Below are 109,205 nucleotides of genomic sequence, written 5' to 3'. Positions count from 1 at the left end.
GTGGCGCGCTGGCGTTCCAGCACCCACAGCAGCGTCCGGTGATAGGCCTCGACGGTGCGGTCGATGAAACGGCTGACAGCGGCGAGGCCCGGCACCGCCAGCTCCTCGTGGGCGGCTTTAAGCAGACGCGAGCACATCATCGGCGTCAGCGTCAGCGAGACCACCGCCGAGGTGACGACGGCGATGGTCAGCGTCAACGCGAATTCGCGGAACATGCGCCCGACGAGACCGGACATGAACAACAGCGGAATGAAGACCGCGATCAGCGACACCGTCAGCGAGATCACCGTGAAGCCGATTTCGCTGGCGCCCTTCAGCGAGGCCTCCATCGCACTCTCGCCATTCTCCATGTGGCGGACGATGTTCTCGATCATGACGATGGCGTCGTCGACGACGAAGCCGGTGCCGATCGTCAGCGCCATCAGCGAGAGATTGTCGAGGCTGAAGCCGGCAAAATACATGATGCCGAAGCTCGTAATCAGCGATAGCGGCAGCGCCACGCCTGCGATCAACGTAGCCCGTAGCGAACGCAGGAACAGCAGCACCACCAGGGTCACCAGCACGACGCTCAGGATCAAGGTGAACTGCACGTCATGGACCGAAGCACGAATGGTGACGGTGCGGTCGGAGACGATGGTGAGGTTCACGCCGGCAGGAATCGCGCGCTGCACCTTGGGGATCTCGGCGCGGATCTGGCTGACGACGTCGATGACGTTGGCGCCGGGCTGGCGCTGGATGTCGATGATGACCGCCGGCGTGCCCTGGTACCAGCCGCCAGTGCGGTCGTTCTCGAGGCCGTCGACGATCTGCGCGACGTCGGCGATGGTCACGGGCGAGCCATTGCGATAGGCAATGATGACGGGCTTGTAGGCGTCCGCCGCGGCGATCTGGTCGTTGGCGGCAATGATGTAGGATTGTTGCGCGCCGTCGAGCGATCCCTTCGGCCCGGAGACGTTGGCATTGGCGATCGCCGTGCGCAGGTCCTCCATGGCGATGCCATAGGCGGCCAGCCGCGCCAGATCGGCCTGGATGCGCACGGCCGGCTTCAGCCCGCCGAGCACCGAAACGCGTCCGACGCCAGAAATCTGGCTCAAGCGTTGCGCCAGAATGGTGTCGGCGATGTCGCTCATCACGCGCAGCGAGATCGTGTCCGAGCGCAGCGCCAGCGTCATCACCGGCGCGTCCGCCGGATTCACCTTGGCGTAGGTCGGCGGATAAGGCAGCGTTTTGGGCAGCACACCAGCCGCCGCGTTGATCGCGGCCTGCACGTCCTGGGTCGCACCGTCGATGTCGCGGTTGAGGTCGAACTGAAGCGAGATCTGGCTGACGCCGAACGAGCTGGTCGAGTTTATCGCCGACAGCGAGGGGATCTGGCCGAGCTGCCGCTCGAGCGGCGCGGTGATGAGCGAGGCGATCACGTCGGGGCTCGCGCCTGGCAGCTGCGTCGTCACCTGCACGGTCGGGAAATCGACCTGCGGCAACGCCGAGACCGGCAGCGCGAAGTAGCCGAGCGCGCCGCCGATCAACAGCGCGATGCCGAGCAGCGAGGTCGCAATCGGCCGTCGGATGAAGGGTTCGGAGACACCCATGGGCTACGCCTGCCGCTTCAGGCGGCTGTTGTCGGGATCATGGCTGCTTGGCTCCACTTCCCGATGCGCCCGGCCCCGGTGCCGGTCCGGTCTGCCCCTTCTGATCGCCTTCGCTGCTCTTCCGCTTGGCGCGGAACTCGCCCTCGTTGCCTTGTCCCTCCTTCTGGCCTTCTTTGGCACCATCCTTCTTCTGAGCGTCCGGCCCGCGCGAGCGCTTGCGCGGGGCTAGATCGGCCGAGGGGGTCTGGTCGTCGCGGCCGACGATCACTTTGGAGCCGTCGGACAAATTGGCAAAACCCGTGGTGACGATCTTGTCATTCGGCGAGAGGCCGCTGGCGATCACGGCATCATGCTCGTTCTGCTGCGTCACCGTCACGGGCTTGGCCGAGACGACGTTGTCCTCGCCGATGACATAGCTGAAGGTCCCGATCGGACCGCGCTGCACCGCAGAGGTCGGCACCACCAGCGCCTGCGTCAAGGTCTCGACTTTGAGGCGGACATTGACGAACTGGCCCGGCCAGAGCTGGTAATTGGCGTTGGGAAATTCCGCCTTGAGCTTGAGCGTGCCAGTGGTCTGGTCGACCTGGTTGTCGATGCCGGTGAGCTTGCCGGTATCGATCACCGTGATGCCGTCATTGCCGAACACGTCGACCGCGAGCGTCCCCTTCGCCGCCGCGGCGTTGACGCGCATGATCTGCTGTTGCGGCAAGCTGAACCACACCGCGATCGGCTGCAGCTGAGTGATCACCACGAGCCCTGTGGTGTCCGAGGCATGGATGATGTTGCCCTGGTCGACCTGGCGTAGGCCGGCCCGACCCGAGATCGGCGCTACGATCTTAGTGTAGCTCAGCGTCGCCGCTGCATTGTCGATCGCGGCCTGATCCGCCTTCACCAGCGCCTCAGTCTGGGCTACCAGCGCGCGCTGGGTGTCCGCCTGCTGCTTCGAGCCGGCATTGGAGGCGGCAAGCTGCTCGTAGCGCGCAAGGTCGATGCGCTGGTTGGCCAGCTGGGCTTGGTCCTGCGCCTTCTTCGCGACGGCTTGGTCGTATTGGGCCTGGTAGATCGCCGGATCGATCTCGCCGAGCACGTCGCCTTTCTTGACGTCCTGGCCTTCGGTGAAATTGACCGCGATCAGCTTGCCATCCACCTGCGAGCGCACGGTCACGGTATTGAGCGCGCGGATCGCCCCGACGCCATCGAGATAAACCGGCACGTCCTGGATGCGCGGGCTTGCCGCCAGCACCGGCACCGGCAGATCGGGTCGCTGGTTGCGGTTGTTCGCTTGCTGCTGATGCGTGACGGTCCAGCCGAGATAACCGAGGCCGCCGAGGATCGCGAGCGTGATCAGGGTCATGATCAGGCCGCGGCCGCGCGACTTTTTCGCCGTGCCCTCCGTCGCGTCCTTCTTAGTCTCCGGCTTAAAGAGCATTGACCGGTTTCTCCATCCTCGGCTCCCAACCGCCGCCGAGCGCCTGGTACAGGCTGACGATGGCGAGGAGCCGTCCGAGTTGGGCCTGCGACAGCGCGTCTTCCGCCTGAAACAGGGTCAGTTGGGTGTTGAGCACGGTCACGATGTCGGCAGTGCCGGCGCGCAATTGCTGCTCGGAGAGATCGAAGGCGCGGCGCGAGGCGGCAACGACGTCGCGCTGCAATTGCAGCTTGATCGTGGTCTGCTTGATCGAGAACAGCGCGTTGTCGACGTCGGCAAAAGCCTGGACGATGGTCTTGCGGTAGGTCTGGAGCAGCTCGTCCTGCCGCGCCTTGGCCAGTTCGAAATTGCCGAGGATCCTGCCCCCGTCGAAGATCGGCTGCGTGGCACTGCCGACGAGCTGGAAGAAGGCGGCATGCGGCTGGAATAGCGAGACCAGCGCCGAGCTCTGATAGCCGCCATTGCCGGTCAGCTGGATCGTCGGAAAGAATTGCGCGCGGGCATTACCGATGTTTGCGGTAGCGGAGGCGAGCTGTGCCTCCTGCCGGCGGATGTCCGGCCGCTGCGTCAGGAGCTCCGACGGCAGTCCGGGCGTGACGCGGGGGATCGCGATCCGGTCGAGCGAGCCGCCGAGCACCCGCACGCTCTCCGGCGGACGCGATACCAAGACAGCCAGCGCATTGATGTTCTGGTCGAGCGTCTGGCGCAGCGGCGGGACCAGCGCCTTCTGGTTCGCGAGCACGCTCTCCTGCTGGGCGACGTCGAGATCGGTGCCGGTGCCGGCCCTGCGCCGCTCCTTGACCGCATCGAGGATGCGCTGCGCGCTCGCGATGTTGCGCTGTGAGGTCCTGATGCGGTCCTGTGAGGCCAGGACCTGGAAATAGGCATTGGCGACGGCCGCCAGCGTCGTCAGCGCGACCGTGTCGCGATCGAAGCGGTTGGCGTTCGCCGTCTCCTCGGCCGTTTGCAGCGCATCGCGGTTCTGGCCCCAGAAGTCGAGCTGGTAGCTCGCGCTCAACGAGGCCGAATAGTTGACGACTTCGCGCCCGCCTATGGACAGGCCGGAGGCGCTGGAGCCCGAGGTGCGTGAATAGGTTTCCGATCCGGCCGTGGACAGGCTCGGCAGCAGCGCCGCGCCCGCCTGCCGCGCCTGGGCGTCGGCCTGGACGATGCGCGCGACCGCAGCGGCGATGTCGAGGTTGACGGTCTGCGCCTCCTCCATGAGCTGCGTCAGCTCCGTGGAGCGGAAACCGCGCCACCAATCCAGCGATGGCGGCGCATCCCCTTTGCCGGCGTATTTGTATTGGGTGGGAACATCGAGCGCGGGATCGGGAAGATCCTGCGTCAGCACGCAAGCGCCCGAATTCGCCGCGAGGCACAGCGCCGCAAGCCAGCGCGCAGCGCGCCGCGTCCAGGACGCAGACCCCGGAGACCGCCGCATGGCGGTCGCAGGAACATCCTGTGTCACATCCACCCCCCGCCGGGCAGATCCAGCCGCCACCGCGAAGCCGGATTAACCGATTCGCGGCGGCAGAGTCGGGGGGCGTTGGACAACTCGTTCACAGCGTGATGCTTTCTGCGGAACCTCAGACTCATACTAGCCGGGTGCGCAACGGCGGGACAGTGCCGCAGGTGCGAGATAGACGGCTCGGACAAGCGTCTATCGAACCTGCCAAATGGGAAATATCCCTGTCTGGCAGCGATTTCTTCAATTCCGGCCCCCTCCTGGAGCGCGTTCAAGCTTACTAAGATTTCATGTGATACCGGCGCGGCCCGATCCGGGCGCACCGCTCGCAATGGGCGTCATGCGGCTTCAGCTCAGTCTCGGCGCCTGGCCGGCTGGTCTCACGATGTCGTCATTGGCCGAAAACGAGCCCGTCTCCGTCGTGTAGATATCTCCTCAAACTTCCACGCGCCATCGACGCTTTCGCCATCGAGACATCCTGCCGAAGGCGAAGATTGACGCGGGAGCCGCTCTTGCGACCGTTGTCTTCTGCACTCTCATAGATGTCAGGGATATCCTTCCCCTGATATCGCGCCCTCGTGGCCGAGCACATCATCGCCCGCTTTACCCTCTCAAGAATCCAGTGCTGCGGCGGCGCTTCGGCTGGTTTCGCCGCAGCGCAAAAGCCTTTCCCTTTTGGCTCCCAAGCACTAGGTTCTGGCCAACCTGATCAACCCTTTGCCAGTGATTTCCTCCGACATGACCATCAACAACGACGTTGTCGAAGCCATCGGCAACACCCCGCTCATCAGGCTCACGCGCGCCTCGGAGTTGACCGGCTGCACCATCCTGGGCAAGGCCGAGTTCATGAATCCCGGCCAGTCGGTGAAGGATCGCGCCGGCAAATGGATGATCCTGGAGGCCGAGAAGCGTGGCGAGCTGAAGCCCGGTGGCCTCGTGGTCGAGGCGACCGCCGGCAATACCGGAATCGGTCTCGCGGTCGTTGCGAGCGCGCGCGGCTACCGCACGCTGATCGTGATCCCGGAGACGCAGAGCCAGGAAAAGAAGGATTTCTTGAAGCTGTGCGGCGCCGAGCTGATCGAGGTGCCGGCCCTGCCCTATGCCAATCCGAATAACTATCAGCATGTCGGCCGCAGGCTCGCCGACGAGCTGCGCAAGACCGAACCCAATGGCGTGCTGTTCGCAGACCAATGGAACAATCTCGACAACGCCAAGGCGCATTACGAATCCACCGGACCTGAGATCTGGGAGCAGACCGGCGGCAAGGTCGACGGCTTTGTCTGCTCGGTCGGCAGCGGCGGCACGCTCGCCGGCGTCAGCCGCTACCTCAAAGAGAGGAACAAGAGCATCCGCATCGCCTGTGCCGATCCGCACGGCGCCGGCATGTACGAATATTTCAGGACCGGCGATCCCAAGGCGACGCCGGGTGGCTCGATCACCGAGGGCATCGGACTGAACCGCGCGACCGCGATCGTGGAGACAGCCAAGGTCGATGACGCCTATCTCATTCCCGACGCCGAAGCCGTAAGTGCGATCTACGAGCTGCTCCAGCACGAAGGCCTGTGCCTCGGCGGCTCGACCGGCATCAATATCGTCGGAGCGATGCGCCTTGCGAAGCAGCTCGGGCCCGGCAAGACGATCGTCACGGTGCTCTGCGATTCCGGCAGCCGCTACCTGTCGAAGCTGTTCAACGCCGACTTCATGCGCGCCAAGAACCTTCCAGTACCCGAGTGGCTGGAGAAGCGCAGCAACATCAAACCGCCGTTCGTCTGATAGCGGCGCGGGCGGTCTACGCGACCTCGACGCGTTCCGAGGCTGCCGCACAATAATCGCGCCAGAACTGGCGATAGCCCGCCTCGACCCTGCGCGTATAGATCTCGACATTGCCCGCCGGCGAGTGCGCGATCCGGGCCGGCAATTCCGAGCGCAGCTTCGCCAGATGCCCGGGCTGTGCCGCGAACTTGCGGGCGATCGCCGCATAGCCCTCGTCATCCTCGGTGACCCAGTCATCGAGACCGGCACCGGTCAGGATGGAGGCGCCGGCGCGGGACGAGGCACCGTGGCCGAGCTTGGCGACGACCGGAACGCCGGCATAGAGCGATTCCCAGGTGCTGATGCCGCCGTTCTGCGGAAATGGATCGAGCGATATATCGACCTCCATGAACGCCCGCAGGTGCTCCGCACGTTCCGACGAGCCCAGGCAGGTGACATGCTCTTCGGCAATGCCCTGTGCCGCGAATCGAGCGAGGAGACCGTCGCGCACCAAGGGATCGTCAAGCAGGGTATGCTTGACGATGAGCTTCGACCCGGTCACCTCGCGCATGATTTGCGACCACACGCGAATGGCCTCGTCCGAGATCTTGTTGATGCGGTTGAATACGCCGAAGGTCACATGGCCCTTGCGGAGCATGGGAAGCTCTGAAGGCGGCGCATCCAGGATCGGGTCGATCGTGATCAGGCACGGCAGGTCGTAGACCTTTTCCGTCAGCAGATGTCGTGCCAACTGCGGGATGAAGACGGGATCGGCGAGCACATAGTCCATGGCCTGAAGCCCCGTTCCCGTGGCATGCCCGAAGCCCGTGACCTGGATAGGGGCAGGCTTGCGCGCGAACACGGGCAGCCTGTTGCCGGTCGAATGACCAGACACGTCGATCAGGATATCGACCTTGTCAGCTTCAATACGATCGGCGAGTTCCTCGTCCGATAGCTGCCAGGCATCGACCCAGACGTCCGCCACCGACCTGAACCTGGCGGTCATCGCGTCCTGTGACGGCGAGCAAGAATAACAGATGATCTCGAACTGGGCGCGATCATGGCGGCTCAGCACCGGGAGCAGCGCGAATGCCGCCGAATGGTACCAGAACTCGGCAGCGACATAGCCGATCACGATCCGCCTGTCCGGATCGACCTGCCGGGGCGAAAGCTTGCGTCGCTGCACCCTGGCGCCAATCGTCTCGCCCCAATATCGTCGCGCGCCCTGCTGGACCGCGAAATCGGCGTCGGGGAGATAGTCGAGAAAGAAGATCTTCCGCGCGATCAGGTCCGGATCCGGTGCGATTGCCAGCGCGGCGTCGAGATGTTCGATCGCCGCTGCGATCTCGCCCTGATTCGCAAAACAGGCGCTGAGCAGCGCCAACGCGACCGCCGAGCGCGGATTTTCCTGAAGCAACGACTTGCAGGCGAGGATCGCCTGCGCCGTCTTTCCCATGCTCAGCGAGACTTCCGCCTTTCCCCGCAAGGCTGCCTCGAGATTCGGTGCAAGCGCGAGTGCGGCATCAAAATCCGACGCCGCCTGTTCGGGGCGCGACCGCGCAAGATGGAGCCGGCCTCGGTGCGCCAGGACCTTCGCCGAACGGGGCCTGATGGCGAGCGCCGCTTCGAGCGCGGCTTCCGCCTCGTCGTAGTGCTTGAGCTCGATACTGACCACGCCCTTGCCGACAAGCCCTTCCGCGTGACGCGGCTGGAACAGCAGGGCGCGCTCGAAACTCTGTTTGGCGCGCTCGATCCGGCCCAGCGCCAGCTCGGCCAAGCCGCGATTGCAGAGCGCGTCGGCATAGTCAGGCTTCAGCCCGATGGCGCGATCGTACATCTCGATGGCCTGCTCGGGCAGGTTCATGTGGAGCAAGGTGTTGCCGAGACCGGTCAGGGCCGGTGCGAAATTCGGCTTCAGTGCGATCGCCTTCTCCAGACAAGCGCGAGCGGCCCCGAACTTCTGCTGGACGAAGTACACGGTCGCGAGGTTGTTGTGGGCCTCGTGCGAACGCGGATCGATTGCGACCGCGCGCTCGAGCAGCTGTTGCCCCTCTTCCAGCCGCCCGGCCTGTTGCCCGCACAGGCCGAGCATGTGCGTGGCATCGAAATGATCCGGAACAGCCTGCAGGATCTGGCGGCAGAGCGCATCAGTCTCGGCATAACGGCCCTGGCCATAGGCGCTTGCGGCAGCAGAGATGAGGCCATCCGCCTGTTTCTTCAATTTCTTCTGCAAGCGCGCATTGTGGAATGCGCGCGCGCCGGCGCTGCTCTGCAAGATGTCTCTCCGGAAATGGCCCGGAGCGAGTCTAGCTGATTCGCATGCCGGGCCGGCTGGTCGGCGGCATCGGCAACCGCCCCGGTATTTCCCGGGGCTCGGCGCGGCATCTGGCAGGGAGCAGCTGGATCTGCCCGACCGGCCTACGCAGCATCGCCGCTTTCCGAGGCGGCAGCACAATAATCGCGCCAGAACTGGCGATAACCAGCTTCGAGCTCACGCGTGTAGATCTCGACATTGCCGGCGGGCGATGCTGCGATCTGAGCCGGCAACTCCGCGCGCAACTTCGCCAGATGATCAGGCTGCGTCGCAAATTTGCGGGCGATCTCGATGTAGCCCTCGTCATCCTCGGCGACCCAGTCGCCGAGCCCAACGGCCGTCACGATAGAGGCACCGGCACGCGAGGAAGCGCCGTTGCCGAGCCTGGCCACGACGGGAACGCCTTTGTAGAGCGATTCCCAGGTGCTGATGCCGCCATTTTGCGGGAACGTATCGAGGGAAATATCGATATTGGCAAAGGCCAACAAATGGTCGTTGCGCGAAGTGGAGCCCATGCAGGTGATATGCTCTTCGGCAATGCCCTGGGCCGCGAAACGTGCGATCAGACCATCGCGCAGCAATGGGTCATCGAGCAGACCATGTTTGAGAACAATCTTGGATCCCGGCACCTCTCGCATCAGGCGCGACCACACACGGATCGCATCGTCCGATATCTTGTAGATGCGGTTGAACACGCCGAAGGTGACGTAACCCTTGCGGAGCATCGGAAGCTCCGAAGGCTGCAGATCCGCGACGGGCTCCATCGTGATCAGGCACGGCAGGTCGTGAATCCTTTCGGCAAACAGATGCCGAACCGATGGCGGAATGAAAATGGAATCCGCGAGCACGTAGTCCATGGTCTGCATGCCCGTGCCCGTGGCGTGTCCGAAGCCCGTGGCCTGGATCGGGGCCGGCTTCCGCGCGAACACCTGCAGCCTGTTAGCGGTTGTGTGGCCCGAAACGTCGATCAGGATGTCGACATTGTCGGCCTGAATGCGATCGGCGAGTTCGTCGTCTGATAGCTGCCAGGCGTCGACCCAGACGTCCGCCATTTGCTTGAACTTGGCTGTGTACTCGTCCTCTCCCGGCCAAGAGTAGTAGCAGATGATTTCAAACCTGGCGTGATCATGATGGCGCAGCACCGGCAGCAGGGTGAGCCCCGCCGAGTGTTGCCGAAATTCAGCGGCGACATAGCCGACCACGATCCGCTTTTCCGGATCAAGCGGCCGCTTCGGCAGCTCCCTTCGCGGCAGCTTGGAGCCGATCAGGTCCCACCAGTCTCTTCGGACCGCCTGCTGGACGGCGAAATCGGCGTCGGCGCGGTAGTCCTGCAAGAAGATCTTGCCTCTGATCGCATCTCCATAGTCCGGTCGGATGGCCAGCGCACGATCGAGATAGTCGATCGCGGCGTCCATCTCCCCCTGGTTGGAATAAGCGAAGCCCATCAGCGCCAACCCGATCTCGGAGCGCGGATTTCGCTCGATCAAGGTCGTAGCGGCGGCCATCGCCTGCGCGGTCTTTCCCATGACGAGGCAGGCCTGTGCCTTCCCCCGGAGAGCCAGTTCGAGCTTGGGCGAAATCGCAAGCGCCGCCTCGAAATCCGCAAGCGCCTGCTCCAGGCGCTGCAGCTCGTAACTGAGCCGCCCGCGCTGGGCCAGGATCCTTGGCGAGTCGGGCTTGATCGCGAGCGCCATGGCAAATTTGGCCGCCGCCTCTTCGTGGTGCCGCAGCTCCATGCTGACCATGCCCTTGCCGACGATGGCCTCCGCGTGACGCGGCTGAAACAGCAGGGCGCGCTCGAAACTTTCCTTGGCGCGAGTGACCTGTCCAAGCAAGATCTCGACCATGCCGCGATTGCAGAATGCATCAGCGTAATCCGGCTTCAACTTGATGGCGCGCTCGTGCAGCTCCAGCGCCTGTCCGTACAGTCCTAAATGCATCAGCGTGTTGCCGAGATTGGTCAGCGCCACCGCGAAATTCGGCTTCAGCGCGATGGCCCTCTCCTGACACCGCCGCGCCTCTTCGTAGTCACCAAGATCGAAATGCACGGTGGCGAGATTGTTATGGGCATCGTGCAAGCGCGGGTCGAGCTCGATCACACGCTCGAGCAACTGTTGCGCCTCCTCAAGGCGCCGGCGGTCATGGGCGCACATGCCGAGCAGGTGCATGGAATCGACATGATCCGGAATCGCTTTCAGGATCTCACGGCAGAGCGCCTCGGTCTCGGCATATCTGCCCTGGCCATAGGCGGCGGCCGCGGCGGAGAGGATGGCGTCCGCCTGCTTCATCAATTTCTTCTGCAATCGCGCGTTCTGGAATGCGCGCGCGCCGCCGCTGCTCTGCAAGGTGTCTCTCCGGAGGATTGCCCGGAAAGGAGTCTAACTGATTCGCGGCCGGGGCCTGCCGGTCAGCTGCCGAGGACGCCCCCGGGATTCCCCGGGGTCAGCGCAGGATCTGGCTCAGGAAAAGCTTGGTGCGGGCGTGCTGCGGGGCCGCGAAGAACTCGTTCGGCGTGTTGGCCTCGATGATCTGGCCGGCGTCCATGAACACCACGCGGTTGGCGACCTCGCGGGCAAAGCCCATCTCGTGGGTTACGACCAGCATGGTCATGCCCTCCTCGGCGAGATCGACCATGGTGTCGAGCACCTCCTTGACCATTTCGGGGTCGAGCGCCGAGGTCGGCTCGTCGAACAGCATCACCTTCGGGTTCATGGTCAGCGCACGAGCGATCGCGACGCGCTGCTGCTGGCCGCCCGACATCTGGCCGGGAAACTTGTGGGCCTGGTGCGGAATCTTGACGCGCTCCAGGAATTTCATGGCGGTCGCCTCGGCATCCCTTTTGGGGATGTTGCGCACCCAGATCGGCGCCAGCGTGCAATTGTCGAGGACCGTGAGATGCGGAAACAGATTAAAGCTCTGAAACACCATGCCGACTTCGCGTCGCACCGCGTCGACATGCTTGAGGTTCGGCCCGAGCTCGATGCCGTCGACGACGATCTCGCCCTCCTGGAATTCCTCGAGCGCGTTGATGCAGCGGATCAGCGTCGACTTGCCTGAGCCCGACGGCCCGCAGATCACGATGCGCTCGCCCTTGCGGACCTCCAGGTCGATGTCGCGCAGGACGTGAAAGTCGCCGTACCATTTGTTGAGGCCGGAAATCTTGACGATGGGGTCGGACATGGTGAGCTCCATCAGGTGCGGCGGTGAGCGTTGAGGCGGTGCTCGACGAACAGCGAATATCGCGACATTCCAAAACAGAAGATGAAGTAGACGATGCCGGCGAAGGCAAAGCCGGTAAACGCGGTCGACGGCGTCGACCATTTCGGATCCGAGAACGAGGCGCGGAGCGAGCCGAGGAGGTCGAACAGCGCCACGATCGACACCAGCGAGGTGTCCTTGAACAGCGAGATGAAGCTGTTGACGAGGTTCGGAATGACATGGCGCAGCGCCTGCGGCAGCACGATCAGGGAGGTCGTCTTCCACCAGGATAGCCCCAGGGCGGCCGCCGCCTCGCCCTGCCCTCGCGGAATCGCGGCCAGCCCGCCGCGGACGTTCTCGGCCTGATAGGCGCCCGTGAACAGAGCAATCCCGATCAGGGCGCGCACGAGCCCGTCGACGGTGAAATTGCCGGGCAGGAACAAAGGCAGCATGTAGGTGGCAAAGAACAGCACGGTGATCAGCGGCACGCCGCGCCAGAACTCGATGAAGGCGATCGAGAATATCCGGATCAGCGGAATGGTGGAGCGGCGGCCGAGCGCCAGCGCGATGCCGATCGGCAGTGAGGTCACAATGCCGGTGACCGAGACCACCAGCGTCACCAGAAGGCCACCCCACAAGTTGGTTGACACGATCGGCAACCCACCACGATCGAGCCCCATCAGCTTGATGACGATCGCGATGCCAATGAAGGTGGCGATACTGGATGCCAGAGCCCGCCCGCCGGTACGAACGCCGCCGCCAAGAAGGAAGGCGATCCAGCAGACAATCACGGCCGTGGTGGCGAAATCGGCCCAGACCGGCTCCCCCGTCCTCTGGACATGATCACGCAGCCAGACGAGCGGAAAGATCAGCCAGGAGATCGCCGTGCCGACCAGTACAATCAGGCTCCCGACGGCCCACAGCAGCGGTGCGACCGCTGACGTCTTGCTGAGATTGAGCATCGCCTGCCCGGCGCCGATGATGCTTTCGTCGAACAATTGCAGCAGGCCAACCGTCCAGCTCAGGCCAAATCCCTTGATGCCGCCGCCGTGCAGCAGGAAGAATGCGACCACCGGAAAGGCGATGAAGAACAGGCCGGCATTCAAACTCTTCGCCGGCAGCCTGGGAATGAGCAGCGGCATCAGCAGCACCACCGCCAAGACGAACGTGAGATTGACCCGCCAGCGCTCGGCCTCGGGATAGAAGCCGTAGATCAGTTGCGGCAGCTTGGCCTGAATGTAAGGCCAGCAGGCGCCGACCGCAAAACCGACGTTCTCGGTGAGGCAGGCCGTGCGATCCTTGCCGGTCCAGACCGCATCGACCATCAGGAACTTGACGGAGGGAACGATGGTGAACCAGAGCAGCAGGGCGCCCACGATCGTGAGGAGGATGTTGGTCGGCGAGTTGAACAAGCGGGTGCGCAGCACGCCGATGAAGCCCGTGGTCTGGACCGGCGCGGGACGCTCAGCGACCAGGTCCTGACGGACGAAGGCGGACGTCGCCACATCGCTCATGCGTCCAGGCTCCGGCTGACGCGCCAACCGTAGACGCTCATGATCGCGCTGGTGACGAGTGAGATCAGGAGGTAGACGCCCATCGTCATCGCGATGATCTCGATCGCCTGTCCGGTCTGGCTCAGCGAGGTGCCGGCGAATACCGACACCAGGTCAGGATAGCCGATCGCGACGGCAAGCGAAGAATTCTTGGTCAGGTTGAGGTATTGATTGGTCAGCGGCGGCACGATGACGCGCATGGCCTGCGGCACGACGATCAGACGGAGCGTGGTGCCGCGGCTCAGGCCTAGCGAGGACCCCGCCTCCATCTGCCCCTTGTGGACGGACAGGATGCCGGCGCGCACGATCTCGGCGATGAAGGCGGCGGTATAGGTCGATAGCGCCAAGGTCAGCGCCACGAACTCCGGGATGATGCGCGAGCCACCGGCGAAATTGAACCCTTTGAGCTGCGGCAGCTCGAAGGTGAAGGGCAAACCGAACACCAAGATGGTAGCGAGCGGCAGCCCGAACAGCAGACCCAGCACATAGGGCCAGATCCGGATCATCCGCCCCTCCTGAAACAGCGCGCGCCGCGCGTGGATGCGCAAGGCCAGCGCCGCGACGAAGCCGAGCGCCAGCATCGCCAGGAACGGCTCGAGACCGCTCTGGCCGATCGGGCTGGGAACGACAAGGCCCCGGTTGCTGAGGAAGGCAATGCCGAGCAGCGAAATGCTCTGCCGCGGATTGGGCAACGCCGCCAGCACCGCGAGGTACCAGAACAGGATCTGGAACAGCAGCGGCAGGTTGCGGATGATCTCGACATAGATCTCGCCGACGCGCGACAACAGCCAGTTCGGCGACAGCCGGCACAGCGCGACGATGAAGCCAATCACGGTGGCGAAGACGATGCCGACCACGGAGACCACGAGCGTGTTCAGAAGCCCGACCACGAACACGCGCAGGAACGTGTCCGAGCCGGTGTAGGAGATCAGAGTCTGATTGACGTCGAAGCCGGCATTGTTCCGGAGGAAGCCGAATCCGGCGGCGATGTGCTGATTTTCGAGGTTGGCGCGAGCATTGGAGACGATCTCATAGCCGATCCAGCCCAGGATCGCCGCGAAGGCAAACTGGACGGCAATGCCGTTCCAGCCTGCCTTGCCGCCCAGCACGCGCCTGACCTTCAGCGCAATCTGGGGCGACGGTTTACGGGCCTCGGTGCTCATCGCCGCGAGCTGCGGATCAGGATGATCAGCGGATCGGCGGCGCGTACTGGAGACCGCCCTTGTTCCAGAGGTTGTTGAGACCGCGGTTGATGGCGAGCGGCGAGCCCGCGCCGACGTTGCGGTCGAACACCTCGCCGTAATTGCCGACCGCCTTCACGATCCGCACCACCCAGTCCTTGGTCAGGCCGAGCTGTTCGCCGAAATTGCCGTCGCTGCCGAGCACGCGCTTCAGCTCCGGGCTTTCCAGCTTCGCTTTCTCGTCGACGTTCTTCGAGGTCACGCCGAGCTCTTCGGCTGTGATCATCGCAAACAGCGTCCATTTCACGATGTCGAACCACTGGTCGTCGCCGTGGCGCACCATCGGCCCAAGCGGCTCCTTCGAGATGATTTCGGGGAGCACCATATGGTCGTTGGGATTGGCGAGCTTGAGGCGATTGGCGTACAGGCCCGATTGGTCGGTCGTGAAGACGTCGCAGCGGCCGGCCTCATAGGCCTTGACCGTTTCGTCGTTGGTGCCGAACGCGATCACCTCGTACTTCATGTTGTTGGCTTTGAAATAGTCGGCGAGATTTTGCTCTGTGGTGGTGCCGGTCTGCACGCAGACCGATGCGCTGTTGAGCTCGAGCGCCGAGTTCACCTTGAGCGACTTCTTCACCATGAAGCCCTGCCCGTCATAATAGGTCACGCCGGTGAAGTTGGCGCCGAGCGAGGTGTCGCGCGAGATGGTCCAGGTGGTGTTGCGCGAGAGCACATCGATTTCGCCGGATTGCAGCGCCGTGAAGCGGTCCTTGGCGGACAGCGGCACGTACTTGACCTTGGTCGGATCGTTGAAGATCGCTCCGGCCATGGCGCGGCAGACGTCGACGTCGAGCCCCGTCCAATTGCCCTTGTCGTCCGGCGATGAAAAGCCTGGCAGCCCCTGGCTGACGCCGCAGGACAGCATGCCCCGGTCCTTGACGGTCTTGAGCGTTTGCGCATCGGCGGCCTGGGCCGAGAGGCCGGCGGCGAGAGCAAGAGTGAGAGCCAGGGTTACGCGTTTCATGGGCTTTGGGCCTTTCAAAATCGCCTCAAGGTCGGGAACGTTGTCTTTGGGGTCATCTCTGCCAGGGCTAATCGTACCTAGGCTAGTCTTGCAAGACTCATGCTGGAAAACCTAGCCGAACACCCGCCGATCCCGGGAGGCCATACCTTCGTCCCGCCGAAGAGGCGCCCGCCGGGATGGCTGTGACGCGAAGTCCGTTCAGGCGATGGATCGAAGGTCGCAGCAGGCCCCTCAACATGCGGCGACTGAATAGCACCTGCGCATCACAGAACGACTGGCGTGCCGGGTCAAGGGGTTGACGGGACTCTTCTGTATTCTGTTATTAACGGCGGCGGCCTTTCGGCCAGCCCCGCGGGCGCGACGCGCCCGGCGGAAACGCGGTTTTGAAAGCAGACGCATGGATTCCTCGCACCCCTCCCAGCAGCATGCCGAGACCCGGCTGGTCACCTCCGGCCGCGACACCAAGGCGCAGAAGGGGTTCGTCAATCCGCCTGTGTTTCACGGCTCGACCGTGCTCTATCCGACCGCCGAGGACCTGCACGCCCATCGCGGCGAGTTCACCTATGGCCGCCACGGCTCCCCCACCACCAGGGCTTTCCAGGAGACGCTGATGGCGCTGGAGGGGCCGCAATGCGCCGGCGTCGGCATCGTGCCGTCGGGGCTGTCGGCGATCTCGACCACCCTGCTCTCGGTGCTGAACGCCGGCGACCATCTCCTGGTCTGCGACAACGTCTATCGGCCCTCGCGCAATTTCTGCAACGGCATGCTCACCCGCTATGGCATCGAGACCACCTATTTCGATCCGCTGATCGGCGCCGGGATCGAGAAGCTGTTCAAGCCCAACACCCGCGCGGTGCTGGTGGAGGCGCCAGGCTCGCAGTCGTTCGAAATGCCAGATATCCGCGCCATCGCCGAGGTCGCGCATGGGCGCGACGCGCTCGTCATCGACGACAATACCTGGGCGACACCACTCTATCACCGGTCGCTTGAACAGGGCGTCGACATCAGCATGCAGGCGGCCACAAAATATATCGGCGGCCATTCCGACATCATGTTCGGCACCATCTCCGCCAACGCAAAGACCTGGCCGATGGTCGCCGAAGGCATCCGCCTGCTCGGCGTCTGCGCCGGCCCCGACGACGTCTTCCTGGCGCTACGCGGCCTGCGCACGCTGTCGGTGCGGCTGGCGCAGCATCATCGTTCGGGACTCGACATGGCGCGCTGGCTGGCTAGCCGGGCGGAGGTCGCGCGCGTGCTGCATCCGGCACTCGAAACCGATCCCGGCCATGCGATCTGGAAGCGTGACTTCACCGGCGCGTCCGGCCTGTTCAGTATCGTGCTTAAGCCGGCGCCGCAGAAGGCAGTCGACACCATGCTCGACACGCTCAAACTGTTCGGCATGGGCTTCTCCTGGGGCGGCTTCGAGAGCCTCGTGATTCCGTTCGACTGCGACAGCTATCGCACCGCGACCAAATGGGCGCCGGGCGGCCCGACGCTGCGTCTGCACATCGGGCTCGAGAGCGTCGATGATCTCAAGGCCGATCTCGATCGCGGCTTCGCTGCACTGAAAGCGGCAATGTGAGCCTGCTCACAAGGCATCGTGCCGGCGGACGCGCCATCGCGCGCCGGGGGAACGTGCACGCGCCGTAAACGTTAACGCCGACGCGCCAACAAATGGTTTGATCCGCCGACGTTTGGCGCTAGCCTCACCAATCGACTCCAATCCGGACACGGAGCATGGGAACGTTGGTTCTGCTCGATCTCATGGGCGGCGTGGCGCTGTTGCTGTGGGGCCTGCACATGGTCCATAGCGGGATCTTGCGCGCCTTCGGTCCCGACCTTCGGCGCCTGCTCGGCAAGGCGCTGAGCAACCGCGTCAGCGCCTTCGCTGCCGGCCTCGGGCTCACCGCCCTGCTCCAGAGCAGCACGGCGACGGCGCTGATCACCAGTTCGTTCGCGGCCGAGGGCCTCGTCAGCCTCGCTGCCGCCCTCGCCATCATGCTCGGGGCCAATGTCGGCACGACGCTGATCGTGCAGGTGCTGTCGTTCAACATCGCAGCCGTTGCCCCGGTGCTGTTCGTGCTCGGCCTGGTCGCCTTCCGCTCCGGCCCGCGATCCCGGATCAAGGACATCGGCCGAGTCTGCATTGGCCTCGGCCTGATGCTGCTCTCGCTGCACATCCTGCTCGACACGTTGGCGCCGGCGGAGAACGCACCCGGCGTGCGCGTCGTGATGTCGGCCATAACAGGCGACCCCATTCTGTGCATCTTTATCGCCGCTCTCGTCACCTGGGCTGTACATTCGAGCGTCGCCAGCGTCCTGTTGATCATGTCGCTGGCCTATTCGCAGTTCATCTCGCCTGCCGCGGCTCTGGCGCTGGTGCTCGGGGCCAATCTCGGCAGCGCCATCAATCCGGTGTTCGAGGGCGCCAGGCGCGACGATCCCGCGAGCTACCGCCTGCCGGTCGGCAATCTCATCAACCGCGCGATCGGGATTGCTCTCGTCCTGCCCTTCCTCGGCGCGATCGCCGAGCACATGCACGCCTGGCAGCCCGATCTCGCCAAGCTGACGGCGGCCTTCCACATCGCCTTCAATGCCGGCACCGCCGTCCTCTTCATCGGTCTGCTCGATATCATGTCGCGTCTGTTGACCCGCCTCTTGCCCGATCGCGTCAAGGAGGCCGATCCGGCCCGCCCGCGCTATCTCGACGAGACCGCACTGGAGACACCGTCACTGGCGCTGGCCGACGCCGCCCGCGAGACCTTGCGCATGGGGGATCTCGTCGAGGTCATGCTGCGCAAGGTGATGGCCGCGATGATGACGGGCGACCGCGCACTGGTCGACCAGGTCTCGAAGACGGACAATCTCGTCGACGGCCTGGACGAGGCCATCAAGCTCTACGTCACAAAACTCATGCGAGGCAGCCTCGACGAGAGCGAAGGGCGGCGCGCGATGGAGATCATCTCCTTCGCCATCAACCTCGAGCATATCGGCGACATCATCGACAAGAGCCTGAGCGAGCTCGCCACCAAGAAGATCAAGCGGCGCTTCCAATTCTCGGCCGAAGGGGCTGAGGAGCTCGCCGCTTTCCACAAGCGCACGATGGATTCGCTGCGGATCGCCTTCGGCGTCTTCATGTCGGGCGACGCCAATGAGGCGCGCAAGCTGCTGGTAGAGAAGACGGCGCTGCGCAACACCGAGCTTGCTGCGGTCGAGCGCCATCTGGACCGGCTGCGGAAGGGCCGCCCCGAGACCATCGAGACCACGTCGCTGCATCTGGACGTGCTGCGTGATCTGCGTCGCATCCACTCGCATATCTGCTCGGTCGCCTACCCCGTGCTGGACGCGGCAGGTGAGCCCTATCGGAGGAGTGCGGCCGAAGCAGCTGCCCTGCCCGCGTCAGGCGCGGCGTCGGCGCTGCCGCACTAGCGTCTCCGGTCAGCGATCCAGCGTCTTCGAGGCGCTGCCGCGGTTCTTCCAGATCAGCATGATGTTTCTGATGTAGATGATGGTCGCGAGCGACTGTCCGAGGATGATGACGGGCTCGCGCTTCACGACGCCATAGACCAGCGTCATCAGCCCGCCGCCCATCGAGCAGAACCAGAACGCCATCGGCACCACGCTGTTGCCGGCGCGTTCGCTCGCGATCCACTGCACCAGGAAGCGCGCGGTGAAGAACAATTGCGCGACGAGGCCGAACGCGAGCCAGAAATCGAACTTGGCGACGAAGACGTCGTAGAGATAGTTGCTCAGCGCTTGACCGTATTGGATGATCATGGGTTCACCTCGGTCACATCTGGCGTCGGCTTCTTGCGCCGGATCAGCCACCACACGCCTGCGAGATCCATGATGCCGATCCACAGCCGGTCGAAAAAGCCATAATTCGACACGCCGGCGCGGCGCGGCCGATCGATCACGTCGACATAGGCAATGTCGTAGCCCTCGCGGCGGACCAGCGCCGGCAGGAAGCGATGCAGCCCGTCGAAATAGGGCAGCATCAGGAAGACGTCGCGCCGGAACGCCTTCAGGCCGCAGCCGGTGTCGCGCGTGCCGTCCTTCAGGATCGCGTTGCGAATGCCGTTCGCCACGCGCGACTGAAATTTCTTGAAGCCGGTGTCCTTGCGCCCGATCCGCTGGCCGGCGGCGAGCCCGACCCGCCCTGCTCCCTTCTCGACTGCCGCGATCAGGTCCGGCAGAAACGCCGGATTATTCTGGCCGTCTCCGTCAAGCGTGGCCACGATCATCCCGCGCGCCGCACGCACGCCACTGCGCACCGCCGCCGACTGGCCGCCCGATCTCGCATGGCGGAGCTGACGCAGATTGTCCCGCTGCTTCATCATGGCGCTGAGCCGCTCGCCGGTCGCATCCGTCGAGCCGTCGTTGACATAGATGATCTCATAGGCCCAGCGGCCATCGAGCGCCGCCGTGATCTCCTCGATCAAGGGCGCGATGTTCTCGGCTTCGTTGCGCACGGGAACGACGATGGAAACCGAAGGCTGGGACTTCGACAAATCGAGGCTCGTGGGTTGGAATGGGCCTGCCCCGTGGAACCGGCGGTCCGGCAGGCAGCCGCTTTTATGGGCCGGATGTCCGGCGGGCAACCCTTTTGAGGCGGCCGGAGACCATCCCCGCAATTGGCACGATGGTGCCGTCCGCCCGGATGGCAAAGCCTAGTTTTCGGGCCGCAAACCAGTAGCGGACCGCCATGGCACCGACCAGGCCGACCATGGCGCCGGCGACGACATCGCTCGGGTGATGCGCGAGCAGCACCAAGCGGGTCAAGAGGATCACGATCGCGTAAGTGAACATGAATACGCGCAGGTGCGGCCACAATGCCGACACTGCAAACGCCAAGGCGAATGCGGCGACCGCATGGCCCGACGGCAGGCTGGCGTAGGCACCCGTGCCCTCCAACGGGACGAAGTTGAACGGATCGGGCTTGCCGCCGACGAACGGACGTCCGCGCCCGATGAGATATTTCAGGATCTCGGCAGCGAACGCCGACACGGCAACCGACAGAAACATGAATTGCAGCCGCGTGCCGAGGCCGAGCAGCAACGCGCGGCGGGTCCCGTGCAGTGCTGCCGCGACGAAGGCCACGACCACCAGCGCAGCGCCCAGGAGAGACAGCACATACTCGTCCTTGCCGAAGTCGGTGAGGATGCGGATCGGCCAGAGGCTTGGCGTGCCGCGCGCCGGCATCAGTTGGATCTCAGTCTGGTCGAGCCCGACCATCAGCACGATGACCAGGGCTGCGCCTGCTGCGCTGAGCCAGAGCGAATGCCGCGCCAGCTTCCGGGCGGCCTCGGCGCGGCGCGAATGCGAGGGCGTGCGCACGAGCTGCGCCAGCGCGCGCCAGGACACGGCGAGCAATTGCGCGGGATAGCCTGCAGGCGGCCCAATGTCGTTCGGGGCCCGCATCTATTCGGTGCCCTCCGAGCGGAAGATCGAGATCGAGATCGCGCGCCCTTGCGAGAAATTGTAGCCCTCGATGCGCGTGCCAACCTTGTAGCGCAGCCCGATCGCCTCGGCGCGCTGCACGAAGCTACGCTCCGAGCGTTGCTCGATCAGGGCGAAGCGACAGCTGCCCTGCCGCAGAAAGTCAGCTGCGCCCGAGCCGTCGGTGAGCAGCGTCTGCGTGCCTGTCAGGAACACCAGGCTCGGCTCGTGATAGCCGGCAGCAGCCGCCTTCGGTCCCACGCAGGTGACGTTGCGAAGCGCGCGCGCGATCTCGATGCTCGGAAACAGCGGAGTCAGCGACGGCAGCACGATTCCGTAGACCGTCACCGCCAACATGAGCGCGGCGACCAGCGCGTTGAGCAGCGAGCGCTCGGCGCGATTGTTGTCGTAGAGCCACCAGGCGAACAGGCCGAAGATCAGCGACGCCGCGATGAAAGGCCAGGCCACGAAGGCCGGCTGGCGCGTCAGCATCACGGCGCCGACCACGGCGATGATCGAGGCGGCCGCGGGGATCGCGAACCACCAGGCCGAGCCGCGCATCAGCCAGGACCGCGACAGCACACGCCGCTCCAGCGCGCCCGCGGTGAGGATCGCGATCGCGGGGTACAGCGGCAGCACGTAATGCGGCAGCTTGGTCAGTACGGCCTCGAACACGATCCAGGACGGGACCAGCCAGGCCAGCAGGAACTGCGCGCCGGGCTCGCGCCGCGCTCGCCACACTGCGGGCGCCGCCATGGCCGCGAGCGGCGCGCCCGGCCAGAACGTGATCCAGAACAGCGCGAGGTAAAGACCGGGCGGCGCGCCATGGGATTCCTGGGCCCCTAACTTGCTCAGCATGTCGCCGCCGACGGAATCGGCGAAGAAGGCCTCGCCCGCGCGCCAGAAGATTGCGACGAACCAGGGCAGCACCAGGACCAGCATCCACATCAGGCCCCAGACCGGGCGCAGCTTCCGCAGCCAGGAGGCGTCGCGGTCCTGGATCGCGAGCGCGACGATAGTGAGGCCCGCGAACATCAGGATCAGCGGACCCTTGATCAGGATGCCGATGGCGAGCGCGCTCCAGAAGATCGCCGGCCAGCTCCAGGGCGGATGGGTCTCGTCCTCGGCGCGTTGCCATGACAGGTAGGCCCGCGCCATCGCGCCCATCGCGGCGACCACGCAGAGCAGCAGCATCGCGTCGGTCTTGGCCAGCCGCGCCTCGACGCCGAGCAGCACCGAGGCGGACATCATCAGCGCCGCCAGCACCGCGGCACGCCGGGTGACGAAGCCGAGTGCGGCCCAATAGGTCATGAGCACGGCGCCGATCGCTCCCAGCAGCGACGGCAGCCGGTAGACCCAGATGCGCAATTCGGCCTTCGGCAGCTTGAGCGCCGCGGCGGTTTCGACCGCGGCCGATTGCAGCCAGTAGATGCCGACCGGCTTCTTGTAGCGGACATCCTCCTGGAAGCGGATGTCGACATAGTCGCCGCTCTCGACCATCTGCTTGGTGGCCTGGGCAAAGCGCGCTTCATCGCGGTCAATAGGCGGGATGGTGAAGAAGCCCGGCAGGAACAGCAGCAGCGCACTCAGCACCAGAAAGCCGACTGCACGGGCGTGACTGGCCGTGACAATATCGAGCATGCGCACGAGCCCGCTGCCCGGATTCACGGGCGCTTTCGGCTCGCGGGGTGCTCCAAAACGGGGGCTCGGGTAGGTCTCGGCCATTGGTTCCGCTTACGCTGAAACCGCCATCGCCACAACCGCTTGAGGCAGGGTCATTGAATTCGAATGACAACTGTGTCCGCGGCGCCCGTCGCATCGATGACGGTGAGCCGCGCAAAGCCCGGACCGGGCGGATCGATCAGGCGCTGGCGACGGCCGTCGATCTCGCCAAGCGCGGTTCCGTTAACCATGACGATCATGGGCAGAACGCCGCCGGCGACCTTGACCGGCATCGCCGCGCCCTCCCGACCACTCGATCGATCGACGTCGATCCGCGAGCCGTTCAGCGGAAACTGAATGTGCAGCGCCTGCTCGCCGCCGGTGCGCACCAATTCCCCAACGGGACGGAACCGCTTCAGCGGCAGCGGCAACTTGGTATTGCTGGCGACCAGGGTTCCCTTGGGCGGCTTCGGCAACGGAGCGAGCGTCTTGCCGGTTCGGGCGAACGCGTCGAACAGGATCGGCGCGGCAGCGACGCGCCCGATCAGGCCGGGAACCGGGGCGCCGTCGGGCCGGCCGACCCAGACGCCGACGGTCATGCGGCCGTCGAACCCGACCGACCAAGCATCGCGATAGCCGTAGGAGGTGCCGGTCTTGAAGGCGATCCGGTTGTGGGCGGCGTTCTCGGGCGGCGGTGTGCCCAGAAGCACGTTGCCGACCTGCCAGGCCGCGACCTGATCGAGCAGCCGCAACGGCTCGCGATCATCCCTGTCAGTCATGACCTCGCGCAGCGGCTTGGTGGTGCCGAGCCGGGCGAAGCCCGTATAGAGCTGGACGAGGTCCTGGAGCGTGATTCCGACACCGCCGAGACCCATGACAAGCCCCGGCGCCTCGTCCTTGGGCAGCACGAGATTGCCACCAGCCTGCCGCAGCCGCGAGGCCAGCCGGCTGGAGCCAACGCGATCGAGCAGCACGATGGCGGGCACGTTCAACGACAATTGCAGCGCCTTCTTCACCGGCACCGTGCCCTGGAACATCATGTCGAAATTTTCCGGCGCGTAGGAGCCGAAGCGAACCGGCCGGTCGTCGATCAGGCTCTCCGGATGCACGAAGCCATCCTCGAAGGCGAGCCCGTAGATGAAAGGTTTGAGCGTCGAGCCCGGCGAGCGGATAGCGCGAGTCATGTCGACTTGCCCTGCCCGACTCTCGTCGAAATAATCGGCCGAGCCGACACGGGCGAGCACGTCGCCGCTCTCATTGTCGACCACGATGATGCCGACCGAGATGTTGGGCCCGAGCGCAATGGCGCGATCACGTGCCAGCGGCTCCAGCACCTTCTGCAAGTTCGCGTCCAGCGTCAGCCTGATGACCGGCGTGTCCTTCGCCGTGGAAAGCGCGGTGTCGGATGCATGCGGCGCCAGGATCGGCATCGGCTTGCGCAGCTTCGGAATGGCAACGGCCTTGGACTGCTTTGCATCCTCCGCGCTGACCTGATGCTCCGAGACCATGCGGTCGAGCACACGATCACGCGCAATGCGGGCTGTCTCTGGATGCCGATCAAGCCGGCGCGTCTCCGGCGATTGCGGGAGTGCGACCAGCAGCGCGGCCTCGGCCAGCGACAGACGCTTCGGCTCTTTGCCGAGATATGCGATCGACGCGGCGCGGATGCCTTCGAGATTGCCACCGTAAGGCGCGAGCGCGAGATAAAGGTCGAGGATCTCGTCCTTGCTCAAGCTCCGCTCGATCTCGATCGCGCGAACCATCTGCCGCAGCTTGGCATAGAGCGAGCGCTGTCGCCGCGGCTCCATCAGCCGCGCAAGCTGCATGGTAATGGTCGAGCCGCCCGACACGATGTGGCCGCGCGTTGCAAGCTGCAATGCGGCCCGGCCCAGCGCCAGCGGGTCGATGCCGTCATGCGCATAGAAGCGCTGGTCCTCATAGGCCAGCAGCAGTTTAAGATAGGTCGGATCAACGTTCGTCCTGGCATCGACGGGCAGCCGCCACCGCCCATCGGCCATGGCATAGGCGCGCAGCAGCTTGCCGTTGCGGTCGACGATGGTGGTCGAGACCTGCCGCGCCTCGTCGAGTGGCAGCGGACCGAGGGAGTAGACCCAGGCGACGAACCCGACGATGGCGAGGATGAGTGTGAGGGCGACGGCTGAGAGGACGCGATGGCCCTTGCCGCTGGCTACGTCATCGCCGCGCTTGTACTGGCCATCCACGTTCTTGCCCGCGGCCCCAAAAGCCGTAGATGCCCGGGACGCGCCCGGGCATGACGGCGGAGAATTTGGCGCGTTCAGAGCGTCACTCATCCTCGTTGCTCACTTCGCAGCCCGCACCTCGACGGTGCCCGTCCCGGTACGGCCGTAGCGCGAGGGATTATACATGTCCTCGACATAGGCCTGCGGCAGCACGTATTTGCCCGGCGAGACTGCGCGCACGACATAGGCGACTGTGAAGACCGACTTTGAGTCCGAGGCGCGGTCGATAGCCGCGGTGAAGCGGTCGTCGCGGAACTCGGTATCCTCAGGCTCCTCGCCGTCCTCGATCCAGTCCAGCGTACCGCTATCGCCGGACGAGACCAGCTTCGGATTGTCGATCTCGAGGCCCGCCGGCAGATAGTCCGACACCATGATGTGGCCGTCCTCGGGCTTGGCCTCGGTGATCTTCAGCACCACCGCAAAGCGCTGGTTCTGCTTGACCTTGCTGATGTCGGCCGGCTTGCCGTCGAGAGTGAAGTAGTTGCGCTCGATCTTGAAGCCGTTCGACGCCGCCGGCTCCGGCGTCACGGGCGAGCCCGACACCGAGACCACCGCCTGCACCGGCACATCGCCAGTGTTGGTGATCTTCAGCGGCTTGCCCTCCAGCGTCGCCGCCTTGTAGCTGCGATAGAGCGCAGTCTTCACCGGCTGGCCGTCGACTTCCATCGACAGGTTCTCCTTGGCGAGCGCGCGCGCCGCCAATACCAGCCAGGCATTCTCCTGCGTGGAGGTGTAGGGCGTAAGCCCGCGCGCGGTCTCGACCCGCGACACCGCCTGCGTCAGCGTCGCCTTCGGCGCGTTTCCTTCACTGGCGAGTGAGACCAGCGCCGCAGCATCACGGAGCTGCGAACCGTAGTCGGTGCGGCCGAACTCGAGTGCGGGCTTCGGCGCGAGGCTATCGAGTGCGGCGCCATAGACGCGTTCCGCGCGGTTACGATCGCCGACCAGCGCGAGCGCCGCCGCGAGCTGCGACTTCGCAATCGGCGTCGCAAGGTTGGCGAGCTTGGTGTCGGCGAGATAGCGGAGGTCTCCGATCGGAGCTGCGCCATTACGGGCAAGCACATAGAGGCCATAGGCGAGCTCCCGGCCGCCGTCTTTCTCTGGCTCGTCGGCATTGACGACGGAGTTGCGGATGCGGTCGAGCGCGTTCTTGAACAGCGCGTCCGGCACTGCAAAGCCCTTTTCGCGGGCGCGGGTCAGGAAGTCCGTGACATAGGCATCCAGCCAGGCATCGTCGCCCCCGGCCGACCACAGGCCGAACGAGCCGTTCGAACCCTGGCGCGCCAACAGCCGCTCGATCGCGTCGCGGATGCGCTGGTCGACCTCGGTATCCATGGCGAGGTGCGCCCCGGCGGCGAGGTCATTGACATAGAGCAATGGCATCGCGCGGCTCGTGATCTGCTCCGAGCAGCCATAGGGATAGCGGTCGAGCGCTTTCAGGATCGTCGCCGCATCGAGCGCGGTCGACAGGCTGGCCGACACCGAGACGCTGCCGGTGCCCGGCACGAGATCGGAGAACATATCCGCGGTCAGCGTCAGGCTCTCGCCCTTCGCCAGGGTACGGATCGAGCGCCGCGCCAACACCTGCGTCACCGCCTTGACGTCGAGCGCATAGTGACGCGCGAGCATAAGGCCGTTCGGTCCCTTGATGTCGACGTCGAGCGTCGCCTGCCCCGCGGCCGTTGCATCGATCGCCAGCGAGAACGCGTTGCGCTGCTTGGCGGCAAGCTTGACCGTGGTGGCGGGATTGCCAGTCATCTTCACCGGGCCGCCCGCCTTCACGTTGACGACATAGTCGCCGGCCTGGCCCTCGACATTGTCGATCTCCAGATTGACCGTGCCGCGATCACCATTGAGCAGGAACCGCGGCAGGGTCGTCGTCAGCACCACGGGATCGCGGATCACGACATCGGTGCTGGCGCGACCAAGTTTCGTGGCGGTCCACGCCACCGCCATCACGCGCGCGATGCCGGCGAACTCCGGAATGACGAAGCTCACTTCTGCGGTGCCGTCAGCGCCGAGCGTGACGATGCCTGAATACAGGGCCAGCGGTTTTTGCGTGGGCGGCGAGCCCTGGAGCTCGCCCGCACCGGCGTCGCCGCCGGACTTGATCTGGCCGCGGGTGCCCGACATCCCATCGATGAGTTGCCCGTAGAGATCGCGGATCTCGGCGCTGAGGCGACGCTGGCCGAGATAGTAATCATCCGGCGCCGGCGGCTTGTAATTGGTGAGGTTGAGGATGCCGACGTCGACTGCGGCGATGACGACCTTGGCGTCCTCGCCCGGATTGAGCCCGTCGAGCTTGACCGGGATTTTCAGCGTCGAGTTCGGCCGGATCAGCGCCGGCGGCGTCAGCTTCACTTGCAACGTGCGAGTCTGCTTGTCGATGCCGAACCATTTCAGGCCGATCGCCCGGCCCGGCATGCGCTGGGCGGCCGCATCGAGCGGACGGCGCAGCGTCGCCACGACGTAGGCGCCGGTGCCCCAGTCCTTGCCGATCGGAAGCTTGACTTGCGCGGTGCCTTCCTTGACGTCGATGGTCTGCGTCGTCAGCAGGCGGTCGCCGAGCACGTTGATGGTCAGCTTGCCGGCGCTGCGCACATTGACCGACACTGTCATGGTGTCGCCGGAGGCGTATTGCGGCTTGTCGATCGAGGTCTCCAACAGGTCCGGTGTGTCGGCGCTGCCATCGGAGTACCAGCCGACGTCGAACTGCACGGAGGTCACCGGGCCGTCAGCGTCGTTCGACTTCACATCGAGCCGATAGCGGCCGGGCTGGGGGTTCAGCGAAATCCGCGACGGCTTATCGGCGGCGATCACGACATCGCCATCGGCGACGCGCGAGGTCGACTTGACCGGCTCGTACTCCCAGTAATTATTCTGGCGATACCACTGATAGCGCGACTCTATCTTCAGGAGCTCGTAGCGGAGGCCATCGCGGGGGAGCGTCTTGCCCTCGGGCGAGACTAACACGACGTCGAACTCGGCCTTGTCGCCCTCGGCGACGTTCTTGTCGCCGAACAGCGGCTTGATGCCGATCATGGCGGTCGCTGGCGCGATCGGCAGCACCAGCTTGCGCTCGACGGCGCGACCGCCGGTCTCGACCATGCGGACGAAGATCTGCGCCTCCTGCGGGCGGGTCGAGGCCGGCTGCTTGTCCAGCGTCACCGGGAAGGTCGCAACGCCATTGGCGTCGGCTTCAGGCAGGTTCTCCAGCGGCGTGCGCTCGTTCGAGGTGGTCTCCTCGTCGTTGACGCCGAACTGGTAGCCGGCAAAGCCCGGACGCTCGCTCGCAGGCGCGACCAGCATGTCGCCTTCGAGCTGAAGGCCCGAGGCCGGCGCGCCATAGAGGAAATGACCGTCCGCCTTCAGCTCCACTGGAGCATTAGCTTTGATCAGCTTGTCCTTGGCGGACAAGTCGAATTCGATCCGATCGGGGACGTAATCCTCGACCATGAAGGTGGTTTCGCCGACCGAGGCGCCCTTCGGATCGGTGAAAGCGCGCGCTCGCCAGGTCCCGGTCGGGACGGCCGAGTTGAGCGGCACGGCGAGCGTGCGGCCGCCCGCGCCCTGGTCGGACAGCACGGCGCGGCGGAATTCGACGCCGTCGGGACGCTCGATCACTAGCGTGAGCGGCCCGCCGGTCACGGCATTGCCCTGCCCGTCGCGCAAGAGCGCAGTGAGATAGACGGTTTCGCTGGAACGGTAGACGCCGCGCTCGGCATAGACGAAGGCGTCGGCGCCGGCCGGGACCGCGCGGCCCGAAACGCCGCGGTCGGACAGGTCGAAGGCGCTCGTCTTGAGGCTGAGGAAGGCATAATCGGCGTTATCGCCAGTTACGGTCAGCAGCGCCGGCGACAGCCCGCCCTCACCGCGCGCGAGCCCCGCCTCGAACAGCACGTGGCCGCTGTCGTCAGTCTTGCGGCTAGCCAAGATCTCGTTGTTGCGGGCAACCAGCCGCACCTCGGCCTTGCCGACCGGATCGGTCGAAGCCAGCGAGTTGACGAAGACGTGGATGCCGTCGTTGCCGGAATAGGCCGACACGCCGAGATCGGAGACGATGAACCATTGCGTCGCGAGCTGGTAATCATCGTCGGAGCCTGGCCCCTTGGCCGCGGCGGTCATGACGTACACGCCAGGCTGAAGCTCGCCGAGCGCCTGATCGACTGGGAATGCGGTGGTGACGTCCTGGTTCAGCGTCGTCGCGGTCGCGAGCTGGCCGGACCAGACCTTGACACCGCGCTCGTCGCCGAGATCGGTGAGCTGATATTTCGACAACGTCTTCTGGAAGTCGCTGTCCACAACCGTGTTGATCAGGTTGCGGTCGCCGATCCTGAACACGTTGATGCTGACGGCGGGCGTATTGACGCTGACCACGGGAATGCCGCGCTGGCCGGTCCTCGGCAGTACATAGGCGCGGCTGGTGAAGCGCACGAAGGGTTTCCGGTCGCGCACATAAACATTGAATTCGGCCGATTTCGGCAGACCCTCCTTCACGGCCGACGGCAGCCCGGCGCGCAGGTTGATGTTGTAGCGCTCGCCATGCTTCAGCCCGTCGACGCAGAGCTGCTTACCCTCGGCCGACAGCGCCGGCCTGTCGGTGCCGGCCAACGCCAGGAACGGCGCAAAGTCGGTCCGCTTGGCCACCTCCTCAGAGAACTGGAAGCAGGCGCGCGGGCTCGCCGAATCCGAGTCCACGGTATAGTCGAGCAGCCGAAAACCATGCTCATCGCGCAGCTTTTCATACGGGCCGCGGACGTCGGCGACCTCGCGCATGTCCAGCGACAGCCGCATCGCATCCAGCGCCGGCCGCCACAGCTTGCGTTCGGCCAGCGACTTGCCGAGCGCGGCGAGCGCGTCGGCCTCCTCGCCCGAATTCCCGGCACGCATATAGGCGATGTAGGCGGCGGTCGACGCACGCTCCCAGAGGAACGTCTGCTCGCTCGAGCTCTTCGGCGAGATCTGGAAGATGACCTTGGCGAGCCGCAGCCAGTTGCCGGTATCCTCCGGCGTGATCGCCGCAATCTGCCCGAGCACCGAAAGGCCGGTGCGATAGTCGTTGCGCCGGAATGCGGCGTCGGCGTCGGTGCGCAGCGTCGCAATGGACTTGGCGACCGGTCCCGCCTCGCTCTTGATCTGGGCTTCCAGCTTGATCGCGGAATCGGCAAGATCGTCGCGCTTGAACGCCTTGTCGGCTCCTTGCGCTGCGCCAAGGCCGAGCGCCAGCGTGGCGCAGAGTGTGACGGCGCGGATCAGACCGATCATGAGGGACTCCCGGAAATCGCGGACGAGCGCCGCGGCGGCAAAATGAAGTGCGCGGAAAGGTGACGGACTCAAGGCGATGGAACCAAGGGTGCAAATCGTCGCTTCGCCATGACAACGCAAGCTCAGAGGAGACCGATCAAGATACCTCCGCGCACGTGTCCTGACGGCGCATCAATACCAGAGACCAGTCGGGGGGCGCCCGTGTCCCGGAAGCTATTCAGCGTTCCCGGAGATGTGATCCATCGTCCGTCGCGCTGCCGCTCGACCCGGCACCCTGACACGCCACCGTTCCGCTTTGTCGCCGCTCTGAGGAAAACGGTTCGGTTCAGACTTGGCGAAAGGCAAGAATTTTCCTATTGGCATGGAGGTGAACAGCCGGCCCTCAAAACCGGGGCGGCTGAAGACGGTCCCGTAGCTCAACTGGATAGAGTAGCGGATTTCTACTCCGCGGGTTGCAGGTTCGAGTCCTGCCGGGATCGCCAACCGACGCTAAAAGGGGGCTAGTCTCGCTCGGCCCCCGCGGCGCCGCAGCGGCGTTCATCTTCCAACCTCGGCCTGATGCGCCCGCCACCACGACGCAATCGCCGCGGCCAGATCATTCCAGAGCTCCGTCGGAAGATCGGGAATAGCCACCCGGACGCTATACTGTTCCCTAGTGGCATCGTGAAACCACTCGGTCGCGGCGAAGTCGAAACCGAAGCTGCCGGCGTGACGGATGGGAAAACCCTCGGCGCGGAGTTCGTTGCTCATGTCTTCGGCGGCCTGTCGCGCGCTCGCCTCGTCCAGCGGATGCCTGCTCCGAAGCGTAACGTAGAGGCCGTGGGTGAAATGGAGCTCGGCCGAGAGCGCCGGGAGCCTTGCGGCAAAATATCGGGCCGTGCTTCGTCCGTTGCGCAAGATCGCCGCAACGCGCCTTTTCGTCAGAGCCCAGTAGGTTGCACTGCCCGCAAAGGGCGGGAAGTGTGCCGGCAACGCCGCGCCGCCGAGCAGCCGCACCGCGTTACGCGTTGCGGCGGCGAGCCCTTTGCAGTCAAGGCGCCCTGCCCGCCGCTCGTGCTCCTTGTCATAGACGAAAACCGCCGAGCCGAGCCGGCCATATTCCGCTCCGAGCGAATCGAGCTTGTTGTGGCTTCGCACCAGCACCAGCGGAATTCCGTATCGCCGGGCCCATCGCAGGACGCGTCTGATCCGCCCGGATCTGCCGGCGAAACAGGTCGTGTCGAAGACGAGGAGATCGAGCCCCGAGCCGTCACTGCGGAGCGCCGCCTCGAAAGCGCCGGCAAAGGAGCAGGAATCGAGCAACAGGATTTGCGGAGAATTCCCCCGGGCAAACCCATCGCCCAGCGCGGGCTTCAAGCCGACGAGTTGCAGGTGCGGGACAAAGCTTCGGATCAGCTCCAGCGTTTCGCCGTAGGTGCTCGGGAGCACCAGGATGTCGGCCTTGTCGATGATCTGTGCGGAAGCGAGGAGCACAGCGGAGATCGCGGCCATGCCTGACGCGGTATAGATCGTCTCGATCGTGCAGCCGCACGCGAGCTCATAGAACGAAGGACCGCGTACCCTGAGATCGGCCCGCTGGTAGTCATAACTGAACTGGAACGGCCCGCTGGCGGGATCGGCCGTGTGCGACCAGGCCGTCTCCGTCGCCTTCCACTCATGCAGCTCATGCTCCGCTCTCAGCGCCGCAGTGATCTGGAATTTGGACCTGACGACCTCGTCGACGGATCGCGGACGTGCCAAATCGAGCCGGTTTCTCAGACAATCATTCAATAGCCTGAGTTCCTGATGCTTTCGTTCCAGATAGGCCTCAAGCGTCTCCATGCGGATCTTGGACATGTGCCATCCGCAATTCAACGTCTGCGCCCTGCGTTGGGTCCAGTATCTGCCCGCGCGGCGTGCAACGAAGGCCGCTCTTCGCAGTTAAAGACTGTGCAAGGAGGACCATATGGCTGATATCAGAGAGCACATGAAAATCATCGGCAAGGACGGCGCCCATGTCGGCACCGTCGACCGCGTCGAGGGCAACCGCATCAAGCTGACCCGGAAGGACAGTCCCGAAGGTCACAAGGACCACCATCACTACATCGACACGAAATATGTCGGCGCCGTCGAAGGCGATGTCGTCAAGCTGTCGGTGAACGCCGACGCCGTGCCGAAAACGGAAGCGGCATAACACAGCAAGCCCCTTTGGGGGCTTTTTCTTTGTTCACGGACCCGTTTCGGGGTTCGCCGATTCGTGTCAAGCGCAACATCGCTACGCAGCAAACTTTGCAAATCTATCGCACTTCAAGAAAGCGTGCGCAGGCCTGTCCAGCGGACAGCAGAGCCCTACCTATCCGGCATGCAAAAGAGCTGTCGAAGGTTATTGTGATGCCGCCATCCGATTGGACAAGAATCGCCATCACGTCCGGGGTTGCCGCCAGCGCCATGGCATTTTTGGCGATCGACGCTGCCGTAGACGTGAGCCCGGGCGGAATTGCGAAGCGCCTCGAAGTTGTGCAAGCTTCTCTGACGGATGTCGCGGTTGGTCACCATCAACTGGCCTTCGCCGTTCGGGCCTGGGCGCGTGGAGGCGACCAGACGCACCCGGCGGCGTATCGATCATGCATCCAGCGTCACGAGCAGAGGCCGCAGCCGGTAGGCATCAATCGCGGCGTTTGACAGTAGCAGTCTGCGCCGCTCGCCGCGCAGCATCATGCGGTCGATCCTGTTCAGGATGAAGCGGGCTGAATCCTTGGGTTCACCGGTTAGCAGACCGGATTGGTCGAGATATCTCCAGGCGATCTCGAAGGACTGTGCACGCAATTCGGGGTCGGTCATGGCCGGCCAACGCTGCTGCGGATCGAATGTTCCGAGATCTGAGCCGAGGTGGACCGCGCAAGCCGGTCGCCCTGGGCAAAGGCGCGATAAATTTCTGCGCGTCATGGAACGAGTTCACCACCGGCACGTTGCATGCGACGAAACAGGTGGTGCCGACCTACCAGCCCCGGTCGGCTTTGAAGAACCCCGTGCTTGTCCCCCCGAGCACGGGGTTTTTCTTGCCACGAAAGGGCTGTCGGCGGGAATGCGGCTAATCCGTCCGCTCCTCACGCCGGTCGCGGGCGAGCTGATGCCAAGCCAGGGCCAGCTGGATCAGGCGCTGCCGATCAGCGCCTTCGGACGCAGCGGCCCGCTTCATCGCGGCCTCGGCCTCGTGCTGTGGATCGTACTTGCTGCACATGATGCCGACCGTATAACCGGCCGATCTGGACAAGCGCATGGCAATTTCGTCCGTATCATTGCGGGGCAGCGCCGGCGTCCGGCGGAATTGTCACGGGAGACTCCGGAGCGATCGCTTCGATGTATGCAGGCATCGTGACGCCAGGGCCGAGATTCATTCAGACTGGTGTGTCATTCAGACTGGTCTGTGAATTGCCTCACAGGCTGCGGACGGCATCTCCGATAAACACTACTTGGCGCTCTCTAGGCGCGAGCGCTTGCAGGAGCGCAGAGGACAGGATGGTCCGGTCATGACACACAAAGCAGCAGCCGAGGTGGTCGTCCCGACCCAACGACAAGGGTCCGCCCTGCTCGGGATCGCCTATCTCGGCACCATCACCATCGTAATGCTGGCATGGATCGGCGGCCTGGTCTGGGCCGCGATGGCGTTTTTCAACTGGCTGGTATCTTGAAGCGCAAAGGCGATTTGGTCTGCCCGCTGGGGAGCCGCCGCCGATGGTGCGCTAGAACAGCTAATGCAGTACCTGCGAGAGCTTGATCCCCCCGCAAACGATCATGTCCCACCACGCCATGCTGATCTGGATGGAATCCAGCATGAGCTACACCCCGCGAATCATCCCGACGTTTTCTTTCGAGACTTGCGTGAGTGTCAGCGAGCGCAGTGCTGGATGTGATGCCTATCGCGGGGCGCCAGACGAAAGAGGCGGGCCTGAGCCCGCTTCTGCGCTTCAAATCCGGCTGGGAAAACTCAGTAGCATGCGCGGGGATCGGCCTGCACATACTGACCGTTGGGATAGCGGTAGTAGCAAACGCCCTGAGCCAGATAGTAGCCGGGTTGCGAGGCGGCCGTAGCGCCGGCGATCGCGCCGGTCGCCCCGCCGAGAACCGCGCCTGCGGCAGCTCCGGTTGCATTGCCGGAGAGCAGGCCGCCCAGCACCCCACCGACGATGGCGCCGCCCAGCGCGCTTGCACCGGGATCAGCTGGCGGCGGAGGCGGTGGCGGCGCGTACGCCGCCGGCGGCGGCGCATAAGCCACCGGCACGTCGTCGATATACTCCTCGGAGATGTAGGCCGGCGGTCCGGCCATGCGCTGCGGATAATAATACCAGACGCCGCCGACATCCCACCACCAGCCCGATCGGCCGTTGCGGACCTCGTGGCGCCAGCGTCCGCCCTCCCAGGCGCGGTTGCCGCGATAGGCGTGACCGCCCCAATCGCGCGCCGGTGCGGGCCCGCGGGCATAATTGCGCGCGGGCGGGCCGCCGGCATTGTGCGAGCCGGGACCGGCATGAGGCTGACCGGAAGGCTGCAGCGCGGGCCGGGCCGCCTGCTGCGGCGGAGGCCCCTTGCGCATGGACTGATTGTCCTGGGGCGGCGCGCCGGGTCGCGACCCTGCCGGCTGTTGGCCGGCCTCCTTCGGCGGTCTGGCCTCCTGCGCCTGCGCCGACAGCGCGAGCAACGACATGGCCGAAACCAAGGGAATGATGATCTTCATGCGGCTGGACGCACTCATGCGTGTTTGACCCCCTACTCTCTCGATTGCCGTGCTCAATTGCCGTGGTTCCTGGCGCGATAAACGCTTCATCTGACGCCGGGCTGACATAACTGACCTGCTTGATCGGCCAAGTCCCGTTAAAAATGATTAAGATCAGAGCAATTTTTGGCCCGAAAGAGCTGCAGCGGTGCGCGCCGGACCGCTCCTAGCGCGCCGGCTCGATCACGTTGCAGTTGCTCCGCCCTGACATCAGGCAGTCCTGCATCTTGCTGGCGGCCGTGAGATCCCGCGCGAGCCACCAGCCGACGCCCAGGATCACGATCGCAATAATCAAGCCGGCGACCGCGCCGCGCCGGTTGTCGCCGGATGGGGACTTTTGAGAGGATTTGGGCTTCGGGCCCGATTCGGGCTTGGACATGGCTACCAGACTCGGTCGGGCAAGGCGCCTTTAGCACCTCTGCGACGTGGCGTCACATCCGATCGTCCGATCCAGTTCAGCCCCGGGTCGGCCGGATTGCATCCTTGCGCGAGGTCTCGACCGCCGGGGTCGTCCGCGGTGCACAGGTGGTGAGCACGAATGCGGTCCGGGTGCACTCCCAATCGGCGCCCAACACGGCGCTCTCGATCGGCTGCGGACGGGCTAGCAGCAACGCGGCGCCGGCCAGCGCCGCCACCACGAAGGCAGCTCCGAGCGCCTTCAGGCTCAGTCGGAAGATCGTCATGCCCGTGCTCCGTCTCGTTGGGGCGGACGCTAGGCGCCGCTCCGCGTGCTCCCTTATGAGGGACATCACAATTCGGCAGTTTTTCCGGGCTACGAGAGATCGTCGGGGGGCGATTTTTCGTTGACCTGATCGGCTGCGATTTGGGTGGCGTTGCGACGTGCGTCGATGTACACGCATGTGCGTCGCGTGGCGCCTGCTATGCCCAGCCGACGTACCAACAGGCAGTGATTTAGGATCGAAAGCGAGGAAGACAAGGCTGGTCGATGAGTGGATTCAGGGAACCCGGTTTCGCAGACCGTCAGAAGGCGGCGCAGGACGCACGCAAAAATCTTTTGAACAAATTCAAATCCCAACCCGGGCCCGATGATCCCGCGGTTGCGGCGAAGCGCGCCGAGCGCGAGGCTCTCGCAGCGAAGCGCGCCGAGGCAAAGGCCGCGCGCGACGCGGAGAAGGCTGAGCAGAAGCGTCGCGAGGAAGAGGCGAAGGCAGCCGAGGCCGCGCGGATTGCACGCGAGGCTCAGGAGGCGGCCGAAAGGATGGCTGCGCTCGAGGCCGAGCAGAAGGCAAAGCGCGACGCCCGCTACGCGGCCCGCAAGGCCAAGCGGAAGTAGCGTTCAAATCAAATTGAACTGAGGCACGCCTCAGTTCACTTCACTTCGAGATGGTCCACCGGAGCGCGCGAATGCGCCGCCCCGATGGCCGATTGCGGAGGGCATCCGAAGCGCGCGCCTTCGCCTCGGCGAGGCGCTTCGCGACGACCCGGATGATCAATTCTTCTTCATCATCCCGTCGTCTTTCTTCATGCCGTCCTTCGACATGTGATCCTTCTTCATGCCCTCGTCCTTGGACATGGTATTCTTCTTCATGCCGTCCTTGGACATGGTGTCCTTCTTCATCATGCCCTCGTCCTTGCCCATCTTGTCCTGAGCAAAGGCGGCAGGCATCAGCGCGAGGCCAAGCGACAGGGCGGCAGCCGAAACGCCGACCACGATGCGGGTGCGAATGGTCATGAGCAGTCTTCCCTTCGAGATGGTGTTTGTCAGCGACGGATGCCGCTGTCCTGTCGACGGATTGTCACGTGGTGTTGTTACGCGCCGGCCGATAATTTCCGCGCGCCCGCTGCCGTCCTTCGTCTGGCGTAGTCCCACGCAGATCGAAGTGTGCAGCGCAGCACGTCCGGCACTTGCCGCGGCATTCGGTCTCGAACTATCAGATGAGAGATCATCGGGTGTAAGACCGGCTAGGATGGGCCTACGCGCCGGGCTCGAAAACCCGGACCCAAATTCACGCCAAACAAGAACCGTGCAAAGAACCGCCCAAGGGGATCACACCATGCTCACGCGCCGTCATCTGCTCGCGACCGCCGTCGCCGCACCCGCCATTCTTCGCTTCGGCACCGGGACGGCGCAGGCCGCCACCACGCTGAAGATCTCGCACCAATTCCCAGGTGGCACCATCGACAAAGGCGATTTCCGCGACCGGCTCTGCCGCATGTTCGCCGCCGAAGTCGCCAAGCGCAGCAATGGCGACATCGCCGCTGAAATCTATCCGAACTCCTCGCTGATCAAGACCAACGCGCAGTTCTCCGCGATGCGCAAGGGCGCGCTCGACATCAGCCTCTATCCGATGCCTTATGCGGGCGGCGAGCTGCCGGAGACCAATATCGGCCTGATGCCCGGCCTCGTGACCACCTACGACCAGGGCTTGCGCTGGAAGAAAGAACCGGTCGGAAAGGCGCTGACCGACTTCCTCGCCGATAAGGGCATCATTCTGCTCACCTGGGTCTGGCAGGCCGGCGGCGTCGCCAGCCGCTCCAAGCCGATCGTCGCGCCTGAAGACGCCAAGGGCCTGAAGGTGCGCGGCGGCTCGCGCGAGATGGACATGGTGCTCCAGACCGCCGGTGCCTCGGTGCTGTCGGTGCCATCGAACGAAATCTATGCGGCGATGCAGACCGGCGCCTGCGATGCCGGCATCACCTCGTCCACCAGCCTGATCTCGTTCCGTCTCGAAGAGGTCGCGAAGTCGCTGACATCAGGGGCCGGCACCTCCTATTGGTTCATGCTCGAGCCGCTGATGATGTCGAAGGCGATCTTCGACAAGCTGCCGAAGAACCATCAGGACATCCTGCTCGCGGTCGGCACCGAGCTCGAAGCCTTCGGCCGCAAGGGCGCGCAGGACGACGACGTCGAGGTCGCCAAGGTCTACGAGAAAGCCGGCGCCAAGGTCTCGGCGCTCGACGCCGCGACCGTCGGCAAGTGGCGCGACATCGCCCGCGACACCGCCTGGAAGGACTACAGCGCCAAGACCGCGACCGCTGCGAACCTGCTCAAGCTCGCCACCGACGTCGCAGCATGAGCCACGGTCCGCTTCCGGATCGTGATGACCTGCCGAACGCTGCCGCAAGAACAGGCCTTGCGGCGGCGATCGATCGCGGCCTCGCCGTCCTCAACAGCATCATCGTCGTGTTCGCCGCGATCGCGCTGGTCGCGGCCTGTATGATCCTGAGCTACAGCGTGCTCAGCCGCGCGCTGTTCAAGGCCGCCAATTACTGGCAGGACGAGGCCGCCGTGTTCCTGCTGGTCGGCGCCACCTTCATGACGGCGGCCTATGTGCAGCAGAACCGCGGCCACATCGGCATCGAGGCCTTCGTCGGCCTGCTCTCGCCGTTCGCGAACAAGGTCCGGCTCTGGCTGGTCGACGCCGCAACGTTCCTGTTCTGCGCCTTCTTCGCCTGGAAGTCCTGGACCCTGGCCCATGAAGCCTATGTCGACGGCCAGGTCTCCAACTCGATGTGGTCGCCGCCCCTCGCCATTCCCTATTCGCTGATGGCACTCGGCATGAGCCTGCTCTGCATCCAGATCCTCGTGCAGCTTGCGCTGCCCTTCACCGGAGCCCGGCGGCCATGAGCGTCTTTGGTATCGGCCTCGCCTATGGAATCGCGACGCTGCTCGTGATGTTTTCGGGCATGCCGATTGCGTTCGCGCTTGGCGCAGTCGCAGTCGTGTTCATGGGCATCTACATGCCCGCCGCTTCGCTCGATACGGTGACGCAGAACGTCTACGAGGAAATGGCCTCGATCACACTCTTGTCGATCCCGCTCTTCATTCTCAAGGGTGCCGCGATCGGCAAGTCGCGCGCCGGCCAGGATCTCTATTCGGCGCTGCATGCCTGGCTGCATCGGGTGCCGGGCGGCCTCGGCGTTGCCAACGTCTTCGCCTGTGCGCTGTTTGCAGCGATGGCGGGCTCCTCGCCCGCGACCTGCTCGGCGATCGGCTCGGCCGGCATCCCCGAGATGCGCAAGCGCGGCTATTCCGGCGGCTTTGCTGCCGGCATCATCGCTGCCGGCGGCACGCTCGGCATTCTGCTGCCGCCCTCGATCACCATGATCCTGTTCGCCGTCGCCGCCGAAAAGTCGCTCGGGCGGCTGTTCCTCGCCGGCATCGGGCCCGGCCTCTTGCTGGTCTCGCTGTTCGGCGCCTATGCCGTGATCCGCTTCCGCCAGGAATATGCCGCCGCCGAAGCGATTTACAAGAACGGCGGCGCGGAAGCTGCGATCCTGCAGCGCGACGAGTATACGCTCGCCGAACGCTTCAGCGTGCTGCCGCGGGTGATCCCCTTCGTGCTGCTGCTCACCGGCGTCATGATCGCGCTCTATGGCGGCTACGCCACGCCGTCGGAAACCGCCGGCCTCGGCGGCCTCTTGGCGCTGGCGCTGATCGCAGCGATCTACAGCGTGTGGCGACCGAGCGATCTCGCTCCGATTATGCGGTCGACGATCCGGGAATCGACCATGCTAATGATGATCATCGGCATGTCGTTGCTCTATTCCTACGTGATGAGCTATCTGCACATCTCGCAATCGGTCGCCGAATCGATCGTCGCGATGCACCTGCCGCGCTGGGAGCTGCTGTTCGCGATCCTCGTCATGGTCGTGGTGCTCGGCTTCTTCCTGCCGCCGGTCTCGATTATCCTGATGACGGCGCCGATCATCCTGCCGCCGCTCCGCGCCGCCAATTTCGACATCATCTGGTTCGGCGTGGTCATGACCATCGTGATGGAGATGGGCCTGATCCACCCGCCGGTTGGCCTCAACATCTTCGTCATCCGCAATGTCGCGCCCGACATTCCCTTGCGCGAGGTGATCTGGGGCACGCTCCCCTTCGTGCTGCTGATGATGCTCGCAGTCCTGCTGCTGTGCCTCGTGCCGGAGATCTCGACCTGGCTGCCGGATCTCGTGATGGGGCCGGACGGGAGCAGGTAGAGCTAGCCGAACTGCCGTAGCTCGAGGAGCGAAGGCGGAAGCGTGCCCACCACTTCTGTCGCGATCATGGACAGATGGTGGGCACGGCGCTGCGCGCTTTTCCTCGCTTTACGATTTCTCCTTCCGCCGTGACTTCGGCGCGATCGCGCTGCCGGCCACCACCTGCAACAGATCCTTACGCACGGCTTCGATGTGCCGCTCCAGGAAACGGCAGGCCTCATCGACCTTCCGTGCGCGGCAGAGCGTGATCAGATACGCGTGCTCCTTCTCGGCGATCCCCATCGCCTTGGTGTTGGAGAGCTGCAAGCGGGTGTAGCGGTCGCTGGTCTGGAGCAGTGACAGCACGATCGCTCTTGTGCGCGGCTGCGGCGCATGAACGTAGAGCGCCATGTGGAAGTCGGCATTGAGCTGCCCCCATTCGCTGACGTTGCGCGCCTTGATCGCCTTCTCAAAACTCTTGTGGATGTCGTCGAGCCCGTCGAAATCATCAACGGTGAAACGTGGCGCCGACTGCGCCAGCAATCTCGGCTCCAGGATGCGGCGCAAATCGAACACGTCGTTGATCTCGTCCAGCGACAGCTCGGAGACGATGGCGCCCTTCTGCGGCACGATGCGCACCAGCCCTTCCGCCTCCAGCTGAAACAGCGCCTCCCGCACCGGGATGCGGCTGACGCCATAGGCCTCGCCAAGCGCATCTTGGCGCAGCTGCGATCCCGCCGGATAGGTGCCGTCGAGGATCGCCTGCCTGAGCTGGTCGACGATCGCGGCCGACAGCGTGCGATGCTTCAGAGGCTGTTTCATCTGACCTTCTGCCTTTCCTTCGCGATTCATCCGGCCGAAGCGGTCCCTCTCTTGCATGTTGAAGGCTTCAGCGAAAGCTAGAGTCCAGCAAAAGCCAGTGCCCAGCAAAACCGCGTCCTGCCGCCGAAGTGGCCGCAATCTCCGTTTGACAGCCTAGATGTATAAATTATACATTTGGCGATAGCACGACAAATCTCGAGGTTGGGCCTCCATGATCGAACAGACGATGCTGCCCACACGCGCATTCAGCGTTCGACGCATGATCGTCCGCGCGTCCAGCGCCCTGCTCGCGGTCGAGCGCCTCGCGCTGATGGGCCTCATGTACCTGCTCACCGGATTGATCCTGGTGAACGTCGTCACCCGGTACTCGCATTTCCCGATCTACTGGATCGACGAATCCGCCGTCTATTGCGTGGTCTGGCTGACCTTCATCGGCGCCTCCGCAATGACCCGGCTGCGGCTCGATTTCGCGGTGACTATGCTGACGGAGCGTCTTTCGGCGCCGCGCCAGAAGCTCGCCAAAGTGATCTCGACCGGCCTCGTGGTCGTGTTCGGCGCCGCACTGATCGTCACCTGCGTGCTTTGGATGGACCCGATTGGTCTCGCCCGCGCTGGCTTCGACGGGCGCAAGCTCGCCGCCGAGACCTTCAACTTCCTCTACACCGAGCACACCCAGACGCTGAACTGGCCGACCTGGATGCTATACCTGACGCTGCCGATCTTCGCGGTGTCGATGACCATTCACGGCCTCGCCAATCTGCTGGAAGATCTCGAGTTGGTCCCGCGCACCTCGCCAAAAGGCTTTCAGCTCTCCGAGCTGGACGGGGTCAACTGATGATCACATCAGCCGCCTTCATGGCTTTCATGCTGGTCGGCGTGCCGATCGGCCTCTGCCTGTGCCTCGCCGGCCTCGTCTACATCGCCGCATCCGGCAATCCCGTGCTGTTCCAGTCTTACCCGCTCCAGCTTTTCGGCGGCGTCGACAGCTACGGCCTGATCGCCATTCCGCTCTTCATCCTTATCGGCGAGATCATGAATGGCGGCGGCATCACAAGGCGCATCGTCGACATGGCGATGGCGTTCGTCGGCTCGTTCAAGGGCGGGCTCGCCTACGTCAATATCCTCGCCAACATGTTCATCTCGTCGATCCTGGGCTCTGCGACTGCGCAGGTCGCGATCATGGCCCAGATCATGGTGCCGGAGATGGAGAAGAAGGGCTACGACAAGACCTTCGCCGCGGGACTGACCGCCTATGGCGGCATGCTCGGCCCGATCATCCCGCCATCGGTGATGTTCGTGGTCTACAGCGTGCTCGCGCAGGTCTCGGTCAGCGACATGCTGATCGCCGGCATCGTGCCTGGCGTCATCCTCACCGTGATGTTCTGCCTCGTCATCGCGCTGATGGGCTATGTCTACAACTATCCCCGTGCGGACTATCAGACGCCGCGTCAGCGCATCATGACGATCCTGCGGACGTCTCCGACGCTGCTGATCCCCATCGTCATCGTCGGCACCATTCTCGGCGGCCTCGCCAACGCGACCGAATCCGCCGCCGTCGGGGCCGTCGCAGCAGCACTGGTCGGAAAATTCTGGACCAAGGAGTTCGAAGTTTCCCAGCTGCCGCAGATGATGCTGCGCAGCGGCATCTACTCGGCAATCGTGCTGTTCCTGGTGGCAGCCGCGGCGGTGTTCTCCTGGGTCCTGATCTTCGGCAAAGTGCCGCAGGAGACTGCCGCCTGGATCCAGACGGCCGCCAAGGACCCGGTCAGCTTCATGCTGATCTGCAACGTCATCCTGCTGGTGATCGGCACGGTGATCGACGGCATTCCCGGCCTGATCATGACGGTGCCGATCCTGCTTCCGGTCGCGACCGACGTCTATCACATCGACCCCCGGCATTTCGGCGTCGTGGTGGTGATCAATCTCGTGCTCGGCCTGCTGTCGCCGCCGGTCGGACTTTGCTTCTTCGTTGCGGCCGCTGTCACCGGTGCCAAGCCGGGCAAGATGTTCATGGTGACGCTGCCCTTCTTCGTCATCTCCTGCGTCCTCCTCGTGCTGCTCTCGCTCTACCCGTCACTCTCGCTGATCCTCGTCAAATAGGCCCATCCGAAAGGAGCCCGACCATGCCGCTTTCACGTCGCCGCTTTCTGGCCGCCAGTGCCGCCGCATCGGTGTTCGCGCCGTCGCTGGCGCTCGCCCAACCCAAGGAATTCCGGCTCGGCCTGATCACGCCCAACGGCCATTCCTGGAACAAGGCCGCCCTCAAATTCGGCGAAGATCTCAAGGCGGTCACGAGCGGCCGCTTGAGCGTCAGCGTGTTCCACTCCGGGCAGCTCGGCAACGAGCCCGCGATGATGCAGCAATTGCAATCCGGCGCACTCGACATGGGCTTCATCCAGGCCGCCGAGCTCGGCTCGCGCGTGCCGCACATCGCCGCGATCAATGCGCCCTACATCGTCCGCTCGACGCCTGCGGTCGCGAAATTCGTGCGGCATCCGGCTGCGGTGAAGCTGTTCGAAGTGCTGCCGCAGGAGACCGGAACGATCGGGCTCGGCTGGGGCATCACCGGCATGCGCGCCGTGTTCTCCTCCAAGGATCTGAATACGCTGGCCGACATTCGCGGCATGAAGCTGCGCATCAATCCGACGCCGGTCTATCGCGATTTCTATTCCTCGCTGGGCGCTGCACCGACTCCGATCCCGACGCCGCAGGTGTTCGACGCCATGGCCAACGGCCAGGTCGACGGCCTCGAGGCCGATCTCGAATTCTCCTGGAACCAGCGCTTCGACAAGGTGTCGAAAGTGATCCTCCAGATGAATGCCGTCTTCATGCCGATGGCGGCGGTCGTCTCGGGCCGGGTCTGGCAGTCGCTCCCCGCGGCCGACCGCGAGCTGATCACGAAGACGATCAGGTCGACGCTGGATGTGCAGATCGACGAGCTCGCCGGCAATGAGCCCGCGCTGATCGAGAATTTCAAGAACGCGCCGATTCCGATCCGCCAGGTCGACGCCAAGGACACCGAGGCCGTCATTGCCGAGTTCGACAAGATCTGGCTGCCAAAAGCCCCTGTCCTCGCCGAGCTGCGCAAGGTCGGCGCGACGCTCTGATCCCACTCTCGCCCTCACCGTCAATGCCCGGCGGATCGAACCATCCGCCGATACAATTCCAATCGGAGCCAAGCAATGAACCGCATTTCCTGGGAAGGCGTCTTCCCGGCCGTCACCACGCAATTCAACGACGACCTGTCGCTCAATATCGATGCGACAGCCAAGGTCATGGATGGGCTGATCCGCGACGGCGTTTCCGGTCTGATCGTCTGCGGCTCGGTCGGCGAGAACACCTCGCTGGAGCGCAAGGAGAAGGTCGCGATCATGGAGGCCGCGAAGTCGGTTGCGGCCGGCCGTGTGCCCGTGCTGTGCGGCATCGCCGAATTCACCACGGCGTTTGCAGTCGAGACCGCCAGGGAAGCCGCGCGCGCCGGTATCGACGGTGTGATGGTGATGCCGGCGCTGGTCTATTCGTCCAAGCCGCACGAGACGGCTGCGCATTTCCGCGCCGTTGCCAGTGCCACCGACCTGCCGGTGATGCTCTACAACAACCCGCCAATCTACAAGAACGACGTCACTCCGGACATCCTGGCCTCGCTCGCCGATGTCGACACCGTCGTCTGCTTCAAGGATTCGTCCGGCGACACGCGACGGTTCATCGACACCCGCAACATGGTCGGCGACCGCTTCGTGCTGTTCGCGGGCCTTGACGACGTCATCGTCGAGAGCGTCGCCATGGGCGCCGTTGGCTGGGTCTCCGGCATGTCGAACGCCTTCCCGCGCGAGGGCGAGACCCTGTTCCGTCTCGCCAAGGCAGGGCGCTACGCCGAGGCGATGCCGCTCTACGAATGGTTCATGCCGCTGTTGCATCTGGATGCACGCCCGGACCTCGTCCAGTGTATCAAACTGTGCGAGCACATCATGGGCCGCGGCACCGCGCTGACGCGCCCGCCGCGCCTGGCGCTGCTGCCGCAAGAGAAGACAGAAGTCGAGGCCATGATGGACAAGGCGCTCAAGAACCGGCCGCGCCTGCCGGATGTGGGCTTGAAGGCGGCGTAAGCGGCCTTAAGTCGCCGCGCGCCTCCGCTTGGCGTTCAGCGCGGACGCCACGCGGCTCACTGGCGGCTTGCCCAGCACGGCACTCATCTCGTTGGTCGCCGCCAGCAGCCGGTCCATATCTATACCGGTCTTGATGCCCATACCTTCGAGCATGTAGACGACGTCCTCGGTCGCGACATTGCCAGTCGCTCCGGGGGCGTAGGGGCAGCCGCCGAGGCCGCCCGCGGCGGCGTCGATGACGCGGACGCCCTCCTCCATCCCCGCATAGAGATTGGCGAGGGCTTGGCCGTAGGTGTCGTGGAAATGCATTGCGAGATGGGCGGGAGGAATGTTGGCGGCAACTGCGCGCAGCATCTCCCTTGCCTTGCTCGGCGTGCCGACGCCGATTGTATCGCCGAGCGAGATCTCGTAGCAGCCGAGCTCCCATAGCGAGTTGGCAAGATCGGCGACCGCCTTCGGCTTGATCTCGCCGTCGAACGGGCAGCCCAGCACGCAGGAGATATAGCCACGCACTTTGACGCCATCGGCTTTGGCGCGCGCGAGCACCGGCTTGAACCGCTCGATGGACTCCGCGACCGAGCAATTGATGTTGGCGCGCGAAAAGCCTTCCGAGGCTGCCGCGAACACCGAGACGACCTTCGCGCCCGCCGCGCTCGCGGCGTCATAGCCCTTCTCGTTCGGCACCAGCACATGGAATTCGGCGCCCTGCACATGGCTGACGCCGCGCAGCACGGCGTCCGAGCTTGCCATCTGCGGGATCGCCTTGGGCGAGACGAAAGCGCCGACCTCGACCGTGGTGAGGCCAGCCGCGACCAGCGCCTCGACGAAGGCGATACGGGACCCGACGCTGACGACCGTCTTCTCGTTCTGGAGGCCGTCGCGCGGCCCCATCTCGATGATGCGGATTTGGTCGCTCATCTCACTCTCCCGAAGGCTCGACCACAGCGAGTTCGATCCCCTCCTGCACGATGTCGCCGACCTTGCATTTGACGGACTTCAGCACGCCGGCATAGGGCGCGCGCAGCGTCTGCTCCATTTTCATCACTTCGAGCGTGAGGATCGGCGCGCCCTTATCGAGCTTGGCGCCCTCCTCCGCCAGCACGGCGACGACGGTACCCGGCAACGGCGCCGCGATCTTGTCCTCGCCGGCATGCTCTTCGCTCTCGCCGCCGAACGGATCGACCCAGTGCAGGTCGAAGCGGCCGTTGCGCGTGCGCAAATACAGCTCATGGCCGTCGATCACCGCCGCGACCTGCGATTTGACGCCGTCCAGCGTCAAGTCAAAGCCGCCTTCCTTGGTGGCAATCGCGAACGCCAGCTCGCGTTCGCCGATCACCAGCGTCGAGGCGCCGCTCCCGTAGTTCAGCGTAATCTTCTGCTCTGGCCCATGGCCGACGCGAAAGGCGAAAATGCGCTGGCGGCAGCCGACCGGCTGCCAGCCGAAGGTCTGCCAGGGCGAATTCGCATCCGCCTGCGCTGCTTGCCGTTCGTCATTGACGATTGCGGCCACGGCGGCGCACAGCTCGAGCTCGCCGGGCGCCGGCGCTGCCTGTGTCAGCACCGCCAGTTCGCGCTCGATGAAGCCGGTGTCGATCGCATTGGTCCGCACCTTCGGATGCGTCATCAGCGCCGACAGGAACGGAATGTTGGTGACGATGCCGCGGACGTCGGACTCCTGCAGTCCGCGGTTGAGCCGCTCGATCGCGACGTCCCGCGTCGGCGCCCAGGCAATCATCTTGGCGAGCATCGCATCGTAATACGGCGACACGCTGTCGCCCTCGCGATAGCCGGCATCGATGCGCAGTCCGCCGGTCTCGGCCGGCAAACGCCAGATCGAGATCCTGCCGACCGATGGCATGAAATTCTTGGTTGGATTTTCCGCATAGACGCGCGCCTCGACCGCATGGCCGTTGAGCCGGATCTCGTCCTGCTTCAAAGGCAGCGCCTCGCCGAAGGCGACGCGCAGCTGCCATTCGACGAGGTCGATGCCCGTAATCAGCTCGGTCACGGGATGCTCGACCTGGAGGCGCGTGTTCATCTCGATGAAGAACACGTCCTTGCCGTCGGAGACGAACTCGATCGTACCCGCCCCGACATAGTTCACCGCGCCCGCCGCCTTTCGCGCGGCGGCGCAAACGGTCTCGCGCTGGGCAGGATTGAGTGTCGGCGATGGTGCCTCCTCGATCACCTTCTGGTGCCGGCGCTGGAGCGTGCACTCGCGCTCGAACAGCGACAAGAGATTGCCGTGGCTGTCGCCGATCACCTGCACCTCGATGTGCCGAGGATTGTCGACATACTTCTCGATCAGCATGCGGTCGTCGCCGAACGCAGCCTTGGCTTCGCGTTTGGCGCTGATGATCGCGGGCCCGAGTTCGGCCGCCGAGCGCACGATCCTCATACCGCGGCCGCCGCCGCCGGCCGACGCCTTCACCAGGATGGGAAAGCCGATCCTGTCCGCAGCCTTCGAAAGCGTCGCCTCGTCCTGGACTTCGCCGTGATAGCCGGGCACCAGCGGCACGCCAGCCTTCTCCATCAGCGCCTTGGAGCCGGATTTCGAGCCCATCGCATTCATCATCTCGGCGGTTGGCCCGACGAAAACAAGCCCCGCATCGAGGCAGGCCCGCGCGAATTCGGCATTCTCCGATAGGAAGCCGTAGCCGGGATGCACGGCTTCGGCGCCGGTCTTGCGCGCGGCCTCGATCAGCCGCTCGACATTGAGATAGCTGTCGCGTGCCCGCGCCGGCCCGAGCAGCACGGCCTCGTCGGCGAGCGCGACATGCATCGCGTCGCGATCGGCCTCGGAATAGACCGCGACCGTGCGCAGGCCCATGGCCCGCGCAGTGCGGATGACGCGGCAGGCGATCTCGCCGCGGTTGGCGATCAGGAGCGTGCGAAATCGCCGGTAGAGCTTTGAGCGGTCCATCGCATCACATCCTGAACAGGCCGAATTTCGTCGGCTCGATCGGCGCATTCGACGCCGCCGAGAGGCCGAGCCCAAGCACCAGCCGCGTGTCGGCCGGATCGATCACGCCGTCGTCCCAGAGGCGCGCGGTCGCGTAATAGGGATGCCCCTGGCTCTCATATTGCGCGCGGATGGGGCTACGGAATTTCTCTTCCTCTTCCTTGGACCAGCTATCACCCTTGGCCTCGATATTGTCGCGCCGGACCTGGCTCAGCACCATCGAGGCCTGCTCGCCGCCCATTACCGAGATGCGCGCGTTCGGCCACATCCACAGGAAGCGCGGCGAGTAAGCGCGGCCGCACATGCCGTAATTGCCGGCGCCATAGGAGCCCCCGATCACGACGGTGAATTTCGGCACCGAAGCGGTCGCAACCGCCGTCACCAGCTTGGCGCCGTCGCGCGCAATGCCGCCGGCCTCGTATTTCTTGCCGACCATGAAGCCCGTGATGTTCTGCAGGAAAACCAGCGGGATGCCGCGCTGGCAGCACAGTTCGATGAAATGTGCGCCCTTGAGCGAGCTCTCGCTGAACAGGATGCCGTTGTTGGCGATAATTCCGACCGGATAGCCCCAGATATGAGCGAAGCCGCACACCAGCGTCGTGCCGTAAAGCTTCTTGAACTCGTCGAACTCGGAGCCGTCGACGATGCGGGCGATGATGTCGCGCACGTCGAATGGCTTGCGGCCGTCGACCGGGACCACGCCGTAGATCTCCTCCGCCGCAAACAGCGGTTCGCGCGGCGGATGCATGTTGAGGTTCGGCCGCGTCGGTGGCTTCAAGGTGCCGACAATGCGCCGGGCGATGCCGATCGCGTGTGCATCGTTCTGTGCGTAATGGTCGGTCACGCCGGACTGCCGCGAATGCACGTCGGCGCCGCCGAGCTCCTCCGCACTCACGACTTCGCCGGTCGCAGCCTTCACCAGTGGCGGACCGCCGAGGAAGATGGTGCCTTGATTGCGAACGATGATGCTCTCGTCCGACATCGCTGGAACATAGGCGCCGCCGGCAGTGCAGGAGCCCATCACGATCGCGATCTGCGGGATACCAGCCGAGGACATCTGCGCCTGGTTGTAGAAGATGCGGCCGAAATGCCGCTCATCCGGAAAGATCTCGTCCTGGAGCGGCAGGAAGGCGCCGCCGGAATCGACCATGTAGACGCAAGGAAGGTTGTTCTGCCGCGCGATGTCCTGCGCACGCAGATGCTTCTTCACCGTCATTGGATAGTAGGTGCCGCCCTTGATGGTGGCATCATTGGCGACGATCACGCATTCGCGACCCGAGATGCGCCCGACCCCGGTGACGACGCTCGCCGAATGCACGTCGCCGCCATAGAGGCCATAGGCCGCGAGCGGCGACAGCTCCAAGAATGACGTCCCGGGATCGACAAGCAGGTCGACGCGCTGGCGCGCCAGCATCTTGCCGCGTGCGGTGTGGCGGTTGCGCGACGCCTCACCGCCGCCGCCGGCGACCTGGCTAAGCTTTTCACGCAAGTCCGCGACAAGGGTGCGCATGGCCTCGGAATTGCGCGCGAAGTCTGATGAAGACGGATCGATGCTGGAATGGAGCGGCATGATGATTCCAATGAGGTGAACGTTTCAAGCCGTCTCGGCCATCAGCTCGCGGCCGATCAGCATGCGGCGGACCTCCGAGGTGCCGGCGCCGATCTCGTACAGTTTGGCGTCGCGCCACAGACGTCCGACCGGAAATTCACTGGTGTAGCCGACCCCGCCGAGCGCCTGAATCGCCTCGCCCGCCATCCATGTCGCCTTCTCCGCGGAATAGAGGATCGCGGCAGCGGCATCCTTGCGCAAGCTGCGCGCGTGGTCGGCGCGGTCACAGGCGCGCCCCACCGCATAGACATAAGCGCGCGTGGCCTGCCAGGTCGAATACATGTCGGCAAGCTTGCCCTGCATCAGCTGGAAGTCGCCGATCGGCTGGCCGAACTGCTTGCGCTCGTGCATGTAGGGCACCACCGCATCCATGCAGGCCGCCATAATGCCGAGCGGGCCGCCTGACAGTACCGCGCGCTCATAGTCGAGGCCGGACATCAGCACCTTGACGCCCTCGCCCACCTTGCCGAGCACGTTCTCCTCCGGCACCTCGCATTCGTCGAAGAACAAGGGGTAGGTGTTGGAGCCGCGCATGCCGAGCTTGTCGAGGTGCTGGCCGTGGGTGAATCCCTTGAAGCCTTTCTCGATGAGGAAGGCGGTCATGCCGCGCGGACCGGCCTCCGGATCGGTCTTGGCGTAGACGACGAGCACGTCGGCGTCGCCGCCATTGGTAATCCACATCTTGGAGCCGTTGAGCACGTAGCGGTCGCCGCGCTTGTCGGCGCGCAGCTTCATCGAGACCACGTCGGAGCCGGCGCCGGGCTCCGACATCGCGAGCGCGCCGACATGCTCGCCGGAGATCAGCTTCGGCAGATAGCGCTGGCGCTGGGTGTCGTTGCCGTTGCGGCGGATCTGGTTGACGCAGAGATTGGAATGGGCGCCGTAGGAGAGCCCCACGGCAGCCGAGCCGCGCGAAATCTCCTCCATGGCGACGATATGGGCGAGGTAGCCCATGTTTGACCCGCCATATTGCTCCGGCGCGGTCATGCCGAGCAGGCCGAGGTCGCCGAAACGCTTCCAGAGGTCTGCCGGAAACAGATTGGCTTTCTCGATGTCGGCAGCGCGCGGGGTGATCTCCGCCTCCACGAAAGCGCGAAGCGTGTCGCGCAGCATGCCGATGTCTTCGCCCAGATCGAAGTCGATGCTCGGGATGTTCAAGGCGATTCCTCCGTATCTTTGCGTCCGAACCTAGCGGGGCCCAGGCGCTCTTGCGGTCGAAAAGGTTGCATTTTCCGCCAAACTTGGCGAGGATTTTCCGAGGGAATTCCGATGCCTTTTCAAGCCGCCACCGCTATCCCGCGCCGCGCCGTGACCCCTGCCGCCTTCGTCCGCGGCGTGGTCGCCGCTTATGAACGATACGGCCGCGATCCAGCGGAGGCGCTGAGCCGGGGTCAGGTAGCGCTGGACCTTGTCAATTCTCCGGATGGGCGGATCACCGCCGCCCAGTTCGAGGCCGTGGCAGGCCATGCCATGCGCGAGCTCGATGACGAAGCGCTCGGCTGGTTCTCGCGGCGGCTGCCTTGGGGCACCTACGGCATGCTGTGCCGGGCCTCTATCACCGCACAGACGCTGGAGGTCGCGCTCAAGCGATGGTGCCGGCATCACCGTCTGGTGACCGAGGATGTGCTGCTCGATCTCGAGGTTGGCGAAGAGACGGCCGTCGTGTCGATCCGCGAGCTCCGTGACCTCGGGCCCTTCCGCGAGTTCTGCCTGGTCACCCTGTTCCGCTACGTGCTCGGCTTCTCGTGTTGGGCGGTCGACTCCCAGATCGCGCTCCGCGCGGCTGAATTCCCGTACCCGGAGCCCGGCCACGTCTCCGTCTATCCGACCATCTTCTGTCGGACTATCCGCTTCGACGCGGACCGCGCCGCGATCATCTTCGACAAGCACTATCTCTCGCTGCCGCTCACGCGCACCGCGGTCGACCTCGACAACATGCTCAAAGGCGCGTTGCGGCTGACCGTGCTGCCCTATCGGCGCGACCGCCTGCTGGTCGAGCGCGTCCGCCGCGTGCTCCGCAATGCGCGTGGGCGGGTCCTCGGTGCCGAGGATGTCGCGCGCGAGCTCGCGCTGTCCACACGCACCATGCACCGACGCCTGCGCGAAGAGGCCACCTCACTGCGCGATCTCAAGGAAGAGGCGAAGTTCGAGCTCGCCAAGCAGGAGCTGATGCGCGGCCGCACCCCGATCAAGCGCATCGCGGAGATCGCCGGCTTCCGCAACGAGAAGAGCTTCTCGCGCGCCTTCCGTACCTGGACCGGCGCGAGCCCGCGTGAATTTCGCGGCCGGTATCGGTGAGGCACACGCGAGCGCGTGCGTTGCGTGGTCGTCATGAAATTGACGGCCTCCGAGATGACTCTCGGAGGCCGTAACATCTCCAAACCAGTCTCGATTGCAACGTCAGTTCGAATTGGTCTGTCCGCCCGACCGAAGCTTGCGCGACTGCGTCTGCTTCGGCTGCAAGGCGAACGCGTCGCTGGAGGTTTTCGCTCCGCCGCTCTGCGAGCACGTGCCGCCGATGCCGCCGGCCGCGGCCCGGCACGCTTCCATCGTCGGATAGCCGCAGCCATGAGCGGCCTGGGCGCCGTTGGTGATGCAGTATTCTTCCGCCTGTGCTGCGGGTGCGGTCATCATCAGAAACGCAGATGCAAACAGCGTCGCAGCGGATGCGACGAACGTCTTCGAAATCGATGTCATGGTGTCTTTCCTGCTTCAGGGTCCCACAAAAGAGTCCTCGGCATGGCAGGCACGCCGAGGTTCACACCTTGCATCTAAGCGGCGCCGGGGAACCGACAATCACGGCCGAGCGCATTGCAGGACTTCGCAAATCACATGTCGCAGTTAGGTTATTGACTCATGTATTATAATTCGGATTGCATGAAATACCGATTTGTCCGACCGGAGTATTCGGATCCTATCCTGCCGGCGCCGCCACGGCGACCTCCTGCAACGGCAGTGGCACGTCCTTCGCGACACCCAGCACCGGAAAGCTGCGGACGTTCTTCACGTTCGGCATCGCGGCGAAATGCAGGAGCTGCTGGCGCATGCTCTCGACGCTCGGCGCCACGCATTTAAGGAGATAATCGGTGTCGCCCGAAATCCGCCAGCACTGCTGGATGCGCGGGATTGCGGCGATCGAGCTCTCGAACGCCTCCAGCACCGGCTGGGCCTGGCTGCCGAGCTGGATCGACACGAACGACACCACCTCAAAGCCGAGCCGCCGTTCGTCGATGACAGCGCGCACCGCCCGGATCACGCCGCGGCTGAACAACGATTTCAGCCGCCGCAGGCAGTTGGGCGCGGATACGCCGACGCGCAGCGCCAGCTCGTTGTTGCGAACCCGCCCGTCCTGCTGCAGCTCGGACAGTATCTTCAGATCGACGCGATCGAGCTGGTCACGCCCCGCCATACCCCACCTCGCCCATAAGCTCGTCATGCCTCGCACCAGCGAAGCACGCGGCGGAATAGCTGCCAAGGGCCAGAGCCACTGGTTGCCTCATGGCCGGGCCCTGTCCGGGCCATCTAGGTTCTTTCGCGCGCCCCTGAGATGTAGATGCCCGGGACAAGCCCGGGCATGACGAGTTGACGTCGTTTGGACGCGGCGCAGTCTCGCCCGCTCCTCAATGCGTCCAGGGCTCGCCGCGCCGGAACGAGAAATTGTCGGCATAAGCGACCGGCCGGCGCACCGACTCCTGCGGCTCGATCACCTGGTAGGCGATCCCCTTGCGCTCGCAATAGGCGACCGCCTCTTCCTTAGAGTGGAAGCGCAGGGTGATCTGCTGCTTCATGTCGCCGGACGAGGTCCAGCCCATCAGCGGCTCGACCGAACGCGGCTGCTCCGGCTCGTAGTCGAGCTGCCATTCCCTCGTCTTGGACCGGCCGGATTGCATCGCGTTCTTGGCGGGCTTGAAAATGCGTGCGGTCATGGGTGGTCCGGGCCTCTTGGTCTTTCGCTCGATTTCGATGCGTCACGGTGGCAGTTGGTGGAAACCTCGGGGATAGTATAGAGACACCGTTGGAGAAATGTTCGGTGATTCCGGCTCCCGGGTGCCCTACCTTACGGGTATAGTCATTATGCTGCACCGTGACAATTGCGTACCCGCCTTCCGCGCCGGGACCCCGCCCGACGCCATTGCCTCCCCGACATCAGCGTATTTGTTCCTTCCGAAAGCTCTCGTTGCATGGCCTTCCTGAACATCAGCGCAACACTTCCCGAAAAGGGTCGCGACCTCCGGCTCGACCTGTTTCGCGGCGTCGCGAACTGGGCGATCTTCCTCGACCACATCCCCGACAACGTCGTGAACTGGGTCACGACGCGCAATTACGGTTTTTCCGACGCCGCCGACCTTTTCGTCTTCATCTCCGGCTACACGGCGTCCTTCGTCTATGCGCGCATGATGCTGGAGCGCGGCTTCATCGTCGGCGCCACAAGGCTGACCAAGCGGGTCTGGCAGCTCTATGTCGCCCACATCATCCTGTTCGTGATCTATATCGCCTCGATCAGCTACCTCGCCCTGCGCTTCGGCGATTCCGAGATGATCAACGAGTTCAACGTCGCCGGCCTCGTCGACAATGCCACCGAGACGCTGCGCCAGGGCCTGTTTCTGCGCTTCAAGCCGCTCAATCTCGACGTGCTACCGCTCTACATCGTGCTGATGGGACTGTTCCCGCCGGTGCTGTGGTTCATGCTGCGCAAACCCGACGTGACGATGGCGCTGTCAATCGTGCTGTGGCTCGCCGCGCGCCATTTCGGCTGGAATCTGACGGCCTATCCGGCCGGGCAGTGGTACTTCAACCCGTATTGCTGGCAGGTGCTGTTCGTGTTCGGGGCCTGGTGCGCCATGGGCGGCGCGCGGCGCTCGATGGCGCTGATCAATGCGCCGGTCACGCTCTACCTCTGCCTCGCCTATCTCGCCTTCGCGCTGATCATGACTATGGCTGGGCGCTTCCCGACCTTCGGCGGCATGTTCCCGCAGTGGCTGTTCTCGGCCTTCAACCCGAACGACAAGACCAACCTCGCGCCCTACCGCTTCATCCACTTCGTCGTGATCGTGATCCTGGTGATCCGCTTCGTGCCGAAGGAGTGGCCGGGCCTAGAGTGGAAGGTGTTCGATCCGCTGATCGTCTGCGGCCAGCAGTCACTCGCGGTGTTCTGCGTCGGCGTGTTCCTCTCCTTCGTCGGCCATTTCGAGCTGTCGATGAGCTCGGGCTCGCTGCTTGCGCAGCTCTTCGTCAGCATCGCCGGCATCGCGATCATGACGACGGTGGCCTATTACATCTCCTGGTCGAAGAAGCAGGACAAGCCCTTGAAGCCGCCACCGTCCAAGCCGGCAGCGAAGGCGGCCTGATCGTGACGCGGCGGCCGAAGCCGCGTCAGGCCGCCGCTTCGCCGTCGAACTCGGTGAACTTCTTGTAGATCCAGTCGCGGCCGTCATGGCGGCGCCAGACCTTGCCGTACACGAGCTGCCCGTTGATCGAACGGCGCGGCACGATCACGGTCCAGAGATGCCAGATTTCGGTCCAGCTCGTCTGCGGACCGGCGGTCTTGGAATTGCGATCGAAAGACATGGCAGAACTCACTGGCGCGGAAGTCACCCGCGCAGAACTCAACTGATGCGCGCGCTGCCGTCCACGTGCGAGCGCGGATTTCCGGCAGCCCATCGCGAGCCGTGCTTGATGTGATAACAGTCACTGAGGCGGCCGCAACAATCGCTCGCCCTTAACCTAACCGGTCAACCTTACTTCTCGTGCGCAAACGGCGAGATTGGTTGAAAGCCGCGGTCGACTTTTCTAGAATGCTTGCGTGATTTGAGAGCGCGCCGATTTGAGACGCGCGTGTTTTTGGCCCGACACGTATTTTGAAAACAATTGACCGGCCGGGGCGACCACAATGAATTTGCAATGTGCATGTCTGCGCTTGGCACTGCGATCGACGGCGCCTGTCCCGATCGTAAACACGTCCGCCCAGCAGCCGCCGAAAGCCGCCAACGATAACCAGACGGTCTGGCCGTTCGTGCCATTTCCGCTCGGCTGGCACGCCTCGAGCTGATGACGAGATCTGAACAGTGATGCCTGAAAAGCGCAACGCCGCGCAAGCGGAGTATCATCGCTCGGCGGCGTCCGTTAGGCATTGGGCGCTGAAATCCCCAACACGAATATGTCTTTGGCGGCGCTCAGAAGGTTCGAAGAGCGTCCGGAAATTCTGCGCCGCTCTGACGACCGCACGGCTTGAGGCGTCGCACCGAAGTCGCGCGGCAACGAGGTTGAGCGCCAAAGCTTCCGCCGCGCCTTTCGGCCCACACGAGGGCAACCAATCGCTGCGCCACGCGTTGCAGCTTTTTCCCGCCTGTCCGAGGGTGTCCGCAATCAGCGTGCGCCCGCCTGCACGGAGGCGTCGCACGTCCATATGAGCTGGAGCGCGGCCGGTGAACTGTCGCGAACGAGCCGAAACCAACGAATGCCAGGCCGCAGGGCGAGGAAACGCTGGGAGCCAAGTCGATACGCCGGAGAAGCTCGTCGAGACGCCGGAGGCCGGAAGCTCGCTGCTTGCGCTCGGCGGGCTCGGCCTCGCGGGGATCGCCATGCTGGGCTGGATTTGCGCCCTCGCCTGGGTTGCTTGGCACCTCGTCAGCTGGCTGTTGTTCTGACGCGGTCCCGAAGCCCTCATAAGGCTTGGGCGTCGGCCTGGGGATGCTTGAGGCGCACGTCGGGACTGGTCGGGGCAGCTGGATTCGAACCAACGACCTGCAGTACCCAAAACTGCCGCGCTACCAGGCTGCGCTATACCCCGAATGTCCGGCGCGCCCCGTCGATACACGCTTCCCGGCTCGCCAGCAAGGCGCCAATGACGCCGATCCGGGGCGCCTATTTGCTGCCGAACAGCGGGTGGGCGACCCGGTCGCCAGGACGGATGCCGTATTTCTGCGCCGTTCCCGCCACCACCTCCAGCACCGCCCGGGCGGGGCCCTGAGACGAGATGATCTTGGTCGAGAGCGGCTCGGTGTTCTCGGCGATGCGCAGGATGCGGCCGTCGGCGCGGATGAAGATCATGTCGAGCGAGACGTAGGTGTTCTTCATCCACATCGAAACTTCCTGCTCGGGATTGAAGTCGAACAGCATGCCTTTGCCGTCGGCCAGTTCCTTGCGATACATCAGGCCGGTCTGCTTCTCCTGCTCGGTCGTCGCCATCTCGACCGAGAACACCTGCACGCCGCTTCTGGTGACGATCTCGAGCGGCTGGAAACTCGCGGCGCGGACGGATCCGATTGCGGCGACCATGCCGGCAACGACGAGGATGACGGCAAGCCAGCCCTTCACAACGGACCAGACGGCCTTTCGATCAGAATTCATGGGAGTACTCGGGGCGTGGGACTGGAACAGTCCTTACGCAACGGTCGCCGGAAAAGCCAGAGGCGCGCCGGTCGGCCGGTGCGCCTCTGCTCACGATTGCGGGAATTGGTGCCTTTAGTGCGACTGCAAGCCCGGCGAGCCGGTCTCGGGATGGATTTCGGCCGCCATCATGCCCTTGGAGCCGGGCCCGAACCGAACCAGCACATATTGGCCGGGGCGCAGTTCAGTCATGCCGAATCGGCGCAGCGTCTCCATGTGCACGAAGATGTCGGGCGTGCCCTCGCCGCAGGTGAGGAAGCCGAAGCCGCGCAGCCGGTTGAACCATTTGACCTGAGCCCGCTCCAGGCCGCTGGTCGGGGTGACCGTGACGTGGGTGCGCGGCGGCAGCATCTGCGCCGGATGGATCGCGGTGGATTCGTCCATCGAGACCACGCGGAATGCCTGATAGCCCTTGGCGCGCTGGATGCACTCGACGACGATGCGGGCGCCCTCGTAAGCGGTCTGAAAGCCGTCGCGCCTCAGCACGGTGACGTGCAGGAGCACGTCGGGCCAACCATTGTCGGGAACGATGAAGCCATAGCCCTTTGAGGCGTCGAACCATTTGATGACGCCGTGAACCTCGACCAGATTGCCGCTGCCCTCACCCAGTCCGGTGAAGGGGCTGAGCGCGCTGTCGCGACCGCCACCGTGCTCGCCCACGGGAACTCCAACCTTCTTGGACTCAAATCCGTCCGACGACCCCATAACCCCGGACCCCACACTGCCATGCAACCCGCCACATTGGCGGCGCTCGAATCACGCGTCTTAAGAGAATGTTCTCAATTCGACGCGACGCGAATCTTTCGACTCAAAAGATAACACTCCCGGTTGCGAGGCATAGACAAAAAAGAGATTCGCCGGGACCTATGAACAGCTTGCACAGCCGCGAATCAAATTGATGCCTCAATTCCCGGCAAAGGGCCCGAGCGTTTCGCCGATGTCGTGATGGATCACGAGGTCGGCGATGTCGTCCTGCTCGGTCGGCTCGCGGTTGATGATCACCAGACGTGCGCCGGCGTCCTTGGCCAACATCGGAAAGCCTGCCGCCGGCCACACCACCAGCGAGGAACCGATTGCGATGAAGAGGTCGCAGGCCTGCGACAGCGCGGTTGCCCGCTGCATTTCGTCCTCGGGCATCATCTGGCCGAACGAGATCGTGGCGGTCTTCACCGGCTCGTCGCACGTGGTGCAGTTGGGCGCAGCGCCCTCCGCGTCGAATCGGCGCTTCACCCAGTCGAGCTGGTAGACCTTGCCGCACCCGAGGCAGCGCGCATAAGTAGTATTTCCGTGAAGTTCAATCACGTGCTCGGCCGCCACCCCCGAGGCCTGGTGCAGATTGTCGATATTCTGGGTGATGATCGCGGGAACCTTGCCGGCGCGACAGAGCGAGGCCAGCGCTCGGTGGCCGCGGCCCGGCTTTGCAGCTGCGAAGACCTGCTCCATCGCAAAGCGGCGACGCCAGGATTCGTCGCGCGCCTCTTGGCTCGCCACGAACTCGTCGAACGGGATCGGACGGTTGCGCATCCACAGTCCGCCCGGCGAGCGGAAGTCGGGGATGCCGCATTCGGTCGAGATGCCGGCGCCGGTGAACGGCACGATTCGCTTCGCTTCGGCGATCATCTCGCCGAGCCGTTCGACGCCGCTGCGAAGATCCAATGCAATCAATCGCTGCTCCCGATGTGTTTGCGCTAGCTGCAAGGCGCACAAGCGGCAAGATTGTTGACGCTCTTGTCCAACATGATGAAAAAGAGCGAAGAGAAACAGAGTAGGCAACTCCTGCCGCCCCTCGCATATCACAATCCTGCAATGCCTCCTCCCAATTGACGCCCCATTCGAGAGCCCCAATGGATGTCTCACGACGCAATGCGGCGGCAGCGCTCGAGGTCAGTCGAAAACACAGGTTCAGGTGCGAACAGAGGGGATGGACATGACCGAAGATGAAGAACGCAAAGCCCGCGAACGCGATGAGATCGCCGCCCGTGTTGCCGCCTTCCGCGCCACCCAGGAGAAGTTCAAGCGCGAGCGCGAGGAATATTTCGTGTCGACGCTCGATAATGCCCGCAAGGCGGAGCGTCCCTCGCTCTGGCCGTAGAGCGTGACATCAGGCGAACGAAAAAAAGCCCGGAGCCTTGCTCCGGGCTTTTCGCTTGTCAGTCGCTACCAGTGGCGCCAGTGGTGGTGCCGATAGTACGGTCCGCCGCCGTAATAGGCGTAAGGACCCGGTCCGTAATAGTAGCCCGGGCCGTCGTAATAGCCGTAACCCGGACCGTAATAGCCGTACGGATGCGATGCCGCGACCGCGCCCGCCGTGATTGCGCCGGCGGCAAGGCCGAATGCGAGGCCCGGCCCGATACCGCGGCCACGCGCCTCGGCAGGCGCAGGCGCCGCGACCGCGGTTACGCCGACGGCTGCGACGGTGGCCAGAACTGCCAATGTCTTCCTCATAATCTCCTCCTTCGCGCGTCTCGCGGAGATAACGGCGAGGGCCTGCGATGGTTGCGGCAATGCGGAACCGCAAGCCGTCCAAAAAATAGCGAGCCAGCAGGAACGAACGCTGCCTGCGCGGATTAACTCTGCAAGTGCGGAAGCCTTCACCATCCGGTTGAGGCGACAGCACGAAGACCCCGCCAGCATCCTCCGCGATGCTGGCGGGGTTTTTAGTTTCACGGGAGAGATGGCAGCAGAGGTGAGCTTCTGCCAGCGGGGCGGACGATCGAGGAGGAGAGATGCCCATATCCGCTTTGCTGGCCCGTATCCGCCGGCTCGTGCCCAAATCCGACGATCAGCACTACGAGGAGATCGTCCGCAGCTTCGGAGTCGGCACGCTGCGCCCGCCGGCGAAGCCAATGAGCGACCGCGAACTGGCGCAGGCCATCGCCGAGTTCCTCAAGGAACGGCCGTCGAGCGAGTCCGTTGCGGCCCTCGGCCGAAGGCTCGATCCCTCGTCCGGCCTCTGAACGGCGTAACTTCCTGTGTGCACGGAACAACATTTTCGCGCACACGTTGAGTCGTCTTCAGGCAGATGAGGCCCGACATGCCCGTGTGGCTCGAAGTCTTGCTCAACCTGTCCGGCTATGCCGGTTTCGTCGCGCTTGCAACGCGCGGCGGCATGTTCCGGGATACGTCCGCGGACGATCGGATTTGCGGCGAGAAGCGCTAGTTCGCGTGCGGCGCCTGCCCTGCCGTGCGCATCAGCCGATCCGCCTTGACCGCGACACGCGTGTCCTCGACCTGCGGCCGCAGCGAAAAGCTGATGGCCACGAAAGCGAGACAGAAGAGCGTGCCGACGATGGCGACGCGCCGGTAGGTGTGGCGGTCGCCTTGATAAAAGAACGGCTCCGAAAATGGTGTCATGACAAAATGGCTTCTGGACAAAGGCGTTTCTTGCAAACTCGCAAGGTCGTTTCTTGATTGTCGTTGCCAGACACCTATCCCAAGTAGCGGCGAGTGCAACGCGATTGGGCTTTTAACCTAACCGAATAGGGTTATTTGCTTTCCCCCAAGCTTTCGTTAGGCGCTGCGCCGCGATCTTGGTGCGCCGCTTCTGCATCGCGCGGAAGGTCCGCGCTGTCACGGCCCGCTACTCCCGACCTCCTTTGTTCCAGCTTCGACTCCTTTTCGTTCGCAAAGAACGAATCGGAATCCGGGAAATCGGCGCGGAGCAACCGTTAATGGGCGGTGAGGAGGCGCGCGGCGAACGTCCGATCACGTAAGGTCGGTCGCTGCGGCACCGATAGCTTGCCTTGGCGTGGCTGCGAGTGGCGGACGCACCGGACGACCGCCGCGCAGCCCCGCCGTGACGGACGTGTCCCGCATCGACACAGAAGGCGTGGCTTGTTCTGCATCCGACTCCATTTCGTTCGCAAAGAACGAATCAGAATCGGAAAATCAGCGGGGCGCGAATCCTAACGATCCGTGAAAGCGTGCGCCGTCACGTCTTCGGCGCACGAGTCCTTGGCGGGAGAATTTTCGGCGGTAAGAATTTCGAGACGACGGCGAACACGATGACGATCTCACGGCACGGCTCGCATCGAAAGCTGTTGGGTGAGTTCGCCGTCATCGGCTTGGCGCATTGCGGGCATGTCATGCTGCGGGAACGCTGACGTCACAGGTTCGTTCCGTCACGTTGGCTTCCAAGGGCAATCAGCGATGGCGTTCGCTGATCCAATCACGCCGCCCGCTTCGCCTTGCCCTTCTCCGAAAAGCATTCCAGGATTTGGATGCGGAGCTCTTCTGCGGCCGGGCCATCGAGCTTTCTGAGCTCGTTCCAGAGCCTGATCACCTCGCGCTGTTTCTCGACGGTCATGAATCACCTCCAAGAGAAGATGACCAACTAGAACAAAATGAGAACAGAAAGTCCAGTCCTCCCCGAAATTCCACAGGGCGTGGCGGCTTGAACCTGCTCCGCGCTGTGCAGACCAAGGAGGCTCGGGATTTCAGCGCCTTGTCATACGGCAGCGCCGCCTGACGAACATATCCCGTCCTCGCGGCGCGGTTGCTATTTGGATTTTCAACCTTACGTTACAAGCGCAAGCGGCCAGGCGCTGAAATCCCAACGCCGTCAGCCAAGAGAGCCCCGTGCGAACGCGCGGAGTTTTTCTTTTCAGCCGCGGCTGGGCGGCAGGCCACCGCCGTGAGGACGAGTTTTCCTCTGTCGCATTGTCCGGCCGAATTCGATGGCGCCGGCGCCCTGGTGCGACGCGGCGCTAGGTCCCGGAGTTCCCGCGCCACGTGCGGGACTTGCGCGAGGCGCCGATGATCTGCCAGTTCTGCGAGAGCGAAATCCCGATCGGTCTTTCGGTGTGCCCGCTTGCGGCAAACCGCAGGGCGCGCCGGGACAAAACAGTCGGCGCTCCCTGGGGCTTCTCCTGATCGTCGTGGTGATGTTCGGCGTTGCCGTCGCCGAGCACCACTTTTTCTTCAGCGGTTGACCCGTCGTGATTCTTCGCGAAGCATCTCCGGTCTTAGACGGCGTCCTTGGCCACCTTCAGCGGCGAGGCCTTGACCGACTTGCTCGCCGGCTTTGCCGCAAACTGCATCGGCTCCTTGGTGAAGGGATTGATGCCCATCCTGGCTTCGGTCGCCGGCTTGTTCACCACCGACATCTTGACGAAGCCGGGAATGACGAACTCGCCGGACTCGTTGAGCTCCTTGTAGCCGACCGTCGCCATGTATTCGATCACCGACTTCACGTCGTTCTTTGACAGCTGCGTGCCTTCCGCAATTGCATCGATCAATTGGGTCTTCGTCATCTTCGCCATGTTCTGAATTCCTTTAAAGGGATGCGCGCGAATAACTCTGCTGTGGACGCGGCCGGACCCGCGGAGGCGCGCTTCTGATTCATGCCAGAGGTCATGAAGTGACGGGCTTAGAGCCTATCGAGGCTCAAAACGCAAGCAGGGGCTCTCTGAGGTTCCCGACGCCGGTGAACGGTGTCACGGCATGTGCCGGTACTTGTTGAACCATTTGCCCCCTGGCGCGTCTTACTCTTGAAGTCCCTAAGCTTCACCCCACCAGAAAGCCCCGCTTCCCCTAGGCGGGGTTTTCGCTGTTGGGTGCCTGTTAGGACGCCGCGGCTGCTATATGGTCGAGAGGTTTCTCGTGGGGGCTCATGAAGATCGCTATCGTCATCGCCGGCTTGATCGTTGTTGCAATCGCCGCCCTCGTAGCCATCCAGCCGAGCTTTTTGAAGCCTGCGTCATTGGCCCTCGTGAAAAAATCCGACATCTTCGGCTTCTCGCCCGGGATGACATTCGACGAGACAAGCAAGCTCGTCAGTCAACGTCGCTATCTGTGCCGCCAGATCCGCGGTTCGTATACCCTCGAATGCGACATCAATGGCGCCAAGGTCACGGTCCATAGCGACGAGGCCGACGTCAGGCATCCGATCTGGCGTGTCCATGCGGAGTTGACTAATCCGGGGCCGCAGGACGTCGCCGTCAAATCGATCTCCGACCAGTTCAACGCCCAGCCAGCCAAGGACCGCGATGGTTGGACATGGATCGTCGGCCGTGGGCTCAAGCTGAGCTATGACGGCCTCGCCTTGAATCTCGTGGACGAGAGCGCGGAGGCCCGGCTTCGCAAAGACGAAGCCAAGCGCTAGATCCGGAAAAGTGTACAGCGGTTGTCCGAAAAGATCATGCTCAAACAATGTCCTTCGCGATGACGCTTCATCCTGATTCATGCGCTTTAGAGAGAGCACTGCGGGTCACCTCATCGTGAAACTTGTGACTCGGCACACCTTGTTGAGACTTCGGTAACCTAACGCCTCCAATCTCGCATCAGTATCGTTGCGTTGGAGTATCCCACAGTGCTGGATTTTAACGAGCTGCGTGAACTCGCAGCTGACGTGCGTATTTTCGTCGATGTCGCCGAGGACAAGGCCGAAGCGCTGCGAGCCGTCATCGCAGCCTATGACGTCGTGCTCGCGATCTTCCCCTCTGGAGACGGCATGGGCCTCCACGTCGTCAAAGGCAAAGGGATCCTGGACAAGATCGCAAACTCGCGGAGCCACGCGACGTACAGCCACACGGCCATCGCGGTTCCTGACCTCGAGCACGCAGAAGTGCTCAAATACCTGACGGCCCCCGTCGAGCAACGGATCGCAGCCTGAAGCGGGAGGTTTTGTTGAATCGGTGCGGGCCGAGGGTTCACCTCTCCCGTAGTGCCGAAGGTGTTCGGCCGGCCTTTTTCGCTCGGCGATGCAAAGCATTGTCCGGAGACACCCGCGTCGGCGGCCTCCTCACCGTGACGGTCTGATATCTCGCCACAAAGCGACCTGAGGCCCGCTGGAAGCGGGCGTCTCGACGGATGGGCTCCGGGCGAGCTAACGCTACGTTTCTTGACCTGCCATAGGCCTTGCCCGCTGGGGAGAGGTGAACCCTCGAACGAGCGAGCGAAGCCGATTTCGCTACGAGCCGCATGGTTCTTCAGCAGCGCGCACCGTCACCGTTGAAGCACCTTGCAGCAAGCTTAGGAGGAAGCCAGCATGAGAGCTGCAGGATGGGGTTCTCTTTTGGAAGCATTTCCTGCATAATGCTGCATGGCAAAAATAAAAGTTACTTTCAAAACCGTCCGGATCTCAGAGAACGATTGGAAGATACTGGCAGACTACCCCAACAGCGAACAGCGCGAAATCAGCGGATTCACCAGCAAGGCGGATGCCGACGACTGGATCAACGGCGACCGCAAGATCGCCTGGCTCCGCTCTCAGGGTTACGCCAAGTGACGCACTAGCTCGATCGCATCGCCCTTCAGCTCCACGCGGGCGGCCTTGGTCCTCCAAGGCTGCAACGACCCGCCTTCGGTTCATAGCAGCACCTAGGAACGCGTTGCTACTTGATGAACTCCGTCATCGGCTTGCCCTTGTCAACGACAAAGACGTTCAGCATCTTCAACGGCCGGTCACCGCCGATCTTGAATCCGGCGTGAGGCACATCGCGCGCGTTTATGATCGCAGCCCCTGTGGGCAACTCGCGATGACTTCCATCCGGCAAATCGAGCGTAGCGCCTTGCAGCACGTAGACGATTTCCTCACCGGGATAGATGTGCTTGGCCAGCGACTCACCGGGAGGCACTTCGACGACCACCACGACGACGTCCATGTCCTTTCCGGTGAGATCACCTCTCTTCAATTCCGTTCTGGAAATCGACGTTTGAGAACTCGCAGAGCCGATCAAGCAAGCGGTAGCAAATATGGAAAGGGCCAGTCGCATTGCAAACCTCCCTCGCAATATAGCTGTGAAAATTGGCATCCTGCATCATGCGCGTCCATGTCGCAAAGACACGGTCTCGGCTCGGCGCCGCCAACTGAGTGCACTGTCCTCGTAAGCCGTCGCCCATTTCCTGACTTGCTCATGGACTGTCCTTGGCCTTCCGGCTCTCGCCAATTGAAACCGGCTTGTTCAGGAAATACTCGCGGTTACCTGTCGCTGCTTCCGCATACTGGTCGATGGCCACGATGATGGCCTGGACGTGCGGATAGCACCACCCCTCCCGCGTCGCCTTTCGGCGAACATCCTCGAGCGCGGTCAGGAAGGGCGAGAGCCCTTGCTCGTCGTCGAACCAACGCCTGCTCACCACGTTCTCCCGCCAAGCACCCTGCCCTTGGTCTGGGGCGGCTGCGCACTCTTCAGCGCGTCCCGCTGGGCACAGAGACTTTCAACCTTCGCCTCCATCCGCGACAGCAGGGCTTCGGCCGATGCCGTCCCGAGACCCGCCCGCTGTAGCTGGAGGATTTCCTTCCTCTGCCTCCCCATCTGGATGCGCATCCGTTCGATCTCCAGCCTGACAGCGTCCAGGTCCGGCATGTTCAACCCCGCGATTTGAATATGGCCCATGAGAACAAAAACGGAACGAAGAGTCGAGTCAGACGTTGGACGAAAAAGGAGACGTGTGATGGCCGATAACACCCAGAAGACCCGAAAGACTGGGTTTCCGGGGATGACCCGATGACAGGAGCCCAGGAATCCTACCTCAAGACCCTCGCCGAGCAGGCCCATCAGAACCTGCCTGAGGAAGAGCTGACCAAGGCCGAGGCCTCCGAGCTGATCGACAAGATGCGGCAAAAGGCCGGGTTGGAGGAGTGACCCCATGATTGTGGGAACCTGCGGTCGTGTGGATGCAAACGAAATTGGGAATCGAAAATGCCCTATTTCGTTTGCGCCCGCGACGGTGCCGGGCAGATCATTTTGAAGAGGGACACCAGGGAAGCGGCCGAGAAAAAGGCCGCCGAGCTCCGTGACGTCGGCTACTTCGAAGTCGAGATCATCGCGAAAGCGGCCGAGAAGGCCGCCTGAGCAACTGGTGTCGCATTGCGCGCCCTGGCGTAGGTGCTCCTCCGCCTGCGCCGCACTTGTTGGGTCGCCCCTGCCCAGAACGGATGCAAGCGTGCGAGTGCGCGGCGGCCCTGCCGTCCATGGGGAATGGACGACCGCTGCTCGCTTTGGCTAGGCTGATCCAAATTCTGGAGGAGCCAAGATGCCGTACTTCACATCCAAGCAGGACCAGGCGCAACGCATTTGCAAGGTGCTGGCCGACGTGTTCTGCGCGATTTTGCTCGCGACCTTCTCGATTGTGTTTTTCGGACTGCTCGGCGGCATTGCCGCCTTCGTTGTAGTTGAGGCCGGCCTACTTGCGATTGATTGGCTCTTGCCGAACGAGGACGATGCGGCAGGCGTAGTTCGCTAGTGGACTTTCCCGTGGTGGCTCCATGCCGAAGCAGACGGGGCAGTCGGGCTTGTCAAAACTGATCGCCTATGAACTTGATGATGCTGACGATCAGGCCAGAGAGACATGCTGCAGTGCCGAGGTCGGCGAGATAAAGCAACACGTCACGTTCGTCCTCACTTAGTTCTGCCAGTGCCTTGCGCATCTTCCCTCTCCATGGCCTCGATCATCTCTTCGTCGTCGAGAACATCCAGCAGATCATTAATTGTCTTATTGCCGTCGCACGACCCCGGCTCGACATAACTTGCCAGAATAACCTGGGCCTGTTTGACGGCTACCCTCACGCGATCCGGTTTCACGGCCGGTACTCTACTTACACTGTGGAAGCTAAAACGCAGATAGGAACGGCGCGTTCCTTTGCTCAGCCCCTCGAATGAGCTGGCGCGCAACAACCCTTCGGATGTGATGTCGCGATACTCCACGTCAGCGTAGAACTTCGGCTCGACTCTGACGGGCGTGTCCGAAGGTCTTGGCCAGCGGGCTACAGGAGATCGAAGGCGACTACAACAAGCGATCCCGATCGCCCCCTTCGGTTCACGTTGGTTGGTGTAGTTCACCAGCTGTATTCCGCTCACGCACACGTGCGCCCGCCCCCTGCCCCTCCTCCCCTTTTCCTGCTACCTCCTAGCCCCGCCGTCCCGGCCCATAGCAAGACCCTCCATACGTCCAGGGAGCAACAACCATGCGATACCTCCACACCATGCTGCGCGTGCGCAATCTCGATGTCGCGCTCAAGTTTTACCAGGATGCGCTTGGCTTGAAGGAGGTGCGGCGGATCGAGAACGACAAGGGGCGCTTCACGCTGGTGTTCCTGTGCTCGGCGGACGATCTTGAAGGCCTGAAGAAGCAGCCGCAAACGCGCGGCGCGCCGCTGGTCGAGCTCACCTGGAATTGGGACGAGGAGAAGTACGGCGAGGATCGCTTCTTCGGCCATCTCGCTTATGAGGTCGACGACATCTACGCCACCTGCGAGAACCTGATGAAGGCCGGCGTCACCATCAACCGGCCGCCGCGCGACGGCAACATGGCCTTCGTCCGCTCGCCCGACCTGCACTCGATCGAGCTGTTGCAGAAGGGCGAACCGAAGCCGCCGCAGGAGCCTTGGGCATCGATGCCGAATACCGGTCATTGGTAAGACCCAGCAGGAACAAGCCCTCTCGCCCGTCGTTCTCTTCCCAACGAAGCCGATTGGAGGAGGATGCGATGGCGAGAGGGCTGTTGCTGTGGATGCTTGGCGTGCCGATTCCGGTGATCATTCTGTTGTGGCTGTTCTTCGGCCGCTGAGCGTCGCGTTGAATTTGCAATGAAGGCTCCGCCCCGGGCGGAGCTTTTTGCATGATGGGCTCGGCGCAATCGCGCATCGCTCGATGAGGCGAATTCCGCTATCACCCGCGCAAACGACAACGCCGCGGGAGACGCCTCATGCCTGACACCAAACTGACGATTTGGGGCCGCGCCAACTCGGTCAACGTGCAGAAGGTGCTGTGGTGCCTCACCGAGCTCGGCCTGCCCTACGAGCGCATCGATGCCGGCATGCAATACGGCAAGACCCGCGAGGCCGGGTATCTGGCGATGAATCCCAATGCGCGGATTCCGACGCTGGTCGAGGGCGATTTCGCGCTGTGGGAGTCCAATTCGATCATGCGCTATCTCTGCCTCGCGCATGGGCGCAGCACGCCGATCTACCCGGAGCCGCCGAAGCTGCGCGCCTCGGTCGACCGTTGGCTCGACTGGACGCTGTCGACGGTGCAGCCGGTCGACCGCCCGGTGTTCTGGGGCATCGTTCGCGCCGCGCCCGCCGAGCGCGACATGCTCCAGGTGCAGCGCGATGCCGATGCCGCTGCCGAGGTTTGGGCCATCGCCGACGGCCTGCTCGCCTCGCGCCGTTTCATCGAGGGTGATGCGTTCACGCTCGCCGACATCGCGATCGGGTCCTATGCGCGGCGCTGGCTCGGCGTCGAAGGCATCAGCCGTCCGGCGCAGCCGCACCTCACGCGCTGGCTCGCCGAGCTCGGCAAGCGGCCCGGATTTGCGCAATTCGTCGCACCGCCGATGTCGTGACCGCTGACGCGGCGTAAGTTGCGATGATCGCGCGAGGAATCGTCGTCGCGGCGCAAGCGCCCGGCGTCACGGCAGCACTTGATGGCTACTGTGCATGGGGTTGTTTTCGCATATTTTGTTGGGCCCTAGAGCCAGCCGCGCTCGACCAGCAGCACGCAGATGATCAGCATCAGCGTCACCGCCGCGGTGGCGAGCCGTGCGGTCCAGCTGAGGCCACGGCCGACCCACCACAGCAGCGCGCAGTACATCAGCACGGGGACGAGGATATCGAGCCGCAACAGGTCCGCCGACATGGGCCTTTAGCGCCGGATGCTGGTGTCGACGCTGACCGAGCCGCCGACCTTCACGCAGGTCCCGGTGCCCTCGACCATGACGAAGCGCGGGCCATAGGAGGCGCAGGAGCCGGCCTTTCCTGCACCGTCCGTGCCCTTCAGCGGCAGGATCTTGCCGGTCTCCTTGCCCGCCTGTGGCCGCTCGGCGGGCGGCAGGCGCAGGCTCTCCGCTGCGTTCGCGGATACGGCAGCAAACGAGATCAGGATGAGGAGCGGCATGCGCATGGCCGCCTTGTAGCCCGGACGGGCCGTGCGCGCCACCGGATCGGCGCGCAGCGATGTCAGAGGAATTTGATGCCGGCCGACTTGCCGCGGCGCCAGACCACCTGGCAGCTTCGCCCGGTCCGCGCATCGCGCGCGAAGGCCAACCGGATCACCCCGGGAAGCTGGCTCGCATCCTCGTCCATCGTGATCTTCGCGCCCGTATCCGAGATGTCCTGGACCAGGCAATGCCGCGCCGCGAATCCGCCGTCGAGCGTGATCCAGGCGTGCCGCGACAGCAGCTTGCGCTCTGAGCGCTTCTTGGGCGGTGGCATCGGAAAAATCTCCCACTCCAGCGCTACTCAGGGAACCCTAAGAAACCGTTGAATTCGCCCCCTGATCATCCCGCCTCGGCGCTATCCACCGGGAGCAAAAGAGCGTTCCCGAACGGCTTGCCCGGGAGCGCAAAGGCCACTATACGTTCGCGCGCTGCAAGCCGCCGGGCACTGTTCGGCCGGCCAGCGGCCGTGCCGCGGAAAGCGGCGGGGCCCTGCGTTTGCTCCCTTCGTCTATCGGTTAGGACGCCACCCTTTCACGGTGGAGAGAGCGGTTCGATTCCGCTAGGGAGCGCCACGCTCTATCGAGCTCCCGCCTCTTCAGCCTGCCATTTCGGGGCAAGGCGCGCCTGATGGCACGCCGCCTGCACGTCATCAGCCCAATGTCCGACCGATCCGCGCATTTACCGGAAATTTACCCCTGCTCCTGCGCGACGGTATCGTTTGCTTAGAATTTGGCCGCTACCGTCGAACTACGGAAATCACCCTGAAACCCCGGTTGGCGTTCATGTCTGTTGCAGAGTTCCTGAGGCAGCGTGCAGTGGAAGTCACCTTGAACGGCAGCTACTCGCTGCCGCGCTGGTATGATTGCGAAGGCAAGCTGCGCAGCTTCGCCTGCCGCACTAAGCGCGTCTCGCCCTTCCGCATGATCGTCGACGTACCGGTGGTCGGAAAAGTCGGCGAGCGCTTGACCTCCTACTTCCAGGATTTCGGCGAATTCCAGTGCACGATCAGCGCGACGCTGAAGTCGGGCTTCCTGATGGAGCTCGAGATGACGCGGGCGCGGCGCGCCTGGATGTCCGAAAAGCTAACCTGGCTCGAGAAAAAACAGAAGGACGCCAGCGTCCAGGAGCTGCGGCAAGACGCGCGTTTCGTTCCGCAAGTCCCGCACACGTTCCTGACGCTTGCCAACGGCAGCACCCATTCGTGCTTCATCATCGACGTCTCCACCGCAGGCGTCGCGATCTCCTGCGAATACGACCCGCCGATTGGAACCCCGCTTGCGGTCGGCGCCTGCGTCGGGCGCGTGATCCGCAAATTCCACCACGGCTTTGCGGTCAAGTTCGCCGAGAAGCAGTCCCGGGACGACCTCGTCCGGTTGATTGTCCGCACGCCCATGCTCCAGTCGGCCTGAGAAGCCGGGCAGATCGCTGCCCTATCGCGGCCCCATTGCGGGATCAGTTTTTGCGGATCCGGATGTCACATTTGCAGACTTGCGATCGGGGGACCGAATGGCAGTCGACAAGATCACGATTGATAAAGTCACAGTTGATAAGATCACTTGGGACAGGGTTGGCCGGGTCACCGAGCCCGGACGCTACATGTATACCTTCGGCTGGCTCACCATCACCGCCGGCGATCTCGAAATCTGGAAGCAATACCCGCAGGCCGCCTTCACGCTGCTGGCGCAACCGGCCGAGCCGGACGATTCCGTTGGCGCGGAATTCCATCTCGGAGCCTTCGATATCGCCCCCAGCGGGCCATCGCCGTTCACCACCCATTGAGCGAACAAACCCACCCATTCGCTTGATCTGACTTACCAATCAGATCCAACGACGGGGCGCGCTGCGACAGGTGACGAGCTGGCTTTGCCATGCAATTGATGATGCTCACATTTGGCGTTGGGCGCCCTGATGAACGCTGGCTGTCGCGCTCGTTAAGCGAGCCGACAGCGAGCGCATGACACATGGTCGCACCGGTGAATGTAGATAAGCTCATCAAGGGAACCTATTTTCGGCGCCGATGTACCTGATTGAAGCGCTACCCACTGTCATCGGAACTGCCGCCGTCGCGCCTGCGCTGCTGATGCTGTGGCTCGTCATCGCCGCCGAGGAGCGCCCGGGCCCGCCCGCCCAGGTCTGGACCGCCTTCCTGCTCGGGGCGGCCAGCATCTCGCTGCTGGGCCTCGCCCGCGCGCCCTTCGCCAGGATGGTCGCAGCGCCCGACGATCCCTGGGCGGCGCTCGCCATGCATTCGGTCTTCGGCGTCGCGCTGCCGGAGGAAGCCGTCAAGGTGATCGCCATCGTGCTGGTCTCCTCGACCAAGCGGCGGACCTTCGCCAATCCGATGGACACCGTGGTCTATGGTGCCGCAGTCGGCCTCGGCTTTGCCGCTTACGAGAACCTTGCGTATCTCGTGCAGCATGCCGAGATGTGGCGCTCGCTGGCCGCCCTGCGCAGCGTGCTGACGGTGCCGTTCCACGGCGCGCTTGGCATCATCGCAGGCGCCTACCTCACCATTGCCCGTGCCGGCACGGCGCTCGGAGCCAACCGCCATCATCGCGACTGGGCGCGCCTGTCCAGCCGCCTGCTGATCTTCGCCGGCCCACTCGCGCTGCATTCGGCGTTCGATTTTCCGCTGCTGACTCTCCAGCGCATGCCGGATCTGGACCCGACGCTGCGGATGTGGCTGGGCGCGGCGAGCCTGTTGATCGGCTTCAGCTCGATCGCGTTCGCCATCCGCCTGGTCCGGCGGGTCGCGCGCCATCACGCGCCCCGGACCGACGTCGCCCGCGAGCGGCTCAGCCAGCTGCGCCGGATGTGGGCGCTGCTGCTTGCCGGCGGCGGCGTCGGCTTCCTGGGCCTCGCCTTCGTGCTGACCTCGCTCCATCACTGGCTGATCAATCCCGAGCGCAATCTGACGCTGGCGCTGATCCCGATCGGCCTCACCTCGATCCTGCTCGGTCTTGCACTTCTGATTGTCACGACCGCGATCTACATTCTCGGCCGCAACCGCATCCGCACCAGCGCCGAAGGCTTTTCCTCGGCGCCCGGCGGGGGATAACCCTCGCGGGATGGCCAGCGCGACACGCAACTAGTAGATTGAGCCCAGCCCTCTCGTCCCGGAGCCTGCTGATGACATCGCCCGAGGAGTTCTCACGGATGCAATCGGCGATGAGCCGGGCGGTGAAGGCGCATTGGAAGGCCTTTCTGTTCGAAGGCATCCTCCTCGCCGTTCTCGGCATTGCCGCGCTGATCCTGCCGCCCCTCGCGAGCCTTGCGACCGCGATCTTCCTCGGCTGGATGTTCCTGATCAGCGGCATCGGCGGATTGATCGCGACCTACTGGGCGCGCAGCACGCCGGGGTTCTGGTGGTCGCTGATCTCGGCCGCGCTGGCGGTGCTCGCCGGCGGAATTCTGCTGGCGCGGCCGATCCAAGCGGTGCTGACGCTGACCATCGTGCTCGGTGCCTATTTTCTCGCCGAAGGCGTCACCACCATCATGTACGCACTGGAGCACCGTCGCGAGCTAAGCAGCCGCTGGTCATGGCTCCTGATCTCGGGCCTCGTCGACATCGCGATCTCCTTTATGGTGATCGCCGGACTGCCAAGCTCGGCGGAATGGGCGATCGGCGTCCTGGTCGGTATCAACCTGCTGTTCGGCGGCGCCACCCTGATCGGCATGGCCCTGGCGGCACGCAAGAGCAACACCTGAGACGCTCGTTGCGCCGTGTTCTGTTTTGGGGGTGACAACCCGCCAGCGCCGCGCTATATGGCCTGCCATGATCACCGTCGCCACCAGCTATTTTTGGTACTTTAGCTACGACAGCTCGCTGGCGGCGGGAGGATCGCGCTCAATCTGACACATTGCAGCAAACGTCCGAACAAGCCGCCAGACCTGGCGGCTTTTTTATTGGCCGGCAGGTTCTTAACAGACAGGAGCCCGCCGTGCTGAGCACGACCGACGATCTTCGTATCCGCGAACTGAAAGAGCTGAACACGCCGGAAGAGGTGATGCGGGAGGTCCCGCGCACGCTCACCGCGACGCGCGTGGTGATGGCAGCGCGCAATGCCATCCATGCGATCCTCAACGGCCAAGACGACCGCCTGCTGGTCGTGGTTGGCCCGTGCTCAGTGCATGATCCCAGGGCCGCGCTCGACTACGCCGAGCGCCTCGTACGCGTACGCGAAGACCTCGCCGACCAGCTCGAGATTGTGATGCGGGTCTATTTCGAGAAGCCGCGCACCACGGTCGGCTGGAAGGGCCTGATCAACGATCCCGATCTCGACGGCAGCTTCGACATCAACAAGGGCCTGCGTCTGGCGCGCAACGTGCTGTCGGCGGTGAACAATCTCGGCCTGCCCGCCGGCACCGAATTCCTGGACATGACGACGCCGCAATACATCGCCGACCTGGTGTCATGGGCTGCGATCGGCGCGCGTACGACCGAGAGCCAGATCCATCGCGAACTGGCGTCGGGGCTGTCCTGCCCAGTCGGCTTCAAGAACGGCACCGACGGCAACGTGCGGATCGCCGCGGACGCGGTGAAGTCGGCCTCGCATCCGCATCATTTCATGGCGGTGACCAAGCTCGGCCGCTCGGCGATCGCCTCGACCGCGGGCAACGAGGACTGCCACATCATCCTGCGCGGCGGCAGCAAGCCGAACTATGACGCGGCAAGCGTCGCGGCCACCTGCAACGAGCTGACCAAGTCCGGCGTTGCGCCGCTCGTGATGATCGATGCAAGCCACGCCAATTCGAGCAAAAAGCCGGAGAACCAGCCGCTGGTGATGACCGATATTGCCGGCCAGATCTCAAGCGGCGAGAACCGCATCATGGGCGTGATGATCGAGAGCAATCTGGTCGCCGGCCGTCAGGATGTGGTGCCCGGCAAGCCGCTTGCCTATGGACAGAGCATCACCGACGGCTGCATTGACTGGACGACCACGGCCGCCGTGCTTGAGCAGCTCGCCGATGCAGTCGAGATCCGCCGCAACACCCAGCGCGCTGGTCTGCACGAGCGATCAGCTTAGGACGTGACGAGGCGAAGTGTCAGTCGCGGGCTCAATTCTTCACCTCTCCCCGCCGGGGAGAGGTGCGGTTCCTAGCAGCCCCGGCAGATGCTCTTGATCTTCTTGTCGAGCGCCTGGTTTTCCTTGCTCAAGGGATCATTGGCGTCGCTCAGATTTTTTTCGCTCGGCACGTCAGCCGCGCGCGGCTGGCGGTGACCGACGGGTGCCGGCAACACCGTTCCAGAGCTGGCGCCGCCCGATGTCGAGCCCTTGGAGCCGCCGGTCTGTGCAACCGCCGCGCCACCGAGCAAGACCACGAGCGATGCTGCCACCATGATCTTTTTCATGTCCGCTTCTCCATTCTCAAACCGACGCACGCTCCAGCACCGCTCATGTTTCCGGCGGATAGAGATGAACGTCGCCGCAATAGTCCATGATACGATAGCGCGTTTCGGCTCCCGCTTCACCCGCATCGCCTGCGGTATTTTGTGCCACCACCACATAATTCGGCCCGACCGGCGACTTGCCGGCGCCGCCGGGAATATCGACGACATAATCAGGCTGACACAGCCCTGACACCCGCCCACGCAACTGCCGCATCAACTCCTGTCCCTGCGCCAGCGTGGTTCGCAGATGCGCAGTGCCCGGCGCGAGATCGCCATGATGCAGGTAATAGGGTTTGATCCGGCATTCGACGAAAGCTCGCATCAAATCCGATAGAGCAGCGACGTCGTCGTTGACGCCGCGCAAAAGCACGGACTGGCTCACCATGGGAATGCCGGCATCGACGAGCCGCGCGCAGGCGGCGCGCGCCGTTCCGGTCAGTTCCCGCGCATGGTTGGCGTGCAACGCGGCCCAGGTGGTCGCTCCCTCGACCTTGAGCGCGGCGACCATCTCCTCGCTGATGCGCGCGGGATCGGCCACGGGCACGCGAGTATGAAGACGGATGATCCTGACGTGATCGATGCCCGCCAGATCGGCCATGATCTCGCTCATGCGACGTGGCGACAGCATCAGCGGATCGCCGCCGGTGAGGATGACTTCCCAGATCTCGCCATGCGCGCGGATGTAGTCGATCGCTGCGCGATAGGCGCTGTCCGGGAGTGCGTTTTCCTTACCTGGCCCGACCATCTCCCGGCGGAAGCAGAAGCGGCAATAGACCGCGCAGACGTGAACCAACTTGAACAGCACGCGATCCGGATAGCGGTGCACGATTCCGGGAACCGGCGAGTGCGGATGATCGCCGATCGGATCGGCGCTCTCGCCCGGCTGTGCGTCCAGTTCGGCCGCGGTCGGAACGAACTGCCGTGCGATGGGATCGTCGGGATCGGCGGTGTCAATCAGCTCGACCAGCGCCGGCGTAATCGCCACCGCATAGCGCGCGGCAACGCGCTCCAGCGCCGGCAGCGTCGCTGCGGGCGCCAGGCCTTCGGCGACGAGCTCAGCCGGCTCGCGCAAAGTGCGTGCAAGATTGGTCTTCGTCATGCCTCACCCGCAGGCGGTGTCCACACCACCTGATCAATTCGCGATGCGCCGCTCGCCAGCATGACCAGCCGGTCGAAGCCGAGCGCGACGCCGCTCGCCTCCGGCATCGCAGCGACCGCGGCCAAAAAGTCCTCATCCAGCGGATAGGCCTCTCCGTAGCGGCGCTGCTTCTCCGTCATCGATTCCGCGAAGCGCTTGCGCTGCGCCTCGGCGTCGGTGAGTTCGCCAAAGCCGTTGGCAAGCTCGACGCCGCAGGCATAGACCTCGAACCGTTCCGCAAGCCGCGGATCATCAAGCTTCACCCGCGCCAGGGCCGCCTCTGGAGATGGGTATTCGAACAGAATGGTCAAACGGCCCTGCCCCAGATGCGGCTCGACATGTTCAACCAGAACCTTGCTGAAGATGTCCGACCAGGTGTCGTCCTCGGCCACACGGACCTTGGCACCGGCCGCCTCGGCGAGCGCGGCACGGTTACCCTCGCCGCCCGAGATTGTCGACAGCAGGTCGATGCCGGCGAACCGCTCGAACGCCCCCGCGACCGTCACAAGCTCTGGCTCGGCGAAGGGATCGGCGGTCCGGCCTCGGAACGAGAAGGTTCCGATGCCGGTCGCCCGCGCCGCACGGGCAATGACGACGACGGTGTCCGCCATGATGGCGTCATAGGGGGCGCCTGAGCGGTACCATTCCAGCATGGTGAATTCGGGCAGGTGCAGGTCGCCGCGCTCGCGGTCTCGGAACACACGGGCAAACTCGAAAATCCGCGTCTCGCCCGCCGCCAGCAGCTTCTTGCAGGCGAATTCCGGCGAGGTTCGCAGGTAACGGCTCGCGCGGCTGCCGTCCGGCCGCATGATCTCGGTCCGGGGCGCGTGCAGATGGGTCTCATTGCCGGGCGAGATCTGGAGGACGGAGGTTTCGACCTCGACGAAGCCCTGCTCGGCGAAAAATTCCCGGAGAGCCGCGGTAATGGCCCCCCTGGCCTGGAGGAAAGGCTGTCGGTCGCGGTGCCGCCCGGGCGACCAGAACGGCGAAATCGGCTTGTCCCCAGCCATTAGCCGATTGCCCCTCGGAACAGCAAAATGCTGGCATCCAACGGCAAAATCAGTATGTTGCGGCCCGAAACGGGCGCCGAGGTCCGATTTGAGGCCCCAAGTCCCCCATCCATTCGACCACGTCCTGGCCGGTGCCGGGCCAAGCAAGCAGGAAATACAGCTTTGAGAGTCATCGCCAGTTCTATTCGCAAGGGCAACGTGATCGAGCAAGACGGCAAGCTTTATGTCGTCGTCAGCGCCGAGAACATCCATCCCGGCAAGGGCACCCCGGTCAGCCAGATCGAAATGCGCCGAATCTCGGACGGGGTAAAGATCTCCGAACGCTACAAGACGACCGACCAGGTCGAAAAGGCCACGATCGAAGAGCGCAACTACACCTACCTCTATGAGGACGGTGACGGCTACCATTTCATGAACCCGGAGACTTACGACCAGGTCCAGGTCTCCAAGGATGTCGTCGGCGACGCTGCTGCCTATCTTCAGGAGAGCATGACGGTCAAGCTGTCCATGCACGACACCAACCCGGTCTCGATCGCGCTGCCGCAGCGCGTGACGCTGGAAGTGGTCGAGACCGAGCCGGTGACCAAGGGCCAGACTGCCTCCTCCTCCTACAAGCCCGCGGTGCTCTCCAACGGCGTGCGCACCACCGTGCCGCCGCACATCACCGTCGGCACCCGCGTCGTGGTGATGACCGAAGACGGCTCCTACGCCGAACGCGCCAAGGACTAACGGGGAACAGAGCGATCGCAACAGGTGCCGCCGGGGGGCGAGACAGTGGTTGGGAAAGCTTTCCGCTTCGTCTCGCAACTCCTGGCGTCGCTTTCGCTCCTCATTGCCACCCCGCTTGCTGCGGAAGAATTTCGCAGCCCCTCGCTCACGGCCCTGCGCGTCGATTGGCGCGCAGCGCTCGACCAGTTCCGCGCCGAGATCAATAGTCGTCCGCGGGTCGCGGACGATTTCATTGTCGCGCCCCGCCGTTCGGTGCCGCGCCATGATCCGCGCGCAATACCCGCGTTGGTTCAGCTCAACGCGGTCTCCTCGCAATTCTTCACTGGCATCGCCCGCAGCCCCGTGCCGGTGCTGCTACCGTTCGACGCCGCCGCGTATCTCGAGGCGCAGCGCAACGGCGCGCCGGCTATGCTCGCGCTGTCGCGCTACCAGGCTGAATTCAATCCCGTCGACATGTTCGACGCCGGCCCCGCCGGCTACAGCGCGACGTTCTCGTTCGAGCCTGGCGCCGGCGACGGCATGCCGAGCCGGGTGTACGCAAGGCCGGTTGAGGTGCAGATCACGGGCTCGGCGCTCGTCTATGACATCGCCGATCCCTCTGGCGGCAAGGGCGAGCCGGTCAAACCCCTCGCAGCAACCTATCCAGACCTGCGCAGGTTCATCCGGGAAGGCTATCTGCGCTATGCCTTCACCCGTTTCGGCGTTGCCTATGTGGTGTCGATCCAGTGCCTTGACAGCATCGCCAAGCCGCGGCGGCTCGCCTGCAAGGAAGCCTATCCGGTCGCAGAACGCTTCCTGAAGGCGCTCCGGATCGCGGGCGGGCAACGGATGCGGCCTCTGATGGACGTTGCCTCTAACGTCCTCGATCGTCCGGCCGGACGCTCGGCAGATTTCAGCTATCGACCGAGCGGCGATATCATCCCGAATACGGGCTATCGCAAGCAAGGCGGCCATCCCGACGTGATGGCCTATGCACAGATCCGCTTTCCGCTCGAAAAGGCGCCGGCCTTCGTGCGCTCGCAATCCCATGGCAGGCGTGACAGGAGCGACAGCCCGACCGCCTATCCCTGGCGCGACAATTTCTGCGAGTCCCGCAGTTTCGAGGTCTGGCAGTGCGCCGGCGGATATGGTCACCAGGGCGAGGATATTCGCGCCGCCGATTGCCCGCCGCCCGGCGACGGCCGCGAGCCCTGCGATCCCAAGCGGCGCGGTGTCGTCGCCGTCCGCGACGCGATCGTGATCCGCTCTGCCAAGGACCAGGCTGTGACGCTGCAAGTCAACAGCCGCACCGAGCACATCCGCTTCCGCTACATGCACATGAACCCGCAGGCGCTGAACGCCGATGGCGTGCTCAATGGCCGCATCGTCACCGAAGGCGAGAAGATCGGGGTGATCTCGAACTATCTCGACCATCCCGCCGGCACCTCGATGCATTTGCATTTCGACGTGCAGGTGTTCACCCGCGACGGTTGGATCTGGGTCAGTCCCTACGTCACGCTGGTCTCGGCCTATGAGCGCCTGATCCGCGCCCGCGGCCGCGAGATCGGCCCGGAGGTCGCAGGCACTCCGCAGCCCGTGGCACACGCGCTGCCGGAAGATGTGATCAAGCAGGACCTGCGCGAGGGCTCGAGCGGCGAGGAGAATTGAGGACTTGCTCGTTCCAAGCCCAGGCGGAGCAAGAGCGTGTCGTCGCGCACACCGCCGGCTCGAACGAAGAAGGGAAAGGGTTTATGAGTGTCGGACTGATCGGTCTTCTCGACGATATCGCGGCGATTGCAAAGGCGGCAGCAGCCTCGCTCGACGATGTGGCGAGTCAGGCTGCCAAAGCGGGCACAAAGGCGGCTGGCGTGGTCATCGATGACGCGGCGGTCACGCCTAACTTCGTCACCGGTTTTGCCTCGAAACGCGAACTGCCGATCGTCGCTAAGATTGCGGTCGGATCGCTACGCAATAAGTTGCTGCTTCTGCTTCCCCTTGCCCTGCTGCTTGGCTATTTCCTTCCTGCCGCGGTCACGCCGCTGCTCATGCTGGGCGGAGCCTTTCTCTGCTACGAGGGTGCCGAGAAGGTGCTCGAGGCCATGATGCCGCATCATGCGCGCCACCACGAGGCTCAGCTCCAGCCGATTGCGCTGAATGCCCGGTCGGTCGAGGACGAGAAGGTCGCGAGCGCCATCAAGACAGATTTCATCCTGTCGGCGGAGATCATGGCGATCACGCTGGCAGCCCTCCCGGCGGGGAGCATCTGGACGCAGGCGCTGGTGCTTGCGCTGGTTGGCGTCTGTATCACTGCCGGGGTCTACGGTGTGGTAGCCCTGATCGTGAAGGCGGACGATGTCGGCATGGCCCTTGCCCGCTATGACAGCGCCTCCGTCACTGGCGGCGCGATCCGCTTACTTGGACGCGCGCTCGTCCGCGGTATGCCCACCTTCCTGGCGGTGCTAAGCACCATCGGCACCGCCGCCATGATCTGGGTCGGCGGCGGCATCATCCTGCACGGCATTGAGAAATATGGCCCACCCGAGGTCGGCCGCACGATCCATGTCGCAACCGAGGCTGCCGCACATGTCCTTCCATCCGTTGCCGGCATCATCGAATGGTCGGTCGAAGCAGCCATCTCAGGCGTACTCGGACTGCTTGTCGGCGCACTTGCGATTCCGGCAGTCGAATACGGTCTCTCACCCCTGTGGAAACGGTTGAGGCGATCGCAGCCAACCTGAACAAAGGCGGTCGCGGGCTAGGAGTGCCAGCTACTCCAAGAACGTCGTCAACTGCGCGCCCTCATCCGCCACGAACACCGCGATCAATTCCGCCGGCTCTGTTGTACTGGCATTGGCGGAGACGAGATGTGTCGAGCCCGGCGGCTCGAAGAAGGACTCGCCGACGCCGAACGTCTCGATCGGGCCGCCGCCGAGTTGCGAGCGGATCTCGCCCTTGGTGATGTAGGCCGTCACAGAGCCCGCGTGACGATGCGGCCGCGAAAACCCGCCCGGACCGTAGGACACACGCACGATGGTGACGCGCTTGCCCGGGACGTTCGGCAGCGCGTAGGACCCGATCGGCTCGACCTTGTCGAGCGGCGAACCGTCCGCAGCCGTGGCGCAGAGCGGCGCCAGTGCGCCTGCCACAGTGTCGATCGTCACCGGCAGCGCCTTGCCGATTGCGAGTGCGCAGGCGAGCCCGCCGAGGGCGGCGATCGCCATTGAACGAGATGCTATCGGGCGCTGCGCAGCGGCCAAACTCATTGCTGTCATGCTGACCTCCCCGCGCTGCGATCAGGATGCCGCGGCATTCGTGGCCACAGGCCGCTTGGCCGGCGTCCAGCGATACGCCGCACCAAACCGATTCCAGACGTTGATCGAGGCAACCGCCGAGGTCAGGTAGGTCAGCTCGGTTTCGGAGAACTCGCGCTTTGCCTCCGAATAGACCTCCTCGCTGACGCCACCGGGAAGCATCGTCAAGGCCTCCGTCCAGGCCAGCGCCGCGCGCTCGCGCGCGGAAAAGATCGGCGCCTCGCGCCAAACCGCGACCAGATGGAGCTTGTCGGTGGGAACCCCGATCTGTTCCGACAGAAGGACGTGATGCTGCACGCAGAAGGCACAGCCGTTGATCTGCGAGGCGCGCAGCTTGACGAGTTCGATGAGCTGCTTGTCGAGACCGGCCTTGGTTGCAAGCTGACCCAGCGCCAGCACCAGATCATAGACATCGGGCGCGAGGCGCTTGAAATCCTCGTATTCGCTGCGGGCGTGTGACATTGCCGTTCACCTCGTATTATTGTAAGCGTGCTTATATCTTATAAGAGCTCTTATATGTCACACAAGACCGCTGCCATCACAAGATCGAAAACCGCGCGCACGGCGCCCGCCGGCGACGTCGCCGTGCGTGTACCCGCTCCGGGCGAAGGCAAGCGCGGCGAGCAAGGCTATCTCGGCTATCTGCTGCGCCAGGCCCACGCCGCGGTGCGGCTGAAAATGGAGCGCACCCTCGCCGATCTCGGCGTGACCTCGCCGCAATTCGCGGTGCTGACCATGCTCAACGCCTATCCCGGCCTGTCCGGCGCCGACGTCGCCCGCCTCACCTTCCTGACCCCCCAGACGGTCGGCGTCATCATCCGCAACCTCGAACGCGACGGCGCCATCGCAATGACGCCGCATCCGGTCCATGGCCGCATTCAGCAATGGATGCTGACGCCGCGGGGCGCGACGCTGCTAAAGGCTTGCCGGCAACGTGTGCTCGAATTGGAGAAGCGCCTCGCTCTGGGTTTGGACAGCAAGACGGAAACGACGATCCGGCGCTGGCTCGCCGGGGTCGCGGCCGAGTTGCAGGAGGATTAGCCGCCCTTCAACGCGTTCTTGACCTCGCCGTCGGGCCAAGTCTCGCCTGCGGCAATCACCCGCACGCGGGTTCGGTCCGCGGCATTGACCAGCACATGCGAACTCACCCGGTCGCGGCTCGGCTCCAGGTGCAGATCAGTTTCGGGCTTCCAGCTCAGCGTGGTCGCAAGATCGCCGGGAAAGATCTGCCATTGCGATCCGTCGTCGAGTTCGACGACATGGCTTTCCGCGTGTGCGTGTATCTTCATTCCACCCCGATTCTATTCGCCGAGTGCGGGCCCCGGCCGCAGGCCGAGGCCCATGCTCCGTCAATCGTTGTCGTGATGAATCACAGTCTTCTCGCGATTGCCGAATTCATCTTCCTTCTTGATCACCGTGGTGCGGTCGGCGGGCTCACGCTCCTTGATGACCGTGGTGCGGTCGCGATCTCGGTCGCGCTCGCGATATTCAGGGGACTGACCAACCGTCACGCCGGCGCCGGCCGGCCCGACGTGAACGCCGACCTCGTCCGCGAATGCGGGCGCCGCGATGGCGGTGGCCATGGCGGCGGCAAACAGATATTTCCTCATCTTCTCCTCCTCGTTGTCGCAAGGGGAATGCGAGGCTGCGACGATTTGTTCCGACGGAACGATTGATCCTGCCGCGCAAGATCAGCCGCAGCATCTGTTCCGGGAACCGACTCACGCAGGCCATGTTTCAGGCTAGAATGTGCCCATGACGCACGCTGATTCCTCATCCTATCCAACTCGCCGCGCCCTGCTGCAATCGACGTTCGGTGCAGCGGCGTTGCTTGCATTCCCGAAACGCGCCCTCGCCGCGCCTCCAGGCTTCGATGAATGGCGCGAAGCCTTTCGCGCGCGGGCATTGGCCAAGGGCATTTCGGCCCCGACCTGGCAGCGCGCGATGGCGCGGGTCGAGCCGGACATGAGCGTGTTCAAGCAGATGCGCAACCAGCCCGAATTCCACGAGCAGGTCTGGCAATACATCAACCGCCGCGTCTCGGACTGGCGCATCATCAACGGAAAGATCGCGCTGAAAAACAACGAAGCGCTGTTCGCGCGCATCGAGCGCGATTTCGGCGTCGAGCGCGGCACGCTGCTGGCGCTGTGGGGCGTCGAGTCCGCCTATGGCGATCCCCTGGTGCAGCAGAACCATATGACCCCGGTGTTTCCCTCACTCGCCGCGCTCGCCTGGAACGAACCGCGGCGCAAGGCCTATTGGGAGACCGAGCTGATCAACGCACTGCGCATCGTCGATAAGGGCTGGAGCACGCCGGAGCAGATGCAGGGATCCTGGGCCGGCGCGATGGGCCATTCGCAATGGATGCCGGAAGTCTGGCTCAATGTCGGCATCGACTATGACGGCGACGGCAAGGTCTCGCCCTTCGGCAAGCCCGATGACGCGCTGGGCTCGACCGCAAAATATCTCGTCAATCGCGGCAAGTGGCATCGCGGCGAGCATTGGGGCTACGAAGTGCGCGCGCCCGGCAACATCAGCGGCAGCCGCACCTATGCGGTGTGGCAAGCGGCCGGCGTCACCCGCGCCGACGGCCAGCCATTCCCGCAACCGAATGCGTCGGCGCAGCTGTGGACGCCCGTTACGGGCGGGCCGAGCTTCCTGCTCGGACCGAATTTCTCCTCGGTGAAGAGCTACAACCCTTCCATGAACTATGCGCTGGCGATCTGCCACCTCGGCGACCGCTGCCTGGGCGCGCCCCCCTTCATCCAGCCCTTCCCCGGCTCCGAGCGCGCGCTGACGCTTGCCGAGGTGCAGGAGATGCAGACGCGCCTGACCAAGGCCGGCTTCGATACCGGCGGCACCGACGGCCGCGTCGGCAACGACACGATGAAGGCGGTCAAGGATTTTCAGCAGCGCGCAGGAATCACGCCGGCGGACGGCTATGGCGGGCTGAAGGTGCTGGCGAGACTGCGGCAGGGATTGTAAGCGGCTCAGTGCCTATACTGCGGTTCTTCCGCGTCGAGCTGGCGGCGGATCGCGGCGAGATGCAGCCGCGCGGATTCGGAATCGCCTTCGCGCATCTGCCTGTAGGTTTCGGCGGCAACAGCGGGATCGATCGGCAGCACCTTTCGTCCGGTCGACATCGCCAGCACCTGCACCTCGGCTGCGCGTTCGAGGTAATAGAGATCGTCCCAGGCCTCGGCGATGGTCGGGGCCAGTACCATGACGCCGTGATGCTTCATGAAGACGATATCGGCATCGCCGACGGCGGACGCGATGCGCGCGCCCTCGCGGTTGTCGAGGGCAAGGCCGTTATAGTCGCGGTCCACCGCGGTGCGGCCGTAGAATTTCAGCGCAGTCTGGCCGGCCCAGATCAGAGGCTCGCCCTCGGTCATTGAGAGCGCCGTCGCATAGGGCATGTGGGTGTGGAAAGCGACCTTGGCGCGCGGCAGGCGCTTGTGCATCTCGGCATGGATGTAGAAGGCCGTCGCCTCGGGCACGCCCTCGCCGTCGAGCACGTTGCCGTGGAAGTCGCAGATCAGCAGCTTTGACGCGGTCAGCTCGCGGAAGGCGTAGCCGTACGGATTGACCAGGAAGAGATCGTCATGTCCCGGCACCACGGCCGAGAAATGATTGCAGATGCCTTCCTCAAAACCGTTGCGCGCGGCCATGCGGAAGCAGGCGGCAAGATCCTCGCGCGCGGTGCGGATCGCCTCGGTGGCGAGGTCCGGCCGGTTCGAACGATGGGGCGCGGGAGAGGAAGCGTGAAGACTATGCGCCATGGAAGGACACCTATGTCGGTCGGAGCTGGCCGCGTTGTACAGGGGCTGCGCCTGCGCGTCAGCCCCTGCCGGCGCCGCCCTGCCCTGCGCGGCTCATGCGCGCCGCGGCACGCCGCCGGCATTCATGCCGCCGTCGATGATGAGTTCGCTGCCGGTGACGTAGCGCGAGGCATCGGAGGCCAGATACAGCACGCCAGAAGCGATCTCCGCAGCCTGGCCGGCACGGCCGAGCGGCGTGACGACCTTGGCGCGCTCTTCTGGATCGATCGGCGCGTTCTGGCCGGCACCGGTCGCGCCGGTCGGGATCTTGCCCCAGATCGGCGTGTCGATGATGCCGGGATGCACCGAGTTGACGCGGATGCCGTCGCCAGCGGCCGCGCATTCCATCGCGATCGATTTCGCAAACAGCCGCACTCCGCCCTTGGTGGCCGAATAGGCCGACAGCCCGGGGGCACCGCGCAGGCCCGCCAGTGAAGACATCATCACGATCGAGCCGCCGCCGGTCTTGCGCATCAAGGGCAGGCAATGCTTAACAGAGAGGAACACGCCATCGAGGTTGATGGCGTTCTGCTTGCGCCAGTCGGCCAGCGTCATGTCGACGATGGAGGGCACGGAGATGCCGATGCCGGCATTGGAGACCATGATGTCCAGCCGGCCGTAGCGCTTTGCGACCTCGGTGACGACCTCGATCCAGCGTTCCTCGCTGGTGACATCCTGCGCCAGGAAGATCGCCTTGCCGCCGGCTCTTGTAATCCGGTTGGCAAGCTCTGGGCCGCGCAGCTCGTCGATGTCTGTCGCAATGACGGTGGCGCCCTCGCGCGCGAACAGCTCGACGATGGCCTCGCCAATGCCGGAGGCGCCGCCCGTCACCAGCGCGACCTTGCCCTCAACCTGCCCTGCCATGTTCACTCCCTTTTTTGTTGTTTGAGCGATCTATTTTTTTGTTGTTTGAGCGATCTATTTTTTCGCATAATCTTGCCGAAAACCGCGTCGCACTGTGCGCTCACGAGGCCTTTCGGGTCCGGCTCGCGCGCTATCTAATCACGGATGGCCCCTGGTCCGGTAGCGCGACGTCGACGACGCGGAATTGCACACGCTCGACGCCCTGGTAGCGATCGACCGACAAAGATCCCGCGACATGCAATTGCTGACCACGGTTGGCGAGCAGCGCATTGCCGAGCTTCTGGCCGACCGAACGGAACGCGATGCCGTTGACGATGGCGCCGTCACCGGACTTGAAGCGCAGCCTCAAGTGCGCCTGGCCGACCTCATCGGCATAGACGAGCTGATGCGCCGGCAGGGCCAGCACGACTTCCGGATTGCCGCTGCCGAACGGGCCGGCGCGATTGAGAGTCGTCGCAAGCTCCGGCGCCACTGCGCGCGCGGAGACTGCGCCGTCGACATAGAGCTCGTTGACGTGCCGCGCCTCCGCGACGTCGCGCGCCAGCGCGCTCTCCAGATAGGCGCGGAATTCGGCGAGCTTCTCCCTGCGCAGCGTGACGCCCGCAGCCATCGCGTGGCCGCCGCCCTTGAGCAGAATGCCGTCAGTAACCGCTTGCCGCACCGCCTTGCCGAGATCGACGCCGGCGATCGAGCGGCCCGAGCCGGTGCCGATGCCGCCGGGCTCGAGCGCGATGGCAAAAGCAGGCCGGGAAAACTTCTCCTTCAGGCGTGAGGCGACGAGGCCGACGACGCCGGGATGCCAGCCTTCGGAGGCCGTGACGATGACGCCGAGCTTGTCTTCCAGCCCGATCGAGGCAAGCGCCTCGGCTTCCGCCTGCGCTTCGGCCGCCTGCTCGATGACGCGGCGCTCACTGTTGAGGCGGTCGAGCTCGGCGGCGATGCGTGCGGCCTCGACGCTGTCACCTTCGAGCAAAAGGCGCACGCCGAGATCGGCCCGACCGATCCGACCGCCGGCATTGACGCGCGGCCCCAGCATGAAGCCGAGATGCCAGGCCTCCGGCGGACCATTGAGCCGCGCCACGTCCATCAGCGCGGTATGACCGACATGGTCGCGCCGCCGCATCGCGATCAGCCCTTTTGCGACGAAGGCGCGGTTGAGCCCGATCAGCGGCGCAACGTCGGCGACGGTGCCGAGTGCGACGTGATGCAGCATGCCGAGCAGATCGGGCTCAGGCATCTCGGCGCCCCAGAAACCGCGCTGGCGCAGCTCGCGATTGACGGCGACCAGCGTCACCAGCACGAGGCCGACGGCGGCGAGATGTCCGAGGCCCGAGAGATCGTCGGGGCGGTTCGGATTGACCAGCGCATCGACCTCGGGGAGATCGAGGCCGCATTGGTGGTGGTCGATCACGACAACGGACATGCCGAGGCGCTTCGCCTCGGCCAAGGGCTCGATACTGGTGGTGCCACAATCGACGGTGACGAGCAGCGTGGCGCCCTTTGCCGCCAGCGCGCGCACCGCTTCGGTGTTGGGGCCGTACCCCTCAAAGATCCGGTCCGGAATGTGGATCAGCGGATCGAGCCCGCAATGGCGCAGATGCCAGGCCAGCAGCGCCGCCGAAGTGGCGCCGTCGACGTCGTAATCGCCGAAGATCGCGACCCTTTCGCCCTTCCCCGCGGCATCCGCGATCCGCTGCGCGGCAGCTTCCATCTCCGTCACCGTGAACGGGTCCGGCAGCAGTTTTCGGATGGTCGGATCGAGGAAGTCCGGCACGGTGTCGATATCGACGCCGCGGCCGGCCAGCACCCGCGCCAGCAGTTCCGGCAATTGGTGACGTTGCACGATCGCAAGAGCCTTGGCCGCGCCGCGCGCGTCGAGCCGGTCGCGCCAGAGCTTGTCGGTGAGCGAGCGCGTCACCCCCAGGAACGCCTGGGGCGCTTCGACAGGCAAGGCAGTTGCGGGCGGGGTCATGAATGTTGATTGATTGAGGAGCCCGGACGGGTGGCAGCAGATTTGTCGGCAGGAACGATTGGCCCGGAATCGCTCCAGATATGCAATGCCTGCGCCGCACAAAGCGGTGGATTGCCTTTTTGCGGCGCGGAACTGACTATCATTTGGGCATTCCAGGGAACCGCAAATTAAGCGGGCGTTAGGTGGAATCCTCGAAGAAGATTCCCATTCGATCTGTAATTTTTTCCGGGTTCATTGCAGGTCAGACCTCATTGCCAAGGGAAGCTCCCCGATGTCTGCTGCGCTGGGTCTGAAAGCCAAGCCGATCACCGCCACCGAACCCGCCGATAATGATTCCGACATCTCCGTGCTGATCAACCGCCTGACTGCGGAGGTCAACCAGATCGCGGTCGACAAGACCAAGGCGATCCAGCAAATCACCAATCAGATGAAGATGCTGGCGCTGAACGCGCTGATCGAGAGCTCGCGCGCCGGTGCGCAGGGCGCGGGCTTTGCGGTCGTGGCGCAGGAGGTGCGTGGCGTCGGCCAGCAGGTCGAGACCATCGCCCGCGAGTTCGAGACACAGTTGACCAAACGAACCGGCGACCTCGTCGCCTCGATCGACCGCATGAGCCAGCGCTCGCGCGGCGAGCGCATGGTCGATCTGTCGCTCAACGCTATCGAGCTGATCGACCGCAACCTCTATGAGCGCACCTGCGACGTGCGTTGGTGGGCGACCGACTCCGCCGTGGTCGATTGCGCGGCCTCGCCGGCCGCGGCAGCTGTAAACCACGCCTCGCAGCGCCTCGGCGTGATCCTCGGGGCCTACACCGTCTACCTCGACCTCTGGCTTTGCGATCTCGACGGCAACGTCATCGCCAATGGCCGCGCCGACCGCTTTCGCGTCGTCGGCCAGAACGTCGCCCACACCAAATGGTTTCGCGAGGCGCAATCCTTGCGCTCCGGCGACGACTATGTCGCCGGTGACGTCGAGAACCAGCCGCTGCTCGGCAACGCCCAGGTCGCGACCTATTGCGCCAGCGTCCGCAGCGGCGGCCAGGCCAACGGGGGGCCGATCGGCGTGCTCGCCATTCATTTCGACTGGGAGGCGCAGGCCCGCGCCATCGTCAAGGGCGTGCGCGTCGGCGACAGCGACAAGGCCCGCGTACTGCTGGTCGATTCGAACCTTCGCGTGATTGCCGCCTCCGACGGCCAGGGCATCCTCAGCGAGCGCATCTCGATCGCGCTGAACGGCCAGCGCTCCGGCTTCTACCACGACCGCACCGGTGCGCTGGTCGCCTTCCATGCCACCCCGGGCTATGAGACCTATCGTGGGCTCGGCTGGTACGGCGTGATCATCTGCGGGGCGTGAGGCGCCCCGCAAAGGCGGCGAATAGCCCCTTTTATCAAAACTCGCGAAAACAACCCCATGCACAGTAGCCAAAGGGCTGTCTTCCCTAATAGTTTTTGCACTCGCCAAAACTCTTTGACACGTCGGGCAAAACAGGAGCAATCTGTGACGATCGCCAAGGGTGCCAACACGGCATATTTGTCCTTGTCCGACAGCGGCCGTCTCAGGAACATTTCGTTGGACGCGGCGATCTAGTACACACCGAACGCAACGGCAGTCTCGACACGATCCTTGCTCCAGTTCCCGTCTTGGGAAACAATGCTGGGCAAAGTACGAGCCTCGCTCTGGGCTCTCAGGCTTCTTCTGGCAGGGGGACGAGCTTGAGCGAACAAATGCATGCGGCAGCGCCTCATCATCTGCCATTCTTCGTGCCTGGACCTGATGGATCGGACGCCCTGATGGTCGTCATGGCCATCTTCCTCATCGTCGTCGTGTTGTGGGTGGGCACGCTCTATTGGAAGCTGCACAGCCTTCCGGAGCGCATGGCGCACCGATCGCAGAAGCTGCAATTCGAGATCGTCGCCGTGCTCGGCCTCATCTCGCTGTTCACGCACATGCACATCTTCTGGATCGCGGGCCTCCTGCTCGCGATGATCGACCTGCCGGACTTCTCGACGCCGCTGCGCACCATCGCCGGCTCGGTGGAGCGGATCGCCGATGCAGCGCCGCAGACGTCGCAATCAGCATCCGAAACCGAGCTGACCGGCAATTCCGGCACGAAGAGTGCGTCGAACGAGGGAGTCCAAGGTCATGCTTGAGCTCCTGCTCTGCTCGCTCGTGACGATCCTTCCGGACTACCTCTATCGGCGCTATCGGCAAGGTAAGCGGTTCGGCAAGGAGATCACCCTCTACTCGGTCTGGTTTGAGCTGAGGTGGGGCATTACCGGCTGCCTGATGCTGACCGTCGCGCTGATCACCATGATCTTCTACTATCATCCCTCGACCACGTCCGCGGCGCTCTACTTCCGCACCGTGCCGATCCTGCCCGAAGTGGCCGGCCGCGTCGCCGAAGTGAACGTCGATTACAGCGCGCCTGTGAAGAAGGGCGACGTCCTCTTCCGGCTGGACAGCGCCAAGCAGCAGGCGGCGCTCGAGACGACAAAACGAAAGGTCGCCGAGATCGATGCCTCGCTGATCAGCGCGCGGGCCGATGTGGTCAAGGCGGAAGCCCAGATCGCAGAAGCGAGGGCGGCCTGGCAGCAAGCGAGGGACGAGCTCGACACCAAGAGCGAATTGCAGCGGCGCAATCCTGGGATCGTGCCGCAGCGTGACATCGAGAAACTCCAGGTCGCCGTCGATCAGCGGCAGGCGGGCATCGATTCCGCCAGTGCCGCCAGGGAGGCTTCGGCGCTGCGGATCTCAACGCTTCTGCCGGCTGAGAAGGCGAGCGCAGAGGCCGCGATGGCAGAGGCGCAGGTGGACCTCGACAAGACTTCCATTCGGGCGGGGGTCGATGGGCGAGTGGAGCAATTCCTTCTGCGCACTGGCGATGTCGTCAATCAGATGATGCGGCCCGCCGGCCTCTTGATCCCAGAGGGCGCGGGCCGGCGCGTATTGCAGGCTGGCTTCGGCCAGATTGAAGCCCAGGTCATACGACCCGGCATGCTCGCAGAAGCGACTTGCATCTCGAAGCCCTGGGTCATCATTCCGCTCGTCATCACGGGCGTTCAGGACTATATCGCCGCCGGTCAATTCCGCTCGGGCGAACAGCTCATCGATCCGCAAAATCTTCGGCAGCCGGGCACGATCCTGGCATTTTTGGAACCGCTCTATAAGGGCGGGCTCGAGGGCGTCACGCCAGGCTCGACCTGCATCGTCAATGCCTATACGAGCAACCACGATGCGATTGCAGACCCAAAGACCGGCGCGCTCAAGGGATCTGCTCTGCATGTCGTCGATGCCACGGGGCTTGTACATGCCCTTCTGTTGCGCATTCAAGCGCTGCTGTTGCCGGTGAAGACGCTGGTGCTGAGCGGCCACTGATCTCCGAGATTTAAGGGAATGCTCCCAGACGAATTGTGTCGTATCGTAACGATCTCTCTGGAGCATTTTTCGGCAAGTCAGGCGCGTTCCAGGCAAGGGCCTGCCGATTGCTCCGATAGAACAGGCGTTGGATCGTGATGCACGTAAGCGCGAGAGCAGGAATTGGCCTTTTTCCCGCGCTCCGAAACACCGAGGAGACGTGCCATGAAGATCGTCGTGATCGGCGGGACCGGATTGATCGGATCTAAACTGGTGGCGAAGCTCAAGCAGCAGGGCCACGAGGCGGTGGCAGCCTCGCCAAGATCAGGCGTGAACGCCGTGACCGGGGAAGGTCTCGCTGCGGTGCTGGCCGGCGCCGATGTTGTCGTCGACGTCGCCAACGCGCCGTCCTGGGAGCCGACCGCCGTGCTCGATTTCTTCCAGCGTTCGAGCAAGAATCTCGTCGCGGCAGAAGCCGCAGCGGCCGTGAAACATCATGTGGCGCTCTCCATCGTCGGCACCGAGCGGTCGCCCGACAACGCCTATTTCCGTGCCAAGCTCGCCCAGGAGACCGTCATCAAATCCTCTTCGGTCCCCTACTCGATCGTGCGCGCCACCCAGTTCTTTGAATTCCTCGGCGCCATTGCCGAAACGGCTGTGACGGGCGGCAGGATTGTCGTTCCATCGGCGCAGTTTCAACCGATCGCGTCCGACGATGTGGTCGATTGTCTCGCGGAGATCGCAACGGGCCGGCCGCTCAACGGCACGATCGACATTGCTGGACCCGAGAAGGCCCCCTTCAATGAATTCATCGCGCGGCGCCTGAAGGCGTCCGGCGATGTCCGACCTGTGGTGGGAGACCCAAAGGCGCCCTATTACGGCGCTCTCATTGACGACACATCGCTGAATCCGCTTGGCGAGGCGCGGCTCGGGAAAACACCGCTCGCAACATGGCTCGCGAGTCTCTGAAGCTCCGTCAGCCTCAATCACGACGGAAATGACAATGAAGGGAATCCCATGCGCAGATTGCTGATCGCAACGGCGGTTTACGCCGCGTCTTTCCTGACGGCCCATGCAGCCGAGACGGCAGCACCATTGGCCAAAGTAACCGTGGTGTTCGACCAGGCCCTGCCCAACGTCCCCGGCAAGAGCATGAAGGGCGTGCTGGTCGAATATGGTCCGGGAGGCTCCTCACCGGCGCACATGCACCCGCGCTCCGCGTTTATCTATGCGACCATCCTGGAAGGAGCAATCCGCAGTCAAGTCAATGACGAGCCCGCGAAGGTCTATCGCAAGGGAGAGAATTTTTTCGAGAAACCCGGCGACCGCCACGCCATAAGCGCGAATGCCAGCGATTCCGAGCCTGCGAAGCTGCTGGCCGTCTTCGTCGTGGATACAGCAGACAAGGAGCTCGTGACGCCTATCGCGAAGTAACGCCCCGGGGCAGCAGGCGAGACGCCGCGTCAACCGGAGCCCGTCGCGCCTATCGAATTCTCAAGCCGCGGCGGCAACCAGCTTGCTGTACTCGCCTTCGTACTCTCGCGCCATCCGGCGCGCCGAGAAACGCTCCTCGAACCGTGCGCGCACCTGCCTTCGATCCAACTTGCCCACCTCGCCGACCGCCTGAACGGCTTGCTCCTCGTTCTCGACGATGAGACCAGTCAGGCCGTGCTCGATGACCTCAGGGACGGCGCCTGAGCGGTAGGCGATCACGGGAGTTCCGCAGGCCATTGCTTCGATCATGACCAGCCCGAAGGGCTCCGGCCAATCGATCGGGAACAACAGAGCGGCGGCTCGACCAAGGAACTGCTGTTTTCTGTCATTATCGACTTCGCCGACAAGCTTGATCTTCTCGTCGTCAATATGGGGCTCGACATGTTTCTTGAAATAGGCGGTCTCGGCGCGCGGGATCTTCGCGGCGATGCGCAGGGGCATACGGGTTTGATGCGCGATGCGGATGGCCTCCTCCGGACCTTTGTCTTTCGTCAGGCGGCCAAGAAATGCAAGGTAGGATCCCTGCTCGTAGCATGGGCGAAGCAGGTCGGACGGCATCCCGTGCTGGATCGTTCTAATCCATTTCGCATTTTGAAGCGGCAGGCGCTGACGGTCGGAAATCGACACGAGCGCTGCTTCGGGGAATTGCCGAACCACGTCGGGCAACCCAGGCAAGTCGAGGCGGCCGTGCATGGTCGTCAGGAACGGCACGCCCAGGCGACTGAGCAACGGCAGATGCAGCCAATCGATATGCGCGTGGATCACATCGAAATCCCTCGCTCGCTTCGCGATCGCTTCCAGCAGCATCGCGCAAGCTGCACTCGGATCGGCGCCCTTCCGCCCGAGACGCAACGCACGGGACCAAACCGGATAGAGTCTGCCGGCCGTCCGGGAATCGCCGCTCGCAAACAGCGTGACGTCGTGGCCGAGCTGCACCAGCTCATCCACCAGCCAAGCTACTACCCGCTCGGTGCCGCCGTAGAGCTTCGGAGGAACGCTTTCGGCCAGGGGAGCGAGCTGAGCGATACGCATGTGCTAAACTGCCAAGCGCACGATCAGCACGATCAATGCCGCCAGAAGGTTCGAAATCGCGAGCAAGGTCCAATTCGGCCTTGCGGTCGCGGCCGCCAGGCAGCAGGCCAGTTCCTCCACCAGCCCTAGCATTCGTCATCGTGAAGCCGCTCGAGATAGGCAAGGCCAGATGCCGTAAGGTCCTGGGCATCACCGCCACTCTCGCGCGCTTCCCGCCTCCCTTGTAGATGACGCTCGAGCAGACAGCGACGACCATCCGCGGCATCGACGTGACGATGCCGGGCGCGGTAGACGGACCAAGCAGTATCCACGGCCGTTCGTAGCGGGTCGTAGTCGACCATGTTCCAGCTCCCAGATGGAGACGTTCATGGGACGCAACTCATTACCACGCCGGAAGTTTCCACTTTTTCCCGAAACTCGCAGGCTTTGCGCGTACGAACTTCATGAGCGGGCTCCCCTGGCGCGCGCCATCAGGCGGCGCGACGCGCGGCCATCTCCGCTGCGAGCAGCACAGCGGCGCGGCTAGCGCCAACCGATGCGATGCCCTGCCCGGCGATATCATAGGCGGTGCCGTGCGCGGGCGTGCAGATCGGGAAAGGGAAACCACCGAGCAAGGTGACACCGCGATCAAAACCCATTAGCTTCATCGCGATCTGACCCTGGTCGTGATACATCGTCAGCACCGCATCGAAGGCACCGCCCTTGGCGCGCAGGAACACCGTGTCGGCGGGGAACGGTCCCTCCGCGGCGATACCCTCGCGCTGGGCGGCCGCGAGCACGGGCGAGATGATGTCAATTTCCTCACGGCCGAAATTGCCGCCGTCGCCGGCATGCGGATTGAGACCAGCGACCGCGATGCGGGGCCGCGCGAAACCGGCATTGCGCATACAGGAATCGGTCAGCTTGAGCGCGCGATGGATGCGCTCGCTGGACAGCTTTGCAGCGACGTCCTTGAGAGGGATATGGGAGGTGACCCGCGCGTTCCAGAGCCGGTCCAGCACGTTGAACTCGCTTGCCGCGGTCTTGAGCCCGACCACCTCGGCGGAGAACGCGATCTCGTCGTCGTATTCGGTACGGGCAAGGCGCATCGCCTGCTTGTTGAAGGGGGTAAAGCAGACGGCATCGACGCGGTGGTCACGGCCGAGCTCGAGCGCGTGCCGATAATTGGTCAGCGCGAATTTTCCGCCGGCAAGCGTCGCGGTCTTCGGCTCGACCTCCCTGGGGTCGAGGTGGCGGAGATCGACAAACAGCGTCTCGCCCTGCGCCGCGCCAAGGTCGGCGCCCTGCTCTACCATGGTCAGCTCCGGCTTGACGCCGGCGACGCGCGCGCCTTCGTCGAAGATGCGGCGGTCACCGATGACGACGATCCGGCTGCGGGCGCGGACGTCATCCTGCACCGCGAGCTTCGCCGTCAGCTCCGGGCTGATGCCGGCGGGATCTCCCATTGCCAATGCAATGAGCGGCTTTGCGGTCATATGATCACCTTTTCCTCAGCTGTCGTCCGATCGGTAGACGGCGCGGGTTTGCGCCAGAGCCGCGTGAGCTGCAGCACGAGCGGAAGCAGCAACAATGCGATGCCGGCAACGATCAGGCATGTCACCAGCTTGTTTGCAAAGAATATCCCGAGCGATCCCTTGGAGATCAACATCGACTGCCGGAACGCGTCCTCGGCCTTGTCGCCGATGACGATCGCGAGCACGAGCGGCGCCAGCGGATAGAACAGCTTCTTGAAGAGATAGCCGACGATCCCGAAGCCAAGCATCATGACGACGTCGAGATAGGAGTTCGACACCGAATAGGCGCCGACGACGCAGATGATCACGATCAGGGGCGCGATCACCACAAACGGAATCCGCATCAAGGCCGCGAAGACCGGAACGGTGAGCAGCACCAGCGCGACGGCGACGATGTTGCCGACATACATCGAGGCGATCAGGCCCCAGACGAAATCCTTACTGTCGACGAACAGCATCGGCCCGGGATTGAGACCCCAGATCATCAGCCCGCCCATCATGACCGCCGCGGTCGCCGAGCCGGGAATGCCTAGCGAGAGCATCGGCAGCAGCGCGCTGGTGCCGGCGGCATGGTCGGCCGTCTCCGGCGAGATGATGCCTTCGACCTCGCCGGTGCCGAAATATCGGCCGCGGCGCGAGAAGCGGCGCGCGATGCCGTAGCTCATGAAGGAGGCCGCGGTCGGGCCGCCCGGCGTAATCCCCATCCAGCATCCGATCGCGGCGCTGCGCAACAGAGCAATACCATGCCGCGGCAGGCGGCCGACCGCGCGGAACACCTCACGCCAGTCGATCTTCGAGGAGACCGCGCGCGCGTGAAACTCCTCTTCGACTGCAACCAAGAGCTCGCCGATGCCGAACAGACCCATCACAGCGACGACGAAGCTCACGCCCTTGACGAGTTCATCGACCCCCATGGTGAGGCGCACGCTGCCGGACACCGTGTCGATGCCGATGGCAGCGATCGCAAAGCCGATCGCCAGCGCCACGACGGTCTTGATCGGCGCCGCACCGCCCATGCCGACGAAGCTGGCAAAGGCCAGGAAATAGACCGCAAAATACTCGGCCGGCCCGAACGCGAGCGCAACCTGGGCCACCCAGGATGCAAGGAAGGTGATCAGGATGACGCCGATCAGCGCGCCGAACGCCGCCGAACCGAAGGCGGTGGCGAGCGCCGTCGTTGGCCGGCCGTCGCGCGCCATCGGGTAGCCGTCGAACGTGGTCGCGACCGAGGACGGCTCGCCGGGAATGTTGAACAGGATCGAGGTCACGGAGCCGCCGAACAGCGCCCCCCAATACATGCTGGAGAGCAGGATGATGGCCGAGACCGGCTGCATACCGAAGGTCAGCGGCAAAAGCAGCGATACTCCGTTTGGCGCGCCCAGCCCCGGCAGCACGCCGACGAGAATGCCGAGCAGCACGCCGATTACCATGAGCAGCAGATGTGGCGCGGTGACCGCGATGGTGAAGCCGTGCAGGAGCTCTGCGAGATTATCCATCGGACCTCTCCATCAGAACCCGAACGCGGCGGCGAGCGCGCCATGCGGCAGGCTGACCTGGAACATGCGCTCGAACACGACGTAGAGCGCGAGTGCCGTCGCCCCCGCCATCGCGAGCGCACGCGGCACGGATTGATACCTGGGGATCGCCAGCACTGCGAAAACGTACAATGCTGAAGCGACGTACATCCCGGCCAGCGGGATCGCGGCAACAAAAATCGCAGCCGGCACGAACAGGCCGGCGAGCCTGCGCAGTTCGAGGGACGTGATGGCGATGGGGACATTTGCCAGTGTCGCGGCCGGTAGCACGCCCCGCACCAGATTGTAGAGGCTCCCGATCACGATGATGACCCCGGTCAGGAACGGAAACGTGCCGGCGTCTACCCCGGCGCTCGACCAGCCGATGCCGTTGTCGAGACTGGAGATGACGACTGCCACACCGAAGGTCCCGGTGAGGATAGCGGTCGCAAGTTCAAGCGCGCGGCGGGAAATCATGGTCCGTTACCTCTGAGCTATCCCATGTGACGGCGGTGAGACCTGCCGAACGAGCTCGGCCTGCATGGTTCGAGACGCCCGCTTTGGCGGGCTCCTCACCGTGAGGGTTGGATATCTTGCCACGGCGCGCGACCTCACCCTGAGGGCCCGCCGCAGGCGGGCGTCTCGAAGGATGGCCGCAGGCGACCTGCCCGCCGCCTCACTTGACGAGCCAGCCCTGCTCGCCCGCGACCTGCTTGACGTGCTCGAGGTCCTCCCTGATGAATTTTTCGAACTCGGCGCCGGTCAGGAAGGTGTCGACCTGCGAGGTCTTCTCGATATAGTCCTTCCATTCCGGCGTTGCCTGCACCTTCTTCATGAGATCGACATAGAACGCCGCCTGGTCCGGCGTGACCTTGCCGGGCAGCCACACCGTGCGCGGCTGCTCATACTGCTTGATGTCGAGGCCCTGCTCGACGCAGGTCGGAACGTCGCTCCAGCCTTCGGTTGCGGTGACCTTCGGGCCCTGCGGCAGCCGTTTCGGGCTGAAAACGCAGAGCGGGCGCTGCGTACCGCCGCGCCATTGCCCGAGGCTCTCGCTGGGATTGTTGACGTGGGAATCGAGATGTCCGCCGGCGAGCTGCACAGCGGTCTCGGCGCCGCTCTTGAAAGGGATGTAGGTCAGCTTGACCTTGCCGGCCTTCTCGATCATGCGCGTCAACACCTCGTCGGTGTCCTTGGATTGCGCGCCGCCCATCTTGAATTCGCCCGATGCGGCCGCCTTCAGATAATCGCCCGCGGTTTTGTAGGGCGCGTCCTGCTTGACCCAGAGCAGGAACTCATCCTGCGCCATCGCCGCGATCGGGGTGAGATCGGTGTAGTTGAAGGCGACCTTGGAGACGAGCGGCTGCTGCCAGGCGTTGGAGGTGCCGAAGATCACCTTGTGGGGATCGCCCGCGGAGGCCTTGCCGTAGACATAACCTTCGGCGCCGCTGCCGCCGCCCTTGTTGACGACGACGATCGGCTGGTCTGTCAGCTTGTACTTGGTGATGATGTTCTGGACCGCGCGCGCGAGATTGTCAGTGCCGCCACCCGGCCCGGCCGTGGCGACGAACTCGATCGGCTTTTGCGGTTGCCAGGCGGCGAGCGCCGGCATCGTGCCGGCGAGCACGATCGCGGCCGCGGGGAGCAGAAGTGTTGACGTCCGACCCATGATGTTCCTCCAGCTGATTTTTGTCTTTTGTTGTTGTCTTATCGACGTCCGCTCAGGCGACGCGTTCCTCGCGACTTGCTGAGGCCAGCACGATTGCGCCTTCTTTTTCGAGCGCTTCGATCTGCTTCTGGTCGAACCCGTGCTCGGCCAGCACCTCACTTGTGTGCTCACCATAGACCGGCGCGCCTGAGCGAACTTTGCCTGGGGTCTCCGAAAACTTGATGGGAAGCCCGATCGTCTTTACGGGGCCGAGCGTGGAGTGCTCGACCTCGACGACCATCTCGCGCGCCAGCGTCTGCGGATCGCTGAGCGCTTCCAGCATGTCGTGCACGGGGCCGCACGGCACGCCCTTCTCGTCCAGCGCCGCAAGCCAATGCGCGCGCGATTTGGTGCGGAAGCGTTCGCTCAAGACGGCTTCCAGCTCCTTCAGATGCGCCATACGGTCGGAGCCGGTGACGAAGCGCGGATCGGCGGCGAGTTCGCTGGCGCCGAGTGCTTCCAGCATCAACAGCCAATGCTTCTTGTTGGCGCCGCCGACGACGAGCCAGCCATCCGAGGCTTCGAACGCCTGATAGGGCGCATTGAGCGGATGGGCCGAGCCCATCGCGCGCGGTGCCGTGCCCGCGGCCAGCGCGATGGTGGACTGCCAATAGGTCTGCACCAGGGCCGCTTCATAGAGCGATGTCTCCACCCACTGTCCTTCGCCGGTCTTGAGACGGTGCGTATAGGCCGCGAGGATGCCCATGCTCGCCAGCAGACCGGCGGTGATGTCGGACAGTGGCGGGCCGCATTTGACGGGCGGACCGTCGGGGCGTTCGCCGGTAAAGCTCATGATGCCGCTCATGGCCTGCGCGACCAGATCGAAGCCGCGGCGGTGCTTGTACGGGCCGGTGCGGCCGAAGCCCGACAGCGAGCAGTAGATCAGCGCGGGAAATTCCGCGTGCAGTGCCTCGTAGCCGAAACCGAGACGCTCCATCGCGCCGGGCGCAAAGTTCTCCACCAGCACGTCGGCGCTCGCGATCAACCGCCGAAGCACCTGCTTGCCACCGTCGGTCTTCAGATCCAGCACGATGCCGCGCTTGTTGCGGTTCATCATCAGGAAGGAGGCCGCCTCATCGCCGATCTTCGGCGGCACCGAATGGCGGGTATCGTCGCCATTGGGCCATTTCTCGATCTTGATGACGTCGGCGCCCATGTCGGCGAGCATCAAGGTGCAGGTCGGCCCGGCCATGACATGGGTGAGATCGATGACCTTGAGACCGGCGAGCGGTCCCGAACGGCGGGAGGTGGATTGCGATCGATCGCTCTGCATGGGCCCGTCCTATTGGCCGCGCCATTGCGGCGCGCGCTTGTTGAGGAAAGCATCGAGCCCTTCGCGAAAATCCTGGCTCGTGTAGCACATCAGGATGAGGTCTTCGCCCTCGTCCCGCGTCAGCCGTCTTTGCAGGCGCGTCACCGCCTGCTTGGTCGCATTCAGCGTCAGCGGCGCATGACTGGCGAGCAGCCGAGCGACCTCGTCAGTGCGCCGATCGAGCGCGGCAAGATCGTCCACGACCTCGCCAAGCAGCCCGATGCTCGCGGCCTCGGTGGCATCGACCAGGCGCGCGGTGAAGATCAGATCCTTGACGCGCGCGGCGCCGATGAGCGCGGCGAGACGGCTGACATTGGACATCGACAGGCAATTGCCGAGCGTGCGGGCGATGGGGAAACCGATCTTGGCGGTCTTGGTGCCGATGCGGAGGTCGCAGGCCGCAGCGATGCCGGCCCCGCCTCCGGTACAGAACCCGTTGATCGCCGCGATCGTCGGCACACGGCACTGCTCCAGCGTTGTGAGCACGCGATCGATGCGGTTCTCGTAATCGATGGCGTCCTGCGGCGTCTTGAATTCGCGGAACTGGTTGATGTCGGTGCCCGAGGCGAACGCCTTGTCGCCAGCCCCGCGCAGCACCAGCACCTTGATCGCAGGGTCGCGGTCAGCCTCCTCGCAAATCGCAGCGAGCCGCTCGTACATGGCAAACGTGAAGGCGTTGCGGGCCTGCGGGCGGTTAAAGGTGATCCGCCCGATGCCGTCCTGGCGCTCGAAGACGAGCTCTTGTGCCTCCACTTGCAGGTCCATTCCCCACACCCTTTCTGCTTTTCTACAGTTTTGAATGCAAAAATTGGAATTTTCAAGCAGGAACTTGCAATTTTCCGTTTGTAGGCCCATTTTTGCATGCAAATAGAGTTTCAGACCATGCTTCACGAAGAAGTCGTCGGCCGCATTCGCGCCATCCTGCTCGACGGTGAAATCCCGCCAGGGGCGCGCATTCCGGAGCGCGAGCTGTGCGAGCGGCTGGAGATCTCGCGGACGCCGCTGCGCGAGGCGCTCAAGGTGCTGGCCGCCGAAGGCCTCGTGCAGCTGCTGCCGCATCGCGGCTCGCGCGCGGCGAAGCTGACCGACCAGGACATGCGCGACCTGTTCGAGGTCTGCCAGGGCCTCGAAGCCCTTGCCGGCGAGCTTGCCTGCGAGCGCATCACGGACGCCGAGATCGACGCGATCGCCACCGCGCATGCGGACATGGTGCAGCATTATCGCGAGGGTGACCTGATCCAGTACTATCGCGGCAACCGCGCAATTCACGAAGCCATCGTCAACGCGGCCGGAAACCCGGTGCTCGCGAGCCTTTACACCTCGGTGACAGCGCGGATCCGCCGCGCGCGCTACGTCACGCCGATGACGCCGCAGCGCTGGGCGCTCGCCGTCAAGGAGCACGAGGCAATCCTCAATGCGCTCCAGCGCCGCGACGGCGCCGGCCTCGCCCACATCCTGCGTGCGCATCTGCGCCATAAGCGCGAAGAGGTCTTACAGGCCGGCTTTGCCGAAACGGACGGCAATGACCTCACGCTGAGAATTGCGTAAGGCGCAATTCCGCGGGGCTTTGTTTTTGCGGAACGTGCTCCGCACGCCGTGTCCCTGCCCGGCATGCATCCGCGGACCAATTCCACTTGCTAGCTCATCGCAACCGGCGCAGCATGCCTTCCGCCGACCTCCGGCCTCATGGTCGACCGGGGCCGGTCACACCGCGCCAACAATCGCGCAGGTCAAAAAAGCGGAGGAAACGCATGACAATCGATGTCTCACGTCGATCCCTTCTCGCACTCGGGGCCGGCCTTGGCGCCAGCGCGCTGCTCGGCAGCAGCGCGATGGCCCGGGCACCCAAGCTCGGCACCCAGACGCCCTACTGGCATCGCTTCATTCTCGGCGATGCCGAGGTGACCGTCGTATCCGATGGGCCGCTGCCGCTCGGCGATCCCTCCGGGACCTTCACCGGCGTTCCCAAGGAAGAGGTCAAGAAGATGCTGGCCGACAATTTCCTGTCGCCGGACAATGTCGTGCTCGAGCAGAACTCGCCGATCGTGAACACCGGCGACAAGCTCATCCTGTTCGATACCGGCATGGGCAGCTCAAAAATGTTCGGCGCCAGCACCGGACGGCAGCAGAAGAGCATGACCGAGGCCGGAATCAAGCCGGAGGACATCGACGCCGTGGTGTGCTCGCACGCCCATATCGACCACATCGGGGGCATCGTGGACGAGGGCGGCAAACCGTTGTTTCCGAACGCGCAGGTCTACATCTCCCAGTCCGATTTCGACTTCTGGACCGATGAGGGCAAGCTCGGCAGCCCGGCCAAGGACTTCGTCCTCCACGCCCGCAAGAACCTGCTGCCGGTCCGCGACCGCATCGTGTTTTTCAAGGACGGCCAGGAATTTTTGCCGGGCGTGCAGGCGGTCGCCGCGCCCGGTCACACTGTCGGCCACACCATCTTCATGGTCTCCTCGGCGGGCAAATCGTTCGCCTTCCTCGGCGATCTCTCGCACCATTCGGTGCTGCTGCTGGAGCGGCCGAGGATGGAGTTCTCCTACGACACCGACCCGAAGCAGGCGGCAGACTCGCGCGTCAAGCTGCTGACGATGCTTGCGGCAAACAAGACCCCCGTGATGTCCTATCACTTCGCCTGGCCGGGCTACGGCCATGTCGCCAAGACAGGCGAAGGCTTCCACTACTATCCGGAGCCGATGAAGATGACCTTGTAGTTTCGAAATCAGGTCCGGGCGGCGCGCGCTGCCCGGACCGGCGTTGCCGCGTACAAGCTATCAAGAACGTCGCTAGCACCCGAGCTTGTCGGCGATCCCGCCAAAATCCTTTGCGACGATGTCCCAATTGCCGGTCGCCTCGAAGTCGACCTTCTGCAACGGTCCGTACTCGGTCGGCCGCGCCACGAACGCGGTCTTCAATCCGTTCTTCTGCGCAGCCGCAAGATCGCCATTGTGGGCCGCGACCATCATCACCTTTTGCGGCTTGAGGCAGAGCAGGCGCGCGGCGCCGAGATAGGTCTCGGGATCAGGCTTGTAGTGCTCGAACAGCTCGGCGGACATGATGAGGTCCCAGGGCAGCCCTGCAAACTTCGCCATGTTGGTGAGCAGGGCGACATTGCCGTTCGACAGCGGCGAGATCACGAATTTGGTCTTCAGCCGGGTCAGACCGCCGACGCTGTCGGGCCAGGGATGCAGGCGGTGCCAGCCTTTGGTGAGATAGTCGAGATCGGCTTCGGTGAGGCCCTTGATCGAGAATTGATCGACCAGCTTTTCCAGCGAGCGGCGGTGCAGATCGTCGAGCATGACGTAGCCGCGCTCGGGATGTTTGCGCACGTCGTCCATCGAGGCCATGTACATGCCGCGCCAGCCATCGACGAGCGCGGTCCAATCAGCGCTGATGCCGCGCTGCTTGCCCCACCACATGAAATCGGTGATCAGGCTGGTGCGCCAGTCCACGACGGTACCGAACACGTCGAAGACGAGGGCTTTGACGGCGGAGAGATCGGACATGGCGCTTCCCCTCTTTTTCTTATCGTCATTCCGGGGCGATGCGCAGCATCGAACCCGGAACCCATTGCGCGTCGGAGACTGTCGCCCGATGGATTCCGGGCTCGCGGGCCGCGCGTTGCGCGGTCCCGTCGCCCCGGAACGACGACAGTGGTGTTGCCTGGATCAATCCAGATGGAACTTGGCCAGCTCGCGGTGCTCGGCCTTGATGTAGCGCACGGTGCCGGTGACGGAGCGCATCACCACCGTCTCGGTCTCGATCACGCCGTCCTTGCGGAATTTGACGCCCGAGAGCAGCGAGCCCGTGGTGACGCCGGTGGCGGCAAACAGGCAGTCGCCGCGCGCCATGTCCTCGATGCCGTAGATCATCTTGGGATCGTTGACGCCCATCTTGGCGGCGCGCTCGCGCTTCTCTTCGGAGTCGAGGATGAGGCGGCACTGCATCTGACCGCCGATGCAGCGCAGCGCCACGGCGGCGAGCACGCCTTCCGGCGCACCGCCGGTGCCGAGATACATGTCGACGCCGGTGTTGTCGGGGTCGGCGCAATGGATCACGCCGGCGACGTCGCCGTCGGTGATCAGGCGCACGGCGGCGCCGGTCGAACGCACGCTCGCAATGATGTCGGCATGGCGCGGACGATCGAGCACGAGAACGGTGATGCCATCAGGCTTGACGCCCTTGGCCTTGGCGAGGCGGCGGACGTTATCAGCCGGCGAGGCATCGAGATCGACGACGCCCTTGTCGTAGCCGGGTCCGATCGCGAGCTTCTGCATGTAGACGTCGGGGGCATGCAGCAGCGTGCCGCCGTCGGCCATCGCCATTGTGGCGATCGAGCCCGGCATGTTCTTGGCGCATAGCGTGGTGCCTTCGAGCGGATCGACCGCGATATCGACCTGGGGACCGGCATTCATGCCGACCTTCTCGCCGATGAAGAGCATCGGTGCCTCGTCACGTTCACCTTCGCCGATCACGATAGTGCCTTCGATCGGCAGCTTGTTGAGCTCGCGGCGCATGGCGTCGACAGCAGCCTGGTCAGCCTGCTTCTCGTTGCCGTGCCCGCGCAGCCGCGCCGAGGACACCGCCGCCCGCTCCGTCACCCGCACGATCTCCAGCGTGAGGATGCGCTCGAGCAACGCTTGCGGCGGGACTGAAATATGGGTCGACATCGGCTCACTCCTTCGAAACGGTTTTGGACGGACATCTCCGTCCGCATCAACTCGTAACACCCACAGTTCGTTCGAACCGTGTCAGTTCTTCTCGATCCGGATCACCTGCGGCCTTCCGCTGATCACCTTGTCGCGCTGGACTGCGGCGAGCGCGCGGCGCACGGCGTCCTCATGGGTCGCATAAGTGATCAGGATGACCGGCACGGGGACTGTCTTGCCGTCGCTGGGAGCAGCGCCGCCATTGGGATGACGCTGCACGATCGATTCGATCGAAATCTTCTGTTCTGCAAGCCGCGTGGCGATCGCGGCCGCAGTGCCGGGGAAATCGCGGGCGAGCAGGCGGATGTAATAACCGCCCTCATGCCGCTCCATGGGCGCCTTCTTGGTGTCGCGCAAGTGCGAAATCGGCCGTCCGAACGGATTGGCACGAATGCCGCGCGCAACGTCGGCGATGTCGGCGACAACGGCGGATGCGGTCGCGGCACCGCCTGCGCCGGGGCCGACCAGCGTGATCGGCGGAATCCCCTCGCCATCGATCGTGACCGCATTGGTGACACCCATCACCTGCGCGATCGAGGAGGATTTTGGCACCATGGTCGGATGCACGCGCTGCTCGATGCCCTTGGCGGTGCGAACCGCAACGCCGAGCAGCTTGACGCGGTAGCCGAGATCGGCCGCCGCGCGCAGGTCTTCCGGCGCGATGGATGAGATGCCTTCGACATACACCGCGCTTTGAGCAACTTTCGTGCCGAAGGCCAGGCTGGCCAGAATGGCGAGTTTTTGCGCGGTGTCGTGGCCGTCGACGTCGAAGGACGGATCGGCCTCGGCATAGCCGAGCCGCTGCGCGTCCTTCAGGCATTCGGCAAAGGACAGGCCCTCCTGCTCCATCCGGGTCAGGATGTAATTGCAGGTGCCGTTGAGGATGCCATAGACGCGGTTGACGCCGGTTCCAGCGAGCCCCTCGCGTAACGTCTTGATGACAGGGATAGCGGCGCCGACCGCTGCCTCGAAATTCAGCGCGCCGCCGTGCTTTTCAGCCGCCTTGGCGAGCTTGAGGCCATGCTTGGCGAGCAGCGCCTTGTTGGCGGTGACAACCGACTTGCCGGCATTGAGCGCGGCTTCCACCGCCGACAGCGCGGGATCGCCGGCGCCGCCCATCAGTTCGACGAAGCAATCGACCTCGGCATGGGTGGCAAGCGCCATTGGATCCCTCGCCCATTCGACGCCGCGCAAGTCGACGCCGCGCTTCTTCGCCTTCGAGCGCGCGGTGACGGCAACGACGCGGATGCCCCGGCCGCTGCGTCCCGTGAGCACGCGCGCTTGCGTTTCGATCAAACGGACGACTTCGGCACCCACGGTGCCGAGCCCCGCTATGCCCACTTTCAGGGGTGCGACCATGATAGTTCAGAAAACCTGCAGAAGAGAATTAGCGCCGATTGGCGAGCGGAACCACGTTGTGCAACGTTTCGACGCCGCTTTCAAGGAAGCGGCGCACGCCGCGCGCGGCCTGCCTGATCCGTTGCTCGTTTTCCACCATGGCGATGCGGACATATCCTTCACCATGCTCGCCAAAGCCGACGCCGGGCGAGACCGCGACGCCGGATTTCTCCACCATCAGGGTCGCGAACTGCATGCTGCCGATGCTGCGGAAGGCCTCTGGCAGCGGCACCCAGGCGAACATCGAGGCCTCCGGCGGCGGAATCTCCCAGCCGGCGCGGCCGAACGATTCCACCAGCGCGTCGCGGCGCTTGCGGTAAGTGTCGCGCATCTCCTTGATGCAATCGTCCGGGCCGTTCAATGCGGCGGTCGCCGCGACCTGGACCGGCGTGAACGCGCCGTAATCGAGATAGGATTTGACGCGGGCGAGCGCCGCGATCACGCGCTCATTGCCGACCGCAAAGCCCATGCGCCAGCCGGCCATCGAATAGGTCTTCGACATCGAGGTGAACTCGACGGCGACGTCCATCGCGCCGGGCACCTGGAGCACCGAGGGCGGCGGGTTGCTCTCGTCGAAATAGACTTCGGCATAAGCGAGATCGGACAGGATCAGGATCTCGTGCTTCTTCGCGAACGCGACGAGGTCCTTGTAGAAGTCGAGGCTCGCGACATAGGCCGTCGGGTTCGAGGGGTAGCAGACGACGAGCGCCAGCGGCTTGGGGATCGAATGGATGATCGCCCGCTCGGCCGCCTCGAAGAATTGCGGCGTCGGCTCGGAAGGCACCGAGCGGATCACCCCGCCCGCCATCAAAAAGCCGAAGGCGTGAATCGGATAGCTCGGGTTCGGACAGAGGATGACGTCGCCCGGCGCGGTGATGGCCTGCGCCACGTTGGCAAAGCCTTCCTTGGAGCCGAGCGTCGCGACAACCTGGGTATCGGGATTGAGCTTCACGCCGAAGCGGCGGGCGTAGTAGGCAGCTTGCGCCCGGCGCAGCCCCGGAATGCCGCGTGAGGCCGAGTAGCGGTCGGTGCGCGGCTTGCCAAGAGTCTCCTTGAGCTTCTCAAGCACGTGCGGCGGCGCCGGCAGGTCCGGATTGCCCATGCCGAGGTCGATGATGTCGGCGCCGGCGTTCCGCGCGGCCGCCTTGGCCCGGTTGACCTGTTCGAACACGTAAGGCGGCAGGCGGCGGATGCGGTAAAACTCTTCCATGGCTCTCTGGGCTCCGGGCAACCGGTCAGGACAGAATCGACAGGCCATGACGGCCGTTCGGAAACGCGCCCAGTCCCTTCACGAAAATTACTCGAAATCAAACACTTAGAGCAATCATCGACGATGGCGGCTGAGGTCGTTCGCCCTGACTATTGGCTGAACTGAGGTCTTTTAGCACGGCAAGACGGGGGCGCCAGCGATTACCTTGCACCGCCTCATTTGCTCACTTGGCGTCCTTGGCGGCCAGAGCTTGACGATCGCGCGCCGCGGCAAGCTCGGCCTCGATCTTGGCGCGCTGGTCCGGCGGGATGGTCGCCTGATCGCGATCCGGCGGCAGATCATGCACCGGCAGATAGCTGCCGGGCTCCCTGGGATGCGCCTGCGCATCCGCGGGCGTCATATCCGCGAGCTGGCTTGAGCAGCCGCCCAAGGCAAGCGCCGCGATCAACAGCGCGCCACAGATCGGCAGCGTCTTTTGCAGGTCCCATAACACCAACACTTGGGAAATCCCCTACTCGTCCCGAAGCACGGCCCCCAGGGCAACTTACCCAAGACCGCGCCCAAGCTCAAACCATGGCTGCCCAAAATGGTATGAGCGAGAAAACCACCCGGCGCTACCAAGCCGAGCGGTTGCGGCTCGATTGTGACGGAACCAAGAAAATTTGTCGCGCTGCAACACATCTTCGAGAGTGTTTAACGCCAAACATGCGAGCTTCGCGGTGACGAATACAGAATGAATCGTTACTGTTCTGCGCATGAGTACCGTCACAACCGACACGCCCAAATCCGGCACCCCGTTCGAGACGAAGTTCGATGCCGAAGCTTTCGCGATGAATGTCGCGCGGGCGATGGAGAGCGGTGGCAAGGCGCTCGCTGCCTACCTCAAACCGCGCGAGACCGGCGAGGTGCAGGATCGCCCGCCGCCCGAGCTTGCCGAGATCGTCAGGACCTTCACCTCGGTCGCCGAATACTGGCTGTCGGACACGTCCCGCTCCTCCGATCTCCAGACCAAGCTCGCCAAGGACTATCTCGACCTCTGGGGCTCGGCGGTTCGCCGCATGGCGGGCCAGGACGCCCCGCCCGCGATCACGCCCTCGCCGCGCGACAAGCGCTTTGCCGATCCCGAATGGAAGTCGAACCAGTTCTTCGATTTCGTCATGCAGCTCTATCTGCTCACGACCAAATGGGCGCAGGAGCTGGTGCGCGCTGCCGAAGGGCTCGATCCGCATACCCGCCGCAAGGCCGAGTTCTACGTCCAGCAGGTCACCAACGCGCTGTCGCCGTCCAACTTCGTGCTGACCAATCCGGAGGTGCTGCGCGAGACACTTGCCACGTCCGGCGATAACCTCGCGCGCGGCCTGACGATGTTGGCCGAGGACATCGCGGCCGGCAAAGGCATGTTGAAGATCCGCCAGTCCAATCCGGACAATCTCGTCGTCGGCGTCAACATGGCGACGACGCCGGGCAAGGTGATCTACCAGAACGAAATGATGCAGCTGATCCAGTATGCGCCGACCACCGAGAAAGTGCTACGCACCCCGCTCCTGATCGTGCCGCCCTGGATCAACAAGTTCTACATCCTCGATCTCAAGCCGGAGAAATCCTACATCAAGTGGTGCGTCGACCAGGGCATCACCGTGTTCGTGATCTCATGGGTCAATCCCGACAAGCGGCTCGGCAACAAGGGCTGGGAAGACTACATGAAGGAAGGCCCGCTCGCGGCGATGGACGTGATCGAGAAGATCACCGGCGAGATGAAGGTACACACTGCCGGCTATTGTGTCGGCGGCACGATGCTCGCGACCACGCTGGCCTGGCTCGCCGAGAAACGCCGCCAGCGCGTTGCATCGGCGACGTTCTTCGCGGCCCAGGTCGACTTCACCCATGCCGGCGATCTCCTCGTGTTCGTCGACGAGGAGCAGATCGCAGCCCTCGAGCAGGACATGAAGGCGGCCGGCGTGCTCGAAGGCTCGAAGATGGCGATGGCCTTCAACATGCTGCGCTCCAACGATTTGATCTGGTCCTATGTCGTCAGCAACTATCTGAAGGGCCAGCAGCCGAGTGCTTTCGACCTGTTGCACTGGAATTCGGACGCGACACGGATGACCCAGGCCAACCATTCCTATTATTTGCGCAACTGTTATCTGGAAAATCGGTTCTCGACCGGCACGATGGTGCTCGACAATACCCTGCTCGATCTCTCCAAGGTCAAGGTCCCCGTCTACAATCTCGCCACCCGCGAGGATCACATCGCACCGGCGGAATCGGTGCTGTACGGTTCGCAGTTCTTTGGCGGCCCGGTGAAATACGTGCTGTCGGGCTCGGGCCACATCGCCGGCGTGGTCAATCCGCCGGCCTCGAACAAGTATCAGTACTGGACCAACGACAACATCAAGGACGTCAGCGTCGCCGAGTGGATGAAGGGCGCGGTGGAGCACAAGGGCTCATGGTGGCCGGACTGGCGCCAATGGCTCGGCGAGCTGGATCCGGAGGAGGTCCCGGCGCGTCCGGTCGGCAGCGAGACGTTCCCGCCGATCGAGGATGCGCCCGGCAGCTATGTCAGGGTTCGCGCATAGCGGAATCGTCCGCGCTTTCGTATAGACTCGCTCTCACCACAGCGACGACAGAAGGGACCGGACCATGACGCGCGAATTGTTCTGGCTGACACTGACGGTGATCCTGACCGGAGTGCTCTGGATCCCCTACATCATCAACCGCTGCCAGGTTCGCGGGCTCAGCGGTGCGATGGCCAATCCGTCGCGCAACGACAAGCCGCAGGCGGATTGGGCCAACCGGTTGATGTTCGCGCACGACAACGCGGTCGAAAACCTCGTGATCTTCGTGCCGCTGGTGCTGATCCTCAACGCAATCGACTATTCGACGAAATGGACGGTGCTCGCCTGCGCGGTGTATTTCTGGTCGCGCGTCGCACATATCATTGTCTACGCCATCGGGATCCCGATCTTCCGCACGCTCGCATTCACCGTCGGCTTCCTCGCCCAGGCCGTGCTGGCGCTGGCGATCTTCGGGGTACTTTGACGCGATTTCACTGTCATTGCTGTCGATGTTCAATAATTCGCTGATTGGATCGCGGTGGTCTTGGTAGCGGCGAAGGCCTTGGGAGTTTGTCCTGCCAAGGCCTGATGGGGTCTGTGGTT

Annotated in this window: 116 protein-coding genes and 3 tRNA genes (1 of these 119 running past the window's edge); 48 read left to right on the top strand and 71 right to left on the bottom strand. The window is 64.0% G+C overall.

All coding sequences use genetic code 11. The features are described 5' to 3' along the window. The 3 genes in view from IVA78_RS07465 to IVA78_RS07455 are tightly spaced (at most 37 nt apart) and all read right to left on the bottom strand, a layout consistent with a single transcriptional unit that may run on beyond the window. Positions 1-1,589, bottom strand: the 5' portion of a protein-coding gene (locus IVA78_RS07465; protein WP_247281067.1) for an efflux RND transporter permease subunit. It extends 1,561 nt beyond the left edge of the window; only the first 1,589 of its 3,150 coding nucleotides appear in the window; its start codon is at positions 1,587-1,589; its stop codon lies beyond the left edge, outside the window. Between the two features lie 37 nt (positions 1,590-1,626). After that, entirely contained in the window at positions 1,627-3,018 is a 1,392-nt protein-coding gene (locus IVA78_RS07460) for an efflux RND transporter periplasmic adaptor subunit (RefSeq protein WP_247464937.1), read from the bottom strand. Next, entirely contained in the window at positions 3,008-4,459 is a 1,452-nt protein-coding gene (locus tag IVA78_RS07455) for an efflux transporter outer membrane subunit (RefSeq protein ID WP_247281065.1), read from the bottom strand. The genes IVA78_RS07460 and IVA78_RS07455 overlap by 11 nt, the downstream gene beginning before the upstream one ends. Before the next feature lie 762 nt (positions 4,460-5,221). On the opposite strand from IVA78_RS07455, the gene IVA78_RS07450 reads away from it, so the two are divergent. Further along, positions 5,222-6,256, top strand: a complete 1,035-nt coding sequence (locus IVA78_RS07450) for a cysteine synthase A (protein WP_247281064.1) — start codon at positions 5,222-5,224, stop codon at positions 6,254-6,256. Positions 6,257-6,272: 16 nt separating this feature from the next. Here the strand turns inward: IVA78_RS07450 and IVA78_RS07445 are convergent, their stop codons facing one another. The 6 genes from IVA78_RS07445 to IVA78_RS07420 all read right to left on the bottom strand — a co-directional run bounded on the left by IVA78_RS07445 (position 6,273) and on the right by IVA78_RS07420 (position 15,505). Further along, complete coding sequence (locus tag IVA78_RS07445; protein WP_247449070.1) at positions 6,273-8,510, bottom strand: glycosyltransferase family 41 protein; 2,238 nt, start codon at positions 8,508-8,510, stop codon at positions 6,273-6,275. A gap of 143 nt (positions 8,511-8,653) precedes the next feature. After that, positions 8,654-10,894 carry a tetratricopeptide repeat protein gene (locus tag IVA78_RS07440; RefSeq protein WP_247281062.1) on the bottom strand — a complete coding sequence of 747 codons (2,241 nt, stop codon included), beginning with the start codon at positions 10,892-10,894 and terminating at the stop codon, positions 8,654-8,656. 97 nt (positions 10,895-10,991) lie between these two features. Next, on the bottom strand, positions 10,992-11,729 hold the full coding sequence (locus IVA78_RS07435; protein ID WP_247281061.1) for an amino acid ABC transporter ATP-binding protein: 738 nt from the start codon (positions 11,727-11,729) through the stop codon (positions 10,992-10,994). A gap of 11 nt (positions 11,730-11,740) precedes the next feature. Further along, positions 11,741-13,261 (bottom strand): amino acid ABC transporter permease, encoded by a 1,521-nt coding sequence (locus IVA78_RS07430; protein ID WP_247281060.1) that lies wholly within the window; start codon positions 13,259-13,261, stop codon positions 11,741-11,743. After that, positions 13,258-14,463, bottom strand: coding sequence for an ABC transporter permease subunit (locus IVA78_RS07425; protein WP_247281059.1), 1,206 nt, complete (start codon positions 14,461-14,463; stop codon positions 13,258-13,260). Before IVA78_RS07425 ends, IVA78_RS07430 begins: the two co-directional genes overlap by 4 nt. Before the next feature lie 25 nt (positions 14,464-14,488). After that, positions 14,489-15,505, bottom strand: a complete 1,017-nt coding sequence (locus IVA78_RS07420; protein ID WP_247464934.1) for an amino acid ABC transporter substrate-binding protein — start codon at positions 15,503-15,505, stop codon at positions 14,489-14,491. A 397-nt stretch (positions 15,506-15,902) separates the two neighbouring features. On the opposite strand from IVA78_RS07420, the gene metC reads away from it, so the two are divergent. Further along, positions 15,903-17,087, top strand: coding sequence for a cystathionine beta-lyase (gene metC / locus IVA78_RS07415; RefSeq protein WP_247464931.1), 1,185 nt, complete (start codon positions 15,903-15,905; stop codon positions 17,085-17,087). A 155-nt stretch (positions 17,088-17,242) separates the two neighbouring features. Then, entirely contained in the window at positions 17,243-18,934 is a 1,692-nt protein-coding gene (locus IVA78_RS07410; RefSeq protein WP_247281056.1) for a Na/Pi cotransporter family protein, read from the top strand. 9 nt (positions 18,935-18,943) lie between these two features. Here the strand turns inward: IVA78_RS07410 and IVA78_RS07405 are convergent, their stop codons facing one another. The 6 genes from IVA78_RS07405 to IVA78_RS07380 all read right to left on the bottom strand — a co-directional run bounded on the left by IVA78_RS07405 (position 18,944) and on the right by IVA78_RS07380 (position 30,132). Next, positions 18,944-19,282 (bottom strand): lipid-A-disaccharide synthase N-terminal domain-containing protein, encoded by a 339-nt coding sequence (locus IVA78_RS07405; protein ID WP_061881543.1) that lies wholly within the window; start codon positions 19,280-19,282, stop codon positions 18,944-18,946. Next, positions 19,279-20,016, bottom strand: a complete 738-nt coding sequence (locus IVA78_RS07400; protein ID WP_247464926.1) for a glycosyltransferase family 2 protein — start codon at positions 20,014-20,016, stop codon at positions 19,279-19,281. Before IVA78_RS07400 ends, IVA78_RS07405 begins: the two co-directional genes overlap by 4 nt. A 64-nt stretch (positions 20,017-20,080) precedes the next feature. Further along, the gene (locus IVA78_RS07395; RefSeq protein ID WP_247281054.1) at positions 20,081-20,926 is read right to left on the bottom strand and encodes a phosphatase PAP2 family protein; all 846 of its coding nucleotides are present in this window, start codon (positions 20,924-20,926) and stop codon (positions 20,081-20,083) included. Further along, the gene (locus IVA78_RS07390) at positions 20,927-22,669 is read right to left on the bottom strand and encodes a glycosyltransferase family 39 protein (protein ID WP_247281053.1); all 1,743 of its coding nucleotides are present in this window, start codon (positions 22,667-22,669) and stop codon (positions 20,927-20,929) included. It abuts the gene before it with no gap. A 50-nt stretch (positions 22,670-22,719) separates the two neighbouring features. Next, entirely contained in the window at positions 22,720-24,918 is a 2,199-nt protein-coding gene (gene pbpC / locus IVA78_RS07385; RefSeq protein WP_247281052.1) for a penicillin-binding protein 1C, read from the bottom strand. 9 nt (positions 24,919-24,927) lie between these two features. After that, positions 24,928-30,132, bottom strand: a complete 5,205-nt coding sequence (locus IVA78_RS07380; protein WP_247281051.1) for an alpha-2-macroglobulin — start codon at positions 30,130-30,132, stop codon at positions 24,928-24,930. Between the two features lie 405 nt (positions 30,133-30,537). Here IVA78_RS07380 and IVA78_RS07375 point away from each other — a divergent pair. Then, positions 30,538-30,614: transfer RNA gene (locus IVA78_RS07375), tRNA-Arg, on the top strand. 55 nt (positions 30,615-30,669) lie between these two features. On the opposite strand, the gene IVA78_RS07370 is transcribed toward IVA78_RS07375, so the two are convergent. Continuing rightward, entirely contained in the window at positions 30,670-31,953 is a 1,284-nt protein-coding gene (locus tag IVA78_RS07370) for a hypothetical protein (RefSeq protein WP_247281127.1), read from the bottom strand. Between the two features lie 124 nt (positions 31,954-32,077). Between IVA78_RS07370 and IVA78_RS07365 the strand changes: the two genes are divergently transcribed. Next, positions 32,078-32,305: a DUF2171 domain-containing protein gene (locus IVA78_RS07365; RefSeq protein ID WP_027574503.1), complete on the top strand. Its 228-nt coding sequence runs from the start codon at positions 32,078-32,080 to the stop codon at positions 32,303-32,305. 428 nt (positions 32,306-32,733) lie between these two features. Here the strand turns inward: IVA78_RS07365 and IVA78_RS07360 are convergent, their stop codons facing one another. After that, positions 32,734-32,952 carry a hypothetical protein gene (locus tag IVA78_RS07360; RefSeq protein ID WP_247281050.1) on the bottom strand — a complete coding sequence of 73 codons (219 nt, stop codon included), beginning with the start codon at positions 32,950-32,952 and terminating at the stop codon, positions 32,734-32,736. Positions 32,953-33,202: 250 nt separating this feature from the next. Continuing rightward, on the bottom strand, positions 33,203-33,391 hold the full coding sequence (locus tag IVA78_RS07355) for a hypothetical protein (RefSeq protein WP_247281049.1): 189 nt from the start codon (positions 33,389-33,391) through the stop codon (positions 33,203-33,205). A 250-nt stretch (positions 33,392-33,641) separates the two neighbouring features. On the opposite strand from IVA78_RS07355, the gene IVA78_RS07350 reads away from it, so the two are divergent. Next, positions 33,642-33,803, top strand: a complete 162-nt coding sequence (locus IVA78_RS07350; protein ID WP_247281048.1) for a hypothetical protein — start codon at positions 33,642-33,644, stop codon at positions 33,801-33,803. Between the two features lie 296 nt (positions 33,804-34,099). Here IVA78_RS07350 and IVA78_RS07345 read toward each other — a convergent pair whose 3' ends face one another. The 3 genes from IVA78_RS07345 to IVA78_RS07335 form a co-directional block, all read right to left on the bottom strand. Further along, on the bottom strand, positions 34,100-34,864 hold the full coding sequence (locus tag IVA78_RS07345; protein ID WP_247281047.1) for a hypothetical protein: 765 nt from the start codon (positions 34,862-34,864) through the stop codon (positions 34,100-34,102). A gap of 187 nt (positions 34,865-35,051) precedes the next feature. Next, positions 35,052-35,264 carry a hypothetical protein gene (locus tag IVA78_RS07340; protein ID WP_247281046.1) on the bottom strand — a complete coding sequence of 71 codons (213 nt, stop codon included), beginning with the start codon at positions 35,262-35,264 and terminating at the stop codon, positions 35,052-35,054. 76 nt (positions 35,265-35,340) lie between these two features. Further along, a complete protein-coding gene (locus IVA78_RS07335; protein ID WP_247281045.1) occupies positions 35,341-35,568 on the bottom strand; it encodes a hypothetical protein in 228 nt (75 codons plus the stop codon). Positions 35,569-35,831: 263 nt separating this feature from the next. On the opposite strand from IVA78_RS07335, the gene IVA78_RS07330 reads away from it, so the two are divergent. Next, positions 35,832-36,179 carry a DUF6481 family protein gene (locus IVA78_RS07330; protein ID WP_247281044.1) on the top strand — a complete coding sequence of 116 codons (348 nt, stop codon included), beginning with the start codon at positions 35,832-35,834 and terminating at the stop codon, positions 36,177-36,179. A 156-nt stretch (positions 36,180-36,335) separates the two neighbouring features. Here the strand turns inward: IVA78_RS07330 and IVA78_RS07325 are convergent, their stop codons facing one another. Further along, on the bottom strand, positions 36,336-36,578 hold the full coding sequence (locus IVA78_RS07325; protein ID WP_247464923.1) for a pentapeptide MXKDX repeat protein: 243 nt from the start codon (positions 36,576-36,578) through the stop codon (positions 36,336-36,338). A gap of 322 nt (positions 36,579-36,900) precedes the next feature. Between IVA78_RS07325 and dctP the strand changes: the two genes are divergently transcribed. From dctP to IVA78_RS07310, 3 genes are read left to right on the top strand one after another with little or no spacing between them, the layout of a single operon-like run. Continuing rightward, positions 36,901-37,923 carry a TRAP transporter substrate-binding protein DctP gene (gene dctP / locus IVA78_RS07320; RefSeq protein WP_247281042.1) on the top strand — a complete coding sequence of 341 codons (1,023 nt, stop codon included), beginning with the start codon at positions 36,901-36,903 and terminating at the stop codon, positions 37,921-37,923. Continuing rightward, positions 37,920-38,474 (top strand): TRAP transporter small permease, encoded by a 555-nt coding sequence (locus IVA78_RS07315; RefSeq protein ID WP_247281041.1) that lies wholly within the window; start codon positions 37,920-37,922, stop codon positions 38,472-38,474. The genes dctP and IVA78_RS07315 overlap by 4 nt, the downstream gene beginning before the upstream one ends. Then, positions 38,471-39,829: a TRAP transporter large permease gene (locus IVA78_RS07310; protein ID WP_247281040.1), complete on the top strand. Its 1,359-nt coding sequence runs from the start codon at positions 38,471-38,473 to the stop codon at positions 39,827-39,829. The genes IVA78_RS07315 and IVA78_RS07310 overlap by 4 nt, the downstream gene beginning before the upstream one ends. Positions 39,830-39,937: 108 nt before the next feature. Here IVA78_RS07310 and IVA78_RS07305 read toward each other — a convergent pair whose 3' ends face one another. Further along, positions 39,938-40,630: a GntR family transcriptional regulator gene (locus IVA78_RS07305; RefSeq protein ID WP_247281039.1), complete on the bottom strand. Its 693-nt coding sequence runs from the start codon at positions 40,628-40,630 to the stop codon at positions 39,938-39,940. A gap of 226 nt (positions 40,631-40,856) precedes the next feature. Between IVA78_RS07305 and IVA78_RS07300 the strand changes: the two genes are divergently transcribed. From IVA78_RS07300 to IVA78_RS07285, 4 genes are all read left to right on the top strand, one after another. Beyond that, on the top strand, positions 40,857-41,465 hold the full coding sequence (locus IVA78_RS07300) for a TRAP transporter small permease (protein ID WP_247281126.1): 609 nt from the start codon (positions 40,857-40,859) through the stop codon (positions 41,463-41,465). After that, the gene (locus IVA78_RS07295) at positions 41,465-42,730 is read left to right on the top strand and encodes a TRAP transporter large permease (protein WP_247281038.1); all 1,266 of its coding nucleotides are present in this window, start codon (positions 41,465-41,467) and stop codon (positions 42,728-42,730) included. Before IVA78_RS07300 ends, IVA78_RS07295 begins: the two co-directional genes overlap by 1 nt. A gap of 23 nt (positions 42,731-42,753) precedes the next feature. Then, on the top strand, positions 42,754-43,737 hold the full coding sequence (locus IVA78_RS07290) for a TRAP transporter substrate-binding protein (protein WP_247281037.1): 984 nt from the start codon (positions 42,754-42,756) through the stop codon (positions 43,735-43,737). A gap of 75 nt (positions 43,738-43,812) precedes the next feature. Continuing rightward, positions 43,813-44,736, top strand: a complete 924-nt coding sequence (locus IVA78_RS07285; RefSeq protein WP_247281036.1) for a dihydrodipicolinate synthase family protein — start codon at positions 43,813-43,815, stop codon at positions 44,734-44,736. A gap of 6 nt (positions 44,737-44,742) precedes the next feature. On the opposite strand, the gene IVA78_RS07280 is transcribed toward IVA78_RS07285, so the two are convergent. The 4 genes from IVA78_RS07280 to IVA78_RS07265 are packed head-to-tail and all read right to left on the bottom strand — an operon-like array spanning position 44,743 to position 50,465. Beyond that, on the bottom strand, positions 44,743-45,654 hold the full coding sequence (locus IVA78_RS07280; RefSeq protein ID WP_247281035.1) for a hydroxymethylglutaryl-CoA lyase: 912 nt from the start codon (positions 45,652-45,654) through the stop codon (positions 44,743-44,745). A gap of 1 nt (position 45,655) precedes the next feature. Continuing rightward, a complete protein-coding gene (locus tag IVA78_RS07275) occupies positions 45,656-47,659 on the bottom strand; it encodes an acetyl/propionyl/methylcrotonyl-CoA carboxylase subunit alpha (protein WP_247281034.1) in 2,004 nt (667 codons plus the stop codon). 4 nt (positions 47,660-47,663) lie between these two features. Beyond that, positions 47,664-49,268 carry a carboxyl transferase domain-containing protein gene (locus IVA78_RS07270; RefSeq protein ID WP_247281033.1) on the bottom strand — a complete coding sequence of 535 codons (1,605 nt, stop codon included), beginning with the start codon at positions 49,266-49,268 and terminating at the stop codon, positions 47,664-47,666. Between the two features lie 24 nt (positions 49,269-49,292). Beyond that, on the bottom strand, positions 49,293-50,465 hold the full coding sequence (locus IVA78_RS07265; protein ID WP_247281032.1) for an isovaleryl-CoA dehydrogenase: 1,173 nt from the start codon (positions 50,463-50,465) through the stop codon (positions 49,293-49,295). A 111-nt stretch (positions 50,466-50,576) separates the two neighbouring features. On the opposite strand from IVA78_RS07265, the gene IVA78_RS07260 reads away from it, so the two are divergent. Next, positions 50,577-51,605, top strand: coding sequence for an AraC family transcriptional regulator (locus IVA78_RS07260; RefSeq protein ID WP_247281031.1), 1,029 nt, complete (start codon positions 50,577-50,579; stop codon positions 51,603-51,605). Between the two features lie 102 nt (positions 51,606-51,707). On the opposite strand, the gene IVA78_RS07255 is transcribed toward IVA78_RS07260, so the two are convergent. The 3 genes from IVA78_RS07255 to IVA78_RS07245 all read right to left on the bottom strand — a co-directional run bounded on the left by IVA78_RS07255 (position 51,708) and on the right by IVA78_RS07245 (position 53,233). Next, positions 51,708-52,004, bottom strand: a complete 297-nt coding sequence (locus IVA78_RS07255; protein WP_247281030.1) for a DUF3551 domain-containing protein — start codon at positions 52,002-52,004, stop codon at positions 51,708-51,710. 217 nt (positions 52,005-52,221) lie between these two features. Further along, a complete protein-coding gene (locus IVA78_RS07250; protein ID WP_247281029.1) occupies positions 52,222-52,716 on the bottom strand; it encodes an Lrp/AsnC family transcriptional regulator in 495 nt (164 codons plus the stop codon). Positions 52,717-52,927: 211 nt separating this feature from the next. After that, complete coding sequence (locus IVA78_RS07245; RefSeq protein ID WP_247281028.1) at positions 52,928-53,233, bottom strand: ETC complex I subunit; 306 nt, start codon at positions 53,231-53,233, stop codon at positions 52,928-52,930. Positions 53,234-53,488: 255 nt separating this feature from the next. On the opposite strand from IVA78_RS07245, the gene IVA78_RS07240 reads away from it, so the two are divergent. Next, on the top strand, positions 53,489-54,655 hold the full coding sequence (locus IVA78_RS07240) for an OpgC domain-containing protein (RefSeq protein ID WP_247281027.1): 1,167 nt from the start codon (positions 53,489-53,491) through the stop codon (positions 54,653-54,655). 25 nt (positions 54,656-54,680) lie between these two features. Here the strand turns inward: IVA78_RS07240 and IVA78_RS07235 are convergent, their stop codons facing one another. Beyond that, positions 54,681-54,875 (bottom strand): hypothetical protein, encoded by a 195-nt coding sequence (locus IVA78_RS07235; RefSeq protein WP_247281026.1) that lies wholly within the window; start codon positions 54,873-54,875, stop codon positions 54,681-54,683. A gap of 857 nt (positions 54,876-55,732) precedes the next feature. On the opposite strand from IVA78_RS07235, the gene IVA78_RS07230 reads away from it, so the two are divergent. After that, positions 55,733-55,954, top strand: coding sequence for an RNA-binding protein (locus IVA78_RS07230; RefSeq protein ID WP_247281025.1), 222 nt, complete (start codon positions 55,733-55,735; stop codon positions 55,952-55,954). Between the two features lie 66 nt (positions 55,955-56,020). Here IVA78_RS07230 and IVA78_RS07225 read toward each other — a convergent pair. The 4 genes from IVA78_RS07225 to IVA78_RS07210 all read right to left on the bottom strand — a co-directional run bounded on the left by IVA78_RS07225 (position 56,021) and on the right by IVA78_RS07210 (position 58,361). Further along, a tRNA-Pro gene (locus IVA78_RS07225) sits at positions 56,021-56,097 on the bottom strand. Between the two features lie 74 nt (positions 56,098-56,171). Continuing rightward, the gene (locus tag IVA78_RS07220; protein ID WP_247281024.1) at positions 56,172-56,657 is read right to left on the bottom strand and encodes a DUF192 domain-containing protein; all 486 of its coding nucleotides are present in this window, start codon (positions 56,655-56,657) and stop codon (positions 56,172-56,174) included. A 114-nt stretch (positions 56,658-56,771) separates the two neighbouring features. Then, a complete protein-coding gene (locus IVA78_RS07215) occupies positions 56,772-57,401 on the bottom strand; it encodes a cold-shock protein (protein ID WP_247281023.1) in 630 nt (209 codons plus the stop codon). A gap of 198 nt (positions 57,402-57,599) precedes the next feature. Continuing rightward, positions 57,600-58,361: a Sir2 family NAD-dependent protein deacetylase gene (locus tag IVA78_RS07210; RefSeq protein WP_247281022.1), complete on the bottom strand. Its 762-nt coding sequence runs from the start codon at positions 58,359-58,361 to the stop codon at positions 57,600-57,602. Positions 58,362-58,623: 262 nt separating this feature from the next. Here IVA78_RS07210 and IVA78_RS07205 point away from each other — a divergent pair, with 262 nt between their 5' ends. After that, the gene (locus IVA78_RS07205) at positions 58,624-58,788 is read left to right on the top strand and encodes a hypothetical protein (RefSeq protein WP_247281021.1); all 165 of its coding nucleotides are present in this window, start codon (positions 58,624-58,626) and stop codon (positions 58,786-58,788) included. 65 nt (positions 58,789-58,853) lie between these two features. On the opposite strand, the gene IVA78_RS07200 is transcribed toward IVA78_RS07205, so the two are convergent. Further along, positions 58,854-59,141: a hypothetical protein gene (locus IVA78_RS07200; RefSeq protein WP_247281020.1), complete on the bottom strand. Its 288-nt coding sequence runs from the start codon at positions 59,139-59,141 to the stop codon at positions 58,854-58,856. Positions 59,142-59,422: 281 nt separating this feature from the next. Here IVA78_RS07200 and IVA78_RS07195 point away from each other — a divergent pair, with 281 nt between their 5' ends. Together IVA78_RS07195 and IVA78_RS34365 are read left to right on the top strand one after the other, a co-directional pair. Further along, positions 59,423-59,653 (top strand): hypothetical protein, encoded by a 231-nt coding sequence (locus IVA78_RS07195; protein WP_247281019.1) that lies wholly within the window; start codon positions 59,423-59,425, stop codon positions 59,651-59,653. A gap of 77 nt (positions 59,654-59,730) precedes the next feature. Further along, complete coding sequence (locus IVA78_RS34365) at positions 59,731-59,856, top strand: hypothetical protein (protein ID WP_256464568.1); 126 nt, start codon at positions 59,731-59,733, stop codon at positions 59,854-59,856. On the opposite strand, the gene IVA78_RS07190 is transcribed toward IVA78_RS34365, so the two are convergent. The 4 genes from IVA78_RS07190 to IVA78_RS07175 form a co-directional block, all read right to left on the bottom strand. Further along, on the bottom strand, positions 59,853-60,050 hold the full coding sequence (locus tag IVA78_RS07190) for a hypothetical protein (protein WP_247281018.1): 198 nt from the start codon (positions 60,048-60,050) through the stop codon (positions 59,853-59,855). The two genes, IVA78_RS34365 and IVA78_RS07190, sit on opposite strands and share 4 nt — an antisense overlap. An 814-nt stretch (positions 60,051-60,864) precedes the next feature. Further along, complete coding sequence (locus tag IVA78_RS07185; RefSeq protein WP_247281017.1) at positions 60,865-61,002, bottom strand: hypothetical protein; 138 nt, start codon at positions 61,000-61,002, stop codon at positions 60,865-60,867. 400 nt (positions 61,003-61,402) lie between these two features. Continuing rightward, on the bottom strand, positions 61,403-61,606 hold the full coding sequence (locus IVA78_RS07180; RefSeq protein ID WP_247281016.1) for a hypothetical protein: 204 nt from the start codon (positions 61,604-61,606) through the stop codon (positions 61,403-61,405). 54 nt (positions 61,607-61,660) lie between these two features. Further along, entirely contained in the window at positions 61,661-61,957 is a 297-nt protein-coding gene (locus IVA78_RS07175; RefSeq protein ID WP_008558895.1) for an HU family DNA-binding protein, read from the bottom strand. Between the two features lie 350 nt (positions 61,958-62,307). On the opposite strand from IVA78_RS07175, the gene IVA78_RS07170 reads away from it, so the two are divergent. The 3 genes from IVA78_RS07170 (at position 62,308) to IVA78_RS07160 (ending at position 63,924) form a co-directional block, all read left to right on the top strand. Continuing rightward, complete coding sequence (locus tag IVA78_RS07170) at positions 62,308-62,799, top strand: hypothetical protein (protein WP_247281015.1); 492 nt, start codon at positions 62,308-62,310, stop codon at positions 62,797-62,799. A gap of 207 nt (positions 62,800-63,006) precedes the next feature. Then, positions 63,007-63,309, top strand: coding sequence for a hypothetical protein (locus tag IVA78_RS07165; protein ID WP_247281014.1), 303 nt, complete (start codon positions 63,007-63,009; stop codon positions 63,307-63,309). A gap of 429 nt (positions 63,310-63,738) precedes the next feature. After that, positions 63,739-63,924, top strand: coding sequence for a hypothetical protein (locus IVA78_RS07160; RefSeq protein WP_247281013.1), 186 nt, complete (start codon positions 63,739-63,741; stop codon positions 63,922-63,924). A 106-nt stretch (positions 63,925-64,030) separates the two neighbouring features. Here IVA78_RS07160 and IVA78_RS07155 read toward each other — a convergent pair whose 3' ends face one another. From IVA78_RS07155 to IVA78_RS07145, 3 genes are all read right to left on the bottom strand, one after another. Then, positions 64,031-64,300: a cupin domain-containing protein gene (locus tag IVA78_RS07155; RefSeq protein ID WP_247281012.1), complete on the bottom strand. Its 270-nt coding sequence runs from the start codon at positions 64,298-64,300 to the stop codon at positions 64,031-64,033. A 250-nt stretch (positions 64,301-64,550) separates the two neighbouring features. After that, positions 64,551-64,775 (bottom strand): hypothetical protein, encoded by a 225-nt coding sequence (locus IVA78_RS07150; protein WP_247281011.1) that lies wholly within the window; start codon positions 64,773-64,775, stop codon positions 64,551-64,553. Next, positions 64,772-65,005, bottom strand: a complete 234-nt coding sequence (locus tag IVA78_RS07145) for a hypothetical protein (protein ID WP_247281010.1) — start codon at positions 65,003-65,005, stop codon at positions 64,772-64,774. The genes IVA78_RS07150 and IVA78_RS07145 overlap by 4 nt, the downstream gene beginning before the upstream one ends. A gap of 141 nt (positions 65,006-65,146) precedes the next feature. Between IVA78_RS07145 and IVA78_RS07140 the strand changes: the two genes are divergently transcribed. The 3 genes from IVA78_RS07140 (at position 65,147) to IVA78_RS07130 (ending at position 65,885) form a co-directional block, all read left to right on the top strand. After that, entirely contained in the window at positions 65,147-65,284 is a 138-nt protein-coding gene (locus IVA78_RS07140; protein WP_247281009.1) for a DUF3072 domain-containing protein, read from the top strand. Positions 65,285-65,341: 57 nt separating this feature from the next. Beyond that, positions 65,342-65,494, top strand: a complete 153-nt coding sequence (locus IVA78_RS07135) for a hypothetical protein (protein WP_247281008.1) — start codon at positions 65,342-65,344, stop codon at positions 65,492-65,494. Positions 65,495-65,675: 181 nt separating this feature from the next. Further along, complete coding sequence (locus IVA78_RS07130) at positions 65,676-65,885, top strand: hypothetical protein (protein ID WP_247281007.1); 210 nt, start codon at positions 65,676-65,678, stop codon at positions 65,883-65,885. A gap of 52 nt (positions 65,886-65,937) precedes the next feature. On the opposite strand, the gene IVA78_RS34360 is transcribed toward IVA78_RS07130, so the two are convergent. Together IVA78_RS34360 and IVA78_RS07125 are read right to left on the bottom strand one after the other, a co-directional pair. Continuing rightward, on the bottom strand, positions 65,938-66,069 hold the full coding sequence (locus tag IVA78_RS34360) for a hypothetical protein (RefSeq protein ID WP_256464567.1): 132 nt from the start codon (positions 66,067-66,069) through the stop codon (positions 65,938-65,940). Continuing rightward, entirely contained in the window at positions 66,041-66,481 is a 441-nt protein-coding gene (locus tag IVA78_RS07125) for a hypothetical protein (RefSeq protein WP_247281006.1), read from the bottom strand. The genes IVA78_RS34360 and IVA78_RS07125 overlap by 29 nt, the downstream gene beginning before the upstream one ends. 125 nt (positions 66,482-66,606) lie before the next feature. Between IVA78_RS07125 and IVA78_RS07120 the strand changes: the two genes are divergently transcribed. Then, on the top strand, positions 66,607-67,059 hold the full coding sequence (locus tag IVA78_RS07120; protein ID WP_247281005.1) for a VOC family protein: 453 nt from the start codon (positions 66,607-66,609) through the stop codon (positions 67,057-67,059). A gap of 287 nt (positions 67,060-67,346) precedes the next feature. After that, the gene (locus IVA78_RS07115) at positions 67,347-67,985 is read left to right on the top strand and encodes a glutathione S-transferase (RefSeq protein WP_247281004.1); all 639 of its coding nucleotides are present in this window, start codon (positions 67,347-67,349) and stop codon (positions 67,983-67,985) included. A gap of 125 nt (positions 67,986-68,110) precedes the next feature. On the opposite strand, the gene IVA78_RS07110 is transcribed toward IVA78_RS07115, so the two are convergent. The 3 genes from IVA78_RS07110 to IVA78_RS07100 are packed head-to-tail and all read right to left on the bottom strand — an operon-like array spanning position 68,111 to position 68,853. Then, positions 68,111-68,278: a hypothetical protein gene (locus tag IVA78_RS07110; RefSeq protein WP_247281003.1), complete on the bottom strand. Its 168-nt coding sequence runs from the start codon at positions 68,276-68,278 to the stop codon at positions 68,111-68,113. Positions 68,279-68,284: 6 nt separating this feature from the next. Continuing rightward, positions 68,285-68,542 carry a hypothetical protein gene (locus IVA78_RS07105; RefSeq protein ID WP_247281002.1) on the bottom strand — a complete coding sequence of 86 codons (258 nt, stop codon included), beginning with the start codon at positions 68,540-68,542 and terminating at the stop codon, positions 68,285-68,287. 56 nt (positions 68,543-68,598) lie between these two features. Then, complete coding sequence (locus IVA78_RS07100; RefSeq protein ID WP_247281001.1) at positions 68,599-68,853, bottom strand: PilZ domain-containing protein; 255 nt, start codon at positions 68,851-68,853, stop codon at positions 68,599-68,601. A gap of 223 nt (positions 68,854-69,076) precedes the next feature. On the opposite strand from IVA78_RS07100, the gene IVA78_RS07095 reads away from it, so the two are divergent. The 6 genes from IVA78_RS07095 to IVA78_RS07070 all read left to right on the top strand — a co-directional run bounded on the left by IVA78_RS07095 (position 69,077) and on the right by IVA78_RS07070 (position 73,606). Continuing rightward, positions 69,077-69,151 (top strand) — tRNA-Glu (locus tag IVA78_RS07095). Between the two features lie 210 nt (positions 69,152-69,361). Next, a complete protein-coding gene (locus tag IVA78_RS07090) occupies positions 69,362-69,988 on the top strand; it encodes a PilZ domain-containing protein (RefSeq protein ID WP_247281000.1) in 627 nt (208 codons plus the stop codon). A gap of 97 nt (positions 69,989-70,085) precedes the next feature. Next, entirely contained in the window at positions 70,086-70,358 is a 273-nt protein-coding gene (locus IVA78_RS07085; protein WP_247280999.1) for a hypothetical protein, read from the top strand. A gap of 238 nt (positions 70,359-70,596) precedes the next feature. Then, on the top strand, positions 70,597-71,637 hold the full coding sequence (locus IVA78_RS07080; protein WP_247280998.1) for a PrsW family glutamic-type intramembrane protease: 1,041 nt from the start codon (positions 70,597-70,599) through the stop codon (positions 71,635-71,637). 71 nt (positions 71,638-71,708) lie between these two features. Continuing rightward, positions 71,709-72,287, top strand: a complete 579-nt coding sequence (locus IVA78_RS07075) for an HdeD family acid-resistance protein (protein ID WP_247280997.1) — start codon at positions 71,709-71,711, stop codon at positions 72,285-72,287. Positions 72,288-72,520: 233 nt separating this feature from the next. Further along, positions 72,521-73,606, top strand: a complete 1,086-nt coding sequence (locus IVA78_RS07070; RefSeq protein ID WP_346015593.1) for a 3-deoxy-7-phosphoheptulonate synthase — start codon at positions 72,521-72,523, stop codon at positions 73,604-73,606. 71 nt (positions 73,607-73,677) lie between these two features. Here IVA78_RS07070 and IVA78_RS07065 read toward each other — a convergent pair whose 3' ends face one another. From IVA78_RS07065 to epmA, 3 genes are read right to left on the bottom strand one after another with little or no spacing between them, the layout of a single operon-like run. Beyond that, positions 73,678-73,932 carry a hypothetical protein gene (locus IVA78_RS07065; protein ID WP_247464918.1) on the bottom strand — a complete coding sequence of 85 codons (255 nt, stop codon included), beginning with the start codon at positions 73,930-73,932 and terminating at the stop codon, positions 73,678-73,680. A 43-nt stretch (positions 73,933-73,975) separates the two neighbouring features. Continuing rightward, on the bottom strand, positions 73,976-75,070 hold the full coding sequence (locus IVA78_RS07060; RefSeq protein ID WP_247464916.1) for a lysine-2,3-aminomutase-like protein: 1,095 nt from the start codon (positions 75,068-75,070) through the stop codon (positions 73,976-73,978). Then, entirely contained in the window at positions 75,067-76,119 is a 1,053-nt protein-coding gene (gene epmA, locus IVA78_RS07055; RefSeq protein ID WP_247464958.1) for an EF-P lysine aminoacylase EpmA, read from the bottom strand. Before epmA ends, IVA78_RS07060 begins: the two co-directional genes overlap by 4 nt. 162 nt (positions 76,120-76,281) lie before the next feature. On the opposite strand from epmA, the gene efp reads away from it, so the two are divergent. The 3 genes from efp (at position 76,282) to IVA78_RS07040 (ending at position 79,565) form a co-directional block, all read left to right on the top strand. After that, complete coding sequence (efp, locus tag IVA78_RS07050) at positions 76,282-76,848, top strand: elongation factor P (protein WP_027572324.1); 567 nt, start codon at positions 76,282-76,284, stop codon at positions 76,846-76,848. A 24-nt stretch (positions 76,849-76,872) separates the two neighbouring features. Beyond that, positions 76,873-78,495 (top strand): M23 family peptidase, encoded by a 1,623-nt coding sequence (locus IVA78_RS07045; RefSeq protein WP_247458528.1) that lies wholly within the window; start codon positions 76,873-76,875, stop codon positions 78,493-78,495. Between the two features lie 83 nt (positions 78,496-78,578). Further along, on the top strand, positions 78,579-79,565 hold the full coding sequence (locus tag IVA78_RS07040; protein ID WP_247458525.1) for a DUF808 domain-containing protein: 987 nt from the start codon (positions 78,579-78,581) through the stop codon (positions 79,563-79,565). 30 nt (positions 79,566-79,595) lie between these two features. On the opposite strand, the gene IVA78_RS07035 is transcribed toward IVA78_RS07040, so the two are convergent. After that, on the bottom strand, positions 79,596-80,099 hold the full coding sequence (locus IVA78_RS07035; RefSeq protein ID WP_247464913.1) for a cupin domain-containing protein: 504 nt from the start codon (positions 80,097-80,099) through the stop codon (positions 79,596-79,598). Between the two features lie 21 nt (positions 80,100-80,120). Beyond that, positions 80,121-80,600, bottom strand: coding sequence for a carboxymuconolactone decarboxylase family protein (locus IVA78_RS07030; RefSeq protein WP_247464911.1), 480 nt, complete (start codon positions 80,598-80,600; stop codon positions 80,121-80,123). A 54-nt stretch (positions 80,601-80,654) separates the two neighbouring features. On the opposite strand from IVA78_RS07030, the gene IVA78_RS07025 reads away from it, so the two are divergent. Next, on the top strand, positions 80,655-81,179 hold the full coding sequence (locus IVA78_RS07025) for a MarR family winged helix-turn-helix transcriptional regulator (protein ID WP_247464908.1): 525 nt from the start codon (positions 80,655-80,657) through the stop codon (positions 81,177-81,179). On the opposite strand, the gene IVA78_RS07020 is transcribed toward IVA78_RS07025, so the two are convergent. Then, positions 81,176-81,427 (bottom strand): hypothetical protein, encoded by a 252-nt coding sequence (locus IVA78_RS07020; protein ID WP_247280988.1) that lies wholly within the window; start codon positions 81,425-81,427, stop codon positions 81,176-81,178. The two genes, IVA78_RS07025 and IVA78_RS07020, sit on opposite strands and share 4 nt — an antisense overlap. Positions 81,428-81,487: 60 nt before the next feature. Next, the gene (locus IVA78_RS07015) at positions 81,488-81,748 is read right to left on the bottom strand and encodes a hypothetical protein (protein ID WP_247417539.1); all 261 of its coding nucleotides are present in this window, start codon (positions 81,746-81,748) and stop codon (positions 81,488-81,490) included. Positions 81,749-81,893: 145 nt separating this feature from the next. Between IVA78_RS07015 and IVA78_RS07010 the strand changes: the two genes are divergently transcribed. Next, positions 81,894-83,123, top strand: a complete 1,230-nt coding sequence (locus tag IVA78_RS07010) for a lytic murein transglycosylase (RefSeq protein WP_247464907.1) — start codon at positions 81,894-81,896, stop codon at positions 83,121-83,123. A gap of 5 nt (positions 83,124-83,128) precedes the next feature. On the opposite strand, the gene IVA78_RS07005 is transcribed toward IVA78_RS07010, so the two are convergent. The 3 genes from IVA78_RS07005 to recJ all read right to left on the bottom strand — a co-directional run bounded on the left by IVA78_RS07005 (position 83,129) and on the right by recJ (position 86,795). Then, positions 83,129-83,920 carry an aldolase gene (locus IVA78_RS07005; protein WP_247464903.1) on the bottom strand — a complete coding sequence of 264 codons (792 nt, stop codon included), beginning with the start codon at positions 83,918-83,920 and terminating at the stop codon, positions 83,129-83,131. A 93-nt stretch (positions 83,921-84,013) separates the two neighbouring features. Next, positions 84,014-84,823 carry a glucose 1-dehydrogenase gene (locus IVA78_RS07000; RefSeq protein ID WP_247280984.1) on the bottom strand — a complete coding sequence of 270 codons (810 nt, stop codon included), beginning with the start codon at positions 84,821-84,823 and terminating at the stop codon, positions 84,014-84,016. Positions 84,824-84,953: 130 nt separating this feature from the next. Continuing rightward, entirely contained in the window at positions 84,954-86,795 is a 1,842-nt protein-coding gene (gene recJ, locus IVA78_RS06995) for a single-stranded-DNA-specific exonuclease RecJ (RefSeq protein WP_247280983.1), read from the bottom strand. A gap of 271 nt (positions 86,796-87,066) precedes the next feature. On the opposite strand from recJ, the gene IVA78_RS06990 reads away from it, so the two are divergent. From IVA78_RS06990 to IVA78_RS06970, 5 genes are all read left to right on the top strand, one after another. Next, positions 87,067-88,146, top strand: a complete 1,080-nt coding sequence (locus IVA78_RS06990; RefSeq protein WP_247280982.1) for a methyl-accepting chemotaxis protein — start codon at positions 87,067-87,069, stop codon at positions 88,144-88,146. A 359-nt stretch (positions 88,147-88,505) separates the two neighbouring features. Then, entirely contained in the window at positions 88,506-88,943 is a 438-nt protein-coding gene (locus IVA78_RS06985) for a hypothetical protein (protein ID WP_247280981.1), read from the top strand. Then, complete coding sequence (locus IVA78_RS06980; RefSeq protein WP_247280980.1) at positions 88,936-90,168, top strand: biotin/lipoyl-binding protein; 1,233 nt, start codon at positions 88,936-88,938, stop codon at positions 90,166-90,168. The genes IVA78_RS06985 and IVA78_RS06980 overlap by 8 nt, the downstream gene beginning before the upstream one ends. Before the next feature lie 204 nt (positions 90,169-90,372). Further along, positions 90,373-91,116: an SDR family oxidoreductase gene (locus IVA78_RS06975; RefSeq protein WP_247280979.1), complete on the top strand. Its 744-nt coding sequence runs from the start codon at positions 90,373-90,375 to the stop codon at positions 91,114-91,116. Positions 91,117-91,164: 48 nt separating this feature from the next. Further along, positions 91,165-91,581 (top strand): cupin domain-containing protein, encoded by a 417-nt coding sequence (locus tag IVA78_RS06970; protein WP_247280978.1) that lies wholly within the window; start codon positions 91,165-91,167, stop codon positions 91,579-91,581. Between the two features lie 60 nt (positions 91,582-91,641). On the opposite strand, the gene IVA78_RS06965 is transcribed toward IVA78_RS06970, so the two are convergent. From IVA78_RS06965 to IVA78_RS06930, 8 genes are all read right to left on the bottom strand, one after another. Further along, entirely contained in the window at positions 91,642-92,673 is a 1,032-nt protein-coding gene (locus IVA78_RS06965) for a glycosyltransferase family 4 protein (protein ID WP_247280977.1), read from the bottom strand. A 125-nt stretch (positions 92,674-92,798) separates the two neighbouring features. Next, complete coding sequence (locus tag IVA78_RS06960; RefSeq protein WP_247280976.1) at positions 92,799-93,014, bottom strand: hypothetical protein; 216 nt, start codon at positions 93,012-93,014, stop codon at positions 92,799-92,801. 129 nt (positions 93,015-93,143) lie between these two features. Next, on the bottom strand, positions 93,144-94,148 hold the full coding sequence (locus IVA78_RS06955; protein ID WP_247464899.1) for a 4-hydroxythreonine-4-phosphate dehydrogenase PdxA: 1,005 nt from the start codon (positions 94,146-94,148) through the stop codon (positions 93,144-93,146). Then, positions 94,145-95,683 carry a tripartite tricarboxylate transporter permease gene (locus IVA78_RS06950; RefSeq protein WP_247417559.1) on the bottom strand — a complete coding sequence of 513 codons (1,539 nt, stop codon included), beginning with the start codon at positions 95,681-95,683 and terminating at the stop codon, positions 94,145-94,147. Before IVA78_RS06950 ends, IVA78_RS06955 begins: the two co-directional genes overlap by 4 nt. A gap of 12 nt (positions 95,684-95,695) precedes the next feature. Next, positions 95,696-96,178 carry a tripartite tricarboxylate transporter TctB family protein gene (locus IVA78_RS06945; RefSeq protein ID WP_247464896.1) on the bottom strand — a complete coding sequence of 161 codons (483 nt, stop codon included), beginning with the start codon at positions 96,176-96,178 and terminating at the stop codon, positions 95,696-95,698. 199 nt (positions 96,179-96,377) lie between these two features. Continuing rightward, positions 96,378-97,370, bottom strand: coding sequence for a tripartite tricarboxylate transporter substrate-binding protein (locus tag IVA78_RS06940; protein WP_247464893.1), 993 nt, complete (start codon positions 97,368-97,370; stop codon positions 96,378-96,380). A 52-nt stretch (positions 97,371-97,422) separates the two neighbouring features. Then, positions 97,423-98,682 (bottom strand): CoA transferase, encoded by a 1,260-nt coding sequence (locus IVA78_RS06935; protein WP_247280971.1) that lies wholly within the window; start codon positions 98,680-98,682, stop codon positions 97,423-97,425. Positions 98,683-98,691: 9 nt separating this feature from the next. Continuing rightward, positions 98,692-99,486, bottom strand: coding sequence for an enoyl-CoA hydratase/isomerase family protein (locus IVA78_RS06930; protein WP_247280970.1), 795 nt, complete (start codon positions 99,484-99,486; stop codon positions 98,692-98,694). 117 nt (positions 99,487-99,603) lie between these two features. Here IVA78_RS06930 and IVA78_RS06925 point away from each other — a divergent pair, with 117 nt between their 5' ends. Both IVA78_RS06925 and IVA78_RS06920 read left to right on the top strand, forming a co-directional pair. Further along, the gene (locus IVA78_RS06925; protein ID WP_247280969.1) at positions 99,604-100,269 is read left to right on the top strand and encodes a GntR family transcriptional regulator; all 666 of its coding nucleotides are present in this window, start codon (positions 99,604-99,606) and stop codon (positions 100,267-100,269) included. Positions 100,270-100,472: 203 nt separating this feature from the next. Beyond that, positions 100,473-101,444 carry an MBL fold metallo-hydrolase gene (locus IVA78_RS06920; RefSeq protein WP_247280968.1) on the top strand — a complete coding sequence of 324 codons (972 nt, stop codon included), beginning with the start codon at positions 100,473-100,475 and terminating at the stop codon, positions 101,442-101,444. Positions 101,445-101,516: 72 nt separating this feature from the next. Here IVA78_RS06920 and IVA78_RS06915 read toward each other — a convergent pair whose 3' ends face one another. The 5 genes from IVA78_RS06915 to IVA78_RS06895 all read right to left on the bottom strand — a co-directional run bounded on the left by IVA78_RS06915 (position 101,517) and on the right by IVA78_RS06895 (position 106,546). Then, positions 101,517-102,236 (bottom strand): haloacid dehalogenase type II, encoded by a 720-nt coding sequence (locus IVA78_RS06915; RefSeq protein ID WP_247280967.1) that lies wholly within the window; start codon positions 102,234-102,236, stop codon positions 101,517-101,519. A gap of 162 nt (positions 102,237-102,398) precedes the next feature. Then, entirely contained in the window at positions 102,399-103,400 is a 1,002-nt protein-coding gene (gene glpX / locus IVA78_RS06910) for a class II fructose-bisphosphatase (RefSeq protein ID WP_247280966.1), read from the bottom strand. An 81-nt stretch (positions 103,401-103,481) separates the two neighbouring features. Beyond that, entirely contained in the window at positions 103,482-104,798 is a 1,317-nt protein-coding gene (locus IVA78_RS06905; protein ID WP_247280965.1) for a homoserine dehydrogenase, read from the bottom strand. Between the two features lie 28 nt (positions 104,799-104,826). After that, a complete protein-coding gene (locus tag IVA78_RS06900; RefSeq protein ID WP_247280964.1) occupies positions 104,827-106,047 on the bottom strand; it encodes an LL-diaminopimelate aminotransferase in 1,221 nt (406 codons plus the stop codon). Positions 106,048-106,270: 223 nt separating this feature from the next. Further along, positions 106,271-106,546 carry a hypothetical protein gene (locus IVA78_RS06895; protein WP_247280963.1) on the bottom strand — a complete coding sequence of 92 codons (276 nt, stop codon included), beginning with the start codon at positions 106,544-106,546 and terminating at the stop codon, positions 106,271-106,273. 256 nt (positions 106,547-106,802) lie between these two features. Here IVA78_RS06895 and phaC point away from each other — a divergent pair, with 256 nt between their 5' ends. Next, entirely contained in the window at positions 106,803-108,623 is a 1,821-nt protein-coding gene (gene phaC / locus IVA78_RS06890) for a class I poly(R)-hydroxyalkanoic acid synthase (RefSeq protein ID WP_247280962.1), read from the top strand. Positions 108,624-108,687: 64 nt separating this feature from the next. Next, positions 108,688-109,086 carry an MAPEG family protein gene (locus tag IVA78_RS06885; RefSeq protein ID WP_247464891.1) on the top strand — a complete coding sequence of 133 codons (399 nt, stop codon included), beginning with the start codon at positions 108,688-108,690 and terminating at the stop codon, positions 109,084-109,086. The last annotated feature ends 119 nt before the right edge of the window (positions 109,087-109,205 follow it).

This window comes from Bradyrhizobium sp. 137, assembly GCF_023074095.1.
Classification (GTDB): Bacteria; Pseudomonadota; Alphaproteobacteria; order Rhizobiales; family Xanthobacteraceae; genus Bradyrhizobium.
This window is presented reverse-complemented; position numbering and strand designations above follow the sequence as displayed.

Excerpts from the sequence above, each read along its gene's own strand:
- IVA78_RS07405 (WP_061881543.1), bottom strand. The coding sequence starts at position 19,282 with ATGATCATCCAATACGGTCAAGCGCTGAGCAACTATCTCTACGACGTC.
- IVA78_RS07260 (WP_247281031.1), top strand. The coding sequence starts at position 50,577 with ATGCCTTTTCAAGCCGCCACCGCTATCCCGCGCCGCGCCGTGACCCCT.
- dctP (WP_247281042.1), top strand. The coding sequence starts at position 36,901 with ATGCTCACGCGCCGTCATCTGCTCGCGACCGCCGTCGCCGCACCCGCC.
- IVA78_RS07410 (WP_247281056.1), top strand. The coding sequence starts at position 17,243 with ATGGGAACGTTGGTTCTGCTCGATCTCATGGGCGGCGTGGCGCTGTTG.
- IVA78_RS07300 (WP_247281126.1), top strand. The coding sequence starts at position 40,857 with ATGCTGCCCACACGCGCATTCAGCGTTCGACGCATGATCGTCCGCGCG.
- IVA78_RS07205 (WP_247281021.1), top strand. The coding sequence starts at position 58,624 with ATGACCGAAGATGAAGAACGCAAAGCCCGCGAACGCGATGAGATCGCC.
- IVA78_RS07315 (WP_247281041.1), top strand. The coding sequence starts at position 37,920 with ATGAGCCACGGTCCGCTTCCGGATCGTGATGACCTGCCGAACGCTGCC.
- metC (WP_247464931.1), top strand. The coding sequence starts at position 15,903 with ATGGATTCCTCGCACCCCTCCCAGCAGCATGCCGAGACCCGGCTGGTC.
- IVA78_RS07275 (WP_247281034.1), bottom strand. The coding sequence starts at position 47,659 with ATGGACCGCTCAAAGCTCTACCGGCGATTTCGCACGCTCCTGATCGCC.
- IVA78_RS07450 (WP_247281064.1), top strand. The coding sequence starts at position 5,222 with ATGACCATCAACAACGACGTTGTCGAAGCCATCGGCAACACCCCGCTC.
- IVA78_RS07370 (WP_247281127.1), bottom strand. The coding sequence starts at position 31,953 with ATGGAGACGCTTGAGGCCTATCTGGAACGAAAGCATCAGGAACTCAGG.
- IVA78_RS07060 (WP_247464916.1), bottom strand. The coding sequence starts at position 75,070 with ATGACGAAGACCAATCTTGCACGCACTTTGCGCGAGCCGGCTGAGCTC.
- IVA78_RS07100 (WP_247281001.1), bottom strand. The coding sequence starts at position 68,853 with ATGCCACCGCCCAAGAAGCGCTCAGAGCGCAAGCTGCTGTCGCGGCAC.
- IVA78_RS07160 (WP_247281013.1), top strand. The coding sequence starts at position 63,739 with ATGGCAAAAATAAAAGTTACTTTCAAAACCGTCCGGATCTCAGAGAAC.
- IVA78_RS07340 (WP_247281046.1), bottom strand. The coding sequence starts at position 35,264 with ATGTCCAAGCCCGAATCGGGCCCGAAGCCCAAATCCTCTCAAAAGTCC.
- IVA78_RS07000 (WP_247280984.1), bottom strand. The coding sequence starts at position 84,823 with ATGGCAGGGCAGGTTGAGGGCAAGGTCGCGCTGGTGACGGGCGGCGCC.
- IVA78_RS06930 (WP_247280970.1), bottom strand. The coding sequence starts at position 99,486 with ATGGACCTGCAAGTGGAGGCACAAGAGCTCGTCTTCGAGCGCCAGGAC.
- IVA78_RS34360 (WP_256464567.1), bottom strand. The coding sequence starts at position 66,069 with ATGCGCAAGGCACTGGCAGAACTAAGTGAGGACGAACGTGACGTGTTG.
- IVA78_RS07110 (WP_247281003.1), bottom strand. The coding sequence starts at position 68,278 with ATGTCGGCGGACCTGTTGCGGCTCGATATCCTCGTCCCCGTGCTGATG.
- IVA78_RS07310 (WP_247281040.1), top strand. The coding sequence starts at position 38,471 with ATGAGCGTCTTTGGTATCGGCCTCGCCTATGGAATCGCGACGCTGCTC.
- IVA78_RS06975 (WP_247280979.1), top strand. The coding sequence starts at position 90,373 with ATGAAGATCGTCGTGATCGGCGGGACCGGATTGATCGGATCTAAACTG.
- IVA78_RS07105 (WP_247281002.1), bottom strand. The coding sequence starts at position 68,542 with ATGCGCATGCCGCTCCTCATCCTGATCTCGTTTGCTGCCGTATCCGCG.
- IVA78_RS07080 (WP_247280998.1), top strand. The coding sequence starts at position 70,597 with ATGTACCTGATTGAAGCGCTACCCACTGTCATCGGAACTGCCGCCGTC.
- IVA78_RS07175 (WP_008558895.1), bottom strand. The coding sequence starts at position 61,957 with ATGGCGAAGATGACGAAGACCCAATTGATCGATGCAATTGCGGAAGGC.
- IVA78_RS06990 (WP_247280982.1), top strand. The coding sequence starts at position 87,067 with ATGTCTGCTGCGCTGGGTCTGAAAGCCAAGCCGATCACCGCCACCGAA.
- IVA78_RS07025 (WP_247464908.1), top strand. The coding sequence starts at position 80,655 with ATGTCACACAAGACCGCTGCCATCACAAGATCGAAAACCGCGCGCACG.
- IVA78_RS06960 (WP_247280976.1), bottom strand. The coding sequence starts at position 93,014 with ATGGTCGACTACGACCCGCTACGAACGGCCGTGGATACTGCTTGGTCC.
- IVA78_RS07040 (WP_247458525.1), top strand. The coding sequence starts at position 78,579 with ATGAGTGTCGGACTGATCGGTCTTCTCGACGATATCGCGGCGATTGCA.
- IVA78_RS07140 (WP_247281009.1), top strand. The coding sequence starts at position 65,147 with ATGACAGGAGCCCAGGAATCCTACCTCAAGACCCTCGCCGAGCAGGCC.
- IVA78_RS07010 (WP_247464907.1), top strand. The coding sequence starts at position 81,894 with ATGACGCACGCTGATTCCTCATCCTATCCAACTCGCCGCGCCCTGCTG.
- IVA78_RS07200 (WP_247281020.1), bottom strand. The coding sequence starts at position 59,141 with ATGAGGAAGACATTGGCAGTTCTGGCCACCGTCGCAGCCGTCGGCGTA.
- IVA78_RS07390 (WP_247281053.1), bottom strand. The coding sequence starts at position 22,669 with ATGGCCGAGACCTACCCGAGCCCCCGTTTTGGAGCACCCCGCGAGCCG.
- IVA78_RS07005 (WP_247464903.1), bottom strand. The coding sequence starts at position 83,920 with ATGGCGCATAGTCTTCACGCTTCCTCTCCCGCGCCCCATCGTTCGAAC.
- IVA78_RS07350 (WP_247281048.1), top strand. The coding sequence starts at position 33,642 with ATGACACACAAAGCAGCAGCCGAGGTGGTCGTCCCGACCCAACGACAA.
- IVA78_RS07355 (WP_247281049.1), bottom strand. The coding sequence starts at position 33,391 with ATGCGCTTGTCCAGATCGGCCGGTTATACGGTCGGCATCATGTGCAGC.
- IVA78_RS07170 (WP_247281015.1), top strand. The coding sequence starts at position 62,308 with ATGAAGATCGCTATCGTCATCGCCGGCTTGATCGTTGTTGCAATCGCC.
- IVA78_RS06900 (WP_247280964.1), bottom strand. The coding sequence starts at position 106,047 with ATGGAAGAGTTTTACCGCATCCGCCGCCTGCCGCCTTACGTGTTCGAA.
- IVA78_RS07250 (WP_247281029.1), bottom strand. The coding sequence starts at position 52,716 with ATGGCGGGGCGTGACCAGCTCGATCGCGTCGATCTGAAGATACTGTCC.
- IVA78_RS07240 (WP_247281027.1), top strand. The coding sequence starts at position 53,489 with ATGGCCTTCCTGAACATCAGCGCAACACTTCCCGAAAAGGGTCGCGAC.
- IVA78_RS07030 (WP_247464911.1), bottom strand. The coding sequence starts at position 80,600 with ATGTCACACGCCCGCAGCGAATACGAGGATTTCAAGCGCCTCGCGCCC.
- phaC (WP_247280962.1), top strand. The coding sequence starts at position 106,803 with ATGAGTACCGTCACAACCGACACGCCCAAATCCGGCACCCCGTTCGAG.
- IVA78_RS06950 (WP_247417559.1), bottom strand. The coding sequence starts at position 95,683 with ATGGATAATCTCGCAGAGCTCCTGCACGGCTTCACCATCGCGGTCACC.
- IVA78_RS07020 (WP_247280988.1), bottom strand. The coding sequence starts at position 81,427 with ATGAAGATACACGCACACGCGGAAAGCCATGTCGTCGAACTCGACGAC.
- IVA78_RS07430 (WP_247281060.1), bottom strand. The coding sequence starts at position 13,261 with ATGAGCGATGTGGCGACGTCCGCCTTCGTCCGTCAGGACCTGGTCGCT.
- IVA78_RS06970 (WP_247280978.1), top strand. The coding sequence starts at position 91,165 with ATGCGCAGATTGCTGATCGCAACGGCGGTTTACGCCGCGTCTTTCCTG.
- IVA78_RS07120 (WP_247281005.1), top strand. The coding sequence starts at position 66,607 with ATGCGATACCTCCACACCATGCTGCGCGTGCGCAATCTCGATGTCGCG.
- IVA78_RS07330 (WP_247281044.1), top strand. The coding sequence starts at position 35,832 with ATGAGTGGATTCAGGGAACCCGGTTTCGCAGACCGTCAGAAGGCGGCG.
- IVA78_RS07325 (WP_247464923.1), bottom strand. The coding sequence starts at position 36,578 with ATGACCATTCGCACCCGCATCGTGGTCGGCGTTTCGGCTGCCGCCCTG.
- IVA78_RS07220 (WP_247281024.1), bottom strand. The coding sequence starts at position 56,657 with ATGAATTCTGATCGAAAGGCCGTCTGGTCCGTTGTGAAGGGCTGGCTT.
- IVA78_RS06925 (WP_247280969.1), top strand. The coding sequence starts at position 99,604 with ATGCTTCACGAAGAAGTCGTCGGCCGCATTCGCGCCATCCTGCTCGAC.
- IVA78_RS07460 (WP_247464937.1), bottom strand. The coding sequence starts at position 3,018 with ATGCTCTTTAAGCCGGAGACTAAGAAGGACGCGACGGAGGGCACGGCG.
- IVA78_RS07145 (WP_247281010.1), bottom strand. The coding sequence starts at position 65,005 with ATGCCGGACCTGGACGCTGTCAGGCTGGAGATCGAACGGATGCGCATC.
- glpX (WP_247280966.1), bottom strand. The coding sequence starts at position 103,400 with ATGTCGACCCATATTTCAGTCCCGCCGCAAGCGTTGCTCGAGCGCATC.
- IVA78_RS07380 (WP_247281051.1), bottom strand. The coding sequence starts at position 30,132 with ATGATCGGTCTGATCCGCGCCGTCACACTCTGCGCCACGCTGGCGCTC.
- IVA78_RS07305 (WP_247281039.1), bottom strand. The coding sequence starts at position 40,630 with ATGAAACAGCCTCTGAAGCATCGCACGCTGTCGGCCGCGATCGTCGAC.
- IVA78_RS07360 (WP_247281050.1), bottom strand. The coding sequence starts at position 32,952 with ATGACCGACCCCGAATTGCGTGCACAGTCCTTCGAGATCGCCTGGAGA.
- IVA78_RS06955 (WP_247464899.1), bottom strand. The coding sequence starts at position 94,148 with ATGACCGCAAAGCCGCTCATTGCATTGGCAATGGGAGATCCCGCCGGC.
- IVA78_RS07035 (WP_247464913.1), bottom strand. The coding sequence starts at position 80,099 with ATGACAGCAATGAGTTTGGCCGCTGCGCAGCGCCCGATAGCATCTCGT.
- IVA78_RS06915 (WP_247280967.1), bottom strand. The coding sequence starts at position 102,236 with ATGTCCGATCTCTCCGCCGTCAAAGCCCTCGTCTTCGACGTGTTCGGT.
- IVA78_RS07190 (WP_247281018.1), bottom strand. The coding sequence starts at position 60,050 with ATGACACCATTTTCGGAGCCGTTCTTTTATCAAGGCGACCGCCACACC.
- IVA78_RS07365 (WP_027574503.1), top strand. The coding sequence starts at position 32,078 with ATGGCTGATATCAGAGAGCACATGAAAATCATCGGCAAGGACGGCGCC.
- IVA78_RS07115 (WP_247281004.1), top strand. The coding sequence starts at position 67,347 with ATGCCTGACACCAAACTGACGATTTGGGGCCGCGCCAACTCGGTCAAC.
- IVA78_RS06940 (WP_247464893.1), bottom strand. The coding sequence starts at position 97,370 with ATGGGTCGGACGTCAACACTTCTGCTCCCCGCGGCCGCGATCGTGCTC.
- IVA78_RS06905 (WP_247280965.1), bottom strand. The coding sequence starts at position 104,798 with ATGGTCGCACCCCTGAAAGTGGGCATAGCGGGGCTCGGCACCGTGGGT.
- IVA78_RS06945 (WP_247464896.1), bottom strand. The coding sequence starts at position 96,178 with ATGATTTCCCGCCGCGCGCTTGAACTTGCGACCGCTATCCTCACCGGG.
- IVA78_RS07395 (WP_247281054.1), bottom strand. The coding sequence starts at position 20,926 with ATGCGGGCCCCGAACGACATTGGGCCGCCTGCAGGCTATCCCGCGCAA.
- IVA78_RS07285 (WP_247281036.1), top strand. The coding sequence starts at position 43,813 with ATGAACCGCATTTCCTGGGAAGGCGTCTTCCCGGCCGTCACCACGCAA.
- IVA78_RS07425 (WP_247281059.1), bottom strand. The coding sequence starts at position 14,463 with ATGAGCACCGAGGCCCGTAAACCGTCGCCCCAGATTGCGCTGAAGGTC.
- IVA78_RS07235 (WP_247281026.1), bottom strand. The coding sequence starts at position 54,875 with ATGTCTTTCGATCGCAATTCCAAGACCGCCGGTCCGCAGACGAGCTGG.
- IVA78_RS07065 (WP_247464918.1), bottom strand. The coding sequence starts at position 73,932 with ATGAAAAAGATCATGGTGGCAGCATCGCTCGTGGTCTTGCTCGGTGGC.
- pbpC (WP_247281052.1), bottom strand. The coding sequence starts at position 24,918 with ATGAGTGACGCTCTGAACGCGCCAAATTCTCCGCCGTCATGCCCGGGC.
- IVA78_RS07420 (WP_247464934.1), bottom strand. The coding sequence starts at position 15,505 with ATGAAACGCGTAACCCTGGCTCTCACTCTTGCTCTCGCCGCCGGCCTC.
- IVA78_RS07435 (WP_247281061.1), bottom strand. The coding sequence starts at position 11,729 with ATGTCCGACCCCATCGTCAAGATTTCCGGCCTCAACAAATGGTACGGC.
- IVA78_RS07255 (WP_247281030.1), bottom strand. The coding sequence starts at position 52,004 with ATGACATCGATTTCGAAGACGTTCGTCGCATCCGCTGCGACGCTGTTT.
- IVA78_RS07155 (WP_247281012.1), bottom strand. The coding sequence starts at position 64,300 with ATGGACGTCGTCGTGGTGGTCGTCGAAGTGCCTCCCGGTGAGTCGCTG.
- IVA78_RS07270 (WP_247281033.1), bottom strand. The coding sequence starts at position 49,268 with ATGCCGCTCCATTCCAGCATCGATCCGTCTTCATCAGACTTCGCGCGC.
- recJ (WP_247280983.1), bottom strand. The coding sequence starts at position 86,795 with ATGACCCCGCCCGCAACTGCCTTGCCTGTCGAAGCGCCCCAGGCGTTC.
- IVA78_RS07455 (WP_247281065.1), bottom strand. The coding sequence starts at position 4,459 with ATGCGGCGGTCTCCGGGGTCTGCGTCCTGGACGCGGCGCGCTGCGCGC.
- epmA (WP_247464958.1), bottom strand. The coding sequence starts at position 76,119 with ATGGCTGGGGACAAGCCGATTTCGCCGTTCTGGTCGCCCGGGCGGCAC.
- IVA78_RS06965 (WP_247280977.1), bottom strand. The coding sequence starts at position 92,673 with ATGCGTATCGCTCAGCTCGCTCCCCTGGCCGAAAGCGTTCCTCCGAAG.
- IVA78_RS07345 (WP_247281047.1), bottom strand. The coding sequence starts at position 34,864 with ATGAGTGCGTCCAGCCGCATGAAGATCATCATTCCCTTGGTTTCGGCC.
- IVA78_RS07245 (WP_247281028.1), bottom strand. The coding sequence starts at position 53,233 with ATGACCGCACGCATTTTCAAGCCCGCCAAGAACGCGATGCAATCCGGC.
- IVA78_RS07015 (WP_247417539.1), bottom strand. The coding sequence starts at position 81,748 with ATGAGGAAATATCTGTTTGCCGCCGCCATGGCCACCGCCATCGCGGCG.
- IVA78_RS07195 (WP_247281019.1), top strand. The coding sequence starts at position 59,423 with ATGCCCATATCCGCTTTGCTGGCCCGTATCCGCCGGCTCGTGCCCAAA.
- IVA78_RS07280 (WP_247281035.1), bottom strand. The coding sequence starts at position 45,654 with ATGAGCGACCAAATCCGCATCATCGAGATGGGGCCGCGCGACGGCCTC.
- IVA78_RS07290 (WP_247281037.1), top strand. The coding sequence starts at position 42,754 with ATGCCGCTTTCACGTCGCCGCTTTCTGGCCGCCAGTGCCGCCGCATCG.
- IVA78_RS07335 (WP_247281045.1), bottom strand. The coding sequence starts at position 35,568 with ATGACGATCTTCCGACTGAGCCTGAAGGCGCTCGGAGCTGCCTTCGTG.
- IVA78_RS07085 (WP_247280999.1), top strand. The coding sequence starts at position 70,086 with ATGGCAGTCGACAAGATCACGATTGATAAAGTCACAGTTGATAAGATC.
- IVA78_RS07185 (WP_247281017.1), bottom strand. The coding sequence starts at position 61,002 with ATGACCGTCGAGAAACAGCGCGAGGTGATCAGGCTCTGGAACGAGCTC.
- IVA78_RS06980 (WP_247280980.1), top strand. The coding sequence starts at position 88,936 with ATGCTTGAGCTCCTGCTCTGCTCGCTCGTGACGATCCTTCCGGACTAC.
- IVA78_RS07130 (WP_247281007.1), top strand. The coding sequence starts at position 65,676 with ATGCCGTACTTCACATCCAAGCAGGACCAGGCGCAACGCATTTGCAAG.
- IVA78_RS06935 (WP_247280971.1), bottom strand. The coding sequence starts at position 98,682 with ATGCAGAGCGATCGATCGCAATCCACCTCCCGCCGTTCGGGACCGCTC.
- IVA78_RS07295 (WP_247281038.1), top strand. The coding sequence starts at position 41,465 with ATGATCACATCAGCCGCCTTCATGGCTTTCATGCTGGTCGGCGTGCCG.
- IVA78_RS34365 (WP_256464568.1), top strand. The coding sequence starts at position 59,731 with ATGCCCGTGTGGCTCGAAGTCTTGCTCAACCTGTCCGGCTATGCCGGT.
- IVA78_RS06885 (WP_247464891.1), top strand. The coding sequence starts at position 108,688 with ATGACGCGCGAATTGTTCTGGCTGACACTGACGGTGATCCTGACCGGA.
- IVA78_RS07215 (WP_247281023.1), bottom strand. The coding sequence starts at position 57,401 with ATGGGGTCGTCGGACGGATTTGAGTCCAAGAAGGTTGGAGTTCCCGTG.
- IVA78_RS07090 (WP_247281000.1), top strand. The coding sequence starts at position 69,362 with ATGTCTGTTGCAGAGTTCCTGAGGCAGCGTGCAGTGGAAGTCACCTTG.
- IVA78_RS06920 (WP_247280968.1), top strand. The coding sequence starts at position 100,473 with ATGACAATCGATGTCTCACGTCGATCCCTTCTCGCACTCGGGGCCGGC.
- IVA78_RS07075 (WP_247280997.1), top strand. The coding sequence starts at position 71,709 with ATGACATCGCCCGAGGAGTTCTCACGGATGCAATCGGCGATGAGCCGG.
- IVA78_RS07135 (WP_247281008.1), top strand. The coding sequence starts at position 65,342 with ATGCCCTATTTCGTTTGCGCCCGCGACGGTGCCGGGCAGATCATTTTG.